General features: G+C 68.7%; 104 protein-coding genes and 2 pseudogenes (2 of these 106 only partly in view). 55 read left to right on the forward strand and 51 right to left on the reverse strand.

The window, feature by feature from the left end:
* Window positions 1–344 carry the end of a helix-turn-helix transcriptional regulator gene (locus HDA44_RS29060; RefSeq protein WP_184839797.1) on the forward strand. The gene continues 484 nt to the left of window position 1, outside the view, so only the last 344 of its 828 coding nucleotides appear in the window; the start codon falls outside the window, past its left edge; it ends in the stop codon at window positions 342–344.
* A gap of 131 nt (window positions 345–475) precedes the next feature.
* Window positions 476–1093, forward strand: a complete 618-nt coding sequence (locus HDA44_RS29065) for a hypothetical protein (protein ID WP_184839799.1) — start codon at window positions 476–478, stop codon at window positions 1091–1093.
* A gap of 52 nt (window positions 1094–1145) precedes the next feature.
* Here the strand turns inward: HDA44_RS29065 and HDA44_RS29070 are convergent, their stop codons facing one another.
* Genes HDA44_RS29070 through HDA44_RS29080 form a run of 3 tightly spaced genes read right to left on the reverse strand, consistent with a single transcriptional unit; the run spans window position 1146 to window position 4251 of the window.
* Window positions 1146–2345 carry an ABC transporter permease gene (locus HDA44_RS29070; protein ID WP_184839801.1) on the reverse strand — a complete coding sequence of 400 codons (1200 nt, stop codon included), beginning with the start codon at window positions 2343–2345 and terminating at the stop codon, window positions 1146–1148.
* Window positions 2342–3112: an ABC transporter ATP-binding protein gene (locus tag HDA44_RS29075; RefSeq protein ID WP_184839803.1), complete on the reverse strand. Its 771-nt coding sequence runs from the start codon at window positions 3110–3112 to the stop codon at window positions 2342–2344. The genes HDA44_RS29070 and HDA44_RS29075 overlap by 4 nt, the downstream gene beginning before the upstream one ends.
* Entirely contained in the window at window positions 3109–4251 is a 1143-nt protein-coding gene (locus HDA44_RS29080) for a peptidoglycan-binding protein (protein ID WP_184839805.1), read from the reverse strand. The genes HDA44_RS29075 and HDA44_RS29080 overlap by 4 nt, the downstream gene beginning before the upstream one ends.
* Before the next feature lie 263 nt (window positions 4252–4514).
* Between HDA44_RS29080 and HDA44_RS29085 the strand changes: the two genes are divergently transcribed.
* Together HDA44_RS29085 and HDA44_RS29090 are read left to right on the forward strand one after the other, a co-directional pair.
* Window positions 4515–5168, forward strand: a complete 654-nt coding sequence (locus tag HDA44_RS29085; protein ID WP_184839807.1) for a response regulator — start codon at window positions 4515–4517, stop codon at window positions 5166–5168.
* 84 nt (window positions 5169–5252) lie between these two features.
* A complete protein-coding gene (locus HDA44_RS29090; RefSeq protein WP_202887623.1) occupies window positions 5253–6431 on the forward strand; it encodes an ATP-binding protein in 1179 nt (392 codons plus the stop codon).
* A gap of 84 nt (window positions 6432–6515) precedes the next feature.
* On the opposite strand, the gene HDA44_RS29095 is transcribed toward HDA44_RS29090, so the two are convergent.
* From HDA44_RS29095 to lysX, 3 genes are all read right to left on the reverse strand, one after another.
* Window positions 6516–7145, reverse strand: coding sequence for a hypothetical protein (locus tag HDA44_RS29095; protein WP_184839809.1), 630 nt, complete (start codon window positions 7143–7145; stop codon window positions 6516–6518).
* Window positions 7146–7246: 101 nt separating this feature from the next.
* Window positions 7247–8164 carry a hypothetical protein gene (locus HDA44_RS29100; protein ID WP_184839811.1) on the reverse strand — a complete coding sequence of 306 codons (918 nt, stop codon included), beginning with the start codon at window positions 8162–8164 and terminating at the stop codon, window positions 7247–7249.
* A gap of 50 nt (window positions 8165–8214) precedes the next feature.
* Window positions 8215–11568, reverse strand: a complete 3354-nt coding sequence (gene lysX, locus HDA44_RS29105; RefSeq protein WP_184839813.1) for a bifunctional lysylphosphatidylglycerol synthetase/lysine--tRNA ligase LysX — start codon at window positions 11566–11568, stop codon at window positions 8215–8217.
* A 109-nt stretch (window positions 11569–11677) separates the two neighbouring features.
* Between lysX and HDA44_RS29110 the strand changes: the two genes are divergently transcribed.
* Together HDA44_RS29110 and HDA44_RS29115 are read left to right on the forward strand one after the other, a co-directional pair.
* Window positions 11678–12352 carry a DUF998 domain-containing protein gene (locus tag HDA44_RS29110; protein ID WP_184839815.1) on the forward strand — a complete coding sequence of 225 codons (675 nt, stop codon included), beginning with the start codon at window positions 11678–11680 and terminating at the stop codon, window positions 12350–12352.
* Window positions 12349–13101 carry an alpha/beta fold hydrolase gene (locus tag HDA44_RS29115; RefSeq protein ID WP_184839818.1) on the forward strand — a complete coding sequence of 251 codons (753 nt, stop codon included), beginning with the start codon at window positions 12349–12351 and terminating at the stop codon, window positions 13099–13101. Before HDA44_RS29110 ends, HDA44_RS29115 begins: the two co-directional genes overlap by 4 nt.
* Window positions 13102–13144: 43 nt before the next feature.
* Here HDA44_RS29115 and HDA44_RS29120 read toward each other — a convergent pair whose 3' ends face one another.
* Together HDA44_RS29120 and HDA44_RS29125 are read right to left on the reverse strand one after the other, a co-directional pair.
* On the reverse strand, window positions 13145–14380 hold the full coding sequence (locus tag HDA44_RS29120) for an IS30 family transposase (RefSeq protein WP_184830484.1): 1236 nt from the start codon (window positions 14378–14380) through the stop codon (window positions 13145–13147).
* 112 nt (window positions 14381–14492) lie between these two features.
* Window positions 14493–15722: an ROK family transcriptional regulator gene (locus HDA44_RS29125; RefSeq protein ID WP_202887624.1), complete on the reverse strand. Its 1230-nt coding sequence runs from the start codon at window positions 15720–15722 to the stop codon at window positions 14493–14495.
* A gap of 257 nt (window positions 15723–15979) precedes the next feature.
* On the opposite strand from HDA44_RS29125, the gene HDA44_RS29130 reads away from it, so the two are divergent.
* On the forward strand, window positions 15980–17440 hold the full coding sequence (locus tag HDA44_RS29130; RefSeq protein WP_184839822.1) for an NAD-dependent succinate-semialdehyde dehydrogenase: 1461 nt from the start codon (window positions 15980–15982) through the stop codon (window positions 17438–17440).
* Here the strand turns inward: HDA44_RS29130 and HDA44_RS29135 are convergent.
* The 5 genes from HDA44_RS29135 to HDA44_RS29155 all read right to left on the reverse strand — a co-directional run bounded on the left by HDA44_RS29135 (window position 17427) and on the right by HDA44_RS29155 (window position 23345).
* Window positions 17427–18290 (reverse strand): polysaccharide deacetylase family protein, encoded by an 864-nt coding sequence (locus tag HDA44_RS29135; RefSeq protein WP_337906534.1) that lies wholly within the window; start codon window positions 18288–18290, stop codon window positions 17427–17429. The two genes, HDA44_RS29130 and HDA44_RS29135, sit on opposite strands and share 14 nt — an antisense overlap.
* A 15-nt stretch (window positions 18291–18305) precedes the next feature.
* On the reverse strand, window positions 18306–20741 hold the full coding sequence (locus HDA44_RS29140; protein ID WP_337906536.1) for a glycoside hydrolase family 2 protein: 2436 nt from the start codon (window positions 20739–20741) through the stop codon (window positions 18306–18308).
* A gap of 75 nt (window positions 20742–20816) precedes the next feature.
* Entirely contained in the window at window positions 20817–21425 is a 609-nt protein-coding gene (locus HDA44_RS29145; RefSeq protein WP_184839825.1) for a GDSL-type esterase/lipase family protein, read from the reverse strand.
* Window positions 21422–22519: a Gfo/Idh/MocA family protein gene (locus HDA44_RS29150; protein ID WP_184839827.1), complete on the reverse strand. Its 1098-nt coding sequence runs from the start codon at window positions 22517–22519 to the stop codon at window positions 21422–21424. Before HDA44_RS29150 ends, HDA44_RS29145 begins: the two co-directional genes overlap by 4 nt.
* 76 nt (window positions 22520–22595) lie before the next feature.
* The gene (locus HDA44_RS29155; RefSeq protein WP_184839829.1) at window positions 22596–23345 is read right to left on the reverse strand and encodes a sugar phosphate isomerase/epimerase family protein; all 750 of its coding nucleotides are present in this window, start codon (window positions 23343–23345) and stop codon (window positions 22596–22598) included.
* A 286-nt stretch (window positions 23346–23631) separates the two neighbouring features.
* On the opposite strand from HDA44_RS29155, the gene HDA44_RS29160 reads away from it, so the two are divergent.
* On the forward strand, window positions 23632–24666 hold the full coding sequence (locus HDA44_RS29160; protein ID WP_337906538.1) for a LacI family DNA-binding transcriptional regulator: 1035 nt from the start codon (window positions 23632–23634) through the stop codon (window positions 24664–24666).
* 98 nt (window positions 24667–24764) lie between these two features.
* On the opposite strand, the gene HDA44_RS29165 is transcribed toward HDA44_RS29160, so the two are convergent.
* From HDA44_RS29165 to HDA44_RS29175, 3 genes are all read right to left on the reverse strand, one after another.
* On the reverse strand, window positions 24765–26849 hold the full coding sequence (locus tag HDA44_RS29165; RefSeq protein ID WP_184839831.1) for a molybdopterin-dependent oxidoreductase: 2085 nt from the start codon (window positions 26847–26849) through the stop codon (window positions 24765–24767).
* 51 nt (window positions 26850–26900) lie between these two features.
* The gene (locus tag HDA44_RS29170; RefSeq protein WP_184839833.1) at window positions 26901–27413 is read right to left on the reverse strand and encodes an AAA family ATPase; all 513 of its coding nucleotides are present in this window, start codon (window positions 27411–27413) and stop codon (window positions 26901–26903) included.
* Between the two features lie 107 nt (window positions 27414–27520).
* Window positions 27521–28141 (reverse strand): TetR/AcrR family transcriptional regulator, encoded by a 621-nt coding sequence (locus HDA44_RS29175; RefSeq protein WP_184839835.1) that lies wholly within the window; start codon window positions 28139–28141, stop codon window positions 27521–27523.
* A 69-nt stretch (window positions 28142–28210) separates the two neighbouring features.
* On the opposite strand from HDA44_RS29175, the gene HDA44_RS29180 reads away from it, so the two are divergent.
* Genes HDA44_RS29180 through HDA44_RS29190 form a run of 3 tightly spaced genes read left to right on the forward strand, consistent with a single transcriptional unit; the run spans window position 28211 to window position 30123 of the window.
* Entirely contained in the window at window positions 28211–28783 is a 573-nt protein-coding gene (locus tag HDA44_RS29180) for a 2TM domain-containing protein (RefSeq protein WP_202887625.1), read from the forward strand.
* A 40-nt stretch (window positions 28784–28823) separates the two neighbouring features.
* Window positions 28824–29468, forward strand: coding sequence for a Pr6Pr family membrane protein (locus HDA44_RS29185; protein WP_184839837.1), 645 nt, complete (start codon window positions 28824–28826; stop codon window positions 29466–29468).
* A gap of 4 nt (window positions 29469–29472) precedes the next feature.
* Window positions 29473–30123: a class I SAM-dependent methyltransferase gene (locus HDA44_RS29190; RefSeq protein ID WP_184839839.1), complete on the forward strand. Its 651-nt coding sequence runs from the start codon at window positions 29473–29475 to the stop codon at window positions 30121–30123.
* A gap of 83 nt (window positions 30124–30206) precedes the next feature.
* On the opposite strand, the gene HDA44_RS29195 is transcribed toward HDA44_RS29190, so the two are convergent.
* Window positions 30207–30875, reverse strand: a complete 669-nt coding sequence (locus tag HDA44_RS29195; RefSeq protein ID WP_184839841.1) for a transglycosylase family protein — start codon at window positions 30873–30875, stop codon at window positions 30207–30209.
* 559 nt (window positions 30876–31434) lie between these two features.
* Here HDA44_RS29195 and HDA44_RS29200 point away from each other — a divergent pair.
* Window positions 31435–32034, forward strand: a complete 600-nt coding sequence (locus HDA44_RS29200) for a response regulator transcription factor (RefSeq protein WP_337906540.1) — start codon at window positions 31435–31437, stop codon at window positions 32032–32034.
* Here the strand turns inward: HDA44_RS29200 and HDA44_RS29205 are convergent.
* The 9 genes from HDA44_RS29205 to HDA44_RS29245 form a co-directional block, all read right to left on the reverse strand.
* The gene (locus HDA44_RS29205) at window positions 32013–33734 is read right to left on the reverse strand and encodes an ATP-binding cassette domain-containing protein (protein ID WP_184839845.1); all 1722 of its coding nucleotides are present in this window, start codon (window positions 33732–33734) and stop codon (window positions 32013–32015) included. The genes HDA44_RS29200 and HDA44_RS29205 overlap by 22 nt on opposite strands.
* The gene (locus HDA44_RS29210) at window positions 33731–35407 is read right to left on the reverse strand and encodes an ABC transporter ATP-binding protein (RefSeq protein WP_238352579.1); all 1677 of its coding nucleotides are present in this window, start codon (window positions 35405–35407) and stop codon (window positions 33731–33733) included. The genes HDA44_RS29205 and HDA44_RS29210 overlap by 4 nt, the downstream gene beginning before the upstream one ends.
* Window positions 35404–37290 (reverse strand): prolyl oligopeptidase family serine peptidase, encoded by a 1887-nt coding sequence (locus tag HDA44_RS29215; protein WP_337906542.1) that lies wholly within the window; start codon window positions 37288–37290, stop codon window positions 35404–35406. The genes HDA44_RS29210 and HDA44_RS29215 overlap by 4 nt, the downstream gene beginning before the upstream one ends.
* A gap of 148 nt (window positions 37291–37438) precedes the next feature.
* Entirely contained in the window at window positions 37439–37576 is a 138-nt protein-coding gene (locus HDA44_RS29220; RefSeq protein WP_184839847.1) for a SapB/AmfS family lanthipeptide, read from the reverse strand.
* A 3-nt stretch (window positions 37577–37579) separates the two neighbouring features.
* On the reverse strand, window positions 37580–40144 hold the full coding sequence (gene lanKC, locus HDA44_RS29225; protein ID WP_184839849.1) for a class III lanthionine synthetase LanKC: 2565 nt from the start codon (window positions 40142–40144) through the stop codon (window positions 37580–37582).
* Window positions 40145–40376: 232 nt separating this feature from the next.
* Window positions 40377–41438, reverse strand: a complete 1062-nt coding sequence (locus HDA44_RS29230) for an ABC transporter ATP-binding protein (RefSeq protein ID WP_184839851.1) — start codon at window positions 41436–41438, stop codon at window positions 40377–40379.
* Entirely contained in the window at window positions 41435–42199 is a 765-nt protein-coding gene (modB, locus tag HDA44_RS29235; RefSeq protein ID WP_319036434.1) for a molybdate ABC transporter permease subunit, read from the reverse strand. The genes HDA44_RS29230 and modB overlap by 4 nt, the downstream gene beginning before the upstream one ends.
* Before the next feature lie 38 nt (window positions 42200–42237).
* A complete protein-coding gene (modA, locus tag HDA44_RS29240) occupies window positions 42238–43041 on the reverse strand; it encodes a molybdate ABC transporter substrate-binding protein (RefSeq protein WP_184839855.1) in 804 nt (267 codons plus the stop codon).
* A complete protein-coding gene (locus tag HDA44_RS29245; RefSeq protein WP_184839857.1) occupies window positions 43041–43436 on the reverse strand; it encodes a TOBE domain-containing protein in 396 nt (131 codons plus the stop codon). Before HDA44_RS29245 ends, modA begins: the two co-directional genes overlap by 1 nt.
* A gap of 99 nt (window positions 43437–43535) precedes the next feature.
* Between HDA44_RS29245 and HDA44_RS29250 the strand changes: the two genes are divergently transcribed.
* Together HDA44_RS29250 and HDA44_RS29255 are read left to right on the forward strand one after the other, a co-directional pair.
* Entirely contained in the window at window positions 43536–45560 is a 2025-nt protein-coding gene (locus tag HDA44_RS29250) for an acyl-CoA dehydrogenase family protein (RefSeq protein ID WP_184839859.1), read from the forward strand.
* Complete coding sequence (locus tag HDA44_RS29255) at window positions 45553–46200, forward strand: hypothetical protein (RefSeq protein WP_184839861.1); 648 nt, start codon at window positions 45553–45555, stop codon at window positions 46198–46200. The genes HDA44_RS29250 and HDA44_RS29255 overlap by 8 nt, the downstream gene beginning before the upstream one ends.
* A gap of 502 nt (window positions 46201–46702) precedes the next feature.
* Here HDA44_RS29255 and HDA44_RS29260 read toward each other — a convergent pair.
* Window positions 46703–49198: a bifunctional FO biosynthesis protein CofGH gene (locus HDA44_RS29260; RefSeq protein WP_184844478.1), complete on the reverse strand. Its 2496-nt coding sequence runs from the start codon at window positions 49196–49198 to the stop codon at window positions 46703–46705.
* A gap of 118 nt (window positions 49199–49316) precedes the next feature.
* Here HDA44_RS29260 and HDA44_RS29265 point away from each other — a divergent pair, with 118 nt between their 5' ends.
* Window positions 49317–49871, forward strand: coding sequence for a TetR/AcrR family transcriptional regulator (locus HDA44_RS29265; protein ID WP_184839863.1), 555 nt, complete (start codon window positions 49317–49319; stop codon window positions 49869–49871).
* A gap of 69 nt (window positions 49872–49940) precedes the next feature.
* Window positions 49941–51767, forward strand: coding sequence for an ABC transporter permease (locus HDA44_RS29270; protein ID WP_184839865.1), 1827 nt, complete (start codon window positions 49941–49943; stop codon window positions 51765–51767).
* Here HDA44_RS29270 and HDA44_RS29275 read toward each other — a convergent pair.
* The 5 genes from HDA44_RS29275 to HDA44_RS29295 form a co-directional block, all read right to left on the reverse strand.
* Entirely contained in the window at window positions 51724–52221 is a 498-nt protein-coding gene (locus tag HDA44_RS29275; RefSeq protein ID WP_184839867.1) for a DUF2867 domain-containing protein, read from the reverse strand. The two genes, HDA44_RS29270 and HDA44_RS29275, sit on opposite strands and share 44 nt — an antisense overlap.
* Window positions 52222–52241: 20 nt before the next feature.
* Complete coding sequence (locus tag HDA44_RS29280; RefSeq protein WP_184839869.1) at window positions 52242–52772, reverse strand: TetR family transcriptional regulator; 531 nt, start codon at window positions 52770–52772, stop codon at window positions 52242–52244.
* Between the two features lie 248 nt (window positions 52773–53020).
* Complete coding sequence (locus tag HDA44_RS29285) at window positions 53021–55414, reverse strand: GH116 family glycosyl-hydrolase (RefSeq protein WP_184839871.1); 2394 nt, start codon at window positions 55412–55414, stop codon at window positions 53021–53023.
* Between the two features lie 65 nt (window positions 55415–55479).
* The gene (locus HDA44_RS29290; protein ID WP_337906546.1) at window positions 55480–56694 is read right to left on the reverse strand and encodes an MFS transporter; all 1215 of its coding nucleotides are present in this window, start codon (window positions 56692–56694) and stop codon (window positions 55480–55482) included.
* Window positions 56691–57137, reverse strand: a complete 447-nt coding sequence (locus tag HDA44_RS29295) for a MarR family winged helix-turn-helix transcriptional regulator (RefSeq protein ID WP_184839873.1) — start codon at window positions 57135–57137, stop codon at window positions 56691–56693. The genes HDA44_RS29290 and HDA44_RS29295 overlap by 4 nt, the downstream gene beginning before the upstream one ends.
* A 176-nt stretch (window positions 57138–57313) precedes the next feature.
* Here HDA44_RS29295 and HDA44_RS29300 point away from each other — a divergent pair, with 176 nt between their 5' ends.
* The 9 genes from HDA44_RS29300 to HDA44_RS29340 all read left to right on the forward strand — a co-directional run bounded on the left by HDA44_RS29300 (window position 57314) and on the right by HDA44_RS29340 (window position 67448).
* Window positions 57314–58480, forward strand: coding sequence for an MFS transporter (locus tag HDA44_RS29300; protein ID WP_319041372.1), 1167 nt, complete (start codon window positions 57314–57316; stop codon window positions 58478–58480).
* 152 nt (window positions 58481–58632) lie between these two features.
* The gene (locus HDA44_RS29305; RefSeq protein ID WP_184839875.1) at window positions 58633–59952 is read left to right on the forward strand and encodes a GGDEF domain-containing protein; all 1320 of its coding nucleotides are present in this window, start codon (window positions 58633–58635) and stop codon (window positions 59950–59952) included.
* A gap of 59 nt (window positions 59953–60011) precedes the next feature.
* Window positions 60012–61157 carry a cation:proton antiporter domain-containing protein gene (locus tag HDA44_RS29310; protein ID WP_184839877.1) on the forward strand — a complete coding sequence of 382 codons (1146 nt, stop codon included), beginning with the start codon at window positions 60012–60014 and terminating at the stop codon, window positions 61155–61157.
* A 94-nt stretch (window positions 61158–61251) separates the two neighbouring features.
* The gene (locus HDA44_RS29315; RefSeq protein WP_184839880.1) at window positions 61252–61872 is read left to right on the forward strand and encodes a TetR family transcriptional regulator; all 621 of its coding nucleotides are present in this window, start codon (window positions 61252–61254) and stop codon (window positions 61870–61872) included.
* The gene (locus tag HDA44_RS29320; protein ID WP_184839882.1) at window positions 61869–63449 is read left to right on the forward strand and encodes an MDR family MFS transporter; all 1581 of its coding nucleotides are present in this window, start codon (window positions 61869–61871) and stop codon (window positions 63447–63449) included. Before HDA44_RS29315 ends, HDA44_RS29320 begins: the two co-directional genes overlap by 4 nt.
* On the forward strand, window positions 63446–63745 hold the full coding sequence (locus HDA44_RS29325) for a thiamine-binding protein (RefSeq protein WP_184839884.1): 300 nt from the start codon (window positions 63446–63448) through the stop codon (window positions 63743–63745). The genes HDA44_RS29320 and HDA44_RS29325 overlap by 4 nt, the downstream gene beginning before the upstream one ends.
* A gap of 33 nt (window positions 63746–63778) precedes the next feature.
* Window positions 63779–64849, forward strand: coding sequence for a WD40/YVTN/BNR-like repeat-containing protein (locus HDA44_RS29330; protein ID WP_184839886.1), 1071 nt, complete (start codon window positions 63779–63781; stop codon window positions 64847–64849).
* 94 nt (window positions 64850–64943) lie between these two features.
* On the forward strand, window positions 64944–65756 hold the full coding sequence (locus HDA44_RS29335) for an endonuclease/exonuclease/phosphatase family protein (RefSeq protein WP_184839887.1): 813 nt from the start codon (window positions 64944–64946) through the stop codon (window positions 65754–65756).
* A 246-nt stretch (window positions 65757–66002) separates the two neighbouring features.
* Window positions 66003–67448 (forward strand): C40 family peptidase, encoded by a 1446-nt coding sequence (locus HDA44_RS29340; RefSeq protein ID WP_184839889.1) that lies wholly within the window; start codon window positions 66003–66005, stop codon window positions 67446–67448.
* An 80-nt stretch (window positions 67449–67528) separates the two neighbouring features.
* Here the strand turns inward: HDA44_RS29340 and HDA44_RS29345 are convergent, their stop codons facing one another.
* The 4 genes and pseudogenes from HDA44_RS29345 to HDA44_RS29350 all read right to left on the reverse strand — a co-directional run bounded on the left by HDA44_RS29345 (window position 67529) and on the right by HDA44_RS29350 (window position 70023).
* Window positions 67529–68431, reverse strand: coding sequence for an IS3 family transposase (locus HDA44_RS29345; protein WP_337906823.1), 903 nt, complete (start codon window positions 68429–68431; stop codon window positions 67529–67531).
* Window positions 68398–68739: a helix-turn-helix domain-containing protein gene (locus HDA44_RS37630; RefSeq protein WP_238352485.1), complete on the reverse strand. Its 342-nt coding sequence runs from the start codon at window positions 68737–68739 to the stop codon at window positions 68398–68400. The genes HDA44_RS29345 and HDA44_RS37630 overlap by 34 nt, the downstream gene beginning before the upstream one ends.
* 30 nt (window positions 68740–68769) lie before the next feature.
* Window positions 68770–68907: pseudogene (locus HDA44_RS39015) on the reverse strand (helix-turn-helix domain-containing protein); the annotation flags it as partial.
* 123 nt (window positions 68908–69030) lie between these two features.
* The gene (locus tag HDA44_RS29350) at window positions 69031–70023 is read right to left on the reverse strand and encodes a quinone oxidoreductase family protein (protein WP_184839891.1); all 993 of its coding nucleotides are present in this window, start codon (window positions 70021–70023) and stop codon (window positions 69031–69033) included.
* A gap of 99 nt (window positions 70024–70122) precedes the next feature.
* Between HDA44_RS29350 and HDA44_RS29355 the strand changes: the two genes are divergently transcribed.
* On the forward strand, window positions 70123–70557 hold the full coding sequence (locus tag HDA44_RS29355; protein WP_184839893.1) for a MarR family transcriptional regulator: 435 nt from the start codon (window positions 70123–70125) through the stop codon (window positions 70555–70557).
* 157 nt (window positions 70558–70714) lie between these two features.
* Here HDA44_RS29355 and HDA44_RS29360 read toward each other — a convergent pair whose 3' ends face one another.
* Complete coding sequence (locus HDA44_RS29360; RefSeq protein ID WP_184839895.1) at window positions 70715–71203, reverse strand: inorganic diphosphatase; 489 nt, start codon at window positions 71201–71203, stop codon at window positions 70715–70717.
* 50 nt (window positions 71204–71253) lie between these two features.
* Here HDA44_RS29360 and dacB point away from each other — a divergent pair, with 50 nt between their 5' ends.
* From dacB to HDA44_RS29430, 14 genes are all read left to right on the forward strand, one after another.
* On the forward strand, window positions 71254–72624 hold the full coding sequence (gene dacB / locus HDA44_RS29365) for a D-alanyl-D-alanine carboxypeptidase/D-alanyl-D-alanine endopeptidase (RefSeq protein ID WP_184839897.1): 1371 nt from the start codon (window positions 71254–71256) through the stop codon (window positions 72622–72624).
* 49 nt (window positions 72625–72673) lie between these two features.
* Window positions 72674–73768 carry a zinc-dependent metalloprotease gene (locus tag HDA44_RS29370; protein ID WP_184839899.1) on the forward strand — a complete coding sequence of 365 codons (1095 nt, stop codon included), beginning with the start codon at window positions 72674–72676 and terminating at the stop codon, window positions 73766–73768.
* A 76-nt stretch (window positions 73769–73844) separates the two neighbouring features.
* Window positions 73845–74861 (forward strand): tRNA lysidine(34) synthetase TilS, encoded by a 1017-nt coding sequence (gene tilS / locus HDA44_RS29375; RefSeq protein ID WP_337906550.1) that lies wholly within the window; start codon window positions 73845–73847, stop codon window positions 74859–74861.
* Window positions 74862–74866: 5 nt separating this feature from the next.
* Entirely contained in the window at window positions 74867–75421 is a 555-nt protein-coding gene (gene hpt / locus HDA44_RS29380; protein WP_184839903.1) for a hypoxanthine phosphoribosyltransferase, read from the forward strand.
* A gap of 195 nt (window positions 75422–75616) precedes the next feature.
* Window positions 75617–77653 (forward strand): ATP-dependent zinc metalloprotease FtsH, encoded by a 2037-nt coding sequence (gene ftsH / locus HDA44_RS29385; protein WP_184839905.1) that lies wholly within the window; start codon window positions 75617–75619, stop codon window positions 77651–77653.
* A 98-nt stretch (window positions 77654–77751) separates the two neighbouring features.
* A complete protein-coding gene (gene folE / locus HDA44_RS29390) occupies window positions 77752–78324 on the forward strand; it encodes a GTP cyclohydrolase I FolE (RefSeq protein WP_184839907.1) in 573 nt (190 codons plus the stop codon).
* 131 nt (window positions 78325–78455) lie between these two features.
* Window positions 78456–79601: a S1 family peptidase gene (locus tag HDA44_RS29395; protein WP_184839909.1), complete on the forward strand. Its 1146-nt coding sequence runs from the start codon at window positions 78456–78458 to the stop codon at window positions 79599–79601.
* Between the two features lie 170 nt (window positions 79602–79771).
* Complete coding sequence (gene folP / locus HDA44_RS29400; protein ID WP_184844487.1) at window positions 79772–80569, forward strand: dihydropteroate synthase; 798 nt, start codon at window positions 79772–79774, stop codon at window positions 80567–80569.
* Window positions 80566–81051, forward strand: a complete 486-nt coding sequence (locus HDA44_RS29405; protein WP_184839911.1) for a nuclear transport factor 2 family protein — start codon at window positions 80566–80568, stop codon at window positions 81049–81051. The genes folP and HDA44_RS29405 overlap by 4 nt, the downstream gene beginning before the upstream one ends.
* Complete coding sequence (folB, locus tag HDA44_RS29410; protein WP_184839913.1) at window positions 81048–81461, forward strand: dihydroneopterin aldolase; 414 nt, start codon at window positions 81048–81050, stop codon at window positions 81459–81461. Before HDA44_RS29405 ends, folB begins: the two co-directional genes overlap by 4 nt.
* On the forward strand, window positions 81458–82015 hold the full coding sequence (folK, locus tag HDA44_RS29415) for a 2-amino-4-hydroxy-6-hydroxymethyldihydropteridine diphosphokinase (RefSeq protein ID WP_184839914.1): 558 nt from the start codon (window positions 81458–81460) through the stop codon (window positions 82013–82015). Before folB ends, folK begins: the two co-directional genes overlap by 4 nt.
* Complete coding sequence (locus HDA44_RS29420; protein ID WP_184839916.1) at window positions 82015–82536, forward strand: DUF3180 domain-containing protein; 522 nt, start codon at window positions 82015–82017, stop codon at window positions 82534–82536. Before folK ends, HDA44_RS29420 begins: the two co-directional genes overlap by 1 nt.
* A gap of 95 nt (window positions 82537–82631) precedes the next feature.
* Window positions 82632–82988: a hypothetical protein gene (locus HDA44_RS29425; protein WP_319036408.1), complete on the forward strand. Its 357-nt coding sequence runs from the start codon at window positions 82632–82634 to the stop codon at window positions 82986–82988.
* Between the two features lie 115 nt (window positions 82989–83103).
* On the forward strand, window positions 83104–83874 hold the full coding sequence (locus tag HDA44_RS29430) for an inositol monophosphatase family protein (RefSeq protein ID WP_184839920.1): 771 nt from the start codon (window positions 83104–83106) through the stop codon (window positions 83872–83874).
* Window positions 83875–83877: 3 nt separating this feature from the next.
* On the opposite strand, the gene HDA44_RS29435 is transcribed toward HDA44_RS29430, so the two are convergent.
* Window positions 83878–85071, reverse strand: a complete 1194-nt coding sequence (locus tag HDA44_RS29435) for an NADH-quinone oxidoreductase subunit D (RefSeq protein ID WP_184839923.1) — start codon at window positions 85069–85071, stop codon at window positions 83878–83880.
* A gap of 26 nt (window positions 85072–85097) precedes the next feature.
* Here HDA44_RS29435 and HDA44_RS29440 point away from each other — a divergent pair, with 26 nt between their 5' ends.
* Together HDA44_RS29440 and HDA44_RS29445 are read left to right on the forward strand one after the other, a co-directional pair.
* Entirely contained in the window at window positions 85098–85586 is a 489-nt protein-coding gene (locus tag HDA44_RS29440) for a PH domain-containing protein (RefSeq protein ID WP_184839925.1), read from the forward strand.
* The gene (locus HDA44_RS29445; protein WP_184839927.1) at window positions 85583–86992 is read left to right on the forward strand and encodes a PH domain-containing protein; all 1410 of its coding nucleotides are present in this window, start codon (window positions 85583–85585) and stop codon (window positions 86990–86992) included. Before HDA44_RS29440 ends, HDA44_RS29445 begins: the two co-directional genes overlap by 4 nt.
* 104 nt (window positions 86993–87096) lie before the next feature.
* On the opposite strand, the pseudogene HDA44_RS37635 reads toward HDA44_RS29445, so the two are convergent.
* Window positions 87097–87747 (reverse strand): annotated as a pseudogene (locus HDA44_RS37635) (SAM-dependent methyltransferase); the annotation flags it as partial.
* The gene (locus HDA44_RS29450) at window positions 87744–88304 is read right to left on the reverse strand and encodes a 2'-5' RNA ligase family protein (protein WP_184839930.1); all 561 of its coding nucleotides are present in this window, start codon (window positions 88302–88304) and stop codon (window positions 87744–87746) included. The pseudogene HDA44_RS37635 and the gene HDA44_RS29450, both read right to left, overlap by 4 nt.
* Before the next feature lie 83 nt (window positions 88305–88387).
* Between HDA44_RS29450 and HDA44_RS29455 the strand changes: the two genes are divergently transcribed.
* Genes HDA44_RS29455 through HDA44_RS29475 form a run of 5 tightly spaced genes read left to right on the forward strand, consistent with a single transcriptional unit; the run spans window position 88388 to window position 93463 of the window.
* Window positions 88388–89335 (forward strand): Rossmann-like and DUF2520 domain-containing protein, encoded by a 948-nt coding sequence (locus HDA44_RS29455; RefSeq protein WP_184839932.1) that lies wholly within the window; start codon window positions 88388–88390, stop codon window positions 89333–89335.
* Window positions 89332–90159, forward strand: coding sequence for a pantoate--beta-alanine ligase (gene panC / locus HDA44_RS29460; RefSeq protein WP_184839933.1), 828 nt, complete (start codon window positions 89332–89334; stop codon window positions 90157–90159). The genes HDA44_RS29455 and panC overlap by 4 nt, the downstream gene beginning before the upstream one ends.
* Window positions 90160–90181: 22 nt before the next feature.
* Window positions 90182–91849, forward strand: coding sequence for an L-aspartate oxidase (locus tag HDA44_RS29465; protein WP_184839935.1), 1668 nt, complete (start codon window positions 90182–90184; stop codon window positions 91847–91849).
* A complete protein-coding gene (nadC, locus tag HDA44_RS29470; protein ID WP_184839937.1) occupies window positions 91842–92696 on the forward strand; it encodes a carboxylating nicotinate-nucleotide diphosphorylase in 855 nt (284 codons plus the stop codon). Before HDA44_RS29465 ends, nadC begins: the two co-directional genes overlap by 8 nt.
* Window positions 92696–93463, forward strand: coding sequence for a type III pantothenate kinase (locus HDA44_RS29475; RefSeq protein WP_184839939.1), 768 nt, complete (start codon window positions 92696–92698; stop codon window positions 93461–93463). Before nadC ends, HDA44_RS29475 begins: the two co-directional genes overlap by 1 nt.
* Here HDA44_RS29475 and HDA44_RS29480 read toward each other — a convergent pair.
* Entirely contained in the window at window positions 93452–94024 is a 573-nt protein-coding gene (locus tag HDA44_RS29480; RefSeq protein WP_184839942.1) for a carboxymuconolactone decarboxylase family protein, read from the reverse strand. The genes HDA44_RS29475 and HDA44_RS29480 overlap by 12 nt on opposite strands.
* 131 nt (window positions 94025–94155) lie before the next feature.
* Between HDA44_RS29480 and HDA44_RS29485 the strand changes: the two genes are divergently transcribed.
* Window positions 94156–95454 carry a hypothetical protein gene (locus HDA44_RS29485; RefSeq protein ID WP_337906554.1) on the forward strand — a complete coding sequence of 433 codons (1299 nt, stop codon included), beginning with the start codon at window positions 94156–94158 and terminating at the stop codon, window positions 95452–95454.
* On the opposite strand, the gene HDA44_RS29490 is transcribed toward HDA44_RS29485, so the two are convergent.
* The 4 genes from HDA44_RS29490 to HDA44_RS29505 all read right to left on the reverse strand — a co-directional run bounded on the left by HDA44_RS29490 (window position 95440) and on the right by HDA44_RS29505 (window position 98184).
* Window positions 95440–96135: a DedA family protein gene (locus tag HDA44_RS29490; RefSeq protein ID WP_184839947.1), complete on the reverse strand. Its 696-nt coding sequence runs from the start codon at window positions 96133–96135 to the stop codon at window positions 95440–95442. The two genes, HDA44_RS29485 and HDA44_RS29490, sit on opposite strands and share 15 nt — an antisense overlap.
* A gap of 58 nt (window positions 96136–96193) precedes the next feature.
* Window positions 96194–97108, reverse strand: coding sequence for an SPFH domain-containing protein (locus tag HDA44_RS29495; protein ID WP_238352580.1), 915 nt, complete (start codon window positions 97106–97108; stop codon window positions 96194–96196).
* Window positions 97096–97542 (reverse strand): NfeD family protein, encoded by a 447-nt coding sequence (locus HDA44_RS29500; protein ID WP_184839949.1) that lies wholly within the window; start codon window positions 97540–97542, stop codon window positions 97096–97098. The genes HDA44_RS29495 and HDA44_RS29500 overlap by 13 nt, the downstream gene beginning before the upstream one ends.
* 72 nt (window positions 97543–97614) lie before the next feature.
* Window positions 97615–98184: a helix-turn-helix domain-containing protein gene (locus HDA44_RS29505; protein ID WP_202887628.1), complete on the reverse strand. Its 570-nt coding sequence runs from the start codon at window positions 98182–98184 to the stop codon at window positions 97615–97617.
* A gap of 58 nt (window positions 98185–98242) precedes the next feature.
* On the opposite strand from HDA44_RS29505, the gene HDA44_RS29510 reads away from it, so the two are divergent.
* From HDA44_RS29510 to HDA44_RS29535, 6 genes are all read left to right on the forward strand, one after another.
* Window positions 98243–99454 carry an MFS transporter gene (locus HDA44_RS29510; RefSeq protein WP_184839953.1) on the forward strand — a complete coding sequence of 404 codons (1212 nt, stop codon included), beginning with the start codon at window positions 98243–98245 and terminating at the stop codon, window positions 99452–99454.
* A gap of 9 nt (window positions 99455–99463) precedes the next feature.
* Window positions 99464–100984, forward strand: a complete 1521-nt coding sequence (lysS, locus tag HDA44_RS29515) for a lysine--tRNA ligase (RefSeq protein ID WP_184839955.1) — start codon at window positions 99464–99466, stop codon at window positions 100982–100984.
* 274 nt (window positions 100985–101258) lie between these two features.
* Window positions 101259–101588: a histone-like nucleoid-structuring protein Lsr2 gene (locus HDA44_RS29520; RefSeq protein ID WP_184839957.1), complete on the forward strand. Its 330-nt coding sequence runs from the start codon at window positions 101259–101261 to the stop codon at window positions 101586–101588.
* A gap of 439 nt (window positions 101589–102027) precedes the next feature.
* Entirely contained in the window at window positions 102028–104580 is a 2553-nt protein-coding gene (locus HDA44_RS29525) for an ATP-dependent Clp protease ATP-binding subunit (RefSeq protein ID WP_184839959.1), read from the forward strand.
* Between the two features lie 589 nt (window positions 104581–105169).
* Window positions 105170–107383, forward strand: a complete 2214-nt coding sequence (locus HDA44_RS29530; protein ID WP_238353603.1) for a kinetoplast-associated-like protein — start codon at window positions 105170–105172, stop codon at window positions 107381–107383.
* Window positions 107384–107455: 72 nt separating this feature from the next.
* A complete protein-coding gene (locus tag HDA44_RS29535; RefSeq protein ID WP_184839963.1) occupies window positions 107456–108409 on the forward strand; it encodes a DivIVA domain-containing protein in 954 nt (317 codons plus the stop codon).
* A 47-nt stretch (window positions 108410–108456) separates the two neighbouring features.
* Here HDA44_RS29535 and HDA44_RS29540 read toward each other — a convergent pair whose 3' ends face one another.
* Entirely contained in the window at window positions 108457–109347 is an 891-nt protein-coding gene (locus tag HDA44_RS29540) for an A/G-specific adenine glycosylase (protein WP_337906559.1), read from the reverse strand.
* A 24-nt stretch (window positions 109348–109371) separates the two neighbouring features.
* On the opposite strand from HDA44_RS29540, the gene HDA44_RS29545 reads away from it, so the two are divergent.
* Window positions 109372–110097, forward strand: a complete 726-nt coding sequence (locus HDA44_RS29545) for a hypothetical protein (RefSeq protein WP_184839965.1) — start codon at window positions 109372–109374, stop codon at window positions 110095–110097.
* On the opposite strand, the gene HDA44_RS29550 is transcribed toward HDA44_RS29545, so the two are convergent.
* The 5 genes from HDA44_RS29550 to radA all read right to left on the reverse strand — a co-directional run.
* Entirely contained in the window at window positions 110094–111611 is a 1518-nt protein-coding gene (locus HDA44_RS29550; RefSeq protein WP_184839967.1) for a DHA2 family efflux MFS transporter permease subunit, read from the reverse strand. The genes HDA44_RS29545 and HDA44_RS29550 overlap by 4 nt on opposite strands.
* Entirely contained in the window at window positions 111587–112159 is a 573-nt protein-coding gene (locus tag HDA44_RS29555; RefSeq protein ID WP_184839969.1) for a PadR family transcriptional regulator, read from the reverse strand. The genes HDA44_RS29550 and HDA44_RS29555 overlap by 25 nt, the downstream gene beginning before the upstream one ends.
* 121 nt (window positions 112160–112280) lie before the next feature.
* Complete coding sequence (disA, locus tag HDA44_RS29560) at window positions 112281–113375, reverse strand: DNA integrity scanning diadenylate cyclase DisA (protein WP_319036389.1); 1095 nt, start codon at window positions 113373–113375, stop codon at window positions 112281–112283.
* A gap of 180 nt (window positions 113376–113555) precedes the next feature.
* Complete coding sequence (locus HDA44_RS29565; protein ID WP_184839971.1) at window positions 113556–114512, reverse strand: beta-ketoacyl-ACP synthase III; 957 nt, start codon at window positions 114510–114512, stop codon at window positions 113556–113558.
* A gap of 154 nt (window positions 114513–114666) precedes the next feature.
* Window positions 114667–115343 carry the final stretch of a DNA repair protein RadA gene (gene radA, locus HDA44_RS29570; RefSeq protein ID WP_184839973.1) on the reverse strand. 724 nt of this gene lie beyond the right edge of the window, so only the last 677 of its 1401 coding nucleotides appear in the window; the start codon falls outside the window, past its right edge — the gene reads right to left on this strand; it ends in the stop codon at window positions 114667–114669.

A 115343-nucleotide genomic window follows, 5' to 3' on the forward strand; every position in this document is an offset into this window, starting at 1 on the left:
TGCAGACGCCGGACCAGCAGCGCGAATTCCGGAACGCGATGGTCACGGATCTGCGCGCCTCGCTGGTGCGTTATCCCCACGACCCGGAACTGCGGGCACTGATCGAGGAGCTCCGCGGGTACGCCGAGTTCGCGCGTTTGTGGGAGCAGCCGGTGACCGGATTCCACCGCTCCGAACGGAAGACGATCCGGCATCCCGAGGTCGGCGAGTTCAGCATCGACTGCGATGTGCTGGCGGTACCGGGGAACGACCTGCGGATCGTCGTCTACACCGCGGCCCCCGGCAGCGATGCGGCGGAGAAGCTGCGGCTGTTGTCGGTGATCGGCTTGCAAGCCTTGACCTGAGCGATCAGCTAACGCACCGCATTCCTACGGTCGCGTAAGCGGTATGTTATTCCCGAATTGTTTCGCACCGAGGTGGAATTTCCTCCAAGGACTGTTTCAAACGACCTTTCAGCCGATAACCTGCGGGACTTGTGAATCTGATCTCTGCCACGGCTTCCCGCCGCTCGCCCTGGCAGAACCCGCGGCGCCTGCGTCAGGTTGCCGCCGGCGTCGGCGTCCTCTTGCTCGGTTACCTGGTCCTCGTTCTGGTCGCGCTGCTCGGCGGGCCGCGGATCGGTGCGGGCTTCCTGCCACTCCCGGGTGGTGGCGGTGGACCGGAGCCGGTCAGTCCGGTGGCCGGTCTGCAGGCCGGTCAGCCGACCGAGAACCTGCCACGGATTCCCCACACGCCGACACCGACACCGGCTCCGTCGATGCTCCCGGTCGCGACGCCCGGTGTGCTGCCCAGCGCCGTACCGACTCAACTGCCGGGCGCGACCACACCCGGCACCCGCCCGGCTGACGCGGCGACCACGCCCACGCCGGAGATCGTGGAGAGCAAGGAACCGACCATCCCGGTGGTCACCGCCACCCCGCCGGTCGTCCCGCCGACCCAGCCGACCTCCGGCCCGGACAGCCCACGACCGACCGCCCAGCCGACGGACTCGACCACTACCCCGACGGTCACGCCAACCACCCCCAGCACGCCACCGAGCCGCCCCGACCACGGCGGCTTCCTCGCCAAACTGCTCCGAAAGCTAGGCCTCTAGCCGTCCCCGCGCCCCAAACCGGTTTGGGGGACCGGATCGGATCGGACGCGGGTCATACAGTCCGCAGTGCCTCGGTGGGCTGCATTCGGGCCGCGCGGATCGCCGGGAGCAGTCCGGCGATCGCGCCGATGGCCAGGGCCGATCCGACGCCGCCGATCCACGCCTCGGGGGGAACCACGACCGTCCAGCCCTTGACGGAGGCGTAGACGACCGTGGCCGCGACTCCGCAGAGGACGCCCACCGCCCCGCCTATCCCGGCGAGCAGCACCGCTTCGGAGAAGAACTGAGTACGGATGTGTCCGCGGGTCGCACCCAGTGCGCGCCGCAGCCCGATCTCCGATCGGCGTTCCAGGACCGAGATGACCATGGTGTTGGCGACCCCGACCCCGCCGACCAGCAGCGCCACCGCGCCCAGGCCGAGGAACAGGCCGTTGAGCGCCGACTCCGCAGCCGCCCGGGCGACCAGTGCGACGGACGGGTTGCTGACCGTGGCATTCGCCGGGTTCTCCGGGTTGGCCGTCCGCGCCAGCACCGAGTGCACGTCGTTGACGTACTCGGTCTGCGACCTGACGTAGATGGTGGTGGGGTGCCCGTCGTAGTTGAGATAGCGCTCCGCGGCCGGGTAACCGACGAGTACGGAGGCGTCGATCTCCGGGGCCAGGACCGCCTTGTCGAGAATGCCGATCACGTAGAACCACTGGCTGCCGAGCCAGATCCGCTGCCCGGTACGGACCCGGTCGATCCCGAGGCGCTTGGCCGCGTCGTAGCCCAGCACCGCCGTCGGTTGGGTAGCGGTGGCTTTATTCAGGAACGCGCCGTGGGCGACCGTGGTGCGTACCGTCGCGGGCAGGTTCAGGCTCGTCGCCTGGACCTTGAGCCCGTTGGTGTTGAGCGCCGGAACCAGCGGACTGCGGTACACCCGGGCTTTGGTGGCGCCGGTGTTCTCCACCTGCTGCACCGGGCCGATACGAGAGATCATCCCCGGGGCTGCTTTGGGCAGTTTCACCTCGTTGCCCTGGATGTCCCGGCCAGGCGTCACGGTCAGCATGTTGGTGCCGAGCCGGTCGATCTCGGCCAGCAGTCCGGCCTGCGACGAGGCGGACAGTCCGAGTACGGCCACGATCGAGGCGACCCCGATCGCGATGCCCAGCGCCGACAGGGCCGCTCGCATTCGCCGGGTGCGCAGTCCGACGCTGCCTGTGCGGGCGAGGTCGACGAGCCCCAGATGTCCGGGGCGGTAGGTCACGGTCATCGGTTCCAAGCCCCCTTCCGGGGCGCGTTGTCGGCGACCACCCGGCCGTCCCGCATCTCGATGCGGCGGGGCAGCTGGGCAGCCATTTCCCGGTCGTGCGTGATCACGACGATGGTGGCGCCCTGCTGATTCAGCTCGGTCAGCAGCGCCAGGATCGCCGAGCCGTTGACGCTGTCGAGGTTGCCGGTGGGCTCGTCGGCGAGCACGATCGCGGGGCTGCCGACCAGCGCACGGGCGATCGCGACCCGCTGCCGTTCGCCACCGGACAGCTTGGACGGCCGGAACTCGGCGCGGTTCGACAGCCCGACCCGGTCCAGGGCCTCGGCTGCTGCCCGGCGCCGGGCTGCCCGGCCCACACCCGCGTACAGGAGGCCGTCGGCGACGTTCTCCAGCGCACTGGTGTGGTCGGCCAGGAAGAACTGCTGGAACACGAAGCCGATCTCGGTGGCCCGCACCCTCGCCAGCTGACGGTCGCTCATCTGCGCGACGTCGGTGCCGGCGATGCGCATGACGCCCGCGGTCGGCCGGTCCAGCGTGCCCATGACGTTGAGCAGCGTGGACTTGCCGGAACCCGACGGGCCGACGATCGCGACCAGTTCGCCGCGGTTGATGGTGAAGCTCACCCCGCCGAGGGCCACCACCGGCGCCGCACCACCCGGGAACAGGCGGGTCACCCCGTCCAGCTCCAGAACCGGGGAGTCGGCACCCCCCTCCGGCACGTCGTCCAGCACCTCGGTATTGCCCGCGCGGGCGCTGAGCTCGCTCATGACGCCGGCACCACGATCTGCTGACCGGCCTTCAGACCGGCCCCGGTGACCTCGACGATTCCGGCGTCCTGGTCGAACATCCCCAGCTTGACCGGCACCAGCCGGCGCTCGCCGCCGGAGCCGACGACCTCGACGCCGTAACCGCCGTCAAGCAGCGCCAGCAGAGAGTTCACCGGGACGTTCAGCACATTGCGGGCGCTGTCGGTGATGATCGACACCTGTACCGGCGCCTGGTCGAGACTGCCGGTGGCCTTGGGGTCGGCGGGCTCGATGCCGACCGTGACCTTGGCGCCCTGGTTGTCGCTGCCCGCCTCGGCGACCCGGCCAACCGATGTCACCTTGCCCGCGGTCGTCTTCAGGTTCGGGAGCGTGATCGTCACCTTGTCACCGGGCTTCACCTGCGACTGGTAGGCGGTGTCGATCTGCACCGAGACGTACCGGCGCAGTGAGCTGGCTGTCAGCACCGCCATCCCCGGCTGGGCCTGGCCACCGATCTTGACGTTCACCTTGGTCACCTTGACCTTGTCCTGAGGCAGATACACCACCTCGCCCATCGACAGCTTCCCGTCCTCCTCCAGGCCGAAGTCGTCTTCCATCTTCTTGACCGCGGCCTTGGTCAGGTAGCCGTAGTAGCTGGAGGAAGCGCTCAGGTAGCTGCTGTAACCGAGCTTGACCAGTGCGGCGTTGAGCTGTTTGACGTCGGCGCCCTTGTCGCCCTGCTTCAGATCCCGGAACACCGGGATGGATCCCTTCAGCAGGATGACCGGCTTGCCGTTGACCTCGTACAAGACCTGGCCTGCGCGGCGCAGGTCGCCCGCCCCGGGCACCCCGGTGACCACACCGCTCGCCTGGCCGATGGCCTCGTAGCTGCCGGCGTACGCCAGTGTGCCGTTGACCGACGTGCGAGCGGATATCGTGCCCCGCTTCACGATCGCCGTACTGATGGGGGTCTTGTCGCTGGTGTCGTCGGCCTTGGCTTGCCGGTCGAGAGGGGCGACCAGGTAAGCGGCGACGCCCGCTCCCGCGGTGCCGACCACCAGGATTGCCACGAGCGTCCGCCGACTGCCCTTGCGCCGCCCGGTCGCCGCGGTCGTGGGCTGTGAGTCGTTGCTTCGTGCAAGGGAAGGCAGCACGCTCATCGCCCGTCACCGCCCGGCCGCCGCGCTTGGCCGTGTTCATATCCGCGCATACCCGTCTCCTTCGACCGACTTCATCAGCTTTCTTGTTTGCCTGCTGGTTTTGTTCTACGGGAGCGGCGGTTTCAGGACGGTATCGCCGCCCGCCGAATTCCGGGGCCGCGATGGGTCGGATGAAACCTCGCCGCAACCCTCCGGTCGCTAGCATGGGAATACGGCCGGATTTGACGACTGTGGGCCGTAGTCTTTTCCGGAGGGACAACAAGGTGCGCATTCTTATCGTCGAGGACGACGAGGAAGTTGCCCACGCGGTGGCGGTAGGTTTGCGCCGGCAGCGGATGGCGGTCGACGTCGCGCTGGACGGGCTGTCCGGTCTGGAACGTGCCCTGGTCAACGACTATGACGTGATCGTTCTCGATCGGGACCTGCCCGGGATGGACGGCGACACCGTGTGCGCCAAGCTCGTCGTCGCGGACTGCCGCAGCCGGGTGCTGATGCTGACCGCGGCCGCGACCACCGAGGACCTGGTGGACGGGCTGAACCTCGGTGCCGACGACTATCTGGGCAAACCGTTCGACTTCCGCGTACTGACGGCCCGGATCATCGCGTTGGCTCGGCGCACGCATCCCGCGGTGCCTCCGGTACTGCAGCATGGGGACATCGAGTTGGACGCGGCGCAGCGCCGGGTGACTCGGCGCGGCGAGCCGATCGACCTGGCTCCCAAGGAGTTCGGCGTGCTGGAGCTGCTGCTCGCCGCCCAGGGCCGGGTGGTCTCGGCGGAGGAACTGCTCGAACGGGTCTGGGACGAATCGGCCGACCCGTTCACCAAGTCCGTGAAGATCACCATCAGCCGGCTACGCGCCAAACTCGGCGACGAACCGGTGATTCATACCGTGGCCAAGTCCGGCTACCGGGTCTGAGGGCAGCCCGTGCGCACAGTCTTCCGCAGGCCCCGCAACACTGTCCGGTTCCGCCTGACGCTGCTCTACGGCGGGGTGTTCCTCGTGTCCTCCGTGGCACTGCTCGCGATGACCTTCTTCCTGGTCGACCGGGCCGACCCGGGCCTCTACGTGTACAACGGCCAGGGCAGCGCGGCCACGGTCAAGGAGATGTCGAAGCCGCCGGCCAAACGCGGCCCGCAGGAACTCGACAAGCAGGGGAATGACCTGCCCGCGCCGGCTGCCGGGGAGAGCAAAGCGCTCATCGAACTGGCACAGCGGCAGAAGGACCAGCGGAGGCACACGCTGCTGGTTCAGGGCCTCATTGCCCTGGGCATCATGACGGTCGTCTCGATGGGTCTCGGTTGGGTGCTGGCCGGGCGCGTGCTGCGCCGGCTGAGTACGATCACCCGCACGGCCCGGGAGATCTCCGCGACCAACCTGCACGCCCGGCTGGCGCTGCCGGGGCCTGCCGACGAACTCAAGGACCTCGGCGACACCTTCGACGAGTTGCTGGCCCGGCTGGAGGCCGCTTTCGAGGCACAGCGCCGGTTCGTGGCCAACGCCTCGCACGAGCTGCGGACTCCCATGACGCGGCAGCGCACCCTCGGACAGGTCGTCCTGGCGGATCCGGACGCGAGCGTGGAGTCACTGCGGGAGGCCCACCTGCGGATCCTCGCCGCCGGCCGCGAGCAGGAGCGGTTGATCACGTCGCTGCTGACCCTGGCCCGGGGGCAGGCCGGCCTTGACCGGTGGGTGCCGTTCGACCTCCAGGCACTGGCCGGGAAGGTCGTGGTGTCCCGCGACGAGGAGGCCGAGCGGCGCGATGTGTCCTGGCGTACGGCGCTGGATCCGGCCGTCGCGATCGGTGGCGCGGGCCTGGCGGAACGCCTGGTGGTCAATCTGGTGGACAACGCACTGACCTACAACACTCCCGGCGGATGGGTCGAGGTCACCACCCGCGCCGAGGGCGATCGGGCCGTGCTGACCGTGAGCAACTCGGGTCCGGTCGTTGCCGCCGAGGAGCTGGACCGGCTGTTCCAGCCGTTCCAGCGGGTCGGCACCACGCGCACCCACCGTGAAGGGCTCGGTCTCGGGCTGTCCATCGTCAGCGCCATCGCTACCGCCCATCAGGCCGAACTCGACGCCGTGCCCCGGCCGGAGGGCGGTCTGACCATGACGGTGCGCTTCCCCTGCGCGGCGGCGGACACGGTCGTAGGCCCGGCCGCGGTCGAACGCGTCTAGTGTCCTGAACCTGAAGTTCGGACCCTGGCGACGGAGGGGCAGCAGCCGGGGTCACCCGGATCGCTGCCCCACGGGACGTCGCGGTCATCCGCCTTGCGTGTTCTTGGCGCCGTCTTCCGCGCCTTTTCCGCCGTTCCTCAGGACCTCTTTGCACTTGTCGTCAGCCTTCTTGAAGACGGGACCGGTGATGTCGACGCCGAGCGCACCTCGGTCGAGGTCGGTCCCGCCTTCGGCGTTGGGGTCCGGGAACTTGGGTACACCGTTCTCGCGCATGCATTTGGCGTACGCCAGCGCGGCCTCTCGGTCCGCGGGCGCCTCAGGTGCTGGCGCAGCGTTGTACTGCTTGCACGTCTCCGCGGCCTTTTCGTACGCCGGCGTGCCCAGACCGACCTTGTCGCCGTCAATCTTGAGACCACCGTTGGGGTCCGGGTCCGGGAAATTGGTGACGCCGTTCGCCCGCATGCACTTCGAATAGGCGAGGGGACTGTTCTTTTCGGCGCCGCCGCCCGGCTTCGCGCTTTCGCTGGTACCAGGGCTGGCCGCCGCGACACCGCCGGCGCCGTCGTTGCCGCCATCTTTTCCGCCGTCGTTTCCGCAGGCGGTCACCAGCAGGCCGATGGTGGCGATCGCCGCGACCAGAGTGCCGCGCGGCCGGATATGACGCGGCAACGCTGCAGTCTTCCATTTCTCCCGCTCAGCCGTATTTTTCGGCATACTTTCGCACCTTTCTCGAATCGCTCCTGAGAAAGTTGTATCGGACCGGCGGTTGCGGGAAGGTATCAGCAAGAAGGAGCCCGGCCCCCTGCGAGCGAGGGTTAGTAGGCCTCTACCTGGGTGGTGTCTGCGTTGCCGCGGGTTGTCGGCTGGAGGTTTACCTGCCAGCCCTGGTTGCGGCCGAAGGTCTGGTCGAACTTCTTGAACGAGCAGTCCGCCCGGAACTTCCGCTCGGACTGATCCCAGTCGCTGCCGCTCTTGAAGTACAGGTGGTACGTCCCACCGATCCGCTTCACCGTCGTCGTCTTGGTCGACTGGATGTACACCATCACCTGCGGCTCCCCGGGCGGCTGACCGTCGCCGACGATCGAAACCGCGACGTCGTGCGTCGTCCCGTTGGTGATCTTCACCTGGCCGGTGCCTTCGGCCGCGCGCCGTACCAGGATGTCGCCGTTCCGCGGGCGTACCGGCTCGGGCGCGGGCCCCGGATCGGGCAGTGTCTTGCCGAAGCTCAGTTTGAGTCGCTGCAACTGGACGATCGCCGACTTCAGGTCGGTACGCAGCTGCCGCTGAACCTGCTGTGACGTGTACGCGACGCCACCGCAGCGCGCATCGTCCTCCGTCTTCCGCGTCGACGACGTCAGCTGGGCGGCCGCCACCCCGATCCGTTCCTTCAGCAGTTCGTGTACGCCGTTCAACCGCGTGGTCACGGTCAGTGCCGCCAACCGGATCGCCACCGTGTTCAGCGTCTCCGCGACCGTACTCATCGAGTCGGCCAGCCCTTCGGCGGTCCGGACCCGCGTCAGCCGCCGGGCCGGCCCGGTCAGCACCTGGTCGATCCGGCGCAGCTCCGCCTGGTACGCCGCCGCACCCAGCGGACCCGCGGCCGGTACCGAAGACGCCGGAGCCGGTGCCGCGCTACCGGTCGCCGAGGCACTCGGCTCAGGCGTGTGCCGTGGCTCCGCGCCGCAGCCCACCACCAGCCCGATCCCAGCACAGAGCGCAACCCAGCGCTTCATTCCCCACCCCCAGGTCCCCACCCGTGTCAGTCAGCTGCCAGCGTAAAGCATCACTCGCGCGGCGCCGGGCGTACGAACGGGAACGCCAGCGTGCTGCGGATGTTCTGGCCGGTCAGCATCATCATCACCCGGTCGACGCCGATGCCCAGCCCGCCGGTCGGTGGCATCGCGTACTCGAGCGCGGACAGGAAGTCCTCGTCGAGCGACATCGCCTCCGGGTCACCGGCGGCCGCCTTGAGCGACTGCTGGGTGAGCCGGCGGCGCTGCTCGACCGGGTCGACCAGCTCCGAGTACGCGGTCCCGATCTCGGCGCCGAAGGCAACCAGGTCCCACCGCTCGGCGAGCCGGGGCTCGGTGCGGTGGTTCCGGGTCAGCGGCGACGTCTCCAGCGGGAAGTCGGTGTAGAAGGTCGGCAGCATCGTGTTCGGCTCGACGAGCTCGTCGTACAGCTCGAGCACCAGCTCGCCGGCGCTCAGGTCGAAGGTGGTGTGCACGCCGTGCTCCGCGCACAGCTCCCGCAGCCGTTCGATCGGCGTGTCCGGATCGATGGGCGTACCCGCTGCCTGGCCGACCGCGTCGTGCACGGTGATCACCGGCCAGTCACCGGAGATGTCGATCTCCTCGCCGTCGCGGCGCACCACCGGCTTGCCGTACACCGCGGTCGCCGCCTCGATCAGCAGCTCCCGGGTCAGCTCGCGCATCACGTGATAGTCCGCGTACGGCTGGTAGGCCTCGACCGAGGTGAACTCCGGGTTATGGGTCGCGTCGGCGCCCTCGTTCCGGAAGTTGCGGTTCAGTTCGAAGATCTTGCCCATCCCGCCGACGCTGAGCCGCTTCAGGAACAGCTCCGGCGCGATCCGCAGGAACAGCTCGGTGTCGTACGCGTTGATGTGCGTGACGAACGGCCGTGCGTTCGCGCCGCCGTGGACGGCCTGCAGCATCGGCGTTTCCACCTCGATGAAGCCGCGCGTCTCGAACCCGTTCCGGATCGCGCGGACGGCGGCACTGCGCTGCTGCATCATCCGCAGCGATTCCGGGTTCATCACCAGGTCGATGTGCCGCTGCCGGACCCGTGCCTCCGGGTCGGTGAAGCCCTTTCGCTTGTCCGGCAACGGGTGCAGGCACTTGGCGGCCATCACCCAGCTGGTGGCCGCCACCGACAGCTCGCCGCGGCGGCTGGTGACGACCTCGCCGGTGACGCTGACGTGGTCGCCGATGTCGACGAGCCGCTGCCACCGGTCCAGCGAGACCTCGCCGCAGGCATCGGTCGTGAACATCACCTGCAGCTGGGTCAGCCCGTCCTGCAACTCCGCGAACGACAGGCCGCCGTGGTCCCGCATCCGCAGCACCCGGCCGGTCACCGAGACCGTGTGCCCGGTGTGATGGTCCGGCGGCAGGTTCGGGTAGAGCTCGCGGATCCGTTCCAGCGTCTCCGTCCGCGGTACGCCGACCGGGTACGGATCGATGCCCGCGGCAACAAGCTCAGCGAGTTTGGTACGCCGGATCTGCTCCTGCTCGGTCAGCTTGCGGGTCGGCAGCGCGGGCGCCAGCAGCTCCAGCTCCTGCTCGCGTACGGCGGTGGTGAAGGCCAGACCGTCCGCGGACCTGATCGCGTGCCGGTCGGCGGCGCCGGCGCTGTCCACCCGGGTCCACGGCCGCGGCGCGGGCAGGAAACCTTCCGCCGTACCGGCCGCCAGCAGCACCTGCGCCAGCGATGCGCCACGCGAGTAGCAGATCAACCGCGGCGACCAGCGGGGCAGGTACTTCTCGTTCGACTGGTAAAGACTTTCCAGCTGCCAGAACCGCGATGCCGCGGTCAGCAGCGCGTTCGTGAAGCGCAGGAACGGCCCGGCGCCGACCCGCTCGGCATCGCTGAAGATCTCCCGGAACATCGCGAAGTTCAGCGAGATCCGGTGCACGCCGAGGTCGCCGCAGGCGTCGATCAGCGACGCCACCATGAACTCCATCAGGCCGTTCACTGACTCGGGATCGCGCCGCATCAGGTCCAGCGAGACGCCCCGGACCCCCCACGGTACGAACGACAGCAGGCCGCGTACGGTGCCGTCAGCGTCCCGCGCGATGACCATCACGCAGCGGGCGTCGGCCGGGTCGCCGAGCCGCCCGAGCGCCATCGAGAAGCCACGCTCGGTCCGGGCGCCGCGCCAGTTCTCGGCCAGCTGGACGTACTCCGCGAGGGTCTCCGGGGACAGATCGCCGTGCCGCACGACCTCGGCGTGGTACCCGGCCCGCTGAACCCGCGTGACCGCCTGGCGTACCGGGCGCATCGTCCGGCCTTCCAGGGTGAAGTCCGCGACGTCGATGATTGCCTCGTCACCCATCGCCAGCGCCCGCATACCCGCGTCGACGTACGCCCGCGCTGCCTCCTCGCTGGCCGAAAGGACAGCGGGGGACCAGCCGTACGTCCGCGCCTCGGCGAGCCATCGCTGGATCGCCGCCGGCCAGGCGACCGGATCACCGACCGGATCACCACTGGCCAGACTGACCCCGTTGACCACCCGGTACGCGATCGCGGCGTCATGTCCGGGGGAGAAGACGACGGCCTTGTCGCGGCGGGTGGCGAAGTACCCGAGTGAGTCGCGTTCGCCGTGCAGGAGCAGGAGCCGGCGCAGGTCCAGCTCCTCCGGCTGGGTCAGGTAGCGGACGCGGCGGACCGACCGGAGGAAGATCCAGAACGCCAGCACCAGCGAGGCGGCCGAGATCGCACCGACGGACAGGCCGATCCAGCCGTGCCCCTCGTGACCGGCCATCTTGCTGCGGGACTGGCCGAACGCGGCCGCGACCGCCCAGCCGATCTTCTGCCGCTGGCCGCTCAGGGTTCGCGGGAAGATCTGGGTGAGGGTGACGCTGACCGCGAGTGAGATCAGCATGCCGAACACCAGCGCGCCGATCGCGAGCCGGCGGCTACCGGTCGCGAGCCGGGCCGGGAAGGCACCGCGGATCTTCCACAGCAGCACGATCAGGGCCATCACCACGAGCGCCTGGAGGATCGCCCACTCCAGGTCCTTGGCCGAGGTGCGGTCGAGGTCGGACAGCCACTCGGTACCGCGTGGGCTGCTCAGCCGGACCGTACTGAACGCGATGTAGGCGGTCAGGCCGAACAGCCACAGGCCTTCGAAGACCCAGAGCACCCAGAGCAGCGCGGCTCGTTTGCCGCGCAGCAGCGCACTGCCGACGACCGCGAGGTAGACCGCCGAGAAGATCGTGTGCCCGGCCGGGATGCCGACGAACTCGAAGGCCATGTCCGCGTGCCGGACGAGCCGAGGGCTGAGGAATCGCAACGGAATCGCAAGGAACGACCAGACGGCAGCGACCACGACGACGCGGCCAACCCAGACCGCGGCGCGGTGCTGCCACGCCGGTACCACTGCTTCTTCCGACCGCACCCGCCGATCATCCCACTAGTTTGCTGCGACTTCGGTCGACCTAGCACTACCTCAACAGTACAGTTGACGCCACAGTCAAGACTTTGGTTGACCTGACAGGCTGAGGAACATGCTCGCCGTCCCGTACCGCCTGGTCCGCGCCCTGATGATTGCCGCGGGCGTGGTCTACTGCAGCCTGATCCTCGAGGCGATCGCCGGCTTCCCGCTGAACGTACACATCTCTTTCCTCAGCGAACTGAGCGCGCGCGACCAGGCCACCAGCCCGTACGCCCGGGCGATGGACCTGATCAGCAGCCTGCTGATGCTGGCCGCCGTGGTGCTGTCCCGCCGGGCGCGCGCCGTCCGCTGGGAGATCGCCGGCGTGCTGATCAGTACCGCCCTGTTCGCGATCGGGACCATGTTCGACTCGTTCATGCCGATGCACTGCGCGCCCTCGGTGGGTACGGCCTGCCGGGAGTCCGAGGCGGGCGGGCAGGCCGGGTTCGCGCTGATGCTGCACGAGGCGACCTCGACCATCGCCGGGGCGGGCACCATCGCCCTCGGCGTGTTCGCGGTGCTGGCGATCCGCCGGTACGGGTGGGGCGGCTGGTTCGCGAAGGCGGTCGCGCTGCTGGCCGCCGGTGTCGTGGTGACGCAGGTCTGGCTCGGGTCAGTGGTGGCGTACGAGACGCTGAGCGGCGCCGAGGTGATCGCGCCGGGCATCCTGCAACGGGTCACGACGGTGCTGACCTGCCTGCTGCTCGGGACATTGTTACCAGCCTTGCGGCAAGCTTGTACTCGATGAGCGTGACCTGGATCGTGCTACCCGGCCTGGCCGAGACTCCGGAGGAGTTCGCCCAGATCGCCGCCCTGCTTCCGGACCAGGACGTCCGGATCATCGACCCCTGGCGTACGCCGGTCACGTCCGACGTCGACGCGCTACGCGCCGCGGCCGAGGTGGAGCCGGACACGGAGATCGGGTTGATCGGTCACTCCATCGGCGGCCTGGCCGGTCTGCGCTGGGCGCTGACCCGGCCGCTGGAGGTGACCCGGCTGGTGCTGGTCGACAGCAGTCTGACCTCGGAAACCGGGTGGCGGTTGTGCTACCCGGGAGCGCCTGGTGACCGGGTGATCCGTTCACTGGCACGGTTCCTCGGGCGGCTCGGCGGGCCGCGGCTGATCGGTGCGTCGTTCCGCTGGCTGAGTGTCCGGTTCGGCAGCCGGACCCGGAACGAACCGTTGTCGAAGGCAACGATCAGGGCAAGGTACGGCGCGGCGGACTCGTGGTTGCTGTTCTGGGACGAGCTCGCGGCTACCTGGGAGCTGGCCGCCGAAACCGCGAAGCTCGTGGCCGGGCCGATCGCGGAGGTCGCGCCGACCGAGGTCCTGGTCGCGACCGGCGGCGGATCGCGGCGGGCGGCAAGACGCTGGCTCACCGGCCAACAGCAACTGGCGGATGCCATCGGCGGCCGGATCGAGATCCTCCCCGACTCGGCGCACCTGGTCCACCTGGACCGCCCCGACGCCATCGCCGCCGCCGTCCACCGCCAGTAGACGGGCGGATATCCACTCTTGTTGTGGGGCGGGGTCCAGTGGTCTAAGCAACGAGTAGTTCGGCCAGTGCTTGGGCTGGGGTTTTGAGGTTGAGTGTAGGGCGGGGTCGTTGGTTGAGGGTGGTGGCGATCTGGTCGAGGCTGGCGGCGGTGTGGGTGGACAGGTCTGTGCCTTTGGTGAGCCAGAACCGCAGGAGCCGGTTGGTGTTCTCGTTGGTGCCGCGTTGCCAGGGGGAGTGGGGGTCGCAGAAGTAGACAGGCATGTTCAGATCGAGCTGGATGCGCCGGTAGGCGGCTAGTTCGCGTCCGCGGTCCCAGGTCAGGGAGCGGCGCAGGTGGTCGGGCAGGGTGCGCATCTGGGTGATCATGGTCTCGGCCACGGTGTCGGCGTCGTGCTGGCCGGGCAGGTGCAGCAAGATGGTGAACCGGGTGGTGCGCTCGACGAGTGTGCCGACCGCGGAGCGGTTGCCGGTGCCGATGATCAGGTCGCCTTCCCAATGTCCGGGCACGGCACGGTCGGTGGCCTCGGCGGGGCGTTGACTGATCGTGAACGCTTCCCGGTACGGGTTTCGGGCCTGGCGATGGTCGCCGCCGCGGGGTTTGCGGGCCGTGCGGCGCAGGCTCAACTGCCGGTGCAGGTCTTGTCGCAGCTGGCCGCGGGTCTGCACATACAGCGCTTGGTAGATGGTTTCGTGCGACACACGAGCCATCCTCTCCTGCGCGCTGTCGCCGGGGTGATCACGGCGCAGTACTGCCGCGATCAGGCCCGGGGACCAGCCGGTGTCCATCCAGCCGGTGATCCGGGCGCACAGCCCCGGATCGGCGGCCAGCTTGAACTCCTTGGGCCGGCGCCGCCGCTCATGAGCGGCACGGTGAGCCACCGGCGCCCAATAGGACCCGTCCCGGCCGCGATTGCGGGCCACCTCACGCCAGATCACCGACTTGTCCCGCCCGATCGCCTCACCGATCCCGGCATACGACAACCCCTGCCGTAACAGCACAGCGATCACCGCCCGGTCCTCACTGGTCAACGGCCGCCGAGCTCGCGTCCCCGCGACCCCACCCGCGACCCCACCCGGGACTGCTGCTGGCACGCTGCCCGGCAACCCACCAGCTCTGTTCTGCCGCAACGATGGCTCCACAAGCCCCGATGTTCGCCACCACAACGAACCCGTATCCCACGACACGCCGACCGCCGACGCCGCTGACTGCACCGACCACCCACCACCCACCAGCGCGAAAAACTCATCCCGCACTCCGTACGGATACCTCATCGGCATACACAACACCTTCCATCAGGCGTTGCTTCGACCACTGGACCCCGCCTGGGTTCTCCACTGGTGTGCGGGTGGAGAACCCACAACACGAGTGGAGAACCCTCGGCTGCTGTGGCTAGGCAGTGCTTGTCATTGCGGGGGTGGGGAGCTTGCGTTGCCACACCTCGTCGAGTGCCATCCGCATTGCTCCGGTGACCACCGCGTCTTCGGCCAGAGCGGACAGCTCCAGCCTTGGGTGGTTGAGCGTCAGCAGGCGCAGCTGGTCCGCGATGGCGTCCAACAGGACCGCACCGGCCCGCGCGACACCGCCACCGATCACCACAGCCGTCGGGTCGAGTACGAGAACAGACGGCGCCAGCGCGCGAGCAAACGTGCGCGCCACCTGCTGCACGACGGCCTGGGCAACCGGATCGCGCTCTGCTGCCGCAGCGAAGACATCGGCGGTGTCGAGCTGCTCTCCGCCCAGCTCAGCCAGCCGCGACTGCGGATTGTCCAGCGCGGCCTGTCGGCCCAGCGCCGCGATCGCCTCCGAGCCAACCGCCCGCTCCAGCGGTCCACGGCTGTCATCCGGGTTGATCACGTCATCCGTGTCAGTAGCGATGAACCCGATCTCACCAGCCGCTCCAGTACCACGGTGCAACCGCCCGTCGATGACGATGCCGGCACCGAGCCGCTCGCCCCACTGAACCGCCAGCAGCGTGCCGGTGCCGCCGCGAGCCGCCGCGATCGCCAGCGCGGCCAGGTTGGCGTCGTTGTCCAGCATGACCGGACAGTCGAGCAGCCCGCGTACGTGCTTGATCAGGTCGACCGCGGACCAACCGGGAACGCTGGGGACCAGCTGGACCCGTCCGGTGTGCTCGTCGACGATGCCGGGGCTGGCGGCGACAGCGGCGGCGATGTCCTCGGCCGGCACCTCCGCCTCGGCCAGCGCCTCGGTGATCACGTCGCCGATCACGCCGAGCAGTTCCTGCGCGGACCAGCCGGGGCCGGAGCGCCGGACGAGCGCGAGCTTGCGGCCGGCCAGGTCGGAGACTCCTACCGTGACCCGGTGCGGTCCGACGTCCAGGCCGAGCACCGGCGCGGCGCGACCACGCAGGGAGACCCGGATGGCCGGCCGGCCGAGTGACCGGTCCGCTGAGTCCGGCCCGTGCTGCTGCAGCCAGCCGGCCTCCAGCAGCTCGTCCACCGCCTGCGCGACGGTCGGCCGGGCCAGACCGGTGCGCTCGACCAGCTCGGCGACGCGCAACGGCGCCGGCGCGGATCGGCGGACCGCGTCCAGGACCGAGGCGACATTGATCCGCCGCAGCATCGTCGTTCCGCCGCCGCCGATCGTTCCCTTGCTCATGTCCGACCCCTTGCCTGCCACCCACCCAGTATAGATAGCGAGCGTTCGTAAATACTGTCCGTGTCCAGCTCTGGTCAGCACCGACCGGCGGCGTTTCGATGCGTGAGTCGACAACTATCACCGATCGGCCACCTGATGTTCCAGCACACGCATTGCTGCCCGTAATCGGGTAGACCGCCAAGGGTCATCCCGGCCCGCCGGGCGGGGTGATCGGCCACCATATTCTGGGTACCGCCGAGCAGACGAGAGGTGGGCCGATGTCATCCGAGCGGGAAGTCGTCGAAGCGTGTCCAGCCGAGTTGTTCATTGCGGGCAAGTGGGTGGCTGCCAGTGGCGGCCGGACGCTGGCGGTCGAGGACCCGGCCACCGGTGCGACCCTCCGGGAAGTGGCCGACGCGAGTCCGGCGGACGGTCTGGCGGCGCTGGACGCGGCCGTCGCGGCACAGACCGACTGGGCCGCGACCGCGCCCCGGGACCGCGGCGAGATCCTCCGGCGTACGTACGAGCTGATGACCGAGCGCGCCGACGACCTCGCGCTGCTGATGACGCTGGAGATGGGCAAGCCGGTGGCCGAGTCGAAGGGCGAGATCGCGTACGCGGCCGAGTTCTTCCGCTGGTTCGCCGAGGAAGCGGTCCGGATCGACGGCGGGTACCAGGTCGCGCCGAACGGAGCCGGCCGGTTCCTGGTGATGCGGCAGCCGGTCGGGCCGTGCCTGCTGATCACGCCGTGGAACTTCCCGGCCGCGATGGGCGCGCGCAAGATCGGGCCCGCGGTCGCGGCCGGCTGCACGATGGTGATCAAGCCGGCCGCGCAGACGCCGCTGTCGATGCTCAAACTGGCCGAGCTGATGGCCGAGGCGGGGCTGCCGGCCGGCGTACTGAACGTGGTCACGACCACGGACGCCGGTGGGGTGATGGAGCCGCTGATCCGCGACGGCCGGGCCCGGAAACTCTCCTTCACCGGGTCGACGCCGATCGGCCGGAAGCTGATCGAGCAGGCTGCCGGGCAGGTGCTGCGAACCAGCATGGAGCTGGGCGGGAACGCGCCGCTGCTGGTGTTCGAGGACGCGGACCTGGACAAGGCGGTCGACGGCGCGATGCTGGCCAAGATGCGCAACGGCGGCGAGGCCTGTACGGCGGCGAACCGGATCTACGTGCAGTCGCCGGTGATGGACGAGTTCGCCGCGCGGCTGACCGAGCGGATGGCGGCGTTGAAGGTCGGTCGCGGTACGAAGGCAGGTGTCGACGTCGGGCCACTGATCGACGCCAGGCAACGGGACAAGGTGGCCGACCTGGTTGCCGACGCGATCGCCCAAGGCGCGCGGACGTTGACCGGTGGGGCGATCGCCGCCGGCAACGGGTACTTCTTCCAGCCGACCGTGCTCGCCGACGTACCGGCGACCGCACGCCTGCAGAAGGAGGAGATCTTCGGGCCGGTCGCGCCACTGACCGCGTTCGAGACTGAGGACGAGGCGGTCCGGATGGCCAACGACACGGAGTTCGGCCTCGTCTCCTACCTGTTCACCAAGGACCTGAGCCGCGCGCTGCGGGTGTCGGAGCGGCTCGAGGCCGGCATGATCGGGCTGAACCAGGGCATCGTGTCCAACCCGGCCGCGCCGTTCGGTGGCGTGAAGCAGTCCGGTCTCGGCCGGGAGGGCGGCTCGGTCGGAATCGACGAGTACCTGGAGATCAAGTACGTAGCGATCAACGTCGACTGACCAGCTGGGTCACCGTGACCAGCTGGTAGCCGCGAGCTCGCAGTTCCTTCACGATCGGCCCAACGGCCTGCGCGGTGTACGGGGCGTTGTCCCCGCCGTGCATGTGCAGTACGACGATCGACCCGTTCTGTACGTGGTCCAGCACCTGCTTCACGATCGGCTGCGCTGCTTTGGCGAACCCATCCGCACCCGGTACGTCCAGACCGACCGCAGTGACACCAGCAGGCGCCAGCTCGTGCAGTGCGGTCGCGTCGTAGCACCCACCGGGGAACCGGAACCACCTGGTTGCCTGCGGGTCCAGCTTGTCCAGTTCCACGATGGCACGCCGTACGTCAGCCAGCATCTGGTCTTTCGGTACGGTCCCCAGCGTGTAGCAGTTCTTGGTGAAACCACGGTGGTCGTACGTGTGCGTCCCCAACTCGAACAGTGGGTCTGCGGCGAGCTCCTTCGTCACCTGTGGGTACTGCTCCATCCACATGCCCGTGAGGAACAGCGTGGCCGGGACATGCAGCGTACGCAGCTCGTCGATCAGTGCCTTGTTGTAGTACGACTTGACCTTCCCTGACTGCAGTCGTCTGCGCATGAGAGCAGTCAGGTCCGCGTCGAACGTCAGCGCGATCTGCTTCTTGTCCCGCGGCCCATGGTCGAGTACCGGCATCAGGTTGGTGTTGCTGGATGCACCCGGCTTGGCTTGCGCCGGTGCCAACGTGGGGCGGACCGTACGTACCGGAGCGACCGGTGCATGGGTTTGCGGTGTCTCACTGGGTACGCCGGCTGTCGGACTGTTGTCACTGCAGCCGACAAGAGTCAGTACCAGGACACCGCTTGCAACCCGCTTCGGCCAGCTCACGGTACTCCAGTATGCCTACTGCACCAGATCGTTGGCCGACCGGATGACGGGGGAGGTGAGCTGTTCCGGAGCGGCGGCACCGGTTACGTGGAAAGTGTGCGATTCGCCGGGGGAGAGGGTGATCAGGCCGGAGTCGACTCGGGCCGCCGGGTCGAGGCGGTCCGGGAAGAGGCACAGGTCCTTCGTGAGCGCATCGGCGGTGACGATGACGTCGTAGCCGTCAGCCGTTGCCGTCACCTGGGCAGTGAACGCGTCCGCGGCCAGCTGCAACGCCGTGTCCTCGACGAAGTACCAGTAGGCCGTGGTCCCGTCCGCGGCGCGCACCTCCAGGTACTCCCGGATCGGGTCCGTGGTGGTCGAGTCAGGCACTCCGTTCAGTACGCCTGATCGGGCGGCCACCTCAAGCGCGAAGGTCTCCCGCGCCAGCACCGCCCCACCTCGAGCAGTCGAGCGCCGGGTCACCGTCACCTCGGTGGACCAGCTCTCGTCCGTGTCGTTGTGCGCGGCAACCACCAACCCGTCTTCGCGCGGTTGAACGGTCAGCAGGCGATCGGCGTACACGCGCTTCAACGCGAACCACAGCGGCTTCTTGATCCCATGCCCGTCAACCGCGGCCCAGGACACCACCGGCCAGTTGTCGTTCAGCTGCCAGACCACGGCGCCCGTGTTCAACGGGAACAGGCTGCGGAAGTGTTCGATGCCATAGGCAACAGCGCGTGCCTGGTTGAGCTGCGTTGTCCAGTGCCAGTCGTCGATGTTCTTCCACTTCGGCAGGTGTTCGCCGAGCCCGCGCTCCAGTTTGAGATTGCCCTCGAACGCCTTCTGGTGCACCAGCATCTGCTCGCCGTACGGGTCGAGTGGGGCGTCGTGCACCACCGACGTCAGCGTCGACCAGGCCGGCGGCCCCTGGAAGCCGAACTCGGACGCGAACCGTGGCTTGTACTTCCGGTACGTCGTGTAATCCACCTGGTTCCACACGTCCCAGATGTGCATCGTGCCGTGCCGCTCATCGTTCGGGTGGATGAACTGGTCGAACGAGTACGGGCTGCCGGCCGTGTACGGCGTCCGCGGGTCGAGCTCGGCGACGATCTTCGGCAGCACGTCTAGGTAGTACCCGGCGCCCCACGGCCGCTCGGCCAGCGGTACCCGCCAGCTCCACTCGACGTAGCCCCAGATGTTCTCGTTGTTGCCGTTCCAGACCGCGAGACTGGCGTGCGTGCTGAGCCGCGTCACCGCCTCCCGCGCCTCGGCCTCGACCTCGCTCCGCAACGGCTCGTCCTCCGAGTACGCCGCGCAGGCGAACAGGAAGTCCTGCCAGACCAGGATTCCCAGCTCGTCGCAGGTGTCGTAGAACGCCTTGCTCTCGTAGATCCCGCCGCCCCAGACCCGCAGCAGGTTCATCCCGGCGTCCACCGCGTCCTGGACGCTGGTCCGGTACGTCGCCGTGGTCAACCGGGTCACGAACGCGTCGTCGGGAATCCAGTTCGCGCCGCGGATGTAGATCGGTTTGCCGTTCACGGACAGGACGAACGGCGTACCGGCGTCGTCCGGCGTGACGTTCACGGACATGGTGCGGAAGCCGACCCGGCCGTGCCATTCGTCGTCGTCGACCGTGACCATCACGTCGTACAAGGGCTGCCCGCCATGGCCGCGCGGCCACCACAGGTCGACCGCGTCGACCAGGCTGACGATCTGGACGCTGCCGGTCCCCGGCTCGACGGTCACCGACTGCCGCGTACCGCCGACCTCGACCGCGACAGTCGCCGCCGCACTGTCGGTCCAGGCCAAACCGACGTGCGTGGTCAGTACGCCGCGGTCGCCGACGACGCCGGCCAGCGGACGGACCGAGTCGATGCGTACGCCGGACCAGGACTCGATCCGGATCGGGCGCCAGATACCCACGGTCGCGACATCCGGTCCCCAGTCCCACCCGAAGTTCGAGGCCATCTTGCGCAGCTGGTTGTACGGGTGGTGGTTGGTGTGCGGCCAACTGCCGTTCCTCGCCCGCTCCGCCTCGGCCGCGGCCACCGGTCCTTCGAACTCGATCACCAATTCGTTGTCGCCGGCATCTAGTACGCCAGTGACGTCGAACCGGTACGACCGATGCTGATTCGCGGTCCGGCCGAGCTCTTGGCCGTTCAGCGTCACGGTCGCGACCGTGTCCAGCCCTTCGGCCACCAGCTCCTGCCGGTCGTTGCCATCGGCAACCCAGGCGAAGGTGGTCCGGTAGCTCCATCGGGTCCGGCCGATCCAGTGCAACTTGGACTCGTTGTCGCCGTCGAACGGGTCCGGGATCTCGCCGGCCGCGAGCAGGTCGGTGTGTACCTCACCCGGCACGGTGGCGGCCACGGCCCGGCCGATCAGGCCGTCGGGGACGGGGCCTTCGACCGCGCGTACGGTCCAGGCGGTACCGCCCTCGGTGGTCAGGTCGAAGGTCTTCAGTGCGGTCACAATCTGGCTCCCAGCGTGATGAACCGGTTTAGCGCGACTGCACCGCTCCCCACCAGGCAAGGGGAGCGGCGGACGTCAGTCGTTCAGTACGTACCGCCGCCAGAGCGCGGCGAGGGCACGGTGTCCGGCCGCGGACGGATGTACTCCGTCGCCGGCCAGCGTGGCTGCTCCGACCGAAGCGGCCTGCTTGGTCAGCTCGGCATCGGCCGGAACCAGGATCGCGGCGTACTCGACCGCGAGTTTCCGGACCACCTCCAGCTTCGGGTCGAGATCCGCACGCCATTCGTGCTGCCCGTCCTTCACCGGCAGCAGGAACGGCTCGATCATGACCACCGGACAGGAAAGGGCGTCCAGCAACGACCGGTACGACGCCTCGAACGATTCCGGCGTGGTCGGATCGTCCTCGTCGTACCGGCGCCAGGTGTCGTTGATCCCGATCATGATCGAAACCAGCGACGGGTCATGCGCCAGTACATCGGTGGCCCACCGGGTGGCCAGATCGACCGCCCGGTTGCCACTTATACCCGCATTGACGATCTTCGGCGCGGATGCACCCAGATCAACGGACAGGTTGCGTACGTAGCCGTCGCCGAGCCCGTCAGGATCGGTACGGCGGCCGCAGTCGGTGACCGAGTCCCCGGCGAACACGATGGTCCGCCGGGGATCGAGAAGGATGCCGGTCACAGGGTCGCTTCGGTGACGTCCCAGTCGTCGGGCAGCGTCGGCGCCACCTCGACCGTGCTCCGTACGTCCACGAACGCGCCGGTGTCGATCGAATCGGTGATGGATGCCATCACGTCGACGATGTGGAACGCCAGCGCTCCGGTGGCCCGGTGCGGACTGTCGGCACGGATCGCCCGCGCCATTTCCAGTACGCCGGTGCCACGCTGCGCGACCGCCTTGGTCTCGGCGACGGTCTCCCAGTCCTCGGCGCCGCGACGGCGGATCTTGATCGCACCGTCGAACGCGTTCGGGTCCGGTACCGCCAGGGTGGCGTCCGAGCCGGTGATCTCGACGAACCCACCCCGCGGCAGCGGCGAGTCGAAGCTGAAGATGCTCTGCGACGACTGCCCCGACTCGAACCGCGCGATCGCGCTGACATGCGTCGGCACGGTCACGTCGAAGTCGGTCCCGGCCAGCGGACCCGAGCCGATGGTGCGTTTGTCCCGCGACTTCGAGCCGAGCCCCGCGACCGCGGCGACCGGACCGAGCAGCTGCACCAGCGTGGTCAGGTAGTACGGGCCGATGTCCCAGAGCGGACCCGCGCCTTCCTGGAACAGGAACGCCGGGTTCGGGTGCCAGGACTCCGGGCCGGGGGACTGGAACAGGGTGAGCGCGGTCAGCGGCGTACCGATGTCGCCGCGCTCGATGATCCGCCGGGATTCCTGCAGGCCCGGACCGAGCACGGTGTCGGGCGCGCAGCCCAGCCGCAGCCCCGCGTCATTGGCCGCGGCCAGTAGCTTCAGGCCGCTGTCCTGGTCCAGTGAGAACGGCTTCTCGCTCCAGACATGCTTGCCGGCGGCAAGCGCCGCGAGCGCCACCTCGACATGCGCGACCGGGATGGTCAGGTTGACCACGATCTCGACGTCCGGGTGGTTCAGCACGATCTCGGGAGCCCCGTGGCTCTCGATGCCGTACTCGGCGGCCTTCGCCGCGGCCGCCTCCGGCCGGAGGTCGCCGATCGCGACCACCTTAAGATCCGGAAAGCTCTGCATGCTCTTGATATAGGCGTCGGAGATCACCCCGGCGCCGATCACGCCTACGCCAACAAAGCTCATCGACGTCCTCGCTTCGCTCCGGGCGCCGATGAGGCACGAAAGCCGCTGTGCTTGATGATGAGCTCGCTGCGCTCACTCATGCAGGTGCACCCGCTCCGGTCAGGAAGGCGTAGCTGCCGGCGACCGCGTCGAGGATCTCGCCACTGAAGTCGTCCAGCTCGACCACCCGGAGCGCGTTCGGGGCGGCGGCCAGGATGTCCCGGACCGCGATGCTGCCGTCGCCGACCGCCACCTGGGCCTTGTTGTCCAGCGTCCCGTCGCCGTCCTTGACGTGGATCGCGGTCACCCGCTCGCCGAACTTCTTCAGCAGCGCCGGTACGTCCGCGCCGCCGACCGCCGCCCAGTACGTGTCGACCTCGAGGATGACCTGGTCGGACAGGTTGTCGACCAGGATCTCCAGCGCGTGTACGCCGTCGATCGTCGACTCGAGCTCGAAGTGGTGGTTGTGGTAACCGACCGTGATGCCGTGGTCGGCGGCCTCGGCGGCGGCCTGGTTCAGCCCGGCGGCGATCACCTTGATGTCGTCGGCCGACTGCCAGCGCGCCGGGTCGGTGTGCGGGTCGATCACGGTGCCGATGCCGAGCCGCTTCGCGGCCGCGTAGATCGGGGCGCTGTCCTCGCGGAGCAGGCCGGCGTGGGTGGTGGGAGCCGAGAGTCCGTGCTTGGGCAGCGCGTCGGCGAGGCGGTCCGCGAAGGCGGTCACACCGAAGGGCTCGACCTTGGTGTAGCCGAGCTTGGCGATCCGCGCCAGCGTGCCGTCGAAGTCGTCCTCGAGCTTGCCCCGGACGGTGTACAGCTGGAGGGACAGGTGGTCCACTGCGACCATGGTTTCTCCTTGTCGGCGGTGCGTCGCCCGCTGCCCTTGGGGTCCACACCGACTGATGAGCCGAACCGGTTAAGTAACGATGCAAACCGTATCCCACCGGCGCCGGTGCACACCACCCTCGGCCCAACGACTGGGCGGTCACTTCGAGCAGCTCCGCCGAAGCTGAAGTTTGATCAAATAGTCACGTTCTGTACTCATCTGATGACACGGAGTGTGATATAGGAGCACACTGGAGGATTGCGGAACCGTCCGTCAGCGGTTCGCTCGCCCGTGAGGAGTTGCCGACGTGCCCGACGCTGTGCACCGAGTGACGATCAAGGAGATTGCCCGCCGTTGCGGCGTCTCCCCCGGCGCGGTCTCGTACGCGCTGAACAATCGGCCCGGAGTATCCGAAGCGACCCGGGCCCGGGTGCTGCAGGTCGCCGCCGAGCTGGAGTGGGTGCCCAACCGGGCCGCCCGCCAGCTGTCCGCGGCCCGCAGCGAGACGCTCGGCCTGGTATTGGCCAGGTCAGCGCAGACACTGGTCGAGGAGCCGTACTTCATGGGCTTCGTCGGCGGCGTCGAGTCCGTGCTGTCGGAGCGCTCGTACGCGCTGGCACTGCAGGTCGTCGCGGACCTGGACGAGGAACTGCTGACGTACCGGAAGTGGTCGGCCGAGCGCCGGGTCGACGGGGTGATCGTCGTCGACCTGCGGGTCGGTGATCCGCGCATCGCCGTGCTGCGCAAGCTGGGCATGCCGGCCGTACTGGTCGGTGATCCGACGCTCGCCGACGGCATGCCCTGCGTATGGACGGACGCCACGGCCGCGATGAACGCCGCGCTCGAACACGTCGCCTCACTCGGGCACCGGACGGTCGCTCGCGTGGCCGGCCGGCCGGACTTCGGTGATGTCTGGATTCGCGATCGTGCCTTCGACCTCGCCACCCACCGGCTGCAGCTGGCCGCCCGCATCCATCACACCGACTACTCCGCGCACGAGGGCGCGACCGCCACCCGCGCGGCGCTCGCCGAGTACCCTCGCCCGACCGCGATCGTCTACGACAACGACCTGATGGCCGTCGCGGGCCTCGCGGTCATCCAGGGCCAGAACCTGCGCGTACCCGAAGACGTCACTGTGGTCGCCTGGGACGACTCACCACTGTGCAGCATCACCCGGCCCACCCTCACCGCCCTGAGCCACAACACCGTCGGCTACGGCGCCGAAGTAACCCGCCACCTCCTGAACGCCCTGACCGGCGCCCCACCCCAAGCCCACCTCTACTCCACCCCCCTCCTGATCATCCGAGAAAGCTCCGCCCCACCCGCCGCCCCACCCCGCTAACGCGAGCGGATATCCACTCGCGTTGTGGGTTCTCCACTGGTGTATGGGTGGAGAACCCACAACAGCGGTGGATAAGCGGCCGGCCAGTCGGCGGCCGGTCAGGCTGCGGTGACGGTGACCGGCACGCCGTTGACCGCGGCGGTGCCGGCGGTGGGGTCGGTGAAGGCGGCGTCGGTGATGTCGTTGGCGCTGGGACCGGGTACCTGGCTGGCGACGGTTAAGCGGGTGCCGGGGTGGTGGTGGCCGAAGCCGTGCGGGAGGCTTACCACGCCGGGCATGATGTCGTTGCTGGCGGCAACTTCCACCGCGATCGAGCCGGCCGCGGAAGTGACGGTGACGAGCTGGCCGTCGCTGAGTTCGCGGTCAGCCAGGTCCTGTGGATGCATCAGCAGGTGGTGCCGTGGCTTGCCCTTCACCAGCCGGGCCGAGTTGTGCATCCAGGAGTTGTTGTTCCGCAGGTGCCGGCGCCCGATCAGCAACAACTCGCCGTCGCCGCAGGTCAGCGCATCGAGCAGCGGCAGGTCGTCAAGGATCATCCGTTGCGCCAGGTCGATCCGCTTCGACCGATGGAACAGCGCTCCCGGTAGCGCGGGTTGCAGTGGTCCAAGATCGATCCCGCCGGGCGTACGCCGCACCTTCCGCAGCGTCAGTGGGTACGGCCCGATCCGCAACCCGGCGTCGACGATCCGGCGTGGTGGTACGCGCAGTCTTGCCATCATCGCGACCTTCCGCCGGCTCCAGGGCGTACGGCGGACCAGCGCGAGGCCCAGGTCGCGGAAGATCTCCCAGTCGTGCCGTGCTTCGGCGGGTTTCGGCAGCACCGGATCGTTCCAGCGGGCGGTGTTTCGGACCGCGAGCTGATGGAACACCAGGTCGTAGTGCTCCCGTTCGAGCGGCGGCGCCGGCGGCAGGATCACGTCGGCATGCCGGGTCGTCTCGTTGAGGTACGGGTCGACGGCGACCATGAAGTCCAAGGAATCAAGGGCTTCGTCCAGCTGGCGGCCGTTCGGTGTCGACAGCACCGGGTTGCCGGCCACGGTCAGCATCGCCCGGATCTGTCCGTCGCCCGGAGTCCGGATTTCCTCGGCCATCGTCGACACCGGCAATTCACCACCGAACTCCGGCAGCCCGCGGACCCGGCTCTTCCACACCCCGATGTGGCCGCGGCCCAAGCCCAGCAACGCGTTCACGGCCGGTCGCGGGAACATCGTCCCGCCGGCTCGATCGAGGTTTCCGGTGATGATGTTCAGCACCTGGATCGCCCACTGGCAGATCGCCCCGAACTGCTGCGTCGACACCCCCACCCGTCCGTAGCACGCGGCCCGATCGGCGGTGCCGTACTCGGCCGCGACCCGGCGAATCACCTCCGCCGGCACGCCGGTGAGTTCCGCGGCGCGCTCGGGCGTCCACGCCTCCACCGCTTCCTCGACCGCGGCGAGACCGTCGACGTACGCGGCCGGGCGAGCGTTGCCGTCCTCGATCACCTGGTGGATCAGCGCGAGCAGGAACGCCGCGTCCGTACCCGGCCGGACGAAGTGGTGTTCGTCGGCGACCGCCGCCGTCTCGGTCCGCCGTGGGTCGATCACGACCACCTTGCCGCCCCGCTTGCGTACCTCCTTCAGCCGCCGGCCGAACCCGGGTGCCGTCATCATGCTTCCGTTCGAGGCGAGCGGGTTCGCGCCGAGCATCAGCAGGTACGAGGTGCGGTCGATGTCCGGTACGGGCACCATCAGCTGATGCCCGTACAGCAGGTACGACGCGAGCATGTGCGGCAGTTGATCGATCGAGGTCGCGCTGAAGCGATTCCTGGTCCGCAGTTGCCGGACCATGGCCGGTAGATGAGTGAGCGCGCCAAGGCTGTGGACGTTCGGGTTGCCGAGGTACACGCCGACCGCGTTCCGCCCGTACTCGCGCTGGATCGCACCGAACCTGCCGGCGATCAACTCGTACGCCGCGTCCCATCCGATCGGCTGCCAACCGTCGGCCGTCCGCCGTACCGGTGTGGTCAACCGGTCGGGGTCCTCCTGGAGGTCACGAAGCGCGACCGCCTTCGGGCAGATGTGGCCGCGGGACAGCGGGTCCGACTCGTCGCCGCGGATGTCGGTGACGCGCCCGTCCTCGACGGTGACGAGCACACCGCAGATCGCTTCGCACAGGTTGCAGGAGGTGCGCCGTACGGTCATCCACTCAAACTACCCTCGGGTAGCCGGAGCCGCCATCAGTCGAAGCCGCCATCAGTCGAAGCGTGCCTCGTCCAGCCGGCCGAGGATCGCGTCGACGGTCTCACCTACCGACAGGTCGGAGTTGTCCAGCCACAGCCCGCGGCGCGGACTGAACGCGTGCAGCTCGTAGTCGAGCTCGTCGACCAGATGACGCGCCCCGCCGATCCGGTTGGAGATCACGTCGGGCCGCGGGGTCAGCACGACCAGGTAGCGCGGGCGGGTCCGGATGCCGTCCAGGAACTCACGCAGCAACTCACCGATCACGACGTCCTGCAGGACCACGGTGAAGCCGGCCCGCGCGTACGAGTCGGCGGCCTGGCAGGCGAGCCGGTACCGCAACTGCAGCTGGCGTTGGGCCTCCAGTACGTCCTCGGACATCGAGGCCTGTCCGCTGACGATCATCCGGCGGAAAACATCACCGCGCAGATGCACCCCGTACTGGAATCTCTCGGCCAGCATCTGGGACACCGACGACTTCCCCGCCGCCATGATTCCACTGACGACGATCACCCCCTCGGACTCCATGCGAGTGATCGTGCCATGCGCCGCGCGGTTTTGGTCCGGTCGCGGCGATTCTTGTCCGAAAACCCAGCTTTTGCAGGGCCTTTCAGGCCAGGGCGTGACGGTTGATCCTACGGCGTGGGATCAACCGTCACGCCCAGCAGCGACTCGATGTGATGCCGCATCAGCTGCCGGATCCGGGTCGGTGTGGAGTGCGCCGGCTGGATCGCCGCGTGCAGGGCGAGGCCGTCGAGGACGGCATGCAAACGTTCGATCTCGCGGCGTACGTCCAGACCGTCCCGGAGCAGCTCGTTCTCGGCCAGGGCATTGATCAGCAACGTGCACAGCTCACGTAACTCGTTGTGCACCCGGTCGACGAGCGCGTGCAACGTACCGGCGCCGGATTCGGCCTGCGCCTGGGCCATGAACGCGAGCCAGATCTCGAACTCCGCCCGCCGCTCCGCGTCCAGCGGCAGCACCTCGTCGAGGTAGCGCAGCACGATCGTCGGCACGCTGCCCTTGGCCGAGACCGCGCTGACCCGGGCGGTGACCCGCCGGGAGACCAGGTCCATCGCGAAGCTGAGCAGACCGTCCTGGTCCGGGAAGTAGTAGCGCACCGCGCCGGCCGACCAGCCGGCCTCGGCGGCGACGGTCCGGACCGAGGCGGCCCGGATACCGTCCCGGCGGACCACCCGCCAGAGCGCTTCGGCGATCTCCTCACGGCGGGTCGCGTGGTCGACGATCTTCGGCATGTGGTCCGTTTTAGCACAGCCGTGTTAGTCTTTTATGGCACAGTCGTACTGAAACAAGCTTTGGGGAGGATGAACGTCGTGCTGGTCGCTGTCATCGCCGCGTGCGAGATCGGGTTCTGGGTGCTGCTCGCCGCCGGCATGGTCACGCGGTACCTGCTCCGGCTGCGCAGGACCGGGCTGGTGCTGCTCGCCGCGGTGCCGCTGGTCGACGTGATTCTGCTGGCCGCCAGCGTGGTCGACATCCACCGTGGCGCCGAGCCCGGGTTCAAGCATTCGCTGGCCGCGATCTTCGTCGGCGTCAGCGTCGGGTTCGGTCACCGTACGCTCAAGTGGGTGGACGGCTGGGCCGCGCACTGGATGGCCGGCGCGCCGCGGCCGCCGAAGCTGCCGAAGAAGGGCCCGGCGCGGGCCAAGCACGAGCGGTCCGGGTGGTTCCTGCACCTGCTCGCGTACCTGATCGGCGTCGCCATCATGATCGGTCTCGGCCTGCTGTCCGGGCGTGGGTACGCCGCGGTGCTCGGCCCGGCGGGGACCTGGACGCTGGTGCTGGTGATCGACGCGATCGTTTCGTTCAGCTACTCGTTCGGCCGGGCCGAACCAACTGACGAGGCCCCGGCGGCAACGCAGAAGCAGTCCGTCTGATCTCCCGGATTCGCGCCGTCACTCGGCGTACATTTCCGGCATGACGACGGTTGGGCGGATCTGGGCCGCGATCACCGGCCTGCTGGTCGTGATCGGGATTGTCATCCAGCTCGCGGTGACGGCGAACGGGCACGAGGGATTCTTCCCGGACAATCCGGAGCGCGTTTTCAACGTGTTCGCGTACTTCACCATCCAGTCGAACCTGCTCCTCGGCGGGACCGCGCTGATGCTCGCCGCGCAACCGGATCGAGCGCAGACGACGCTGTTCAGGACACTGCGGCTGAACGGCGTGCTCTGCATCGCGGTGACCGGAATCGTCTACCACGTGGCGCTCGCGCCGCTGGCCGACTTCAAGGGCTGGGCCGCGGTCACGAACTTCCTGCTGCACACCGCGACGCCAGTGGCCGGCGTCCTTGGCTGGCTGGCGTTCGGGCCACGCGGTCAGACCGACTGGCGGATCGTCGGCTGGTCGATCGTGTACCCGCTGCTGTGGCTGGCGTTCACGCTGGTCCGCGGCGAGTTCGTCGGCTTCTACCCGTACCCGTTCGTCGACGTCAGCGAGCACGGGTACGGACGGGTGCTACTGAACTGTCTGTTGGTGGCGGTACTCTTCCTGGCTCTGGCGGCCGGTGCGACCACCTTGGATCGCCGGCTGGTTCGGAAGAAGAGCTCCGTCGAAAGGTAGACCCGTGCTGGTGACCTCGCGCTCGTACGCCGAGTACGAAGCGATGTTCGACCTGAAAGAACTGCCCGACTCGATCCTCGACTGCTGCGCGGGCGGTAGCGGCTTCACCGCCGAAGCCGCCGCCCGTGGCGTCGACGCGATCGCCGCCGACCCGGCGTACGAGCTGGAGACACCGGAGCTGGTGGACACCGTCCGGCGCAGCCTGCCGGCCGGATCGGGGATCGTCGACGAGCACAAGGGGAGCTTCGTCTGGCACTGGTACGGGACGCCGGAGCAGCGTGACCAGCACCGGATCGAGGCCGCCGACCGGTTCCTGCAGGACGTGATGGCGGCGCCGGAGCGGTACGTCGCAGCGGGCCTGCCGGAGCTGCCGTTCGGCGACCGGCGCTTCGAGTTGGTGCTGTGCTCGCATCTGTTGTTCACCTGGGCCGACAAGTTCGACCGCGCCTGGCACGAGGCCGCGCTGCGGGAGCTGATCCGGGTCAGCAATGCCGAGGTGCGGATCTTCCCGCTGGTGCTGCAGGGCGCCGGTGATCAGATTCCGTGGCTGTCCGAGGTGCTGGACGCGCTCGACGGAGTGACCACCGAGGTCCGCAAGGTGCCGTACGAGTTCCAGGCGGGTGCCAACGAGATGCTGGTCATCACCCGCGACTGATCAAGACGCAGGGATCAATCGATCCGTGCGGGCCGGGCGAGCGACGGGAGGACGGTTCACCGTCCGCTCGCCCGGCCCGGTGATCAGCGGAGGTACTTACCGCAGACCGGCCACGGGGAGGCGCCGCGCTGGGCGTACAGCTTCTTCGCCCGCATCAGCTGCTCGCCGGCCGAGGCCTGCGCCGGGTTGCCGGAGCCGCCGACACTGCGCCAGGTCTGCATGTCGAACTGGAACAGGCCGTAGTAGCCGGCGCCGTTCACGGCCCGCGGGTTGCCGCTGGACTCGCAGTTCGCGACCTTGGCCCAGGCGCCGCTCAGGCTCGCCTTGCTGCCGCTGTTGCTGCTCTTCGCGCGGTCCTGGGACCGGCTCGACCGAGACTCGCGGCTGGACTTCTTCGAGTCGGACTTGTGCGAGTCGGACTTCTTGGTGTCCGGCTTGCGGACATCGGACTTCTGCTCGGTGACCTGCGGCTTCGGAGCGGCGGAGGTCTTCGCGCCGTCCAGCGTCAGGCTCTGCCCGATCAGGATGAGGTTCGGGTCCTTCAGGTGGTTGAGCTTCGCCAGGTCCTGCCAGCTGGTGCCGTTGGCCTGGGCGATCTCGGAGAGGGTGTCACCGGGCTTGACCGTGTAGTCGGCCGCGAAGGCCGAAGCGGTGCCGATGGCGGTGATGCCGGCTCCCAGACCGGCGATGGAGAGGGTTCGGGCCACCCGGCGAGTGCTTCGCCGGGCGCGCGCATGTCGAGCCTTGGGCATGAAAAAAAAATACTCCTTGGGCTTGGACGTGGCAGGCACACCACGTCCCCCGTAACAGGGGAGGGGCACTCGGACTTGTCACCGTGTGAGGTCACGGGACTGCGTCCGAATGGTCACGCCCCGGTAACGGCGCGACCTGAGCCATCCTGTGCGAGGTTCGCCGGAAACGCAAGTCCAGATCCGGATCTGCCCCGAATTTTTTCCGGAGTTTGATGTCCGGAAAGCCCAACAACAGAACGGTTTCGGGGTGTTTTCGAGGCGCTGAAACTGATCGGTTTATGCCGATTTGAAACAGCGTTCCGGAACCAGTGATATGTGTTCTCGGCCACTTGAGAGGTGAACGTTCGCCGTTGCCCGTTTGCTGCCCGGATGCGGGTGGTGAACAGGCAGGTTGCGGGGTTCACCTCTCAAATGGGGGAGCTGGTGCACGGGCGGATCGTTGGGTCGGGCGTGTCATCCGGGGGGTTCACTCGTTGATCGAAGCACGGGCACCGTCGTCCGGTCGCTGGGTTCCGGGGCGCGGTGGATGCGGCGACGGTATGTATTGGGGGCAGGTGCGGTGATCCGAGTGGCACTCGGGCATCGGGGTGTGCTGGTGCGTGGGGCACTGGCCGCGGTGCTGGCGCGGGAGAACGACCTGGACGTGGTCGCGGAGCTGGACAGCTCGGACGACGTGCTGCCGGTGGCCGGCCGGCGGCCGGATGTCGTGGTGCTCGATCCACAACTGCCGGGCCGCATCCGGATCGAGGAACTCTGCCGCAAGCTGGCCGGCCGGGGCGTACTGGTGCTGATCGACCACGAGGCGATCGCGGCGACCAGCCTGGCGCTGGTGAAACAGGCACCGCGGATCGGGCTGATAGCAACGGACTCGACCACCGACCAACTGGTGCAAGCAGTGCGCGATGTCGCGAAGGGCCTGCCGGTGGTCGACGTACGCCTCGCGGTGGCGGCGCTGAAAGCGGGTGACAACCCGCTCACCGATCGCGAGTGCGAGGTGCTGCGTCAGGTCACCACCGGCGCGACCGCCCAGGAGGTCGCCCGTACGCTCAGCCTCAGCGCCGGGACGGTCCGCAACTACCTGTCCCGGATTCTCGCGAAGACCGGTTCGCGGAGCCGGATCGAGGCGATCCGGAAGGCTCAGGACGCGGGCTGGATCTGAGTCGCGCCCTGGCTCGTGCCCGGCGGCGTGTTCTGGCTGGTCGGCGCCCAGTTGCCGTGGAGGTCGCGGTAGAGCGGTGACGTCCGCAGCAGGCCGGCGTGGGTGCCGAGCGAGGCCTTGTTGCCGTCCAGGACCAGAATCCGGCGCGCGCGCAGCGCCGAGCTGATCCGGTGCGCGATCACGACCAAGGTCCCGTCACGCTGGGCGAACGCCTCCTCGGCTTGCCGCTCCGCCTCCGGATCGAGGAAGCAGGTCGCCTCGTCCAGTACGACCAGCGGCGCGGGCGACAGGTACGCGCGAACCAACGCGAGCAGCTGCTTCTCCCCGGCCGACAACTCACTCGGCCGGACGTCAGCCTGCAAACCACCGATGCGGTCGATCAGGCGGGTCGCGCCGATCGCGTCCACTGCCTTGTCGAGCTGCCCATCAGTTGCTTCTGGCAACAAATAGCTGAGGTTGGCGCGGACGGTGCCGGTGAAGACGTACGCCTCCTGTGGGATCAGCACCCGGGTCGCGGCCAGCTGCCGCGTGGTCACCTCGGTCGGTGCCGCGCCGCCGAGCGAAAGCCGGCCACCGGTCGGCGTGAGCATTCCGCAGATCAGGCCGGCCAGGGTCGACTTGCCGATTCCGCTCGGTCCGACGACGGCGAGATGATCACCTTCGGGAATCGTCAGTTCGAGCTTGTCCAGGACCGGCTCGGCGTTCGGTCCGTAGGCAAAGGTCAGTTCGCGGATACCGACCTGGTACCCGGTCAGCTTGTCGATCGGCCGCGGTTCGTCAGCCGCCGGTGACGTGTCGAGAATCCGGCCGAGCGTGATCACGTACCTCAGGCCGCTGTCGCCGAGCGCGTTCATCACCGTGTTCAAAGCTGGTTGCAGACCGATCAGGACGTACGTGAGTCCGCCGAGCAACGTACCGGTGCTGACCCCACGCCCGACCAGCCAGGGACCGGTCGCGAGCAGGATCAGCAACGGCAGCCAGCCGCCGACCGCGAAGCACAACGTCCGCAGCGCCGCGACCTTCGCCAGCGCGCGCTCCGCCGCCGCCTGCGCCTCGATCGGCCGCCCGGCAAGCCACTCGGCGTACTCCTCGCTGCCGGCCGCGGTGATGTCGCGCACCCCGCCGAACACCATCCCGGCCGCCGTCGCGAGCTCCTCGTCCGCTGCCAGCGATGCACGAACGCGATCGGCCGCCATCCCCAGCACGGCAAGGGACAACGCGAACCCGATCAGGAACGGCGGTACGACGAATGCCGCCACGAGTGGGGCCAGCGACAGCAGCCCAGTCAGTACGCCGAAGAGCGTGACCGCGAAACTGCGCAGGACGAGTACCAGGCCCGCGAACGTGTCCCGGACGATCTCGACCTGACGGTTGAGCCGCGCGACCGATCCGTCGTCCCCGGACCGGATCGCTCCGCCGACCACCCGCCGTACCAGGTCATCGCGCAGCGGCTCGACCAGGTCGCCGAGTCGCGCGTACACCTGCCGGGCGCCCGCGGACCCCAGACCGGCGGTCGCGACCAGCCCACCGAGCCACGCGATGCCCTGCCAGGCGTGCCCACCGAGAAAGCTGTCGGTCGCCCGCGCGACCGCGATCCCGTACACCGCGGTCGGCAGAATCTCCGGCACCGACCACGCGACCAACTTGAGCGCCGCCCGCTTCCGCACCGCCCACGCGCCGTACGCCAGCTCCCGCTTCATCCGAACACTTCTCGGTACGAGGGGTTGTGCCAGAGGTCGGCGTGGGGGGCGATCGCGCGGACCTGGCCTTGGTCCAGCCAGATGACCAGGTCGGCGCGGGCGGCGGTCGCGGGGCGGTGGGTGACGATCAGGCGGGTGCGGTGCTGCCGGTCCTCGGTCAGGGTGCGGCTGATCTGGCGTTCGGTCGCGGTGTCGAGGCTGGAGGTGGCGTCGTCGAGGACGAGCAGGCGGCCGGCGGGCCAGGCCCGGGCCAGGCCGAGGCGCTGCCGTTCGCCGCCGGACATCGGTGCCTTGCGCAACGAAGTGAAGTAGCCGTCGGGCAGCCGGCTGACGAAGTCGTGCGCGTGCGTGGCGCGGGCGGCGGCGAGCGTACGGACCGGGCTGACCGCGTGCGGATCGATGGCCTCGCCAATGGTCCGGCCGACCAGTTGCGGACGCTCGAACGCACAGCCGACGGCCTTCCGGAGGATGCGCCGGCTGACTGCCTGCAGTGGCACGCCGTCCAGGGAGACCTGGCCGGTCGACGGATCCCGCAGCCGTGCGGCGACCGCGGCGAGCACCGACTTGCCGGCGCCACTCGGACCGACCACTGCGACGGTCAGCCCGCCGGGGAGGTCGAGATTCACGTTGTCCAGCAGGACATTCCCGTCGGCGACCACGCTGACCTGGTCGAAGGTCAGCTGTCCCGGACCGGCCGGCAACGGCAGCGTGCCGTGCGGGACGTGCTCGATCGTGATCACCTCCGCGGACCGGCGTACGCCTGCCTTGGCGCGGGCCAGTTCGCCGAGCACACCGGTCAGGTTGCCGAGGCCCGCGCCAAGGACCGCGTACTGCGAGGCGGCGAACAGGTCGCCTGCGGTGATCCGGCCTGAAACGAGCTGCAGGCCACCGACGGCTAGGACAGCGACGAGTACGAGCGGGCCGACCACCGCGGCCTGGGCGCCGGAGCGGGCCAGGATGCGCCAGGTGACGACGCCGTGCCGGTGCAGCTCGGGCAGCGACGCGAGGATGCGGCTCTCCTCGCGCTGAGCCGTGCCGGCGGCCGTGATGGTGCGGAGGCCCGTGAGCGACTCGGACAGCAGCGCGGCGATCCGGCCCTGGGTCTCCTGGTAGGCCAGGCTGACGTCGGCGGTCCGCTTGGCGAACGTCCACAGCACCAGGATGACCAGCAGCACCCCGCCGAAGAACGCGGCCGCGAGCCACGGGTCGATGAACGCGAGCAGAACGAGGCTCCCGACCGGCGGAGCGATCGCGGCGATCGCCGTCACCGCGGCCGGGCCGGCCTGCGCCGCATCTGACGCATTGGCAGAGACACGCGTAACCAGATCGCCGGTCTCGAACTCACGGGCACCGTCCGGACCGCCGCGTACGACGTGCTTGACCAATCGGCGCCGGAGCCAGGCGGTCGTCTCCGCGACACAGGCTGCCCCGGCGAACGCGTCCACGATGCTGGCCGCGACCCCGAGCGCGATCAGCGAGGCCGCGACGACCAGCCAGCGCGTGTAGCCGGAACCGGCCACGATCGAATCGACCGACCGCCCCAGGACCGTCGGCAGCGCGAGTGTCACCCCACTGCCGATCAGCGCGTTGAGTCCGATCAACGGCAGCCAGCCGCGCCCATGCTTGGCGACCCCACCGAAGGTGAGCATGCGCTCCGAGCCAAAGGTGATCATGTGCTCAGGCCGGTCTGGTCGGCGATGAAGGCCAGCATGTCGGCAGCGAGGTTGATGCCGCCGGTGGTGTGACCCGCATCGGCCTCGTGTCGCAGCAGCACCGGGCGGTGCGATGCGGTTGAGTACTGGAGCGCCGCGCAGAACTTCCTTGCATGCAAGGGGTCCACGCGGGTGTCGTTGCCGAAGCTGGTGAGCAGTACGGCCGGGTACTGCACGCCGTCCGTCACCTGGTGGTACGGCGAGTACGACAGCAGTGAGTTGAAGTCATCGGGGTCCTGGGCAGAGCCGTACTCGGCGGTCCAGCGTGCGCCGAGGCCGGACTGCTCGTAGCGGACCATGTCAGTGAGCGGCGCGGAGCAGACAGCTGCTGCGAACAGCTCAGGGCGCTGCGTGAGTGCGGCGGCGACTAGTAGTCCGCCGTTCGACTCACCACAGAGCGCTAGCTGATCTGGTGTCGTCCAGCCCGTACCTATTAGGTGCTCGGCTGCTTCGATGAAGTCGTCGAAGACCTTCTGCTTGTTGCGGCGCGTACCGGCCTGGTGCGAGGCCGTGCCGCGCTCACCACCGCCACGAACCGCTGCGGTGACGAAAGTGCCACCGGCCTCGACCCACGCCAGTGCGAAAGCCGAGTACGTCGGTGTTAGTGACTGCCCGAACCCGCCGTACCCGTAGAGGATGGTGGGGCGCGGACCGGGCTTGCCGATGATCTGTAGTTCCACACCGGAGCTCGTGGTCAGCCTGTGCGTCTCCACAGAGGCCCGGGCCTCGCTCTGGTACGCCGTCTGCCCAGTACGGGCGTCATAGCGGCAGACCGTTGGCGGCGTGACGCTGTCGGTGTACGTGAACCAGGCCTGGTCGCCAGCTGCACTCAGTGACCCAACCGAACCGAGACCGGGCAACTCCACTGCACTACGAAACAGACCGGTCTCGCGGTCATGCACTGTGATCTCGCTCAGTGTGCCCACCAGTACTACCTCGTCCAGCACGGCCAGACCAGTCAGTGGACCGCTCGGCTGAATGTAGTCATGCCAGACAGTCGGCTCAGCGGGGTCGCCGACGCAGATCCGCCCAGTAGGGGAGTCCTGCGTGGTCACGACGTACAGGCGGCCGTCCGGACCGACTGACATGACTGTGGTGGCATCCTGCGGTACGTACGCCGGCGGTGCGTCCGTGGTCAGATCAGCGAGCCACAGGTCGTTCCCTGCACCGCGTACTGCCGAGATCGTCAGCCATCGACCGTCGGCACTGATCTCCAGGCCGTACGACGCCTCGCCGTCGAGGACGATGCTGTCGTCGTGGACACCGAGCTGGTGGTGGCGTACCTGGCGGAAGCGGACGTAGTAGAAGGACGTCCCGTCCGGGAGCCAGGCGATCGGGGAGTAGCGGCAGCCGTCGATCGGGCCGTCGATGGTCAGACCGGTGGCGACGTCCAGTACGGAGAGCGTCGAGCGTTCATCTCCGCCCCGGGACAGCTGCACCGCGAGCTTGCTGCCGTCCGGTGTGGGCTGCCAGGCGTCCAGCGTGGTCAGCCCGGTCGGGTCGAGTTGTTTCGGGTCGAGCAGTGGTGTCTCGTCGACGTACAGCACCGCGTGGTCCTGGTCGGCTGCCCGGCGCAGCGTGAAGCTGCGGCCGCCGCGCCGGACCGGCGCGGAGACGCTGCCGACGTTCGACAGGCGGCGGACAGCGTTCTTCCAGCCGAACCGGTTGGTCAGCGTCCCGGCGTACGTGAGCCAGTGGTCGTCCTGGTCCTGCAGCCATCGCAGCGTGCCGGCGGCCGAGGGGTCCTCGAGCCGGCGGTACGGGTCCGCGACGGTACGACCGTGCATCTGCTCCACGAGCGGCAAGCGCTCGGCGCATGGATGCGACTGCACGGAATCGATCACCTCACTTCTCCTTCCGTCCACCAACTCAACGAGCACCGGGCCGCTGGGCTACAGGAGTGCCGGCTGGCAGGAGGCCGGAGACAGGTCGGCCCTGGGTGGGTATGCCGCCCACCCAGGGCCTCACTACCTGGCATAACAGGTGCCGTTATCAGTGGCAGAGCAGCAGGCTCAGGTTGCTCGGGGTCTGCGAAGCGCAGCCCAGCACGGTCAGCGTGGAGCCGCCGTGGTGGTGGCCGTGGTGGCCGTAACCCGGGGTCTCGAGGCCCTGAAGGTCGAGAAGTGCCATGTTTTACACCTCCTTCGGTGCGGTTCGTCGGGATGGAGACTCGGACCACTGGGGAGGTCCGAGGAACGGGAGGGTCACCGGCGCGTCATGCCGCGCGGTGCCCAGGGCCAGCAGGACGCCGGCCGATCCGGTGGACAGGTCCATCGACAACCGCAACAGCTGGTTGCCGGGGTACGCGAGGCCGCCTTCGAACGGCATCGCGTGCCAGCCGAGACCATGCACCAGGTCGTCGACGGTTGCCTGGTCCTCGCCGAGTGCGGCGGCCGTCAGAAGCAGACCGGCGCGCCCCATGAACAGACCGGGCTGGACGTAGAAGGAACAGTGCGTGACGCGCTGCAGCTCGTGGAGCGTCGCGGCGAGCTCTTCGGACGGGCGGTGGCGCAGGTAGCGCGCCAGCACGAGCGCGACACCGGCGGAGCCTTCTTCGAGGTACGGCAGCGTGCGCCAGCCTTGATTGACCTGGCGCATGCCGTCCTCGGTGAGTACGGTCCGCTTCAGGTCCTGCCGGATCGCGATCTCGGACAGGTCGAGCAGGCCGGTGTCACCGAGCAGCTCGTACGCGTTCAGGAAGAGCAGCGCGGGGCCGGACGACCCGTACATCAGGCCGGCTCGTGGGTACTGACCGCCGCTGATCTCCGGTACGTCGCTGCCGAGCCGGTCGGCTACCAGGTCCAGCACGCGAACCGCCTTCGCGCGCAGCGCCGGCTCGGTGTCGAAGTGCAGGAGGCTCAGACCGATACCAGCCAGGCCGGAGTGCATGCCGAGCTCGCGGGAACTCCAGTCGTCGGCGAGCGTGCGGTCGACGAGGTCCAGTGCGTCCTGGCGGTGGCCGAGCTCGTCCAGTACGTGCGCGACGCCGTGCAGTCCGTCGTACAAGCCGGGGCCGGTCTCCGTACTGATGGCGCGCTTGCGTAGCCAGTCGTCGTACTCCGGGAACCGTCCCGCACCCGTCTTGGCCAGCGCGTACAGGACGCCGGCCGCGCCAGTGGCCAGGTCGATGCCACCACCGTCGCGGAACTGCGCGATGTCACCGGGGAACAGCCGGTCGGTGCGTTCGGGCGTCGCGCCGGCGACGATCGACTTGGTCAGCGCGGCGCGTACGTCGGTCCACTCGGACTGACCAGGCAGCGGGAGGTCTTCGAGCTCGTTCGCCGAGCTCGATCCGACGATCGTCCGGACGGCCTCGTCCAGCTCGGCGCGCGGTACCGGGAAGGTACTGGCGATCATGTCCGCGAGCTGGAAGGCCTTGCCTGGATGGAGATTCAGCAGGATCGTCGCCTGCGGGGCGTACACGCCGAGCGCGATGCAGGCCAGCGCGTACCGGTCGACGTCGACGCCCTGCCGGTCCCGCGGAGCGGCGTACCCGGGATGGGCCAGGGTGGAGCGGGCCTGGTCCTCCGCCTTGGTCGCGACCTCGAAGTCGATCAGCGTGAGCTTGCCGTTCACGTCCAGCAGCAGGTTGTCCGGGTGCAGGTCGCAGAAGACCACGCCCCGCTCGTGCAACTGCCCGACCGCTTCGCCGACCTTCGTCACCATCGCGGACGCCCACTCGGCGTACGCCGCCTTGTCCGCGGCGGTCGCGTCCGGGTGGGTCAGCGGGTAACGCCGGACCAGCTCCCGCTGCAGTGACACCGAGTCGATGTGCTCCTGGACCAGGAAGTGATGATCGCCGAGCTGCAGATAGTCATGCGTCCGCGGTACGGCGTCGAGGCCGGTGAGCTGTTCCAGGATGTCGCGTTCGTGCGCGATTCGGGCGACGGCGTCCCGGCCGGCCATGTCCAGGCCCGCGTACGGACGCCCTTCCTTGAGCACCACGCGCTCGCCGGACTCGTTGTGATGGCCGAGGTAGACCCCGCCGCCGTTGGAGAACTGGATGACGCCGTCGATGGTGTATGCGAGGTCGTTGGTGGTGACCGCGTTCCGGGCGTCGAGGTGCGGTTGCAGGAAGTCCGGCAGCCGCACCCAAGGCGGCGTGACGAACGTCGGGCCGCGGTGGTCCGGGACCAGGTTGCCGTGGTCGTCCGCGATCGCGAGCACCCGCTCGCCGGTCGCCGACAGGCAGTAGCGGCTGACGAACGCGCCGTACCGGATGAACAGCGGACCGTCCGCGTAGCGCAGATCGCTCAGGATGTAAGGGCCTTCGACGCCGTGCAGGACCTCGTCGAGCTCCTTGAGGACGAGCTCCAGCTGGGCTTCGTCGGTCGGGTAGATGGTCACCAGCTTGCCGCTCGACCCGCGGGGAGCGGCCTTGGAGTTGACCATCAGCAGGACGGCTTCGTTGCGCAGGAACTTGAACGCGATGCCGCGCGGGACGCAGTACGCCCAGATCGCGTCGAGGGTCCGCTCCACGTCCTGCAGCCGGGCCGACACGTGGATCTTCCAGCCCTGCTCGGGCAGCCGGAGTCCGGCGGGCGCGTAATGCATCCACTGCTCGCCCGGCACGTGCTGCCAGCCCTCCGGCACCGGGCGCTCGGCGATCGCGAAGTCCGGATGCTCGGCACCACGGTTCGCCGGCGTCTCGTAGAACCGCCGGTCCGCTAGGCAGTAGAACTCGTAACTCTCGTGCATGACTGTCCGACCCCCCTTTCGTGGTGCCCCGCCACATCTTGGGCGCCCGGCCGGGGGTCGGCGTAGTGCACGATGTCATCACTCTGATGTGAAGAATGCACACACTACGAGTGAGTATATAAACACTCTTCGTTACGTCATCGCGCGTCCTGAGCGTGAATCGGGCCGTAACAAGATGTCAATCCGCGACAACCGCGTCACGGGGCGTAACTTCGTACCGGATGAGTCGTGGTCACACCGGGTAGGTGTGGACCTCGGTCGCCTTCAGGGTCGCGTGCAGCGGCTGACCGGGCGTCAGGTGCAGCTCGGCGACTGCGGCCGTGGTGATGTCGGCGAGCAGGTCCTTCGGGCCGGCCGGTGACGCGTCGAGGCGTACGCGAACGGTGTGGGCGTGCTGTTCGATACCGGTGACCACAGCAGGCCAGGTGTTACGCGGACTCCCGGCGGGCTGTTCCGGGTAGAGGCTGACCGCGGTAGGTGGGAACGCGACGTGTACTGGGCCGGTAGCTGGTTCAGCGAGAGTGATGGTGCCGCCGTCGGTCAGTACGACTGTGGTGCTCGTTGCAGCGCCTCGGTAGAGGTTGAGGCCTACCAACTGGGCTACGTAGTCGGTGCGCGGCCGGTGGGCTACCTCGGTGGGCTTGCCTTCCTGCACCACCTGGCCGTTCTCGATGATGACGAGGCGATCTGCAAGGACCATGGCGTCCAGTGGGTCGTGTGTGACCAGCAGGGTGCGGCCCTCGAAGCGGCGCAGGTGCTGGCCGAGCTCGGCGCGTACGTGCAGGGTGGTGCTGGCGTCGAGGGCTGCCAGCGGTTCGTCCAGTAGGAGCAGCTCGGGCTCGGTGGCCAGTGCACGGGCCAGTGCGACGCGCTGTGCCTGGCCGCCCGACAAAGCACGTGGGCGCGTACGGGCGTACGCGTCTAGGCCGACTGTCTTCAGCCAGCGGGCTGCGGTTGTTCTGGCAGCGGTCTTGTCCACACCGCGAGCGCGCAGGCCGAAAGCGACGTTCTCCAGGCAGCTGAGGTGGTTGAAGAGTAGGTAGTCCTGGAAGACGACACCGATTGGGCGGCGGTCCGGCGTACGGAACGTGCGTGGCGGTTCGTCCCAGACGGTGGAGTCGAGTGCGATGCGTCCGCCGTTCAACGCGAGCAGTCCGGCGATGGAGCGAAGTGCAGTCGTCTTGCCGGCGCCGTTGGGGCCAAGTAGCGCGACTACTTCACCAGGCTGCACGGTCAGGTCGATGGACAGTTCGAAAGGGCCACGGGTGACCTGGAGGTCGGCGTACAAGGTCATTGCAGACCGCCCAACCAGCGCTCGCGCAGCGATGCCAGCACGACCACTGACACCAGTAGGAGCACCAGACTGAGTACGACCGCCACATCGGGGTCTGTTTCCAGTGCGAGATAGACGGCAAGAGGCATGGTCGTCGTACGGCCTGGGAAGTTCCCGGCGAAGGTGATGGTCGCGCCGAACTCGCCCAGTGCGCGGGCCCAGCACAGTACGGTCCCCGCGATGATCCCGGGAGCGATGGACGGCAGTGTCACGCGCCGGAAGGTCGTCCATCGACTCGCACCGAGCGTTGCGGCCGCCTCTTCGTACCGTGGGTCTGCTGCACGCAGTGCGCCTTCGACAGAGATCACCAGGAACGGCATGGCTACAAAGGCTTCTGCCACGATCACGCCTGCTGTGGTGAACGGCAGCGAGATCCCGAACCAGGCATCTAGGTACTGGCCGACCAGGCCGCGCCGCCCGAGTACCAGTAGCAGCGCAACGCCTCCTACTACTGGCGGGAGCACCAGTGGGACGGTCACGAAGGCTCTGATCACACTTCGGCCGGGCAGTCCGCCTCTAGCGAGTAGCCACGCCAGGGGTACGCCTAGCACGAGGCAGACTGCGGTAGCGGTCGTAGCGCAGATCAGTGACAGCTTCAGTGCCTGCCAGACGTCCGCACTGAACAGGCGGTCCGGCAGCGTCGACCACGGCGCTTTGGCGAGCAGGCCGATCAGTGGGACGAGCAGGAACGCCAGACCGATCAGTGCAGGCAGCAGGAGCACGAGGGGCAGCCGCCCACTCGTACTCCTGCCACGACGACTCACGGTGCGGAGAAGCCGGCCGCGGTCAGAACCGCCTTGCCCTTGTCGGACAGGACGAAGTCGACGAACGCCTTCGCGCCATCAGCGTTCGGCGCCTTGGACAGCGTGGCGATCGGGTACTCGTTGACGGCCTTGCTCGCCTCCGGGAACTCGATGCCGTCGACCTTGCCCTTCGCGGACAGCACGTCGGTCTTGTAGACCAGCGCCGCGTCCACCTCGCCGAGGCTGACCTTGGTCAGCGCGGCCTTCACGTCCTGCTCCAGGCTGTCCGGCTGCGGGGTGATCCCGGCGGCCTTGAACACCTTGTCGGCGGCCGCGCCGCACGGCACCTGCGGCGCGCAGAGCGCGATCTTCTTGGCCTTGTCGGCGAAGTCCTTCAGCCCGGTGATCTTGCCCGGGTTGCCGGTCGGGACGGCGATCTCCAGGGTGTTCTTGACGAAGTTCGCCGGGGTGCCCTTGTCCGTCACCTGGTCCATGTTCTTCGGTGCCGCGGAGGCGAAGACATCCGCCGGCGCGCCCTGGTTGATCTGCTGCGCGAGCGCCGAGCTGCCGCCGAAGTTGAAGGTCACCTTCACGCCCGGGTGCGCGGCCTCGAAGTCCTTGCCGAGCTGGGTGAACGTGCCGGTCAGCGAGGCGGCGGCGAAGACGTTGATCGTCCCGGAGACGGCCGGCGCGCTGCTGCTCGTGCCGCCCGACGGCGACGACGACCCGACCGGGGTCTTGTCGGCGGAGTTGTCCCCGCAGCCGGCCAGGGTGAGCGCGGCGACGGCGGCCAGCGCGGCGAGGGTGGTACGGCGGGACATCAGGCCTCCGGGATTTCGACGACGACATGGGTGGACTTGATCGAGGCGACGGCCACCACACCGGGCTCCAGCCCGAGCTCGTCGGCGGCCTCACGGCTCATCAGCGACACGACGCGGAACGGCCCGGCCTGCATCTCGACCTGGGCCATCACGCCGTCCTTGACTACGCGGGTGACGATCCCGCGCATCCGGTTCCGGGCCGAGGCGGCCGTGGTGGCGCCCGGCTCCGGTGTCTCGGCCAGTTGCTGGGCGAACGCGGCGAGCGCCCGCCCCTCGACGGCCATCCGCCCGTTCTCCTGTGTCGACGGCAGCCGGCCCTGGTCGATCCAGCGACGCACCGTGTCGTCGCTGACTCCGAGCAGCGCGGCCGCTTCGCTCACCCGCAAATTCGGCACGGTACACAGCATACTTCCGCAACTGCGGGTTGATACCAGGTTTTCCACAGTCACCGAGTGGTGACGGACAGTGGCCGCGAATCCTCGTAAGTTAAAGGCATGAGGACATCGGGGATGCGTGACTATCTGGACGGGCCGCACAAGGCGGCCCGGGACGTGGTGCGGGCCGAGCTGGTCGCGCATGCCGGGCCGGCCGGCCTGGCCGAGCACATGTCGCGGGACGAGTACCGCGACAAGGTGCTCGAGCTGCTGCTGGTCGCGGCCGCCGACGGGCTGCCCGCGCGCGGGTACCCGAAGGAGTACGGCGGGGCCGACGATCTCGGCGGGTTCATCGCGGGGTTCGAGACGCTCGCGTTCGGTGACCTGTCGCTGATGGTCAAGGCCGGGGTGCAGTTCGGTCTGTTCGCCGGCGCGATCCTGCACCTCGGCACCGAGCGGCACCACGAGCGGTACCTGGCGGATGCCGTCAGCGGGCGGCTGCTCGGGTGCTTCGCGATGACCGAGACCGGCCACGGGTCGAACGTGCAGGCCCTCGGCACCACGGCGACGTACGACCCGGAGACCGACGAGTTCGTCGTGCACACGCCGACGCCGGCCGCGCGGAAGGACTACATCGGCAACGCGGCGCGGCACGGGCGGATGGCGGCGGTGTTCGCACAACTCGTGGTCGGTGCCGAGAGCCACGGCGTGCATTGCTTGCTGGTGCCGATCCGCGACGACGACGGCGCCGCGCTGCCGGGCGTGACGCTCACGGACTGCGGGCCCAAGCTGGGGCTGAACGGGGTGGACAACGGCCGGATCGTGTTCGACCAGGTCCGGGTGCCGCGCGACGCGCTGCTGGACAGGTATGCCCAGGTCGATGCCAACGGCAACTACCAGAGCTCGATCGAGAATCCGGACCGGCGCTTCTTCACCATGCTCGGGACGCTGGTGCAGGGGCGGGTGTCGGTCGGCGGGGCGGCGATCAACGCGAGCAAGGTCGCACTGACGATCGCGATCAGGTACGCGGCGCGGCGCCGGCAGTTCGGTGCGCCGGGCAGCGCGGAGGAGGCGTTGCTGCTCGACTACCGGATGCATCAGCGCCGGCTGCTGCCGTTGCTGGCCCGGACGTACGCGCTGCACTTCGCGCAGGCCGAGCTGGTCGACGAGTTCGTGCGGGTGTTCAACGCCGGCCGAACCACCGCGGACGCTCGCGGCCGGAGCGGTGACGATGGCGGCCGGGCGGGCGGCGATGGCGGCGGCACGGGTAGGGATGGCGGCCGGACGGGTGGGGATGGCGGGGAGCATGATCGGCGGGCGCTCGAGGCGCAGGCGGCCGGGACGAAGGCGCTCGGGACGTGGCATGCGACCGAGACGATCCAGGTCTGCCGCGAGGCGTGCGGCGGCGCCGGGTACCTGGCGGAGAACCGGCTGGCCAGGCTCAAGGCCGACACCGACGTGTTCACCACCTTCGAGGGCGACAACACCGTCCTGCTGCAGCTGGTGGCGAAGGGATTGCTGACCGACTACCGCAGATCGTTCGGCGAGCTGGATCCGTTGGGGACGGCACGGTTCGTGGCGGCGCAGGCGGTCGAGATCGCGGTCGAGAAGGCGGCGCTGCGGCCGCTGATCGAGCGGCTGCGCGACGTCGTACCGAACCGGAGCGACACCTCGGACCCGGACGCCGGCCTGCGCGACGACGCGTACCACTCGGGCCTGCTGCGATACCGGGAGGAGCACATGCTGTCTGGGGTGGCGCGGCGGTTGAAGGCCGGGATCGACGCTGGGGACGATGCGTTCGACGTGTTCAACCGGTGCCAGGACCACGTGATCGCGGCCGGGCGGGCACATGTCGATCGGGTCGTGCTCGAGGCCTTCCAGTCCGCTGTGCGGGACGCTCCGGAGGAGGTGCAACCGTGGCTGCACGATCTGTACGACCTGCACGCGCTGACCACGATCGAAGCGGAGCGGGCCTGGTATCTCGAGCACGGGCGGCTGTCACCGGGGCGTTCGAAGGCGATCACCGCACTGGTGAACGAGCTGTGCGCGATCGTCCGGCCGGTGGCGGTGGACCTCGTCGACGCGTTCGGCGTACCGGGCTCGGCGGTCGACGTACCCATGGTTGTACCGTCGCAGCATGAGTGAGCCGATCGAACCCGCGTCGGCCGCCGAGGCCGCCCGCGAACTCGCCCGGGTGCTGCTGGAGCAGGCCGACGCTCTGGACCTGCACGACCTGCGGGCCACCGGCGCGATCGAGAACGTCCGGGTCCAGGCCCGGGCGCTCGCCGACGCCGTACACGAGCGGGGGTGGGGTGACATCTTCCTCGGGATCGACTCGTACGACCCCGATGAGCTGGACGACCTGCCGCTCGGCCCGGACGACTTCGACGACCCGGCCGACTACCGCGAGATCGTCGAGGGTGGCGCCCTCGGCGACCTGGACGACCTGGAGGAGCTCGAAAGCACGCTGCTCCCGGAGAACGGCGTCCGGCTCAGCTACCAGGCGCGCTACGACTACGTCGTCACCGACCCGGACGCCTTCGTCCGGTACGTCCGCGACCGCGCCGAGAAGGCCCAGGACGAGGCGCTGACCGACGACGCGATCGACGACATCGAGGACGCCCAGTCCGCGTTCGAGCTGCTCTGCTACCTGGACGGGCTGGGCTCCAAGGAGTACGAGCCGTACGGGCTGATCCCGGGCGGTGGCGAGGAGTCACACAAGATCGTCGAGTTCTCGCTCTGGGACCTGGACCCGACCCGCCGCGACGACACCTACCCGTACTGACTGTCCTGACCCCGAGCCGTTCACCGTCGAGAGTCTTCGCGGGGAGCGGGGAGGGGGTCCTCGGTGTACTGATCCCCAGTCGCACCAGTACAGCGAGGAACGCCCCACATGAGAAACGCCGGCCGTGCCGGGCGCCGGTCACCACCTCACTGGCGACCGATGCCCAGCCGGCACGGCCGGCGTCCTGCTGTTTGCCCCGAGAGGGCAAGTGGCCCGAAGGAGGGTGGCCCGGGACACTCATTCCGCGGCCGGCAGGGGAGGTACAGTCCGGTCCCGGACGGGAGTGCAGCGGGGGCCACCTGGACCCGGTTGCCGGCGACCCGTCCGCCGCCGACACCAGAACCGTGGCATGGGCGGCAGCTCCCCGGGAATCCTCCCGATCAAACATTTGCATTGCCTTTGAAGTAGGCAACTCTGTGTACAGATCGCTTCACGTTCCGTAGATATGTTGCCTGCCGCAACAACTATCCACGTTTTGTTGAGCGCCTGATTTCTCGAATCGTCAGGCGAGTTCCAGCGACGGCCGGGCCGGTACGTCGCCGTACGTCGTGGTGCGCTGGCGAGCCGGGCGCCCGGCCGCGGTGGCCATCGCGGTGAGCTCGGCGATCGACTTGCGGCTGCCGTGCTTCGAGCCGGCCATCCGGCTGATCGTCTCCTCCATCAGCGTGCCGCCGATGTCGTTGACGCCACCGTTGAGTACGGCCACGCAACCGTCGACGCCGAGCTTCACCCACGAGCACTGGATGTTGTCGATCCGCCCGTGCAGCATGATCCGCGCCATCGCGTGCACCGCGCGGTTCTCGTCGTACGTCGGGCCCGGGCGGGCCACGCCGGCCAGGTAGATCGGCGAGTTCTGGTGGATGAACGGCAGCAGCACGAACTCGGTGAACCCGCCGGTCCGGTCCTGGATCGCCGCGATCGTCCGCAGGTGCTGGACCCAGTGGTGCGGCGCGTCGACATGCCCGTACATCATCGTCGAGCTGGACGGCAGGCCGACCTTGTGCGCGGTGCTGATCACCTCGATCCAGCTTGCCGTCGGCAACTTTCCCTTGGTGAGGATCCAGCGGATGTCGTCGTCGAGGATCTCGGCGGCGGTGCCCGGGATGCTGTCCAGACCGGCTTCCTTGACCGAGATCAGGAACTCCTCGATCGACAGTCCGGTCCGGACCGAGCCGTTCACGATCTCCATCGGCGAGTACGCGTGGACGTGCATCTCCGGGACCCGGTCCTTCACGGCGCGGACCAGGTCGGCGTACGCGGTGCCGGGGAGGTCGGGGTGGATACCGCCCTGCATGCAGACCTCGGTCGCGCCGATCACCCAGGCCTCCTCGGCGCGCTGCCCGACCTCGTCCATCGAGAGCGAGTACGCGTCCGCGTCCGTACGGCGCTGGGCGAACGCGCAGAACCGGCAGCCGGTGTAGCAGACGTTGGTGAAGTTGATGTTCCGGTTCACCACGTAGCTGACGTCGTCGCCGACCGTCTGCTTACGCAGGTCGTCCGCGATCCGGGCAAGCTGATCCAGCGCGGGCCCGGTGGCCGTCATCAAGGTCAACGCCTGCTCATCGGACAGTCCTGCCGGATCCCGTTCAGCAGCAGCCAACGCAGCCTTCACGTCACTGTCTATCTGCTGAGGTGAAGTAGACGCGGCGCGGCGGGCAGCTACGTCTTCGCGGAGGACGTCCCAGTCGCCGTAGGCGGCGTCGAAGTCGGAGCGGGTTTCGGTGCGGCGGCCCTCGGTGTCGATCGCGGTGTGCAGGTCGGTGCGGCCGACGCTGTCCCATCCGCCATCAGGCTCCTGCCACGGCAGCCCAACCGGCAGCGCACTCTCGTTCGCCAGACCACTTGCCGGATCGACCAGCGCCTCGACGTGCGAAATCAGCCGCGGATCAAGCCAGGGCTCCCGCAGGTACTCGGGGTGAGCCGTCAGCCGCTCCCGCAACACGAACCCGGCGTCGGCCGTCACCTTCGCCAGGTCGTCGATCTGCGGCCACGGTCGCTCCGGGTTCACGTGATCGGGCGTCAGCGGCGAAACCCCACCGAAGTCGTCCACCCCGGCGTCCAGCAACGCCCGGCACTCGGCCAGATCGACCAGGTTCGGCGGCGCCTGCACCCGTACCCGCGGACCGAGCACGACACGGGTGACGGCGATCGCGGCCAGCCACTCGTCCAGCGGTACGTCGGCGTCGTTCCGCATCGCGGTGTCCGGCTTCACCCGGAACCCCTGGATGATGACTTCCTGAATCCCGTTGTACTGCCGCGCGATCTTCCGCAGCGCGAAGATCGAGTCGGCGCGCTCGGTCAGTGTCTCGCCGATCCCGATCAGCAGCCCGGTCGTGAACGGCACGTTCGACCGGCCGGCGTCCTCCAGCACCCGCAGCCGTACCGCCGGGTCCTTGTCCGGCGACCCGAAGTGCGGCTGGCCCTTCTCCTCGAACAGCCGCCGGGACGTGGTCTCGAGCATCATCCCCATGCTCGGCGCGACCGGCTTCAACCGCTGCAGGTCCTGCCAGGACATCACGCCGGGGTTCAGGTGCGGCAGCAGCCCGGTCTCTTCGAGGACCCGGATCGCCATCGCGCGTACGTAGTCGAGCGTGCTGTCGTACCCGGCCTCGTCCAGCCACTGCCGTGCCGCGTCCCACCGCTCTTCCGGCGCGTCGCCCAGCGTGAACAGCGCCTCCTTGCAGCCCAGCGCCGCGCCTTGGCGGGCGATCTCCAGCACCTCGTCCGGCGACAGGTACGGCGCGTGGACGCGGCCGGGCGTGGTCGCGAACGTGCAGTAGTGGCACCGGTCGCGGCAGAGCCGGGTCAGCGGGATGAAGACCTTCTTCGAGTAGGTGACGATGCCCGGTCGCCCGGCGTCGGCCAGGCCTTGGTCGCGGACCCGCGCCGCGGTCGCCATCAGGGTGGTCAGCGCGTCACCGCTCGCACCGAGCAGGACCTCCACCTCCACCGGGTCGAGGGTCTTGCCGTCGCTTGCGCGCTTCAGGGCACGGCGCATCGCGGTACCGAGTTCAGAGTTGGCCACGAGATCCGAGCCTAAGTTGCCTTGGCCGGTCGTTCCCGCGATTCCGGGGATCAAAATCAATCCGTACGAACGTCCTGATAGTTTGCTGTTCATGCAGGTCAGGCGGGTTCCCGACGGTCGCCGGATGCGCGGTGAGCAGCGCCGGAACGAATTGCTCGCGGCCACGCTGGCGGTGATAGAACGCGACGGAGTCGCAGGTGTGAGCCATCGAGTGGTGGCCGCGGAGGCCGATGTCTCGGTCGCGTCGATCACCTACCACTTCCCGACGCTGGACGCGCTGCTGGTCGCCGCGCTGCAGTCGGCGGCGGAGGATCTCGCGGCCGAGCTGGACGGCCGGGGGAGTGAGCTGGGAGCCCGGCCGGCCGACGAGCTGGCCCGGCTGATCGAGCACAGCGCGGTACGCCGACGTGGCCGCACGCTCGCCCTGTACGAGCTGTACTTGTACGCCGCCCGGCGTCCCGAACTGCGCGGGTCAGCCGCGGCATGGCTGCAACCGCTGACTGAGATCGCCCGGGCGTTCGCCGGTGACCCGCAGAAGGCGCGACTACTGGTGGCGGCACTGGACGGGCTGCTGATGCAGGCACTGATAGGTGCCCGCGAGGTCGACCGTCGGGACCTGGCTGCCCTGCTTGAGGTGCTGAGGTAGCGCTGGGGCTACCTGCGGCCGGGTGCGCAGGCCAGAGCGCGCTACCGGCAGTGCAGGTTGGCTAGCTGCATGCTGAGGTTGTCTGTCGGAGCACTGCGGACCAGGTGGCAGCTGTTCGCCGGTGCGGTAGTCGCTGTCGCGCTGGGTGTCGGTCTGGTGCAGTCCGGACTCCAGATGCTCGCCGCAACTGACAAGCCAGTGCTGCCGGCCGGACTGACGGCGTACGAGCGCGCACAGGTGCGGGAGGGGTACGTCGGTGCGTCAACGCTGTTAGGCATGTCGGTGATGCTGGCGGTCTTCCTGAGCGTGTTCATCGTCAGTACGACGTTCGGGTTCATGACCGTGCAGCGGCGGCGTGAGTTCGGGCTACTGCGGCTGGTGGGGGCGCAGCGAGGGTATCTGTGCCTGATGGTGGTCATGGAGGCCGGACTGCTTGGTGTACTGGGCAGTGTGGTCGGCCTGCCGCTCGGACTGGTCGCTACCTGGGCACAGACGTGGCTGCTCACCCAGTTGGGGATGCTGCCGAGCTGGTTCCATGCGCCGTGGGACCAGGGCGCGATGTGGGCCGCGATGATCGTCGGGGTCAGTACGGCGCTCGCCGGGGTGCTCGCCGCGGCCTGGCGGGCGTCGCGGATCCGTGCGCTCGAAGCGATTGTCGAGGGGCAGGCGGCGCAGCGGGTGATGACCGCGTGGCGCTGGTTCTGGGGGTTGTCGGCGGCGGGTGGAACGCTCTTGCTGGTGATCGCGGCGCAGGCGGCGCGGGACCTCTTGGCCGGGTTGATGATCGCCCTGGTGGTGATGATCAGTGGTTCGGTCGCGCTCAGTCAGTTGAGTCCGGTGGTCGTCCCGCTGGTCGGCCGGCTGCCCGCGTTCGTTGTCCGGGGCAACTTGATCGCGGACCTGGCGCGGTCGGGCGTGCTGCACGCCGTACGCCGAAGTGCCGCGACCGCGGCGCCGCTGATCGTGCTGGTCGGGTTGACCGTCGGGTTGTGGGGCACGTTCGGATCGCTGGCCAAGGCGGTCGGGGTCGAGCAGAAGCGGCTGATCACCGCGGATGTGGTGGTCGATCGTCCGGTCGCGCCCGGGCCGGGGATCGTCGCGGCGTCGACGCAGACCGCCGTACCGATCGCGATCACGCGCGGGAAGCGGACTGTGTACTCGGAGGCGATCGGGATCGATCCGGCCGCGTACGAGGCGACGCATCGGCTGCGGCCGCGGAAGGGAGCGCTGGACAAGCTGACCGGGCCTACGATCGCGATCGGACCGGGGATGGCGGCCGAGGGGTACAAGCTCGGGTCGACGCTGAAAGTTGCTCTAGGCAATCGAAAGATCGAGGTCAAGGTGGTGGCGATCATGCCCGAGACCCTGGACGTGAGCGAGAACTTCTTCATTCCCAGGAGTTTGCTGCCGGCCGGTGGCCGGACCGAGACGCTGGTGAAGTTGGAGCCTGGGGCAACGATGGACGGGCAGACGGTCAAGTCCTGGGCCGAGCAGCGGGGTGAGGATCAGCAGCGCGGCAATGCCGGGTTGTTCGCGGCGCTGATGGGTCTGGCCGGGATCTTCACCGCGGTCGCGGTGGTGAACGCGGTGGTGATGTCGACGGCCGACCGGCGGCGTGAGTTCGCGCTGGCGCGGATGGCCGGCCTGACCCGCGGGCAGGTCGTGACCGTCGCGCTGGTCGAGTCCGCGACCGTCGTGGTGGTCGGCGTACTGCTCGGGGCCGTGGTGGCCGCGGCGGCGCTCGCCGGGATCGCGGCCGGACCCTACGGTATCGAGGCGCTGGCGGTCCCGTGGCAGTTGCTGGGGCTGATCTTCGGTACGGCGCTGGTGGTCGTCGGAGCGACGTCAGCGCTTACCGCGTATCGCGCGACGTCTCGCCGGCCCGGCACATACTGAGCAGGACGACATGATGGAACGGGCGGATCAGGTTGAAGTAGATCCGCCCGGCCGGCCGGAGGTACTGCACCAGGGTCGCGACCTTGAACGTCGCCGGATGCTCGTCGTCGGTGAAGAACGCCAGGTACGCCATCAGGTGGTTGTCGGCGATCTGCAGCAGCAGGTAGCGGTCCTCCTCGCCGCGGACGACCGTGAAGAACGAGTTCTTCTCGCCCGGCGTGAAGCTCACGGTCTCCGGCCGGAGCCGCCGCGAGTCCGGGATGCCGGTGGTCTCGAGCCGCAGCACCGCGGCGAGCGCCATTCGGACCGCGAACAGTCCTTTGATCCAGAGCGGGCTGTGGCCGAGCGCACCGGCGGCGAACTCGCGCAGTGTCACGTCGGCGTGCGCCGTCTTCACGTCGATCTCGTCCACGACCGGAATCAGCTCGTCCAGCTCGTGCAGCATCGTCGGCATGATCGCGTCCTCCCAGTTGATCAGTCGATGAGGCGGAGCGTGAGGTTGTAGATCTCGCGCAGGTCGGCGCGTTCGACCGTCGGCAGCACCTGCTCGGCACCGATCAGGATCAGGTAGAGCATTTGCGCGTACCGGTCCGGGTCGAGGTCGGCGTTCAGCCCGTGGCACAGCTCCTTCAAGTACGCCGTCCGCGTCGCGTCCACGCGCTCCTGCGCCGCGCGTACTTCCGGGTCCTGCAACGCCCAGGCGCGGATCGCGATCTCGAGGGCCACGTTGTCCGGGTCGGTCAGCACCAACCGGAGCAGGTGCTCGAGCTTCGCCTTCGGCTTGGCGTTCTCGGCTTGAACGGCGTCGATCAACCGAGTCGTGTACTCCTGCTCGAAGTACTCCAGCAGGGCGGTCTTGAACCCGCCGGCGCCCGCGAAGTGGTGGTAGAACGACCCCTTCGTCATCCCGAGCTCGCCGGTCAACCGCTCGATCGTGATCGCCGGCGCCCCCTCGGTCGCCAGCAGCTCGACCCCTACCTCGATCCACTCCACCCTCGTGACCACGGGCTGAACATACCATACGGTTTGGTATGCCCGCTCAACCCGCCCCTCAACCCGCCCCTCAACACACAGGCGGGGGTTCACGTCTCAAGTGGTCGGTTAGTGCCTGGCATGCGAGTGGTGAACCGGCCAGATCTGAGGTGAACCCTTCCCGTTGCGTTCGGAAACGGCGGTCCGGTTGCGCGATGCGGCCGCGCCGGGGCGGCCGGTCGAGGTTGGATGGTCCAGGTCCGGTGGTCCAGGTCGGGTGGTCAATCCAGCTTGATCTGGAGGTTGTTCAGGTAGATCGAAGTGACGTGCGGGTCGCCTTCGTGGACCTGGAGGGTGTGGGTGCCGGTGTCGAAGGTGCCGTACGCGTCGCCGGTCGACCAGAACACCCGGCGTACGTCCGGGTGATGCGGCGTGAAGCGCATGACGCCGGTGTGGGCGTCGTACCCGAATCCGGTGAGCTGGATGACCGCGCCCCAGGACGCCATCGCCCGGGCGTAATGATGACCGCATTCGGCTTCGTCGTACGGGTTGCGCCGCTCGCCGTCGTACCGGTGCCGGATGTCCGTGACGAGCTGGATGCCTTCGTCGATCATTCCTTCGGACATGAGCCCGACGGCGAGGATGTGCTCGAAGCCGGTCATCACCTCGGTGAAGTACGGGAACGGGCGCTCCGGGCGGTTGCCGCGCGGGTAGCTGCACATCAGGACGGCGGATTCGTCGGCACCGAGTACGTAGCTGCGCATGTGGTTGAAATGCCCGGTGAACCCGGACAGCCGGTTGTACCGGACGATGCTGCGCAACGTGGTGGCGACGTGCTCCTCGTTGAGCAGTGAGCCGAGTTGGGTCAGTCGCGCGAGGTGCTGCCCGACGAGCTGGTCGACGAGGCAGCCGTCGCCGAGTTGCAGTACGGGATGCGTCGGGTCAGGTGCTCCGGCCTGCTCGCGCAGCCCGGGCGCGATGTCGTCGGCGGACGCGGGCGGACGGATCTCGTGCCGGTAGTACTCCCCGTTGAACAAGTGCTCGTCCATCCACGCGCTACCGCTCGCGAACAGTTTCCGGCACTCACCGGCGAGATCGTCACCGAGGTACGTCGCCATCTCCTCGCAGGCGCGGAGCGCGGCCAGGTACCAGGACTGCATCTGGGGATTCGGCCCGTAGTACTCGACGTCCATCGTGTTGTGCTGGCAACCCTCCATCACCCCGTCGCGGTCGGCGTCCCACCCGCCGGGAATCCAGCAGAACTCCAGTGCCCGGCGCGCGGCCGGCCACAACGACCGGAGCAGCTCGTCGTCACCGCTCAGCCGCCACTCCCGGTACAGCTTCACCAGGCAGCCGAGTTGCCCATCCGCGGCCGCGACCGTCCAGTTGCGGGCCTTTGTGTCCAGCGGCAGCCCGACGCGGAAGCTCATCAGCCCGTCCGGGCCGGTCGCGTGCGCGAACTCGATCTCACGCATCGACCGCGCGATCTCGCCGAACAGGTAGGGCGTCGCCTGCTCGTAGTTCCACACATGGGTACAGGTCCCCATGCAACTGCCTTCGTGGTCGGAGCAGCCCTCCCACCCGAAGAAGCGCCCATCCGGCGTACGGAACACGGTCTGCGTACGCAGCGTGCTGAGGTTGAACAGCGCTGCTTCTTTCACCGCGTCCGGTAGATCACTCGACACAAAGGCATCGACGAAGCGCACGGTACGGCGCTCGAGCTCGTCCAAGCGCGGTGCGAATCGCGTCAGTGCATCCCACGCATCCGCGTACAACGTCGTGTAGTGATTGCCGACGAAGTCCGGGTTCTCCCAGCCGCGCCGGTTCGGGAAATGCCAGCCGAGCAGGAAGGTGAAGCGCTCGGTCGCCCCGGCGGCAACCGCACGCCGGTCCGCGACCGAGGCGACCGGGGTCGCGGACTCACTGACCCGCTCGTCCAGCCGGCCGTCGGCGCTGAAGTCGTCCCAGAAATCGAGCAGGCTGTCACCCCAGGTACGGTCGGCCCAGCCGGTCCGCCGGGTCACGTCCTGCCCGTCGAGTACGGCCAGCGCGATCGATCCGTACTGCTCCGCGCCGGGATCGACGCCGCGGCTGCGCAGCAGTACACCTGATGGGTCGGCCAACGTGTTGTAGTTGCCTGCGGCAACGTCAGTCCGGCCGTCCCGGCCGATGAAGTTCTGCAGCGCGCCGGCGATGGAGACGGTCAGCGGTTCCGGGCCGCGGTTGGTGACCGCGAAACGCAGCACCGCGACCGGCCACGAGCTCGCCTCGACGTCGGTGGGTACGAACGGGTTGAACGCTTCCAGATCGACCTCGACCGGTGCGTCGCCGTCACGCAACTCGAGCCGGCCGAACGGGTACGCGGTGGCGAAGGTCGCGTCCCGGAAGCGCGGCAGACCGTGGTTCTGCGCGCCGCTCCCGTGCGCGCCCTCGTACTCGCTGAGGTCCAGCGGGCCTTCCAGCGCGCGGGCGGTGACCGCGCCGGACGGGGATTCGGTCCGGAGCGCGAAGAAGGCGGTGCCGGGGTGGAAGCCTTTCGCCGGGCGGTTCACGATCTCCCAGTCGCGGAGGTTGCCGCGGCCGCCGAGGCTGACCGTGCCGGTGCCGATCCCGCCGAGCGGGAGCGCGATCCGGCGGAGATTACGTCCGGTGTACGTGCGCAGGGTTGGCCACATACCCACCGACCCTAGACGCGAAAACCCGCCGGAGAAATCGTTCTCCGGCGGGTCGGGTAGACCACTCAGGCGTCGGCCGCGGTGAGCGCCTCCGCTTCGGCCGGGGAATGGTCGGCGGGAATCCGCAGGTGGGCCAGCGGCTTCCAGCCGGTGGCCAGCGCGCCGACCGCGAGCAGCACCGCGAGGGCGCCGACGTAGAACGGCAGCTGGATGTTGACCTCCTCGCCGAGCTTCCCGGCCAGCCACGGAGCGACCGCGCCGCCGGAGAATCGCACGAAGGAGTATGCCGCCGACGCCGTACCGCGCTCGACCGGAGCTGCTCCCATCACCGCCTCGGTGATCAGCGTGTTGTTGATCCCGAGGAACAGTCCGGCCACAACCACACCCACCGCGAGTACGGGCTTGTGGTGCGCGTACATGCCCATCACCGCGAGGTCGACGGCGAACAGGAACAGTGCGGTCATCGCCACCGGCAACGTGCCGAACCGGCGTTGTAGCCGGGGCGCCACGAAGACCGACGTGAACGCCAGGCACAGGCCCCAGCCGAAGAAGATCAGCCCGATCTGCCGTGCCGACATGGCCAGCGGGAACGGCGTGAACGCGAGCAACGTGAAGAAGCCGAAGTTGTAGAGCAGCGCGGTGACCGCGACGGTTGCCAGCGACCGGTGCCGCAACGCCTTCAACGGTTCGAGAATCGAGGTCCGCCGGGCCTCGGGCGGTGACGCCGGCAGCAGGAACGCGGTCGCCGCGAGCGCGATCGTCATCAGCACCGCGACGCCGAAGAACGGGCCGCGCCAGGAGATCGTGCCGAGTTCACCACCGACCAGCGGGCCGGCCGCGATGCCGACGCCGAGCGCCGCCTCGTACAGGATGATCGCCTCGGCGACCGAGCCGGCGGCCGAGTTCACGATGGTGGCCAGGGCGGTGGCGATGAACAGCGCGTTGCCGAGGCCCCAGCCGGCCCGGAAGGCGACGATCATGCCGATGCTGTTCGACAGGCCCGCCAGCGCGCTGAACACGACGATGATGGCCAGGCCAATGAGCAGGGTGCGCTTGGCGCCGATCCGGCTCGAGACCGCGCCGGTGATCAGCATCGCCACGCCGATCACCGCCATGTAGCTGGTGAACAGCAGCGAGACCTGGGACGGGCTCGCGTGCAACTGCTCGGCGATCGGCTTCAGGATCGGGTCCACCAGGCCGATGCCCATGAAAGCGATCACGCAGGCGAACGCGACCGCCCAGACGGATTTCGGCTGCTTCAGGAACGACGAGGTGCTCACCGGGGCGTTGCCTCCAAAGGTTCGATGGCGAGGAGTTTGTGGATGACGGTGGCGGCGGCCTCCAGGGTGGCGAGGTCGTGCGCGGGCAACTGGCCCAAGTGGGCCGCGAGCGCGGCGCCCGCCTGACTGCGCGCGCCGCGCAACTCGGCAAGACCCGCGTCGGTGAGACTGATCAGGCTGGCCCGCGAATCAGCCGGGTCGGACCCACGCCGAACCCACCCCTGCTCCTCGAGCCGCTGAACCAGGTTGGACATGGTCGGCTGCGAACACCGATCGGCCTTGGCCAACTCACTGATCCGCGCCTCCCCAAGCTCGTCCAGCCGCCCCAGCACCCGCATCGCGGCATGCGGCAACGTGTTCACATTCCGGGTAGCCAGCCGCGACAACCGCGTAGCCACCACCACCAGCTCTTCCCCAAGCCGCTCCAGCTCACCAGTACTCACACCTCGAATATACATAGCTTTCCTATGTACCTCCACCGAAGTGAACCACCTCACGGCGCACCGTGCCGGCGGCTGGGAGTGTGGATTGTCTGTACGTTGGGCTGGTGGCCCGCCCCGCTCGTTCTTCTGGTGCTGAGTTCGCTGATCGGCCTGCTACCTACAGCGAAGTGTTTGCCGTGGCCGAGTTTCGGTGGTTGTGGTTTGCGCAGTTGGGGTCGGTGGTGGGGGATCAGCTGGCCCGGGTCGCGTTGGCCGTGCTGGTGTACGACCGGACCGGATCGGCTGGTTTGTCGGCGGTTACGTATGCGTTGACGTTCCTGCCGGACATTGCCGGTGGGCCGTTGTTGTCGGGGCTGGCGGATCGGTTTCCGCGGCGGCGGTTGATGATCGGGTGCGATGTCGCGCGGGCCGTGCTGGTGGCGGCGATGGCGATCCCGGGTGCTTCGTTGTGGGTGCTGTGTACGTTGCTGGTGGTCGTGCAGTTGCTCGCCTCGCCCTTCCAATCGGCGCGGGCGGCATTGCTGCCGTCGATTCTGACCGGGGACAAGTTCGTACTGGCCAGCTCGGTCTCGAACATCACCGGCCAAGCGGCCCAGCTGGCGGGGTTCGTCACCGGCGGCACGCTGGTCGCGGCGTTCGGTGCCGGCAACGCGTTGCTGGCCGACGCCGCGACCTTTGGCTTGTCCGGATTGCTGCTGTGGTTCGGCGTACGAGAGCACGCGCTGCCGGAGACCACCGAAGAAAGCAAGGGCTGGTGGGCATCGCTCTCCGCGGGCGCGCGGCTCGTTTGGAGCAATCGCCAGCTGAGGTACTTGGTCGCGCTGGCATGTGTAGCCGGTTTCTACGTGAGCATCGAAGGACTCGCGGCCCCGTACGCCGCGTCCGTCGGCGGTGGGCCGGCCGCGGTCGGGATCCTGCTCGCCGCCAACCCCGCCGGGCAGATGATCGGGATGCTGTTGCTGACCAGGGTCGCGCCGGATCGCCGGCTCACCCTGATGGGTCCGTTGTCGATCGGGTCGTGCGCGCCGCTGATCGGCTGCGTGGCCCAGCCGGGGCTGTGGGTGACGGTGGCGTTGTGGATGCTCTCGGGGTTGTGCGCGTCGTACCAGTTGGCGGCGAGCGCGGCGTTCGTGATGAACGTGCCGGACGCGCAGCGCGGCCAGGCGTTCGGCCTGGCGCGCACTGCGCTGATCGTCTCGCAGGGAATAGGTGTACTGGCCGCCGGCGCGCTCGCGGATCGCTGGGCGCCCGCGTCGGTCGTGGCGGCGGCCGGAATACTCGGAGTGTTGGTCGCGGCCGGAGCGGCGTACGGTTACGCCGGGGCGACGCGACGGCTCGCGTGATCGATTTACCAGTCGTTGTTCTGCATGGCAGTGGCCTCCTCTCGCGCAAGGTGAGGCAAGTGACAGCGAGGTAGTGACAGTGAGGCAGTGACATTGCGTGAATACCACGGCTACGCTGTGACAAGGACCGACTGTGAGGCGGGGGTCTTGTCATGAGTATCAGGCATCGGCTGGCGCATCGTCGCCTGCGCAGACGTAACGACGCTGCCTGGTTTCCCACCCGGTGGGCGATGTGGACCCAGCCGCGGCCGGTGCTCGGCTTCGTACTCGCGGTTGAACTGATCACTTTCCTCGTCGTCGGCGCGACGGTCAACCTGGTCGCGGTGACCGGGAGTGACTGGATTCGGTTGCTCGTCCTGGTGGCCGGATCGGCGATCCACCTGGAGGCCGCGCGGGACATCGAGCGGCTGCGCAAGGTCGGCGCGGAAGGCATTCCGTACGTCAATCTGAAGGGGATGTGGACGTTCGCGGGCATCCTGATCCTGCCGCCACCGCTGGCCGTGCTGCTGATCGTCAGCACGTACGTCCACTCCTGGTTGCGGGTCCGCCGGGTGCCGCCGTACCGATCGGTCTTCACCGCCACGACGCTGATCCTGGCCGGTGCCGCGGGTGCGGTGGCGATGGCCACGATCCGTCCCGGCGTGTACCCGGGTTATCCGTCCGGCCCGATCGGGCTTGCCGCGGTGGTCGCGGCCGGCCTGGCGTACTGGTTCGTGAACTACGTCCTGGTCGCCGGCGCGATCATGCTGTCCAACCCCGACTCCCCAGGGCGGAACGCGCTTGGGCGGCTGTCGGATCAGCTCATCGTCGCCGGCTCGCTCGGGCTCGGCGTCGCGACCGCGGCGCTGCTGCTCAGCCAGCCGTGGGCGGTCGCGGTCCTGCTGCTGACCATCCTCGGCCTGCACCGCGCGCTGCTGGTCGACCAGTTCCAGGCCGCGTCGCGTACGGATCCCAAGACCGGCCTGGCGAATGCCGCGTTCTGGCACGAGATCGCCCGCCGCGAATTCGCCGGCGCGGAGCGTACGAACACGCCGCTCGGCGTGCTGTACCTGGATCTCGACCATTTCAAGATCCTCAACGACACGTACGGGCACCGGGCCGGCGACGAAGCATTGAAGGCGGTCGCGGACGAGCTGCGCAAGGAGGTACGCGACAACGACCTGGTCGGCCGGCTCGGTGGTGAGGAGTTCGCGATCCTGCTGCCGCGGACGCCGGCCGCCGACGCCGCGCTGGCCGCCGAGCGGATCCGGCGCCGGATCGCCGGGCTCGCGGTCACCATCACCACCGCGGGCGGTCCGTTGCTGTGCGACACGATCACCTGCTCGATCGGCGCCGCGACGTACCCGGATTCCGGGACCACGCTCGACGAGCTGCAGATCGCGGCGGACCTGGCGATGTACCACGCCAAGGACCTCGGCCGGAACCGCGTCGTCAGCGCGCCGGGAAACGACAGCGAGCTGCCGACCGCCTGAATCCCGCCCTGGACCGCGGTCGCGGGTGACAATGGCGATCCGGGGAAAGGAGCTGCGCGGTGAGCTTCACCATGCTCGCGGTGGTCGTCGCGATCGGTCTGATCGGTCCGCTGCTCGCGCTTCCGCGCGGCTGGCACATCCCGATCGTGCTCGGCGAGCTGGTCGCCGGAGTCGTCCTCGGCAAGACCGGATTCGGGTACCTGACGGCGTCCGATCCGCGGTTCACCTTCCTGGCCGACATCGGATTCGGGCTGGTGATGTTCGTTGCCGGCACCCACGTTCCGGTCCGGGACGCGAGTCTGCGGCGGGCGATCCGGCCCGGTCTGCTCCGGGCGGTACTGACCGGGGTCGTGGCGACCGGGCTGGCTTTCGCGCTGAACGCGATCTTCGGCACCGGACATGTCGCGTTGTACGCCGTGCTGATGGCGTCTTCGTCGGCGGCGCTGATTCTGCCGATCGTGGACTCGCTCGGGCTGGGTGGGCGATCGGTGGTCGAGCTGCTGCCGCAGGTCGCGATCGCGGACGCTGCCTGCATCGTCGCGCTGCCCCTGGCGATCGATCCGCCGCACGCGGGGCGAGCGGCGCTCGGTGCGGTGGCGGTGATCGCGGCCGGGGTGGTGGTGTTCTTCCTGCTGAACCGGTTGGAGCGGTCGGGGTTGCGGCAGCGGGCGCACAAGGTGTCGGAGGACCGGCGGTTCGCGCTCGAGCTGCGGGTCAGTCTGATGGTGCTGTTCGCGCTCGCCGGTCTCGCGACCGCGACCCATGTCTCGATCATGCTGGCCGGGTTCGTACTCGGGCTCGCGGTGGCGGCGGTCGGTGAACCGCGGCGATTGGCGCGGCAGTTGTTCGCGCTGACCGAAGGATTCCTCGGTCCGGTGTTCTTCGTCTGGCTCGGGGCCTCCCTCGACCTGCGCGAGCTCGGCACGAAACCGGCGTTCATCGGGCTGGGCGCGGCACTCGGCGTCGGCGCCGTGATCAGTCATTTGTCCGGCAAACTGACCCGCCAACCGTTGTCGATCGGCGCCTTGGCCTCCGCGCAGCTAGGCGTACCCGTCGCGGCCGCCACGGTCGGTACCACCCTGCACGTCCTCCAACCAGGCGAACCATCCGCCCTGATCCTCGGCGCCCTGATCACCATCGCCATCAGCGCGGCGGCCGGCGGCATCGCCGTACGGCACGGATTGACCGCCCCGAAACGGCAGTAGTCCGGACCGGCGGGCCGGCCGTCTTGTGCAGGGGTGCAAGTTTTCAGGGTTAATAGTTTGCACTGGGTGCAAATTTGTCCGTACCCTCGTTTTTGTGGCACAGCAGGGTGGGTTGCGGGAGCGGAAGAAACGGGAGACGCGGGCGGCGCTGGCCGAGGCCGCGTTGCGGCTGGCGCTGGAGAAGGGGCCGGATCAGGTCACGGTCGAGGAGATCGCCGAGGCCGCCGACGTGTCGGTGCGGACCTTCTTCAACTACTTCCCGCACAAGGAGCACGCGATCCTCGGGCGCAATCCCGAGCACGTCGACCGGGCGCTGGAGCGGGTACTGAACGCGCCGGCGAGCGAGTCGCCGCTGACCACGATGTGGTTCATCGTGCAGGACGTGCTGCGCGATTTCGAGGAGGACGGGGAGATGACGCGCCGGGGTGAGCTGATCATGAGCACCCCGGACCTGCTGTACCACCTGCTGCACGCCAGCATCGAGGACGAACGACTGCTGACCAAGGCCCTGACCGAGCGGATGGGCGAGCCACCCGGCTCGCTCCGGCCGGCGCTGATCGTGAGTGCGGCCGGCACCGCCTGCCGGATGGCGATGGAACTGCACAAGACGGTTCCCGGCCGCCCGGTCCGCGAGCTGCTCACCGAAGCATTCCAACTACTTGCCCAAGGCATCGATACTGCTTTCGGGCCGGACGACCAGAAAGGCAACTCATGACGACGACCTCGTCGCCATCACCGGAACCGGTGGGTGAGGTCACCGCCACCGAATCCACCACGCTCACCCCGCGACAGACCGTCCAGGCCATCTCCGGCCTGATGATGGGCATGTTCGTGGCGATCCTGGCCGGTACCGTGGTTTCGACCGCGCTGCCGCGGATCATTCACGATCTCGGCGCCAGCCAGTCGTCGTACACCTGGGTGGTCACCCTCGAGCTGCTGACGATGACCGCCACCGTGCCGTTGTGGGGCAAGCTGGCCGACCTCTACAACAACAAGCTGCTGGTCCAGCTGTCGCTCGGCTTCTTCGTGATCGGCTCCCTGGTGGCCGGCTTCGCGCCGAACATCGAGGTGCTGCTCGGCAGCCGGGTGCTGCAGGGTCTGGGCGCCGGCGGTCTGACCGCGCTGGTGCAGATCGTGATGGCGGCGATCATCCCGCCGCGCGAGCTCGGCCGGTACTCCGGCATCTTCGGCGCGATCTTCGCCTCGGCGACCGTCGGTGGACCGCTGCTCGGCGGTTTCCTGGTCGACTCGCCGCTCGGCTGGCGGGCCTGCTTCCTGGTCGGCGTACCGTTCGTGCTGGCCGCGATCATCCTGCTGCAGCGTACGCTGAAGCTGCCGACCGTACGCCGCGAGGTGAAGATCGACTGGCTGGGCGCGGTGCTGATCATGGGCGGCGTGAGCACGCTGCTGGTCTGGTCCTCGTTCGCCGGCAACAAGTTCGAGTGGGTCTCCGGCTGGAGCTTCGGCCTGGTCGCGATCGCGCTGGTCGCGCTGCTGGCCGCGGTCCTGGTCGAGCGCAAGCACCCGGAGCCGATCATCCCGATGGACCTGTTCCGCAACCGCACGGTGACGCTGGCGATCGTGGCCAGCGCGCTGGTCGGCGTGGCGATGTTCGGCGGCTCGGTGTTCCTGGCGCAGTACTTCCAGATCGCGCAGGGGTACTCACCGACCAAGGCCGGCCTGATGAGCCTGCCGATGATCCTCGGCATGATGGTCGCGTCCACGATCGCCGGTGGCCTGATCACCAAGTACGGCAAGTGGAAGATCTACCTGGTCGTCGGCAGCGTGCTGCTGCCGATCGGGCTCGGGCTGTTCGGCACCATCGACGCGCACACGTCCAAGTACCTGCTCTGGGCGTTCATGATCGTGCTCGGCGTCGGCATCGGCCTGGTGATGCAGAACCTGGTGCTCGCGGCGCAGAACGACGTCCCGGCGCGTGAGCTCGGCGCGGCAACGTCGGCGGTGAGCTTCTTCCGCAGCATGGGCGGCACGATCGGCGTCAGCGTGCTCGGCGCGATCCTGGCGAACAAGGTCACCGAGACGCTGAACCCGGGCGGTGCCTCGTCCGGCGGCGGTCACGCGGTGCCGAACATCGCCGAACTGCCACCGGAGGTGCGGACCGTGGTGGAGAACGCGTACGGCGCGGCCACCGCCGATCTGTTCACGATGTCGGTGCCGTTCGCCGTACTCGCGCTGATCGCGGTCCTGTTCATCAAGGAGAAGGCGCTGCTGACCACCTCGGGGACCGAGCGTCGCGCGCAGGAGGAAGAACCTGATATCCAGGATGCATGATCGTCGCATTCAGCATCAGCCCGTCCGCGGGTGACGAAACCGGAGGCGTGAGCGAAGCGGTGGCCGAGGCCGTCCGCGTCGTTCGCGCCTCTGGTCTTCCCAACGAAACCAACGCCATGTTCACCAACCTCGAGGGCGAGTGGGACGAGGTGATGGCGGTGGTGAAACAGGCAGTGGAAGCGGTGGCGGCGGTCTCGCCGCGGGTCAGCCTGGTGCTCAAGGCGGACATCCGGCCGGGGTACACCGGGCAGCTGACCGCGAAGGTCGAGCGGGTCGAGCAAGCATTGAGCGACTGACGCGAGCCCGTCTTGTGGGTTAGGTTCGCGCGCATGAGATTCCTGCGTGTGGCCGCTGGTGCGGCAGGAGGTCTGCTGTTGATGGCTCAGGTCGTTCCCGCCCAGGCATCTGGCGGCTCGCCGTACCGGTGGGAGTTGACGCCGACCGGGAGCACGGCGCAGTTCCGTGGGCTGGCGGCGGTCAGCAAGGACATCGCCTGGGTGGCCGGTACCGAAGGGACCGTGCTGCGTACCGTCGACGGCGGCAAGCGTTGGCAGAACGTCAGCCCGAAGGGCGCGGAGAAACTGCAGTTCCGCGATGTCGAGGCGTACGACGCGCGCAGTGCGGTCGCGCTGACGATCGGCCCGGGTGCGGACTCCCGGATCTATCGCACGACCGACGGCGGCAACACCTGGACGGAGACCTTCCGGAACACCGATCCGAACGCGTTCTACGACTGCTTCGCCTTCAGTACGTCGAAGCACGGGCTGGCGTTGAGTGATCCGGTGGACGGGAAGTTCCGGATCGCGGCCAGTACCGATGGCGGGAAGTCCTGGAAAGTGCAGCCGAACGACGGGATGCCGGCCGCGCTGCCCGGTGAGTTCGCGTTCGCCGCGAGCGGTACCTGCCTGGTCGCCGGCGCCGGCCGGACGGCGTGGTTCGCGACTGGTGGCGGCGATCGGCCGCGGGTGTTCCGGACCGTCGACGGCGGCCGGCACTGGAAGGTCAGTGACTCGCCGATGGCAAGTGGTGAAGCGGCCGGAATCTTCAGCCTCGCGTTCCGGAACTCGTTGTTCGGCGTCGCGGTCGGCGGTGACTTCCTGAAGCCGAACGAGGCGGTCAAAGCCGCCTCCGTGACGTACGACGGTGGCCGTACCTGGAAGCTGGTGCCCGCGGACAAAGCGCCGAAGGGCTACCGGAGCGGCGCGCACTTCGTACCAGGGTCGCTCGGGGTCGTGGTCGCGGTCGGACCGTCCGGAAGCGACGTGAGCTTCGACGGCGGGCGGAGTTGGAAGCAGTTCTACGACGGCAGCTTCGACAGTGTCGAGTGCGCCGGCCACGGCGCCCAGGCCGGGTGCTGGGCCTCCGGGGCGAAGGGCGCGGTCGGGCGGCTGGTGCGTTGACGTTCAGGCTGTGCGCTGACGTCTGCGCTGATGTTCAGGCCGGCGACACCCGCTCGTCGAGCGGGGGTCGCCGGTTACCCGGAAAGATGCTGGTATGCGGAAACTGCTGACCGTTCTTGTGGGGTTCCTGATGGTGGTGCCTAACGTCGCCGCGGCTCAGCCGGACACCGGCCGGCCGGGTCGTCCGCTGACCGTGATGACCTACAACATCCACCACGGCGCCGGCATCGACGGCGTACTCGACCTGGAGCGGATCGCGGCGCTGATCGAGACGTCCGGGGCCGACGTGATCGGGCTGCAGGAAGTCGATCGGCACTGGGACGTACGCAGCAACTGGGTGGATCAGCCGGCCTGGTTCGCGAAGCGCCTCAAGATGCATTACGCGTACGCCGCGAACCTCGACCTCCCGCCCGTGAAGCCGGGCGATCCGCGTCGCCAGTACGGGACGGCGATCCTGTCGAAGTATCCGATCAAGGACTTCACGAACACGCTCTTGCCGCTCTACCCGACCGGCGAGCAGCGTGGTCTCGCGGTGGCAAACATCACAGTGCGCGGAGCGAAGCTGCGGTTCGCGAACACGCATCTGACCAGCAACAACAACGCCGAGCGGCTCGAGCAGGCCCAGAAAGTGGTCGAGCTGCTGAGCGGATCGAGTACGCCGACGCTGCTCGTCGGTGACCTGAACGCGACGCCGGCGGCGCCGGAGATCAAGACCCTGACCGCCGCGTACGACGACACCTGGGCCGAGGCCGGCGACGGTCCGGGGTACACGATCGAGGCGGGCAATCCGACCAAGCGGATCGATTTCCAGCTGCACGGCGCCGGTCTGCGGCCGATCCGCGCGACCGTACCGGTGACGCCGGCGTCGGACCATCTGCCGGTCGTTGCCACGTTCGTCCTGAGCTGAATCCGGCTTCGCGCAGACGCCCCTCCGGCACCGGCCGGAGGGGCGTTTTCGTGCGTTCACCTGCAACTTTGCGAAATTACAAGCTTGTAGTTTGTCAAGTCGACACACGGGTGAAACAAAGATACTTGTGTGAAAGCTGTTCCCAATGGGGCTGTAGGCAACTAGTGTCACGTATGTGGTCCAGGAGGACCAAAAGCTCACGAACCCTGGGGAAGGGGTTCGTGACCGGCGGAAGGAACGACCCCGATGCGGACGCCCACGAGGGCCACGTCCGGCGAGCGGGTCGCGAGTAACGGGAAGCCCGGCCGAGCAGGCAAGGTGCTGCTCTCCGGTGTGCTCGCGATCTGTCTGGCTGCTGCGATGGCCGTACCGACGCTCCCGGCCGAAGCCACCAAGCCGAAGCCGCCGGTGATTCCGTCCAAGGCCGCGGTCGAGCGGGCCAAGCAGGCCGCCGCCTCGAAGGCCGGCCAGGTGGCCGCGATCGAGAACCAGCTGGCCGCCGCCAACACCCGGCTCGAGCAGCTCGGCGTCCAGTCCGGGATCGCCGACGAGGCGTACAACGGCGCCGTCTACCGCTTGCAGCAGGCGAAGGCCGAGGCGGCCGCCGCCGCGGCCCGGGCGGCCGAGGCGCAGAAGACCCTGACCACCCAGCGGCAGCAGATCGGCCGGTTCGCGGCCGCGTCGTACCAGGGCGGTGGCGAGGTGGCGAAGATCGCGCCGCTGTTCACCGCCAACGGCCCGCAGGAGCTGCTCGACTCGGCCGGCGCGGCCCGCTCGGTGTCGGCCGCGATGCAGGGCTCGTACCTGCGGTACTCCGCGACCCAGGTGATGACGAACCTGTTCAAGGTGCAGGCCGACCAGGCGGTCGTGAAGGTGAAGAAGGCCACCGACGAGGCCGCGAAGGCCAAGCAGGCGGCCGAGAACGCGGAGGCGGCGCAGGCCGCGGCCGTGACCGCGATCGGCGTCCAGCGGAAGCAGTCGATCGCCCAGCTCGCCGTCCTGCAGAGCGTTTCGGTGCAGGTGGCGGCCCAGCGGCAGCGGGGGCTCGAGGAGCTTGCGCGGCAGCGCGCCGCCGCGCTCGCCGCGAAGAAGGCCGCCGAGCTGAAGGCCCGGATCGCCGCCAAGGAGGCTGCCGAGGCGCGCGCCGAAGCGGCCGAGCGGGCCCGCGAGCAGAAGGAGGCCCGCGAGCAGGCGAAGCAGAACCACGGCAAGAAGAACCCGCCGAAGCGGCACAAGCCCTCCGCGCCGAGCGACGGCGGCAACAACGGTGGCAGCGGCGGCAACGGCGGTAATGGTGGTAATGGCGGGAGCAGCCACGGTTCGAAGAAGGGCGCGCGGGCGGCGATCAACTTCGCGCTGAAGCAGCTCGGCGACATGTACCTGTGGGGTGCTACCGGTCCGAGCCGCTGGGACTGCTCCGGGCTGACGATGGGAGCCTGGGCGCAGGCCGGTGTCGACCTGCCGCACTACAGCGCCGCGCAGTACGAGCAGATCCGGCACATCCAGGAGGACGACCTGCGGCCGGGCGACCTGATCTTCTGGGCGACCGACCCGAACGACCCGGCCACCATCCACCACGTCGCGCTGTACATCGGCAACGGGCAGATGGTGCACGCCCCACGGACCGGCAAGCCGGTGCAGATCGACAGCGTCTACTACTGGATTCCACCGAACTTCTTCGGCCGCCCCTGAGTTGCCGAACCCTGCAGTTGAGGGGGCATCTCCTTGAAGATGAACTGGTCCCCGAAAGTTGGACTGGCTGGGTAGGGAGCCTATGCCGTGAGGGTCTGGGTGCGGTATTGCACTGGGCTCAGGCCCTTGAGTGTTGTTGAGGTGCGGTGGTTGTTGTACCAGTGGATGTAGTCGGCGAGTGCGGTGGTGAACGCGTCGGCGCTGGTGAAGGTGGTGTGGTGGAAGAGTTCTTCTTTGAGGTGTCCGAAGAAGTTCTCGATGATGGCGTTGTCGTAGCAGTTGGCTTTGCGGGACATCGACTGGGTCGCGCGGGCGGTGGTGAGTAGGGCCTGCCAGGAGTGGTGCTGGTATTGGAAGCCTTGGTCGGAGTGGACCAGCAGGCCGGGGCTGGGGCGCTGGGTGGTGAGTGCTTGTTGCAGGCTGGAGTTGGTGAGTTGCAGGTTAGGTGAGTCGCTGGTTGTGTAGGCGATGATCTGGCGGTCGAACAGGTCCATGACCGGCGACAGGTAGAGCTTGCGGCCGGCGATGGCGAACTCGGTCACATCGGTGACCCACTTGCGGTTCGGAGCGGTGGCGGTGAAGTCACGGGCCAGCAGGTTCGGTGCGGTCTTGCCAGTCGCGCCGGTCGTGCTGGTCTGGCCTTTGAACGAGTTGTAGCGGCGGCGGCGCCGGACCAGGCAGACCAGCCCGAGGCGCCGCATCAGCGCCAGGACGGTCTTCTTCGCGACCCGCCAGCCGGCGGTCACCAGTTCGCGGTGGACGCGACGATGCCCGTAACGGCCTTTGTTGTTCTCGAACACTTCCCGGATGGCGGTCTTCAGGGCGGCGCGTGGGTCCGGCGAGGCGAGGCGGGCCTGGTGGTAGAAGAACGTCGACCGGGCCAGACCAGCAACCTCCAGCAATACCTCGAGGCGGTGGTCAGCCTTGAGAGCGGTGACGGCCTGGGCCTTCAGCGTCGTTGCTGGGCTCTCAAGGCACGCAATTTTCCCAGGTAGGCGTTTTCGGCCCGCAGCCGCTCGTTCTCGCGACGCAACCGCTCCAACTCACTCACCTCACCCAATTCACCCGCAGACCGGCCACGATCACCACCACCGGCACCCGGTGGGCGGCCCGGACGTTTCGGGCGCAACCCGTCATCACCCTCGTCGCGGTACTTACGGGCCCAGTTCTCGATCAATTTCGGCGACGACAACTCGAACTCCCGCGCGAGCGCGACCTTCGTCTCGCCCGCGAGAAACCGCCGGACCACCTCGCGCTTGACCTCGAACGAGAAGACCCGTTTCCCCGGCATCGCCACCAACGCTCCCGTACCTCGAACACGCCACCGGTCGTACAACCGGTTCACCGCTGAAGCACTCCCACTCAGCCGCACCGCGACCGCCTGCCGGCCCCAGCCAGCCTCGAACAACGCTACCGCCTCACACCGCTGCTCCTCAGACAACGAACTACCACCACGCATACAACCACTCCCCAGAATCAGAACTGAATTTCTCAGTCCAACTTCTGGGGAGCAGTTCAAGAGAGGGTTGCCCCCTCGAATTTCCAGGGGGCAACCCTTCGTTCGAGGGGGCAAGCTGCCCGGTTAAGGGATGGCTACGAGGCGGCCGTGGGCGGTGCGGGCGTCGAGAGCTTCGTGGAGCTTGGTGACGTCGGCGAGTGGGTGGGTCGCGTGTACGACCGGGCGGAGGTCGCCGGTCTGCCAGCGGCGGGTGACCTCGGCGATGTCGGCGCGGGCCGTGTCCGGCCGGGCGCCGCGCCAGCCCATCATCGACACCCCGGTGACCGTCTTGAAGCCGAACAGCGCGGCCGCCGGAATCGTCGGCAGCTCGGTGCTGATGGCCCCGTACGTGAGCATGGTGCCGAGCGGCTTGACCAGTTCCAGGCCCTGGTCGAAGACCGCGCCGCCGACCGAGTCCAGGACGGCGTCGACGCCTTCGGGCGCGATCGCGCGGACCTGGTCCGGCCAGTCCGGGTCGGTGAGGTTGACGGCCTCGGCGCCGAGTGAGCGGATGAAGTCGAGGCGGGCGGGTGACGATGCCGTACCGATGATCGTCTTCAGGTCGTAGCCGCGGGCCAGCTGGACGGCGAGGTGGCCGACGGTGCCGGCCGCGGAGTGGATCAGGACGGTGCCGCCGGCTGGGAGGTTGGCGGTCTCGAGCAGCCGGAAGGCCAGTGGACCGGTCATCGGCAGCATCGTCGCCTCGGCCAAGTTGGCGCTGTCGGCTCCGGTGCCCCAGGCGGCGCTGTCGGGGATCGGGGCAAGGAAGGCGGCGTCGACGGCCGCGTACTCCGCGAAGGCGTCTTCGGCCAGGGCGGCGACGCGTTGGCCGACCGCGACGCCGGGCGGGGTGTCCGGGCCGAGCGCGGCGATCCGGCCGACGACTTCACCGGTCAGCGTGCCGGGGAGTGGGCGGTCCCAGGCCGAGCCGCCGCGGCGGAGAACGGTGTCGATGGCGTTGGCGCCGATCGCCTCGGCCTCGATCAGGACCTGGCCGGCGCCGGGCTCCGGGACGTCCACCTCGTCGAGCTGAAGAACGTCCGGGCCGCCGTGGCGGTGGAAGCGCACTGCGCGCATGGTCGGGCGCATGGTGGGTACTCCATATCGTGGGAGTTATAAATAATGGGAGATTCCCACGATAACGGCAAGCGGAGCCGAAGCCAATAGAGTTGACGGGTGGAGAAGTCGCCGAAGCATCGACTGGCCGACCGGGTGCTGTGGGCGCTCGGGCGGGCCAGTCAGCAGTCCCACCGGCTGGTCCGGCAGCACATGACGACGGCCGGCATTCGTACGCTGCACTATCACGTGCTGGCCAGCCTCGCCGACGACGGCGAGGGGGCGCAGGCGACGCTCGCGGACCGGATCGGGCTGGACCGCAGTGATCTGGTCACGTTGCTGGACGAGCTGGAGGAGCAGAAGTTCCTCGCCCGCCGGGTCGACCCGGCGGACCGGCGACGGAAGATCGTCGCGATCACCCCGGCGGGGCAGCGGCAGCTGGAGGTGATGGACCAGCTGATCTACGCCGCCGAGGCGGACCTGCTGAAACCGCTGACGGCAGCCGAACAGAAGACCCTGCTCACCCTGCTCACCCGCCTAGCCCCGGACTCCTGACCCCGGGCCGGGCACCGCTCCACCTTTCCCCAAACCGGTTTGGGGTGCCTAACCGCCTGTTCCAGGGGTAGAACCTGCCCCACTCCACGTAGACAACCACCCCAAACCGGTTTGGGGCGTCCAGTCTGACTCGGCCGGACGGGCTGTCCTGGGCGAGTCAGTGTGAGGTGGTCTTGAGGCGGTTGAAGGAGGCGCTGATCTCGGCCTCGGCCTCCGCTCGGCCGACCCAGGTGGCGCCCTCGACCGACTTGCCCGGCTCCAGGTCCTTGTAGACCTCGAAGAAGTGCTGGATCTCCAGCCGGTCGAACTCCGGTACGTGGTGGATGTCCCGCAGGTGTTCCTGCCGCGGATCACCGGCCGGTACGCAGAGCACCTTGTCGTCGGGGCCCTTCTCGTCGGTCATCCGGAACATGCCGATCGCCCGGGAGCGGATCAGGCAGCCGGGGAACGTCGGCTCCGGCAGCAGCACCAGCGCGTCCAGCGGGTCGCCGTCCTGACCGAGGGTGTCCTCGATGAACCCGTAGTCGGACGGATACTGGGTGGCCGTGAACAGCGTCCGGTCCAGCCGGAGTCGCCCGGTCTGGTGATCCAGCTCGTACTTGTTCCGGGTGCCCTTGGGGATCTCGATGAAGACGTCGAACTCCATACGGCAGATACTGTCACGGTTCCGACCGACCGAATGACAGGAGCAGCCCGGTGGCTCGACCAGCCCGTGCGGCATTCGTCACGCTCGTCGCCACGGCTCTGTGTGCCGGCTTGTGCACGAGCCAGGTGAACACGGCTGGTGCCGTACCCGCCGCGGCGGGGGATGCGGTGGCTCAGCAGGCGCCGGCAGTACTGGCACCCGCGACCACAGAGGGTGTCGCTCCGACGGCAGCGGGTGTCGCCAAGGCGCTGGCCGCCGTACTCAAGGATCCGTCACTCGGTCCGCACCACGGTGTGTACGTGTACGACGCCTCGCGGAACAAGCCGCTGTTCTCGGTCGGTGCAGGTACGCCGTACACGCCGGCGTCCACGCTGAAGCTGCTGACCACCGTATCGGCGCTGGAGACGCTCGGCCCGGACCACACGTTCGCCACGAAGGTCGTCAGCGGTGCCAAGGGGTCGGTAGTGCTGGTTGGTGGGGGCGACCCACTACTGGCGGTCAGGCCGTCCGCTGGTGATGGCTACCCGACCAGGGCGACTCTCCAGACACTCGCTGCCAGTACGGCGAAGGCGCTGAAGGCCCAGGGCCTCACCTCGGTGTCACTCGGGTACGACGCGTCGCTGTTCACTGGTCCGGCCATCAATGCGCGCTGGGAGGCCAACTACGTGCCGGAAGGCATTGCGGCGCCCACGTCCGCGCTGTGGGTGAACGAGGGCCGCGTCGCGCCCGGTATGGCGAAGCGGTCGACCGCACCGGCTCAGGCGGCGGCGGTTGCGTTCCAGAAGCTGCTGGTCCAGTACGGCATCAAGGTGGCTGCTGCGCCGAAGCCCGCGGTCGCACCGGCTGCGGCGGCTCCGATTGCACAGGTGAAGTCGCCGACGCTCGGGCAGATCGTCGAGTACATCAACCTGCACAGCGACAACGATGGTGCGGAGACGCTGCTGCGGCACGTCGGCATCGCCACCGGCAATGGCGGCTCGTACGTCGGCGGGGTCAAGGGCGTACGCGCCACGCTGACGAAGCTGGGGCTGGACGTCTCCAAGGCAACCATCTACGACGGCAGTGGTTTGACTAGGGCAAACAAGGTCCCGCTGGATGTACTGGCCGGTGCGGTTCGAGTGGCCGTGTCGAAGGACCACCCGGAGCTGCGCCACCTGCTGACCGGTCTGCCAGTGGCTGGATTCAACGGCAGCCTCCGGGAGCGCTTCAGCACAGTAGGTACCGGTCCGGGCCTCGGACTGGTCCGGGCGAAGACCGGGACACTCACCGGTGTCCACAGTCTCGCCGGGTACGCGCGGGACATGTCCGGGACGCTCCTGGTCTTCGCGGTCGCCAGTGACAGCGTTCCCGTACCGAAAACGCTCGATGCGCGTGCCGCGCTGGACAGGACCACCTCGCTGCTCGCTGCCTGCGGATGCTGAAGTACCTGATCCGGCGGCGCATGTTGGTACATAGCACTAGGGTCGTTGTATGAGTACGGCGGAGGGCGAGACCACTACTGAGATGGTCGACTGGCAGCTGGCGACCGGCGTGGCGCGGAGGTTGCTGCGTCCGGGTCCCGCGGTCAGCCGCGCGCAGGCCGACCAGGTGGTCGCCGAGCTGCGGCAGTTCGCGGCCGAGTCCGAGGGCCACGTACGTGAGTTCACCGGTCTGCAGGCCACGTCGGCCACGGCGCCGGTGGTGATCGTGGACCGGCCCGGCTGGGTCCAGGCGAACGCGGACGGCTTCCGTACCGTCCTGCAGCCGCTGGCCGACAAGCTGCGCGAGAAGGCGGACCGGACTGCCGGTCTGTCCTCCGCGGTGGGTTCCCGGGTCACTGGTATCGAGGCGGGTGCGCTGCTGGCGTTCCTGTCGTCCCGCGTACTCGGGCAGTTCGACCCGTTCTACCCGGCTCAGCCGGACCCGGACCGGCCCGGACTGACCGGCCGGCTGTTGCTGGTCGCGCCGAACGTGATGCACGTGGAGTCCGAGCTGGATGTAGTACCGAGGGACTTCCGCTTGTGGGTGTGTCTGCACGAGGAGACGCACCGGGTGCAGTTCACGGCGGTCCCCTGGCTGCGGGACCACCTGCGGTCGGAGATCGCGCTGTTCCTGGACCAGGCCGAGCTGGACGCATCGGCGTACGCCGCCATGTTCCGCGAGGCGGCCCAACGACTCGGACGGTCGATCCGCGGTGAGGCGGAGCTCAGTCTGGTCGACCTGATGCAGTCACCGGAACAGCGTGCGGTACTGGATCGGCTGACCGCGGTCATGTCCCTGCTGGAAGGACATGCGGACTTCGTGATGGACGGCGTCGGTCCGGCCGTCATCCCGACCGTCGACAAGATCCGGTCCAAGTTCTCGTCGCGGCGGACGAGTGGCAACCCGGTGGATCAGCTGCTGAAGCGTCTGCTCGGGCTGGACGCGAAGCTGCGGCAGTACAAGGACGGCGCGGCGTTCGTACGCCATGTGGTCGACCGGGTCGGCATGGAGGGCTTCAACCGGGTCTGGACCGGGCCGAACACGCTGCCGACCAAGAACGAGATCGCGAACCCGGATGCCTGGGTCACCCGACTCCACGGCTGAGCCGGCAGCGGGCCAACCGGCAGCCGGCGAACCGGCGGGCGGCCAACCGACAGCCGGTGAACCGCTGGCCAGGCCGGTGGAGGAGCTTGTCGAGCATCGCAGGGGACGGCTGCACCCTGCCGTCGCGCGCACCCGGGAGGCAGTCCGTACCGCCCTCGCCGGGCTCCCGCAGGGCACCACGGTGCTGGTCGCATGCTCCGGCGGCACCGACTCACTCGCACTGGCCGCCGCCACCGCGTTCGAGGCCCCGAAGCTCGGGCTACGCGCCGGTGCGGTCATCGTCGACCACGGTCTGCAGGCGGACTCCGCGCACATCGCCGAGACAGCCGCCGAGCAGTGCAGAACACTCGGTCTGGACCCGGTCCAGGTCAGGCCAGTCACTGTCGGCACCGAAGGCGGCCCGGAGGGTGCGGCCCGCACTGCCCGCTACGACGCCCTGCGCGACGCGGCCGACGAGCTGGCCGCGGACGTCGTACTCCTCGCCCACACCCGCGACGATCAGGCCGAAACCGTCCTCCTCGGCCTCGGACGCGGTTCCGGTGCCCGCTCCCTCGCCGGGATGGCGCCAGCGGTCGGACTGCTCCGGCGGCCGTTGCTGGACGTGCCACGCGCCACCACCGCCGCGGCGTGCATCGCGTCCGGTCTCCGCCCGTGGCACGACCCGCACAACGACGATCCGCAGTACACGAGGGTCCGCGTACGCCATGAGGTCCTGCCGATCCTGGAAGAGGCACTAGGACCCGGCGTGGTCGAAGCGCTCGCGCGTACGGCCGGACTGCTTCGCGCGGACGCCGATGCGCTCGACCAGCTCGCTGCTGACGTGGCCGAGACCGCACTGAGCCGGGCCGAGGGCGAAGTACGCGGCGACCTCGGCGTACTCGCGGGCGAGCCCACGGCCGTTCGTACGCGGGTGCTGCGCCAGGCCGCACTGGAGGCCGGGTGCCGCGCGACGGACCTCACCGCGGGCCACGTGGCGGCCGTCGACGCGCTGGTGACCGACTGGCGCGGTCAGCGCTGGATCGACCTACCACAGGGCGTCCGGGCCGTTCGCAAGGGTGGATTCATCGCATTGGGCCCTGATGTGACAGGCTGAGCCGCGTGGATGCTGCGGACATCGAGAAGGACCTGAGCACGATCCATTACACCGAGGAACAGATCCTGGCGAAGCTCCGGGAACTGGCCGGCCGGATCGAGCAGGACTACGAGGGCAAGGACCTCCTCATCGTCGGCGTTCTCAAGGGCGCCGTGATGGTGATGGCCGACCTGGCCCGGTCGCTCACCCGGCACGTCGAGATGGACTGGATGGCGGTCTCCTCGTACGGCTCCGGGACCAAGTCGTCCGGCGTGGTCCGGATTCTGAAGGACCTGGACACCGACATCAGCGGCCGGCACGTGCTGATCGTCGAGGACATCATCGACACCGGCCTGACGCTGACCTGGCTGGTCAGCAACCTGCAGTCCCGCGGCCCGGCCTCGGTCGAGATCTGCACCGCGTTCCGGAAGCCGGACGCGGCGGCCAAGATGGAGGTCCCGGTCCGGTACGTCGGCTTCGACCTGCCGGACGAGTTCGTCGTCGGGTACGGCCTGGACTACGCCGAGCGCTACCGGAACCTCCGCTGCGTGGCGACGCTCGCCCCGCACGTCTACTCCTGACCACCACCCCGCGTCGTTCCCGGCCTGCTCTCCGGTCACACTCGGTAACTAACTTGGCTCAGTAGTGCTCGATGCGCAGTCGTGCCCCTGTAGTGGGGGAGTTTGCGCGGCACGAGACACTAGAGTCGGTGTACCGTCTCAAGCCCGAATATCCGGGCCTGTCGAGCTAGGAGGGACGGGGCCTAGGCCTCGATCATGGACGTGAAGCGCATCTTCCGCGGACCCCTGTTCTGGATTGTCGTCGCCTTCCTCGGCGTCTTGGTGATCGGGCAGCTCCTGACCGGCACGACCGGGTACAAGTCCGAGCCGACCGGTCAGGTCGTGCAGCTGATCCAGCAGGCGAAGTCGTCGAGCGACAAGACGATCAAGTCGGTGACGCTGATCGATCCCGACCAGGAGATCCGGATCGAGAAGACCGACGGCTCGAAGATCAAGGCCAACTGGGTCGACGGCCAGGCCGACACCCTCGGCAACGATCTCCAGACGCTCTACCAGAACGGAAAGGTCGAGACGTACAACGTCGAGAATCCGAAGCCGAGTTTCATCGGCCAGGTGTTCTCGACCCTGATTCCCTTCCTGCTGATCGCGGTGGTGTTCATCTTCCTGATGAACTCGATGCAGGGCGGCGGATCGCGGGTGATGAGCTTCGCCAAGTCCAAGGCCAAGCTGATCACCAAGGACACCCCGAAGACGACGTTCGCGGACGTCGCCGGGTGTGACGAGGCGATCGAGGAGCTCGGCGAGATCAAGGAGTTCCTGCAGGAGCCGGGCAAGTTCCAGGCGGTCGGGGCGAAGATCCCGAAGGGCGTACTGCTGTACGGCCAGCCCGGTACCGGTAAGACGCTGCTGGCCCGCGCGGTCGCCGGTGAGGCCGGCGTGCCGTTCTACTCGATCTCCGGCTCGGACTTCGTCGAGATGTTCGTCGGTGTCGGCGCCTCCCGGGTCCGGGACCTGTTCGAGCAGGCCAAGGCGAACGCCCCGGCGATCGTCTTCATCGACGAGATCGACGCCGTCGGCCGGCACCGTGGCGCGGGTCTCGGCGGCGGTCACGACGAGCGCGAGCAGACCCTGAACCAGCTGCTGGTCGAGATGGACGGCTTCGACGTCCGCGGCGGCGTGATCCTGATCGCGGCCACCAACCGGCCGGACGTGCTGGACCCGGCGCTGCTGCGCCCGGGCCGGTTCGACCGGCAGATCGCCGTCGACGCGCCGGACCTGCCGGGCCGGGCCCAGATCCTCAAGGTGCACGCCCGTGGCAAGCCGATGGCGCAGGACGTGGACCTGACCGCGGTCGCCCGCCGGACCCCCGGCATGACCGGTGCCGACCTGGCGAACGTACTGAACGAGGCGGCGCTGCTGACCGCCCGTTCGAACGCGCAGCTGATCGACAACCGCGCGCTGGACGAGGCCATCGACCGCGTGATCGCCGGACCGCAGCGGCGTACCCGGCTGATGTCCGACAAGGAGAAGGTGCTGACCGCGTACCACGAGGGCGGCCACGCCCTGGTCGCGGCCGCGCTCCCGCACTCGGACCCGGTGCAGAAGGTGACGATCCTGCCCCGCGGCCGGGCGCTCGGCTACACGATGGTGATGCCGGACGAGGACAAGTACTCGACCACCCGGTCGGAGATGCTGGACAAGCTGGCGTACATGCTCGGTGGCCGCGCGGCCGAGGAGATGGTCTTCCACGACCCGACCACCGGTGCCAGCAACGACATCGAGAAGGCGTCGGCGCTGGCCCGCGCGATGGTCACCCAGTACGGCATGACCGAGCGGCTGGGCGCGATCAAGTTCGGCCAGGACAGCAGCGAGCCGTTCCTGGGCCGTGACTTCGGCAGCCAGCGGAACTACTCCGAGGAGATCGCGGCCGCGGTCGACGAGGAGGTCGGCAAGCTGATCCTGAACGCGCACCAGGAAGCCTTCGACATCCTGGTCGAGAACCGGGCCGTCCTCGACCACCTGGTCGAGGAGCTGCTGGAGAAGGAGACGCTGGACAAGCACGAGATCGCCCGCGTCTTCGGGCCGATCATCAAGCGCGACCGCCGGCCGGCCTGGACCGGGTCGTCGACCCGGATTCCGTCGGACCAGCCGCCGGTGATGCCGGTGCCGACCCGCGGCGAGCAGAACGGTTCGCTCACCGACGTGCTGCCGGGCGGATCGGTCGGTCCGGACGAGGCGATCCGGCCGCCGGACTACGGCAGCGGCCCGACCCCGCCGCCCAGCAACCAGTAACCTTCGGCAGGACCAGTGAACGCCGCCACCCGGACCGGGTGGCGGCGTTTTCGTTGCCCGGGCCGGTAGCGTTCGAAGTCTGCCGTCAGGAGGCCTGGATGACATCACCGAACTTCGACCACGGGCGGGCCGAGCGGGCCGTCCGGGAGCTGCTGATCGCGATCGGCGAGGACCCGGACCGCGAAGGGCTCCGGGACACTCCGGCCCGGGTGGCGCGCTCGTACGCGGAGATCACCGCCGGGCTCGGGCAGACCGCCGAGGACGTACTGACCACCACCTTCGCGCTCGAGCACGACGAGATGGTGCTGGTGAAGGACATCGAGGTGTGGAGCCTGTGCGAGCACCACCTGGTGCCGTTCACCGGGGTCGCGCACGTCGGCTACATCCCGAGCCGGGACGGCCGGGTGACCGGGCTGTCCAAGCTGGCCCGGCTGGTCGACGTGTACGCGAAGCGGCCGCAGGTCCAGGAACGGTTGACCACCCAGGTCGCCGAGTCGCTGGTGGAGCTGCTGCAGCCGCGGGGCGTGATCGTGGTGATCGAGTGCGAGCACCTGTGCATGACCATGCGCGGTGTCCGGAAACCGGGCGCGAAGACGATCACTTCGGCGGTCCGCGGCCAGCTCCGGAACCCGGTCACCCGCGCGGAGGCGATGAGTCTGATCGTCGGCTGAGCCGTAGCCCGGGAACCGGTGTGATCGTTGACGTTTAAGAGACAAGCCCTCTGGACATTCTGTTGCTGAACGTTTACTTTCCGTAGTGGCGCTTGGCCAACGGGGACCAGGCGCTGGTGTGAGGAGGACAGATGTCGGGGCGTTTCCGGGTCGGCGCCGCACTGGCCGGAGTCGTCGTCCTGACGACCACCGGCCTGGTCGCGGCGAACTGGGCCACCGCCGGGACAGCGGACCAGCCAGACCCGCAACCGGCCGCCAAACCGGCCGGCCCGGTGACCAACCCGCTGCTCGCGGAGACGCTGGAATCGGAGCTCGGCTCCGACTCGGGTGTGGTCGGCAGCTACTACGACGAGGCCGGTGAGCTGATCGTCGCGGTCTCGAACCTGTCGACGGCCGCGCTGGTCCGGCAGATCGGCGCGGTGCCGCGACTGGTCAAGTTCACCGCCCGGCAACTGAACGCCGTCCAGGGCGAGCTGAACCAGCTGGCCAGTACGTCCAGTGCCGGCAAGGTCCGGTCCTGGTACGTCGACCCGATCACCGGCACCGTCGTCGTCTCGGTGCCGAAGAACGCGCACGACCTGATCACCAACCGGTTCCTGCGCCGGGCCGAGGCGAACGGCGACCGGGTGACGGTCCGCAGGGTGGCCGGCACGATCCGGACCACCGCCGACGACTTCGGGCTGCGCGGCGGCCTCCAGGTCGACAAGAACACCGGGTACGTGTGCTCGCTCGGCTTCAACGCCCGCACCCGCAAGGGCAATCGGATCTTTCTGACGGCCGGCCACTGTACGTCCGGCAAGCCGTCGTTCTCGCGGAACGGCTACGTCCTCGGGAACACGTACACCTCCACCTTCCCCGGCCACGACTTCGGTTCGGTCGGCGTGATCGAAGGCTGGGACCAGCAGGGGTACGTCGAGGGCTGGGGCAGCGGGAACGTCGCGGTGAAGGGGATCGCGGACGCGACCGTCGGCTCGACGGTGTGCAAGTCCGGGAAGAGCACCGGCTGGACCTGCGGCCGGATCGTGGCCCGGAACGTGACCGTCAACTACGGCAACAACCGCGTCGTCCGCGGGCTGTTCCAGCACACCGCCTGCGTCGAGTCCGGTGACTCCGGTGGCGCGAACATGACCGGCAACTACGCGCAGGGCATCACCAGCGGCGCGGCGCTGATCGACGGGCAGTGCCTGGAGAAGTCCGGGCAGACCAACGAGTCGTACGCCCAGCCGATCGGCGAGGTGCTCCGCGCCACCGAGTCCCGCCTGATCCTCGCCAACTGACCTTCGCCGGCAACCCGTCCCGTACGCCGTTCAGCGCCTGTTCGACCGGCCGGCCGGTCAAATCGGCGGCTGCCTGTCGGGGTGGGGGTGCGGGCTACTACGGTGTGTGGGTGAGAACTGGGTCGTGGGGTCACGTGGACGGACTGCCGGTCGTGGACCGGTGTCTCGTCATGGGCGTGGTCAACGTGACGCCGGACTCGTTCTCGGACGGCGGCAAGTGGTTCGAGCCGGAGGCGGCGATCAAGCACGGCCGCGAGTTGCTGGCCGAAGGCGCCGACCTGCTGGACGTCGGCGGCGAGTCGACCCGGCCGGGGGCGGCGCGGCCGGAGCCGGACGAGGAGATCCGCCGGGTGCTGCCGGTGATCGAGGCGCTCGCGGCCGAGGGCGCGATCATCTCGGTGGACACGATGCGGGCACACGTCGCGGAGCTGATGCTGGACGCCGGCGCCACCATGATCAACGACGTCTCCGGCGGCCAGGCCGACCCGGACATGCTGCCGCTGGTCGCCGAGCGGAAGGCGCCGTACCTGTGCATGCACTGGCGCGGCCACTCGATCGACATGCAGAACCGGGCGGAGTACGGCGATGTGGTCGCCGAGGTGATCGCCGAGCTGGCCGAACGGCTCGAAGCGCTGAGCCGGGCCGGCGTCGATCTGAACCGGGTGGCGATCGACCCGGGGCTCGGGTTCGCGAAGCACGCGGGTCACAACTGGGAGATTCTTCGCCGGATCCGGGAATTCGCGGTACTGGAGCGGCCGTTGTTGATCGCTGCGTCCCGGAAGGCGTTCCTCGGTAGGCTGCTCGCCGACGAACAGACCGGTGCACCCAGACCGGCGGTACGAAGAGACGATGCGAGCGCGGCCGTCACCGCCCTGGCCGCCGCCGCGGGAGCCTGGTGTGTCCGGGCGCACGCGGTGGCACCGAGCGCGGACGCGGTCCGGGTAGCGAAGAGATGGGGAACTGTATGACCGACGGACCCACCGGCGCTCCGCGTCCCGGCGCGGGCGGTGCGGGCGCGTCCGGCGCCCGGGTGGACGACGTCGTACTGGCCGCCAACACCGCGTTCTACAACGCGTTCGAGGCCGGCGACCTGGATCTGATGGCGGCGGTCTGGCTGCCGGAACCCGATCCGGTCTGCATTCATCCCGGCAACGCGGCGATCTCCGGGTACGCGGAGCTGATGCGCGCCTGGGCGATGATCTTCGCCAACACCCCGTACATCCAGTTCTTCCTCACCGACGTGCGGGTACGGGTGGATGAAGACGTGGCGTACGTCACGTGTACGGAGAATGTCCTGTCGTCGGGCGAAGGCGCGCCGGAGGAAGGATTCGCCGGTGGTATGGCGCTGGCCACGAACGTTTTCCGGAAAACTTCCTCCGGCTGGCGGTTGTGGATTCACCATGCCTCACCGGTACTGTCGTCTGGGGGCCGACAGGAGGAGGCGCCGTGACGGAGCGAAGCGAGGTCACACAACGCTGCGTCCCGAACCCGCCTGACGTGATCGAGATCCGTGGGATCCGTGGATTCGGACGGCACGGGGTCTTCGATCACGAAAAGGCCGACGGGCAGGAGTTCGTCGTGGATGTCCGGCTGGAGCTGGACACCCGGCCCGCCGCTGCCTCCGACGACCTGGCCGACACCGTGAACTACGGGGTGGTGGCCGAGCGGGTGCACCAGGCGATCGAGACCGATCCGGTGGACCTGATCGAGACCCTCGCCCAGCGGATCGCCGATCTCTGTCTCGCCGACGACCGGGTGACAGCGACGGCAGTGACCATCCACAAACCCTCGGCGCCGATCACGGTGCCGTTCGACGACGTTGTCCTGACCGTGCAGCGCAGAGCCGGAGAATCCTCGTGACTGAGACCCCTAGTCCCCACGTCATCGACGCGGACACCCTGAGCGGCGGCCTGAAGCCGATCCGCCAGGTGATCCTGTCGCTCGGCAGCAATCTCGGCGACCGTGAGGCGAACCTGCAGGGCGCGGTCGACGCGCTCCGGGACACCCCGGACGTCGTGGTGGTCGAGGTCTCGCCGGTGTACGAGACCCAGCCCGTCGGCGGACCGGAGGAGTCCGGCCCGTACCTGAACATCGTCCTGCTCGCCGACAGCACGCTGGCGGTCGACCTGCTGCTGGAGCGCGCGCACGCGGTCGAGCAGGCGTTCGGCCGGGAGCGTGGCGTACCGGGCGCGCCGCGGACCCTGGACGTGGACCTGATCACCTACGGGCAGAAGACGATCGAGTCCGAGGAGCTGACCATCCCGCACCCGCGGGCGCACGAGCGGGCGTTCGTACTGGCGCCGTGGCTGGACATCGAGCGGGACGCGGTCCTGCCCGGTCATGGCCCGGTCGCCGAACTGCTCGCCAAGGTCGGCACCGAGGGCGTGACCAAGCTCGACATCGAGCTGCAGTAGTGGCACCGGGCGGTACCGAGCCCGGCCGGGCGCCCGGGGACAAGCAGGAACCGCCGCACCCGGGTTCGGTGCGGCCGACGTCGCGCCGGCTGCTGGTCGCGATCGCCGTCCTCGGCGTCGCGGTCGGCGTCACGCTGGTGAAGGCGATCGAGGCCGGCGGCGGGGTCGCGCCGTCGCTGTCCTGGCTGACGCTGGTCGCCTGGGCGTTCCTGGCCGCGCTGCTGTTCGCGGCGGCCCGGAACACCCACCAGCGGATCCAGGTCCGGCACGAACGGGTCGAATCGTCGCGCGCGGTCTTCCTGTTGATGATCGGCAAGGCAAGCGCTTTCGTCGGCGCGTTGTGCACCGGTGTTTACACAGGGTTCGCGTTATCCTTCCTGCAGGCAGTGGGCTCCTCGGGGCCTCGTAACCGTGTGATCATGGCCGGTGCCGCGGCGGTGATCTCTGTGCTGGTCGTCACGGCCGGATTGTTGCTCGAACGTGCGTGTCGCATTCCCAAGGACCCGGACGAAACCCCTTAACATGACGACCCATGGGGTCAAGGGGTAGCCGCCGTCGAACCAGGACCACAGTTCTCACCGTCGCCAACGGTCTGGTGATCGTTGTCTGTCTGGGCGTGAGTATCGCCCTGTTCTCACAGAACGCCTGGATTCTCCGGGCGGCCGCCGGGGGCGCTGTCCTGGTCGCGATCGCTGCCTCGGTGCTGTTCCGGCACCAGCTGCTGGTGGAGCGGCTGAAGCACTCCGACGAACGCGCGCAGGTCGCGCAGGAGTACTCGCGGATCACCAGCGCGCGGGTGGTCGAGAACGCCGAGTTCGTCGACCTGATGCAGCGCCGGCTGGACAAGATCGACCAGCGCCTGGACAAGATCGACGAGGAGGTCGCGACCGTGGTCGCGGCCGGCGACAAACACTCCCAGGCCGAGGCCCCGACCGTCGTCGACCTCAAACTCCGCGGCCTCGCCGCCTCCTGACAGCCCTCCACACGAGTGGATATCCACCGTTGTGGTGGGTTCTCCACCCGTATACCGGTGGAGAACCCACCACGGCAGTGGATATCCACTGCTGTGGGGTGGGTAGGTTGGGCCTGTGGAACTTGCCGAGTTGTTGAAGGTTGCCGGGGCCGCGGTCGAGCGGGGGCGGGCGGTGACCGCGTCGCGGGCGCCGGGGGAGCTGACCTCGAAGGGCGACCGGGACATGGCGTCCGAGGTGGACTTCGCGGTCGAGCGGGAAGTCCGGGCGTTCCTGGAGCGCGAGACGCCGGAGATCGGCGTGCTCGGTGAGGAAGAAGGCGGCGCCACCGACGGGACCCGCTGGGTGCTCGACCCGGTCGACGGCACGGTGAACTTCATCCACGGCGTACCGCTGTGGGCCATCTCGCTCGGGCTGATCCACGAAGGCCGGGCGGTCGCGGGCGTGATCGACCACCCCGCGCTGGGTACGACGTACGCAGCCGCCGAAGGCCTCGGCGCGACCTGCAACGGGCGGGCGATCCGGGGCAGCGAGTGCACCGATCTGACCGACGCGCTGGTGTCGATCGGTGACTACGCGGTCGGGCCGGACGCGGAGCAGGTGAACGCCGAACGGGTCGCGCTGACCGAGCGGCTCTACCCGCGGGTGCAGCGGCTGCGGATGATCGGTACAGCCGCTACGGCGCTGACGTGGACAGCACACGGGTACTTCGACGCGATGATCCTGTTCTCGAACAAGCCGTGGGACACGATGGCCGGCGTCGCGATCTGCCGTGAAGCGGGTGTGACCGTGCTGGACCTCGACGGCACCGAGCACGCGCCGGAATCCCGTGGCGTCTTCGCGGTCGCGGAGGGCATCCGCGAACCGTTGCAGGAGCTTCTGGGCTGATCCCTACTTGTCGATGTCGCCGACGACGAAGAACATGCTGCCGAGGATCGCGATCATGTCCGGGATCATCGTGCCGGGCAGCAGCGCCGGCAGCGCCGAGATGTTGTTGAAGCTGGCCGATCGCAGTTTTAGCCGCCACGGGGTCTTGTCGCCGCGGGAGACCAGGTAGTAGCCGTTGATTCCTAATGGGCTCTCGGTCCAGGCGTACGTCTGGCCTTCCGGGACCTTGAGGATCTTCGGCAGCCGGACGTTCACCGGCCCGGCGGGCATCGTTGACAGCTTGTCCAGGCAGGCGTCGACGAGGTCGAGTGACACCTTCACCTGTTCGAGCAGGACCGCGAAACGCGCGTAGCAGTCGCCTTCGGGGCGGGTCACGACGCGAAGTACGTCGGTCAGCTCGCCGTACGCCAGGTAGGGCTCGTCGCGGCGGAGGTCCGCGTCCACGCCGGAGGCACGGGCGATCGGCCCGGAGACGCCGTACTGCGCGACGAGCTCGGGGGAGAGTTTGCCGACGCCGACCGTCCGGGCGCGGAAGATCTCGTTGCCGAGGATGATCTCCTCGATGTCGGGCAACCGGCCGCGGACCGCCGCGGAGGCGGCGGCGGCGCGGCCGAGCCAGCCGTACGGCAGGTCCTCCTTCAGGCCGCCGACCCGGTTGAACATGTAGTGCATCCGGCCGCCGGACAGTTCCTCCATCACGGCCTGGATCGTCTCGCGCTCCCGGAACGCGTAGAACACCGGCGTGATCGCGCCGAGTTCCAGCGGGTACGAGCCGAGGAACATCAGGTGGTTGAGCACCCGGTTCAGCTCGGCGAGCAGCGTACGCAGCCAGACCGCGCGCTCCGGGACTTCCAGGCCCATCATCCGCTCGACCGCGATGACGACGCCGAGCTCGTTGGCGAAGGCGGACAGCCAGTCGTGCCGGTTCGCGAGCACGATGATCTGCCGGTAGTCGCGGACCTCGAACAGTTTCTCCGCGCCGCGGTGCATGTAGCCGATGATCGGTTCGCAGCCGACGATCCGCTCGCCGTCGAGGGTCAGCCGGAGCCGCAGGACGCCGTGGGTGGCCGGATGCTGCGGCCCGATGTTGAGCACCATGTCGGTGGTCGGCAGGTCCGAACCGGCCCCACCACGCTCGTACGCGGGGTCGAATCCGGCAGCTCCGGCCCCGACTCCAACCACTCTTTCGGTGCTCATGCCCTCTATCGTGACAGGCTGGGGGCGTGGATGACCTTTTCGCACCCTCGGATGTCAGTTGGATGCCGGTGTCACCCAAGCTGGCCACGCTGCGCCGGCTGAACGCGGCGATCACGGGCGGGCTGCTGGCGATCGTGGCGCTGGTGGCGCTCGGTCTGACGGTCGGCTGGCTGTACGGCGTACTGGCCGTGGTCGTGATCGCACTGCTGTTCGCCTGGTCCTGGGTGCTGATCGGCCGCAACCAGCGGTCCTGGAAGTACGCGGAGCGCGAGGACGAACTGCTGGTCAGCCACGGGATCATGTTCCGCGAGCTGGTCGTCGTACCGTACGGGCGGATGCAGTTCGTCGACGTGACCGCCGGACCGCTGGAGCGGGCGTACGGGATGGCGACCGTGGAGCTGCACACCGCGACGCCGGCCACCGACGCGAAGATTCCGGGACTGCACCCGGATGAGGCGAGCCGGCTGCGGGACCGGCTGTCCGCTCTCGGCCAGGCGCAGGCGTGGGGCCTGTGACCGAGCAGCCGGCGGTGGAGGTGGTCGGTCAGCGGCTGCACCCGCTGACCCCGTTCGTGAAGGGCTGGGGGTACTTCGTCGTCGCGGCGGTCGCCCTGGTCAACAACGAGGGGCTGCGCAGCAATCTGACCATCGCGGGCATCGGCCTGGCCGCCGTACTCGTCGGCGGCATCCTGCTCGGCGCACTGTCCTGGTGGTTCACCAAGTGGCAGCTGACGGCCGAGGCGATCCGGGTGGACAGTGGGTTCCTGTTCCGGCGGACGCGGATCATCCGGTTCGACCGGATTCAGGCGATCGACGTGGCGCAGCCGTTCGTCGCGCGACTGTTCGGCATGGCTGAGCTGCGCATGGACGTGGCCGGCGGTGGCAAGAGCGACGGCAAGCTGAGCTACTTCCGGTACGAGGAGGCCGTGCAGCTGCGGACCACCTTGCTGGTCCGGGCCAAGGGCGAGCAGGGCGCCGCGCAGCAAGAGCTGGAGCAGCAGGCCGAAGCCGAGGCTCCACCACTGCTGACCGTACCGACGAGCCGGCTGCTGGGTGCGACGCTGCTGTCCTCCACTGTGGTCGGTAGTGCCGGCGCACTGATCTGGCTGATCGTCGCGACCATGGTGCTGAACTTCCACGTCGGTCTGGTCGCCGGTCTGCCGCTGCTGCTCGGTGTCGTGCACCCGATCTGGAAGCAGGTCGTAGGCAACCACGGCTTCACGCTGTCGGAGTCCAGCCACGGGCTGCGGACCAAGCGCGGTCTGCTGGACGTACAGCGGCAGACGATCCCACCAGGCCGCGTACAGGGCCTGCTGATCACCGAGCCGTTGATCTGGCGGATGATCGGCTGGTCACGCGTCGAGCTGGACATCGCCGGTGTGGCCGGCAAGAAGGAAGACGGCGAGGACGACTTCGACGGCGCACAACTGCTGCCGGTGGGCGAGCGGACCGAGGTGGCGTACGTACTGAGCCGTGTCCTACCTGGGTTCGATCTGGCCCGGATCGACATGCGTCGTGCACCGGAACGAGCCAAGTGGCTGCGTCCGATCGGCTGGCGTTACCTGACGTTCGGCTTCGACGAGCAGGTCATGGTGACCAGCAAGGGCTGGGTCAGCCGGCAAACGGCGATCGTGCTGCATCACAAGACGCAGTCCGTACGGATGGCACAGGGACCGATCCAGCGGCGGCTGGGAGTTGCCAACGTGCATGTGGACACGCCGCTCGGCCCGACCAACGCCATCGCGTTCCACCGGGACCAGGCCGAAGCCGCGGCACTGGTCGATGCTCAGGCGGACAGGGCGCGGGAGGCGCGGCGTACGGTGTCGGCTTCGGTTGCCGTCCAGACCCAGCCGAACCCGCCGAGTCCGGACGGGTCCAGCAGCTCACCTGCCTCGCCTGCTGACGACAGCTCGGCCAGATAGCGCATCGGATCGGTCTGGGCGAGCTCCAGCGGCGGACGCCGACCGGACAGGCCCAGCTGGGTCAGAGCGTCGCGTTGCGAGACCAGCTGACCGTCAACGGCTGCTGCGAGTGAGTCGAGCGCTACGTGTGCGGTGATGTCGCAGCTGCCGTCCGGTTCCGGTGCGCACTCCTGGCCGGAGCGGAAGCCAGTCAGCGTGCCGAAGGGCGGCCGCGTCGCTCTGAGATGGCCGTAGTCGACTGCGATCGCTACCGCACCCGGCTCCAGCCGCCGGACCACGTCCTGCCAGGACTCGTCCCTGGCCCGTCCGACCTCCGCACGGTCACCTGGCTCGCCGGGCCACCATTGCTGCAGCCAGTCGAGGTTGTTGCCAGTAACAACCGCACCTGGTGTCAGGTCAGCCAGCAGGTAGCGCGGTACGCCGTCCTCGTCCCACTCGACCAGCTCGCACGGGACGTTGTCGAGCCACTCGTTCGCTATCACCAGTCCGGTCAGACGGTCGGGCAGCTGGTCGTCCAGCTCGATGTCGAGTACGGACAGCCCCTCGGTGCGCAGTACCTTGCCCAGCTCACCGGTGCCTGCTCCGATGTCCACCACCTCGCTCAGGTCGAGCTGCTCCGCCAGGCGGGCGATGGCCTGACCGAAGAGACTGGAGGCGTGTACGGACGTCCGGAAGTGCATGGCAGGCCGCTGGCGCCGGTAGAAGCCGTCAGGGCCGTACAGGGCCTCCTGCCACGCGTCCCGGAAGGTTGTCATCTGGACCCAAGTGGCACTGTGCCGAGCTGGTGCCAGGAGCCGTCCGCGTCCTCGCGCCACAGCCCCAGCTCGGTCAGGCGCTTCGTCGGGGCCGGTGTGTCGGCCAGCGCGGCAGTTGCCTCGGCCAGTACGGCCGGTCCGCCTTGGTTGGACGACGAGATGGTCAGGTGTGGCCGTGCGTCCGGGAACTCACCGCCGTACGGCGGACACTCCGGGAAGGCCGCGAACACAGCCAGCAGCAGCGAGCGGACCGTGTCGAAGGGCTCCGGCTGCAGCCACACCGTGCCGTTGGGGAACTGGCCCGCGGTCGGGAAGGTGAGCTCGAAGGGCTCGATGGTCGACACGGCGGCACGCAGCCGGGCGATGTCGGCGTCGGTGGGCTCGGCGACCCAGGGGACCAGCACCGTCACGTGCGGCGGGATCAGCTCGGTCAGCGGGACCTGTGGCCGGGCTGAGGACCGTGACACCGAACGCCAGCGCTCCGTGTACGCCGCCAGCTCAGGCACTGTGATCAGAATCGCCGTCAATCCGGTCCGCGCTGCCCACGCATCAGTCACCCCAGCATCCTCTCATCGCCTACGCTGGAAGACAGATCGTCTGGTACCCCGCCGTGGGACTGGAACGAGAAGAGAGTTGAGTGATGGAACGGATCGGCTTGATCGGAGCCGGCCGGGCCGGGTCCGCCGTGGGAGCAGCCTTGGCGGCAGCCGGACATCCCCTGGTCGGTGTCACCGCGCGGTCGGACGCGTCTCTGGAACGCGCCGCCCGCCTACTACCTGGCGTACCGGTGCTGACGGCGGATGAGGTCGCGGACCGCGCCGAGGTGGTGCTGGTCGCCGTACCGGATGACCTGATCCGCGAGGTGGCGCAGGAGCTGCCGTTGCGCGCTGGGCAGTACGTCGTACATCTGTCCGGAGCGCATGGGCTGGAGCCGGTGGCCGGGCTGAGTGCGACGCCGGTCGCGCTGCATCCGTCGATGACCTTTCCCGGTGGGCCTGTGCGGCTGGACGGGGTCATGTTCACCGCTACCGCGCCAGACTCGGCTCAGGGGGTCGTGGAGCGGCTGGTGAAGGCGGTGGGTGGACAGGTGCAGTGGGTGGCCGATGAGCAACGTGCGCGCTACCACGCCGGGCTGGTGCACGGTGCGAACCACTTGACCACGCTGGTCACCCAGGCGGTCGGTGTCCTGCGAGAGGCCGGTGTGGCCGATCCGGTCGCGACACTGCGCCCGCTGCTGACCGCAACCCTCGACAACACGCTGCGGGCCGGTCATCATGCGCTCACCGGGCCGATTGCCCGGGGCGACGTCGAAACCGTCGCGGCACACCTGGCAGCACTGCGCACGGGGATGGATCGCACAAGGACTACCTACGCCGAGCTGGCTCGCGCGACAGTGGAATTGACTGCGGCGGACGGCCGGCTGGACGCGGCCACTGCCGACCGGTTCACCGAACTGCTCGACGGGCATCCGGCGGTAGCGGACCCGGCCGCCGACCGTCACCCGACAGCACCGGACCGGACAACACCGCAGGATCGGACAGCGCAGGATCGGACAGCGCAGGATCGGACAGGGGAGGCACCGCGATGAGACTCACCCAGACCAAGGCCGAGCTGCGAGCAGCGACCGCGATCCGGCCGCGCGCGGTGGTGATGACGATGGGCGCGCTGCACGAAGGCCACGCGGCGCTGCTGGCCGAGGCGCGCGAACGGGTCGGACCCGAGGGCAGCGTGGTCCTGACAATCTTCGTGAACCCGTTGCAGTTCGGGCCGTCGGAGGACTTCGACCGGTACCCGCGGACGCTGGCCAGCGACCTGGCGATCGCCAAGAGCGAGGGTGTCGACCTGGTCTTCAACCCGTCCCGCGACGAGCTGTACCCGAACGAGCCGTCGGTCACCGTGCATCCAGGCCCACTCGCGGACGAACTCGAAGGCGTGTTCCGCCCGGGGCACTTCTCCGGCGTACTCACCGTGGTCTCGAAGCTGCTGCACCTGACCGCGCCGGACATCGCGTTGTTCGGCGAGAAGGACTACCAGCAGCTGACGCTGATCCGCGAGATGGTGTGCGACCTGGACATGGATCTGGACGTGATCCCGGTGCAGACCGTACGTGAGGCCGACGGGCTGGCGTTGTCGTCACGCAACCGCTATCTGAGCGAGACCGAGCGTGACGAGGCGCTGGTGCTGTACCGGGCGCTGAGCGCCGGCGCGAAGGCCGGGATGAACGGCCCGGACGCGGTGGTCGCCGCCGCACAGGCCGAACTCGAAGCAGTACCGTCGGTGAAGATCGACTACCTGGCCCTGCGCGCACCCGATCTCGGCCCGGTGATCGGCCCCGGCGAGGCGCGGATGCTGATCGCGGCCCGGGTAGGTCTGACTCGTCTCATTGACAACATTTCCATCACCCTCAGATGAATTCCGTTGATACGGTCGCCGAATGACCGTGCCTGCAGTTCCGCAGCGGCTGGCTGCGCCGGAGCCTGGTTGGACCGACAGTGCCGACGTAGTGGTGATCGGTTCCGGCGTGGCCGGCCTGACTGCTGCTTTGAAGGCTCGTGAGTTGGGGTCCGTGCTGGTGGTGACGAAGGATGTCGTCGCCTCCGGGTCCACGCAGTGGGCGCAGGGCGGGATCGCCGCCGCGCTCGACCCGGAGGACTCGCCGGAGGAGCATCTGCAGGACACCCTGGTCGCCGGCGCCGGGCTGAGCGACCCGGAAGCGGTCCGGGTGCTCGTCACCGAGGGCCCGGAGGCGGTGCACGACCTGATCGACCTGGGCGCGCGCTTCGACACCCTGGCCGACGGTGAGATCTCGCTCGGCCGCGAGGGCGGCCACCACCGGAACCGGATCGCGCACGCGGGCGGTGACGCGACCGGCGCGGAGATCGAGCGGGCGCTGGTCGCCGCGGTCAAACGCGCCAAGGACATCCGCATCATCGAGCACGCGCTCGTACTCGACCTGCTGACCGCCGCCGACGGCGCGATCGCCGGCGTCACCCTGCACGTGATGGGTGAGGGCCAGCTCGACGGCGTCGGCGCGATCCGGGCCCGGGTCGTCATCCTCGCCTCCGGCGGGCTCGGACAGTTGTACGCGGCAACGACCAACCCGAGCGTGTCCACCGGCGACGGGATGGCACTCGCGCTCCGGGCCGGCGCGAAGGTGCGGGACCTGGAGTTCGTGCAGTTCCACCCGACCGTACTGTGGCTGGGCAAGAGCGCGAAGGGCCAGCAGCCGTTGGTGTCCGAGGCGGTGCGAGGCGAGGGCGCGTTCCTGGTCGACCACACCGGCAAGCGGTTCATGCTCGGCCGGCACGAGCTCGCCGACCTGGCGCCGCGGGACATCGTGGCGAAGGCGATCATGCGGCAGATGCTTGCCACCGGCAAGGATCATGTCTACCTGGACGCCCGGCACTTCGGCGACGAGAAGTGGCGGGTCCGGTTCCCGACCATCCTCGCGTCCTGCCGGTCGCACGGCATCGACCCGGTCCGTGAGCTGATCCCGGTCGCCCCGGCCTGTCACTACTCGTCCGGTGGCGTCTGGACCGACCTGAACGGTGAGACGTCGGTGCCCGGGTTGTACGCCTGCGGCGAGGTCGCCTGCACCGGCGTACACGGAGGGAACCGGCTCGCCTCGAACTCGTTGCTCGAAGGCCTGGTGTTCGCCCGCCGGATCGCGGCGCATCTCGCCGCCGGTCTGCCCGAACAGCGCGATCCGGTCGAGGACACGCGTACGCCCGGGCTCGTCGACGCGGACATGGTCCCCGAGCTGCAGCGCGCGATGACCGCCGGCGCGGGCGTGATCCGGAGCGCGGCCGGCCTGGCCGAGGCGGGCGCGACGATCGCCAAGCTGATCGAGCTGCCGTACGACGAGCCGGGTACGCCCGGCTGGGAAGCCACCAACCTGGTGACGGTGTCCGCGGCCCTGATCGCGGCCGCGACCGTCCGTGAGGAGAGCCGCGGCGCGCACTGGCGCGAGGACCACCCGGATCGCGACGACCGGAACTGGTCGGGCAGTCTGGACCTCACGTTGCCCGCGGTGCGTGACCGAGCTGTGCCCAAAGCGACGTTTGTACCGCGTGAATCCGAGGAGAATGACCGGCATGGATGAGACAGTCGACCGGCAGTGGGTCGGGGACCTCGTGCGGGCAACCATCGAAGAGGATCTGGCCGGCGGGGTGGACGTGACCACCACCGCCACCGTCGACCCGGACCAGGTGTCCGTCGCGGAGCTGGTGGCGCGGGCCGATGGCGTCGTGGCCGGGCTGGAGATCGCCGAGCTGGTGCTTCGTCAGGTCGCCGCCCCGGACGTGCCCGAGATCGAGTACAGCGTGCGCGACGGCGCGTCCGTACGCGCGGGTGACGTGCTGATGACGGTCCGGGGCAAGACCCGGCAACTGCTCACCGCCGAGCGCACCACGCTGAACCTGCTCTGCCACCTGTCCGGTGTGGCGACGCTGACCCGGCGCTGGGTGGACACGGTCGAGGGCACCGGCGCGATCATTCGCGACACCCGCAAGACGATGCCGCTGCTCCGTTCGCTGGAGAAGTACGCGGTCCGCTGCGGCGGCGGGCAGAACCACCGGATGGCGCTGTCCGACGCCGCGCTGATCAAGGACAACCACGTGATCGCCGCCGGCGGGGTCGCGGAGGCGTTCCGGCTGGTCCGCAAGACGTTCCCGGACATCTCGATCGAGGTTGAAGTCGACTCGATCGAGGACGCGCTGATCGCGGTCGAGTCCGGCGCGGAGCTGATCCTGCTGGACAACATGGCCGTTCCGCTGCTGCGCGAGGCGGTCGAGAAGGTGGCCGGCCGGGCCCGGCTCGAGGCCTCCGGTGGCCTGACCCTGGACACGGCCCGAGCGGTCGCCGAAACCGGCGTCAACTTCCTGGCCGTCGGCGCACTGACGCACTCGGCCCCCGTACTCGACATCGCGCTGGATCTGCAGGAGGCCTGATGCTGCTGGCCGTTGCCGTCGAGAACACCAGGACGCTGGTCGGCCTGGTGTTCGAGGGCACGGTCAAGCGGCACTGGTGGGTCGGCACGGACCCGCGGCGTACGGCGGACGAATGGGCCGTGCTTTTGCAAGGCCTGCTGACCGGCGAGGCGCCGGTGTCCGGGATCGCGGTGTGTTCAGCCGTGCCGCATGTCCTGCACGAGCTGCGCGAGGCCGTCGGGCGGTACTACCGGAACGTACCGAGCGTGGTGGTCGAGCCTGGCGTGAAGACCGGTCTGCCAGTGCTGGTGGACAATCCGCGGGAGGTCGGTACGGATCGGATCGCCAACGCGCTGGCGGCGGTGCACAAGTACGGCGCGCCCTGCCTGGTGGTCGATGTCGGTACCGCGATCACCATCGACGTCGTCAGTCCGGCCGGCGCGTTCAGCGGCGGAGTGATTGCCCCAGGCATCGAAACCGCGAGTGACGCGCTCGGTCGGGCGGCCGCGCAACTGCGCCGGGTCGAGCTGGTCCGGCCGCGCTCGGTGGTCGCGAAGAACACCGTCGAGGCCTTGCAGTCCGGCGCGATCCACGGCTTCGCCGCCATGGTCGACGGACTGCTGGCCCGGATCCGGCAGGAACAGTCCCTTCCCGCCGGCACCACCGTCGTACTGACCGGAGCCCTGGCGCCACTGCTCGCCGACCAGCTCAGTACGCCGATCCACAACGAACCGCTACTGACCTTGCACGGCTTGTACTACGCGTACGCCCGAAATTCAGGTGCCTGAGGCAACTGAACTGATGGGGCGGCCGACGGTCAGCGCCGTCCGGAGGTTCTCCGGGAGACCGCTGAAGACGGAGTCCGGTTGGGTTCCGGTGGCGTCGAGGGTCTTGGAGAAGAAGGCCCGGGCCGCTGCGGTGAGGGCGATGTCGAGTACGTCACCGTCCGACAGGCCAAGAGCTTTCAGCTCGTCGATGTCCGTTTGGGTGACCGCGTCGGCGCCGAGCGCTACCTTACGGGCGAAGGACATCACCGCCTGATCGACCGGGTCCGTCGGCGCTGCGTCCGCCAAGGCCGTGACCTCGTCGGCGCTGAAGAACTTGTCCGCCAGGATCTGGCCGTGCGCGAGACTGCAGTAGCTCGACTTCAGCGCGGTCGCCGCCGCAAGCGTGGCCAGCTCGTACCGGCGCAGGTCCATGGACTCCTTGATCGCGCCGTTCAGCTGCTTCCACGCCTCGTACACGGCCGGTCTGGCCGCGAACGTGCGGACGAAGTTGGGTACGTGCCCGGCCGCCGCCCGGTTCCGATCGAAGAACTCCGGGTCGTCGGGTGTGTCGATGAAAGCCATCCTGGTTCCCCCTTTGTGGCTGCTCTCACGGTAGATCCGCGATACCGATCCGGCAACGGCAGTGGGGAGTACGCACTCGCTACTGGGTAAGGTTCACCCGGACGTGAGGCAGCGGAGACGAGGTGGTCGGAGTGCGGCGCTTTCTCGCCGTGGCACTGGTGGTTCTGGCGGGGAGTGCTTCGCTGACCGCCTGTTCCTCCGACCCCGCGCCTTCCGACGTCGCGGTCGCCTGGGCACCGAACGGACGGCCCGCCGTCGTGGTGACCTGGCAGGACGGCGGTCAGCCGAACCGGATCACGATCGAGGGCGTGCTCAGCGAGAGCCCTTCGTACGTGAAGTACATCCCGGTCGGTGACCCGAACCGGTGGGAGATCCCGACGTCGGCGTTCCCACCGGACGGCAACTACAAGATCGCGGTGGCGACCGGTACCTCACAGGGCGGTATGACCAGCAAGCTGACCCGCTCGCCGGTGTTCGACACCGACGGCCCGGTCCGGCCGAACACCGCGACGGTCGCGGCCCAAGGCCGGGGCGTACTGATCAACTGGTCGGTGCCGGTCGCGCCGCAGGACTTCACCCCGAACGATCCGCTCGACGTCACCGGCAAGAAGACCCAGCGGTACGTACCGATGATCGGCCGGCCCGGTACGACGCTGAAGGCGATCGGTCCGGCGACGACGTCGAACCAGCAACTGATCAAGAGCATCAAGCCGCCGTACGTCTTCCAGCTTCGTACCCAGAACGAATGGGGTACGCGGATGGGCGGGCAGGTGCTCGGCCTGACCAGCTCGATCAGCGGGTCGGTGCCGCCGCTGGCGCAGTTCAGCGTGCCGATCCGGGTCAAGGGCCGCGTCATCCTGCAGCAGGTCGGCTGCGATCCGGAGGCGAAGTGCGGTACGCAGCGCGCGACGCCGGCCGGCGTACCCGTCGTGGTGCTGACCCAGGTCACCCCGGGCGCGCGCTGGACGCCGGCGGCGCGGGGCGTCACGAGTGGCGGTGGGTACTACGACATCGCCGTACCGACCGGGGGCAGCCGTCCGTACAAGATCACCGTGCCGGTGTACGCGAAGCCCGGGATGATCACGGGCGAGTCCTCCAGCAGACCGGGGTACACGCGGTCGGTCGTACGCGTCGCGTCGGCCGGGTTCGCGGGTGGTGAGACGGCGAAGAAGGCCGGGTCGATGGTGGCCGTGGCGATCGCGGTGAAGCCGGCCATGAGTACGACCGTGATGCTGCAGGTCTGGAACCGGCAGGCGCGGACCTGGACCAACGTGAAGGCGATGCCGATGCGGCAGGGTCAGGCCGCGCTGGCCTTCAAGGCCGGCCAGGCGGGGGACTTCGTGTACCGGTTCGTGGTCCCGGGCGCGATGATGTTCGGCCGGCCGATGGACGGCGCGACCACCCCGGGACTCGCGCTACACGTCCGCTGACTCGGTCGCCGGGCCGGTCTCGGCCGGTGCGGCCGGTGCGGTCGTCGTCGCGGCGGCCGCCTGCTCGCGGCGGCGCTTGCGGACCTTGTGTACGACGTACAGCGCGACCGCGACGACCGCGACCGCGATCAGCGCGCCGACCGACACCCGGCCGAAGATCTTGTCCGCGTTGTCGCCGATGTTGTACGCGACGACGCCGATCGTGGTCGACCAGGCGATGCCGCCGGCCGCGTTGGCGACCAGGAACTTCGGGTAGTTCATCCGCAGCATGCCCGCCATCGGGCCGGCGAAGATCCGCAGCAGTGCGACGAACCGGCCGAAGAACACGGTCCAGACGCCGTACTTGTGGAAGTACTTCTCGGCCCGGGCGATCCGGTCCTCGGAGAAGTGGTGGAAGCGTCTGCCGAGCCGTTCGAACAACCGGCGGCCGGCCTTGCGGCCGATGAAGTACCCGATCGAGTCACCGACGATCGCGCCCAGCGCGGCGGCCAGGATGACGAACTCGATCTTCAGGTGGTGCTGCTGCGAGGCGAGCAGCGCGGCCGCGATCAGCGTGGTCTCACCGGGCAGCGGTACGCCCATGCTCTCGACGCCGATGACGAGTCCGACCACCAGGTACGCGAGCACCGCGACACCGGACGGGATGGCGATTGCCTGCGCTATCAGCAGTGGTTCCCCCATGTACCCATGGTGACATCGTCAGGCAACCGCTTTCGTGCCGGGGCAACAATCCCAGGGACTAGCCCCGGGAGATTTCAGGGTTGTGCCCGTTCTCCGACGGCAACTCGGCCGGTGGCTTCGGTGCCGGCGTGTTGGCACCGGTGTCAACGGTGAACGCCTTGGTGACGTTCTGCAGCGCGGTGGTGACCTCGGACGGGATGACCCAGAACGTGTTGCCGGGTCCCTTGGCGAGCTCCGGCAGCATCTGCAGGTACTGGTACGCGAGCAGCTTCGGGTCCGGGTCGTTGCGGTGGATCGCGTCGAACACGGTGTCGATCGCCTTCGCCTGGCCCTCGGCGCGCAGGATCGCCGCCTGCCGGTCGCCCTCGGCCGTCAGGATCCGGGCCTGCCGCTGGCCCTCGGCGGCCAGGATCGCGGCCCGCTTCTCCCGCTCGGCCCGCATCTGCTTCTCCATCGACTCCTTGATCGACGGCGGCGGTTCGATCGCCTTCAGCTCGACCCGGTTGACCCGGATCCCCCACTTGCCGGATGCCTCGTCCAGTACGCCGCGCAGGATCGAGTTGATGTGCTCGCGCGAGGTCAGCGTCTTCTCCAGGTCCAGCGCGCCGATCACGTTCCGGAGCGTGGTGACCGTCAGCTGCTCGATCGCTTGGATGTAGTTCGCGATCTCGTACGCGGCCGCGCGCGGGTCGGTGACCTGGAAGTACAGCACGGTGTCGATGTGGACCACCAGGTTGTCCTCGGTGATCACCGAGTTCGGTTCGAACGACACCACTTGCTCACGCAGGTCGATCAGCTGCCGGGGCCGGTCGACGAACGGGATCACCACGTTCAGACCGGGTTCGAGGGTACGCAGGTACCGGCCGAGGCGCTCGACGTTGCTGGCCCGGGCCTGCGGGACGATCCGGACCGTCCGCAGTACCAGCGCGACGGCGAGCAGGGCGACGACCAGCCCGATGATCAGTTCGGCCATGGCTCCTCCTGGGGATGGACGAGGGCGGTGGCCCCCTCGATGGCGAAGACGTCGACCCGGGTACCGGCGGGGATGAGCAGGTCCGGGTCGTAGGAGCGCGCGCTCCACTCCTCGCCGCCGATCCGGACCCGGCCGGTGTCCCGGTCACAGGTCGCGAGCACGACGGCCTCCCGGCCGACCAGGGCGGCCACGCCGGTACGGATCAGTGGATGCCCGGTCAGGTGCCGGCGCGCCACCGGCCGGACCAGCGTGATCAGCGCGCCCGCCGTGGCGGCGAACGCGACCACCTGGAAGCCGGTGCCCAGCCCCAGCCCGGCGGTACCGGCCGCGGCCAGCGCGGCGACGGCGAGCAGGAGCAGGTCGAAGGTCGCTGTCATCAACTCGGCCGTGCCGAGGACGGCGGCGACGATCAACCACAGAAGCCAGGACTGCATGACGACCACCCGACGGCGGAAATACCTCTACTTCGAAGGTACTCCTGGATACGGCCGGAAACAGCTAACGGTTCAGCTGTCTTCGGGCGGTTTACCGAGTGGTACGACCGCGTACAGTGAGCCGACCGCCCGGCTACCGGCCGGGTGGTCGCTCTGGGTGCGGTGCTGCTTGTAGCGGTCGACCAGCTCGCTCAGCTCCTGGCCGAAGCGCACCGCCTCGTCGTGCGTCAGCCACAGCCGGGACCGGCTCATCATGCTGATGTCGTCCCACGGGTCCTCGTCGGACAGCTCCTCGAACTGCGCCAGGATGCGGTCCACGGCGGTCCGCATGATCGCCTGCCCGGCGAGCCGGCCGGCGCCGGCCGAGGTGGAGTCGATCCGCAGGCTCGCGGCCTTCGATCGCCACGGCCGTTCCCGACCGTCGGCGGTCTCCTCGGCGCGCTCGATGATTCCCCACTTCTCCAGCGCGCGCAGGTGGTAGCTCATCGCCGACGGCGTCAGGCCGGCCAGCTCGGCGCACTCGGTCGCGGTCAGTACCCGGCCGTTGTAGAGCTCGTCGATCACCTGCTGCCGGGCCGGGTGGGCCAGGGCACGGATCGCCTGCGGGTCGCTGATCACCACCACGCGCTGCTGCTTCGCCACCAGGGCAGCGTAGCGAACGCCTTGACCGTCCAAAGTCTGAAGTGTTTACTTCATAATTGTGAAGCAAACACTTCAGACCTCGATCTGGTCGTACCGGGACATCCGGCTGGTGCTGCCGGCCCGGGCGTTGTCGTACGCGGGCGACGCGATCGCGATGATCGCGCTCACGCTGCGCGTCTCGGACGGGCACGGTCCGGCCGCCGTCACCGCGTTGCTGCTCGCGTTCGCCGTGCCGACGGTGGCGATGATCCCGTTCGCCGGGCGGATCGTGGACGGGTTCGACTCGCGTACGGTCCTGGTCTGGTCGGGGCTCTTGCAGGTGATCGCCGGGGTTGGACTGGCTCTGGTGCACGACCTCGTACCCACGTTGTTGCTGGTGTGCGTGCTTCAGATCGGTCAGGCGGTTTCCGGGCCGGCGTGGGGCGCGCTGATCCCACGGATCGTCGGCGAGGAGCTGATCGGTCGGACTACTGGAGTAAGCCAGGCGCTGGTCGGTGTCGCGACACTGGCCGGGTCGGCGGCCGGCGGGCTGCTGGTTGGGTGGTCCGGGAGCCGCGGGGCCTTGCTGGTCGACTCCGCGACGTTCCTGGTCCTGGTAGTAGTGGCGGCGCTCGTACGCACCCGTCGGCGGCCTGAGCCGGGTGCCGACGTTGAGAAGGGCGGTGTGTCCGCCGGACTGCGGTCCATCTTCGGGGACGGCGTACTGCGCATCCTGGTGCCCGGACTCTGGGTGTTCGTGCTGGTAGGCGAGGCCGTCAACGTGGTCGAGGTCTTCCTCATCACTGGTGAGCTGGGACTCGGTCCGAGCGGCTACGGCGCTGCTGGTGCTGCCACTGGAGCCGGTGCGATCCTCGGCGCCTGGTACAGCGGCCGGCTGCGGAGTGATCGGACCAGGACCCGCGGCGTGGTCGCTGGGATGGCAGCCATCGGTACGGCGTGTGTGGTGATCGGATTGGCCGGCAACTTCGCCGTACTCCTGGTCGGTGCCACTGGGATCGGTCTGGGCAGCGGCATGCTCAACGCGGCAACCAGTGCGCTGGTAGTGACTCGGTCGAGCGATGCGGTGCGCGGGCGGGTGATCGCGGCCCTGAACGGCACTGCCCGTTCGTGCAGCATCTTCGCCATGCTGCTGGGCGGTCTGGCCGGTACGTTGCTCGGTCCGCGGGGCACGTTCGTGACCGGTGGAGTGGCGTGCGCGGTGGCTGCTGCGGCAGTCGGAGCACTGGTCGTACGAGTAAAGGATTCGGAGCTGGAGGTGATCAGTCATTAGCCTTTGCTTATGACTGATGCACACGTGGACCCGGTGAACCCCGACAACGGGCAGGACGACCTGCCCGAGCAGATGCGGGTCCGCCGGGAGAAGCGTGACCGCCTGCTGGCGGAAGGAGTGCAGCCGTACCCCATCTCCGTGCCGCGGACGCACCTGCTGAAGGACCTCCGCGCCAAGTACGACGCGCAGGAGCTGGCCGCGGACACTCGCACCGGCGAGCAGGTCTCGGTAGCGGGCCGGGTGATCTTCCTGCGCAACACCGGCAAGCTCTGCTTCGTACGGCTCCGTGAAGGCGATGGAACCGAGCTGCAGGTGATGCTGTCGCTGGCTGACGTCGGTGAAGAGGAGCTGGCCCGGTTCAAGCAACTCGTCGACATCGGCGACCTGCTGTCCGTGCAGGGCGAGGTGATCACCAGCCGGCGCGGTGAGCTGTCGGTGCAGGTGACGGCCTGGCAGATGGCCGCCAAGACGCTGCGCCCGCTGCCGAACGAGCACAAGCCGCTGAGTGAAGAGGCCCGTGTCCGGATGCGGTACGTCGACCTGATCGTCCGCCCGGAGGCGCGCGACATGGTCCGCGCCAAGGCGGCGGTGCTGAAGGCGCTGCGGGCGACGTACGACGGGCATGGCTTCGTCGAGGTCGAGACCCCGGTGCTGCAACTCACCAACGGTGGCGCGGCGGCGCGGCCGTTCAGTACGCACCTGAACGCGTTCGACCAGGAGATGAAGCTCCGGATCGCGCTCGAGCTCGACCTCAAGCGCGCGATGATCGGCGGCGTCGACCGGGTGTACGAGATCGGCCGCACGTTCCGCAACGAGGGACTGGACTCCACCCACTCGGCGGAATTCTCGATGATCGAGGCGTATCAGGCGTACGGCGATTACGACACGATGGCCGAGCTGATCCAGGAGCTGATCCGGAACGCCGGTGCCGCGATCGGCCGTACCTCGATCACCGCGCGGGACGGGCAGACCATCGATCTGGCCCGGCCGTTCCGGCACGCGACGCTTTTCGGGTTGCTCTCCGAAGCGGTCGGCGAGCAGGTCGACGTGAGCACCGATCTGGCCACGCTGACCAAGTTGGCCGAGCAGCACGACGTCGAGCTGCAGCCCGGCCGGAATGCCGGCGAGATCGCCGTCGACTTGTTCGAGAAGCTGGCCGAGCACACCCTGATCCAGCCCACCTTTGTCCGCGACTATCCGGAGTCGGCACGCCCGTTGGCGAAGCCGCACCGGGAAATTCCGGGCCTGGTCGAGGCCTGGGACCTGTTCGTGAACGGCGTCGAGCTCGGGGTCGCGTACTCCGAGCTCAACGACCCGGTGATCCAGCGGGATCGCCTGCAGGCACAGTCGATCCAGGCCGCGGCCGGCGATCCGGAGGCGATGGAGCTGGACGAGGACTTCCTCCGCGCGATGGAATTCGGGATGCCGCCGGCCGGTGGTATGGGGATGGGCCTGGACCGCTTGGTGATGCTGCTCACCGGTGCCGGTATCCGGGAGACGATTCTCTTCCCGTTGCTCCGGCCGGAGTGATTCCGCCGCCGGCCGGCGTGATTCCGCGAATCCCGGACCGGTTCGTTGCATAGCACAACGGACCGGTTCCGCGAATTCCGGGGCCCCGGTTTTTGTCCGGGTCTGCGGCCGGCATTCCGGTCCGGCCGGTTTCGGATCGGATGAATACGCAAAGTCACGGCCGCGGTACGGCGGCGATGAATGACAGGACGCCGGTTTGTGCGGTACAAATCAGGTGCTAACAATTCGGCAGGGGGATTGTGCCCGGTGACGGGCGCGGAAAGGACTGTCATCGATGGCGCAAAGGGTGCAGGTGGTCCTCGAGGACGATCTCGACGGCGGAAAGGCCGACGAGACCGTTACCTTCGGGCTGGACGGGACGACGTACGAGATCGATCTGTCCAAGAAGAATGCCGCCAAACTGCGCGACGCCCTGGCCGCCTACGTCGGCTCCGGCCGCCGGGTTTCCGGCCGGCGGGGTGGCGCGGGCCGGGCCCGGGGCCGCGGCCGCTCGGCCTCGGACTCGGCGGACATCAGGGCCTGGGCCAAGGACAACGGCTACGAGGTCAGCGAGCGTGGCCGGATCTCCGCGGAGGTCCGGGCGGCGTACAACGACGCCAAGTAATTCCGCCCACTTCAGCACTGCGGTCCCGGCGACCCCTTTACGGGTTGCCGGGACGGATCAGGCGGGGGTGTGTCCACAAAAAGCGTGGACACACCCCCGCCCTCTCTGTCATGAGGAGCTTCGCTCCGTGGGACCGTCCGCATTCCGGTTGTTTCACAGAGTGGGACAGAGTGCGCCCGGGCGTGTCGGCTCCGGTCACTGAGTGGACAGGTAGTTCCGGGAATTCGCTGGTGGCGAACACGGCGATCACCGGCGCGTACCCGGGAACACCTTGGTGATCAGGGCGGTTGTTCCCTTGTGATGCCGCCCGCGCGGCCGACGGAACAGTGATCGGGTGTTCGCCGAGAGCGAGCCTGTCGGCACCGGGGACTAGCATGCAGGTACGGGGGTCGGCCTACACGGCACGTCCGACTCCTCTGAGGCAAGGAGCGCTTTGGCGATGTTTGAACGATTTACGGACCGCGCCCGTCGGGTAGTCGTCCTGGCTCAGGAAGAGGCCAGGATGCTCAGCCACAACTACATCGGGACCGAGCACATCCTGCTCGGCCTGATCCACGAGGGTGAAGGGGTCGCCGCCAAGGCTCTCGAGAGCCTGGGTATCTCGCTCGAGGCCGTTCGCTCCCAGGTCGAGGAGATCATCGGCCAGGGGCAGCAGGCGCCGAGCGGGCACATCCCGTTCACCCCCCGCGCCAAGAAGGTGCTGGAGCTCTCCCTGCGCGAGGCCCTGCAACTGGGCCACAACTACATCGGCACCGAGCACATCCTGCTCGGCCTGATCCGCGAGGGTGAGGGCGTCGCCGCGCAGGTCCTGGTCAAGCTCGGCGCGGACCTGAACAAGGTCCGGCAGCAGGTGATCCAGCTGCTGAGCGGTTACCAGGGCAAGGAGACGACCACGGCCGGTGCGCCCACCGAGGGTGCGCCGAGCAGCTCCCTGGTGCTCGACCAGTTCGGCCGGAACTACACCCAGTCCGCCCGCGAGGCGAAGCTCGACCCGGTGATCGGCCGGGAGACCGAGATCGAGCGGGTCATGCAGGTGCTGTCCCGGCGGACCAAGAACAACCCCGTCCTGATCGGTGAGCCGGGCGTCGGCAAGACCGCCATCGTGGAAGGTCTGGCCCAGCAGATCGTCCGTGGTGACGTCCCGGAGACGCTGAAGGACAAGCAGATCTACTCGCTCGACCTGGGCGCGCTGGTGGCGGGCTCCCGCTACCGCGGTGATTTCGAGGAACGCCTGAAGAAGGTGCTCAAGGAGATCCGTACCCGCGGCGACATCGTGCTGTTCATCGACGAGATCCACACCCTCGTCGGGGCCGGTGCGGCCGAGGGCGCGATCGACGCGGCGAGCATCCTGAAGCCGATGCTGGCCCGCGGTGAGCTGCAGACGATCGGCGCGACCACCCTCGACGAGTACCGCAAGTACGTCGAGAAGGACGCCGCGCTGGAGCGCCGGTTCCAGCCGATCCAGGTGGCCGAGCCGTCGATCGCGCACACGATCGAGATCCTCAAGGGCCTCCGCGACCGGTACGAGGCGCACCACCGGGTGACCATCACCGACGCCGCGCTGGTGAACGCCGCGCAGATGGCGGACCGGTACATCTCGGACCGGTTCCTGCCGGACAAGGCGATCGACCTGATCGACGAGGCCGGCGCCCGGCTCCGGATCCGCCGGATGACCGCGCCGCCGGACCTGCGCGAGTTCGACGAGAAGATCGCCACCGTTCGCCGGGAGAAGGAGTCGGCGATCGACGCGCAGGACTTCGAGCGCGCCGCCCGGCTCCGGGACGACGAGAAGAAGCTGATCAACGCCAAGTCCGAGCGCGAGAAGCAGTGGAAGGCCGGCGACATGGACGTCGTCGCCGAGGTCGACGAGGAGCTGATCGCCGAGGTGCTCAGCACCGCGACCGGCATCCCGGTCTTCAAGCTGACCGAGGAGGAGTCCTCGCGGCTGCTGGACATGGAGAAGGTGCTGGCCAAGTCGTACATCGGCCAGGAGGACGCGGTGAAGGCGCTGTCGCGCTCGATCCGGCGTACCCGCGCCGGGCTCAAGGACCCGCGCCGCCCGAGCGGCTCGTTCATCTTCGCCGGCCCGTCCGGCGTCGGTAAGACCGAGCTGTCGAAGGTGCTGACCGAGTTCCTGTTCGGCGACCAGAACGCGCTGATCAGCCTGGACATGTCCGAGTACTCGGAGAAGCACACCGCGTCCCGGCTGTTCGGTTCGCCGCCTGGGTACGTGGGCTACGAAGAGGGCGGCCAGCTGACCGAGAAGGTCCGCCGCAAGCCGTTCTCGGTGGTGCTGTTCGACGAGGTCGAGAAGGCCCACCCGGACATCTTCAACTCGTTGCTGCAGATCCTGGACGAAGGTCGCCTGACCGACGCCCAGGGCCGGGTGGTCGACTTCAAGAACACCGTCATCATCATGACCACCAACCTGGGTACGAAGGACATCGCGAAGGCGGTCTCCCTCGGGTTCGCGCAGGCCAACGACGCCACCGGCTCGTACGAGAAGATGAAGGGCAAGGTGACGGAGGAGCTGAAGCAGCACTTCCGCCCCGAGTTCCTGAACCGGGTCGACGAGATCGTGGTCTTCCACCAGCACAGCAAGGACGACATCGTCAAGATCGTCGACCTGATGCTGGCCCAGGTGGAGGAGCGGCTGAAGGACAAGGACATGGGGATCGAGCTGACCCCGGCGGCGAAGGCACTGGTCGCCGACCGCGGCTTCGACCCGATCCTCGGTGCCCGCCCACTGCGCCGCGCGCTGCAGCGCGACGTGGAGGACGTGCTGGCCGAGAAGATCCTGTTCGGGGAGCTCCGCCCCGGCCAGATCGTGCTCGTCGACGTCGCCCCGGAGGGCACCACCAACTCCGACGGCCTGACCGAGTACTTCACCTTCACCGGCACCGAGAAGTCCACCACCTCGGACCTGGAACTGACCGACCTGACCACCGGCGGCGGCAACACCGGCGGCACCACCGGCATCCAGGACTCCTAACCCTCCACCCGAACAGATCGGCCCGGCACCCCAAGGTGCCGGGCCGATCCACGTTCACCCCCCACCGGGTGCCGGGCCGATCCACGTTCACCCCCGCCGGGTGCCGGGCCGATCCACGTTCACCCCCGCCGGGTGCCGGGCCGATCCACGTTCACCCCCGCTTTCCGGCCGCCGACCGCCCCTCCCCTCCTCGCCATTTGAGGGGTGAACCTCTTCGGTTGTCCCTTCACCACCCGCAGGCGGCCCGTGAAGGGACAGTTTCAGACGTTCACCTCTCAAATGGCGGGGTGGGGAAGTGGTACAGGCCGGATCGGTTTTTGGGCGGGTGGTCAGTACTTTGGCGGGGGGTGGGGTATCGCGGGGACACGCTGGATTTGCGTGTGGGGCTACTGAATGGTCGTATCGTCCTGCGGAGCGTGATCAGTTTGGTATCGGAGTGGGTTTCGCGGGGCTCCGGTTCGATGGGAAAATCTCGCGACTCCTGACGAAGCAGTTACCTACCGCCTGGCTAGCGCGTTGTAACCCTGTGACCACGCTGTTCGGACCCGGACTGTCGGAAAGGGGGCCGGTGATGGAATCATCTCGTCGCATGGACGCTCCGCGTCTGCCGCTGACCCAGGAACCGGTCGCCGACACCGGTTCCTTTGGCGTGCGGCAGGCGGGCGGGGTACTGGAGCGGGCGCAGCGGATCGCCGACACGTTGCGCGAACAGGCCGAGCTGGAGAACGATGCCGCCCGGGACGAGGCGAGCCGGCTCCGGGCCGCGAACGAGCGGCTGAAGGCCGAGGCCGAGAGTGCGGCGCGTAAACAGCGCGCGGATGCGATGGCGGCCGCGCAACGGGTGCTGAGCGACGCTGAGCGGGCCGCTGAGCAGCTCCGGACCGAGTCCACGGCCGATGCCGAGCAGGTCCGCTCCGAAGCCGCCCAAGCCGCCGCCGAGCTCCGCGCGACGGTCGCCGCCGAAGTAGCCAAACTACGCGCCGACGCCGAAGCAGCAGCCGACCACCTGAAGTCCGAAAGCGAGAGCACCGCGGAGCGGGTGCGCGCGGAGAGTGTCGCGGCCGCCGAGCAGCTGAAGCAAGACAGCGAGGCTGAGGCTGAGCGGGTCCGCAGCGAAAGCGTCGCCGCCGCCGAGCAGTTGAAAGCGAACAGCGAGCGTGCCGCCGCCGAGCTGAAGGCAGAGAGCGAGCATGCCGCGCAGCGGCTGAAGCAGGAGAGTGAGGCTGACGCTGAGCGGGTGCGCGCCGAGAGTGTGGCCGCTGCGGAGCAGTTGAAGGTGGAGAGCGAGCGCGCTGCCGCGGAGCTGAAGGCGGACAGTGAGAGCACCGCGGAGCGGGTGCGGGCTGAGAGTGTGGCCGCGGCCGAGCAGTTGAAGGTGGATAGTGAGCGGGCTGCCGCGGAGTTGAAGGCGGCTAGTGAAGGGGCTGCTGAGCGGGTTCGGGTTGAGTCTGAGGCGGCGGCTGGGCGGCGGGTGGTGGGGGCTGAGGGGGAGGCGGCTCGAGTCAAGGAAGAGGCTGCTGGGCTGCTGGAGGAAGCTCGGTTGGCTCGGGAGTCGGCGCAGGCGGCGGTGGAGCGGGCCGGTAAGGAAGCTCAGCAACTGGTCGCGGACGCGGGGGAGCAGGCGGCGCTCGTCTCGCAGGCGGCGGTACGTAACGAGGCGGACGTGATCGCCCGGGCCGAAGCCGAGGCGAGTGAGCTGCGGTCCGCCGTCGAGCGTGAGGTGGAGGCGGCGCGGGAGAAGTCCCGGGTGGAGATCGCCGAAGCACATGCCGAGATCGAGCGGCTGCGCGGCGAGAACCGGACCGAGCTGGAGCGCCGCACCGCGGAGCTGGAAGAGACCGAGCGCGCCAAACTGGCCTCGATCTCGCTGGAGATCGAGAAGCTGCGGACCGAGGCCGTCGCCGGGCTCGCCGCGGACAAGGCCGAGGCGGAAGCCGGCAACGAGCGCCTGATGGCCGACGCCCGCGCCCAGGCCAAACTGGTGGTGGACTCGATCGAGGCGGATCGCCGGTCCGCGGCCGCCGAGGCGCAACGCATCCTCGAGGACGCGAACAAGGCGGCCGAAGTGGCGCTCGCCGAGGCCGAGAAGCAGACGCGGTGGAGCAAGAAGACGGTCGACGACCTGGTCGGCGCGGCCGAGTCGGAGGCGCAGTCGATCCGCGACCAGGCCGCCGCCGACGCGGCCGAGCTGCTCCGGAGCAAGCGCGCGCATCTGCGCCGCGTCGTCGGCCGCTCGACCAGCCGGCTCAAGCAGACCCAGGAAACGATCGCCCGGGAGAACGCGGAGCTGACCCAGCTCGCCGAGACGACGCTGTACTCGGCCGGCGAGCAGGCGGAGTCGACGATCGCCGCGGCGAAGCAGGAGGCCGAGAAGGTCACCGCTCAGGCACAGGCGCGGGCCGACCGCTTGAAGAACACCGCGAGCCAGGACGCGAGCGAGATCATCGAGCGGGCGAACCGGCGCGAGGCCGAAGCGCAGCAGAGTACGCAGGTGCTGCGTGAACGTGCCGCGAACGACCTGGCCGAGTCGCAGCGCCAGGCGCACGAACTGATCCGCAAGTCCCGGTCCGAGGCGCAGCAGATCGAGGCGCAGGCCCGGGAGCACGCCGATACGCTGCGGGCCCAGGCCCGGAAACTTCTCGCCGACGCCGAGGCGAGGGTCGCCGCGCTGAACCAGCGCCGCGACGAGATCACCAAGGAGCTCACCCAGCTTTCGGGTGTGATCGAGGCACTCGCTGTACCGGGGTTCCGCCCAGGTGGTGGAATGTCCTCCAGTGAGGGTTCCACGGGGGAATCAGGATGAGGACGTGACAGCCAGATCCTCGTCAGTGACAATGTGTGATCCACCCACCATCGAAGTGAGCATCGGAAAAACATGAGCAGTGAAAGCCCAACCCCGTTCCGTACCGTTCTGCGTGGCTACGAGCCTGCCCAGGTGGATCAGCACATCCGTGAGCTGACCACCTCCCTGACCGCTCTGCAGCAGCAGTCGGAGCAGCTGCAGCGGCACGTCCAGGAGCTGCAGTCCCGCACGGACGCGGCGGAGGCCGCAGTCATCTCCGCCCAGGAGGACTCCAAGGACCGCGCGCCGACCTTCACCGAGTTCGGTGAGCGGGTCGCGAAGATCCTGTCGCTGGCCGACGACGAGGCCCGCGACCTGGTGACCCGTGCGCGGACCGACGCGGAGGCGATCGTCGCCGACGGCGAGTCGCACGCGAAGAAGGTCCGCAAGGAGGCCGAGCAGTACTCGCTGGACTGGAAGAGCGAGGTCGACGCCGAGGCCGCCCGGATCCTGGAAGAGGCCCGGACCCAGGCCGACGACATGCGTGACGAGGCCGAGCGCGACGCCACCGCGCGCCGCAGCGAGGCCCAGGCGCTGTACGAGCAGGAGCGGGCCAAGTCCGCTCAGGCAGCGGCTGCCTTCGAGACCACCCTGGCCGAGCGCCGGGGCAAGGTCGAGCAGGAGTTCGCGGCCCGGACCGCGCTGGCCGAGCAGCAGCTGGCGGCCGTCACCGACCGCGCCGCGCAGGTGCAGCGCGAGGCCGACCGGTCCCGTTCCGAGGCCGAGCGGCTGTCCCAGCAGCAGCTGGCCGACGCGAACCGGCAGGCCCAGGAGATCGTCGCGGCCGCGAAGGACAAGGCCGAGCGGATTCGCGCCGAGTCCGAGCGTGAGCTGGCCGCGGCGACGCAGCGCCGGGACAGCATCAACGCGCAGCTGACCAACGTCCGCCAGATGCTGGCGACGTTGTCCGGCGGCAGCCCGGCGATGTCGCTCGACCTGCTGGCCGAGGACGACGAAGGCGCCACCTCCGGCAGCAAGAAGAACTGAAGCACCAGTAAGAAGCCGGCTCGAGCCTCTCGAGCCGGCTTCTTGGTTCAGGTGGGCAACCGGTAGCTGTTGCCGGCGAGTGGTTCGACGAGGCCGTCGGCGACCAGGCCGTCGAGGGCACGTTCGCGCTGGACTGCGTCTGGCCAGCACGCATCCAGGGCTGATTTGGGTACGGACGTGTCGGCGGCGCGCAGTACGGCGAGCAAACGCCCGCGCGCCTGACGGTCCGTACCTTCGTACGTCTGCCCGCGCCGCGGCGGTCCGTCGTACGGCGGGCTGCCCGCGAGGACCCAGGCACATTGCGAGCGGATCGGGCACTCGGCACAGTGCGGCGTACGCGCCGTGCACACCAACGCGCCGAGTTCCATCGAGGCGACGGCCCAGCGGGCGGCGGTGGGTTCGTCGGCCGGCAGCGCACTGACGGCGAGCCGCTGATCGGCCGCGGTGGGGGAGATGGCCGGCTGCGCGACGCCGGTCAGCGCACGAGCGAGTACGCGGCGGACGTTGGTGTCGACGACCGCGTGCCGCTGCCCGAACGCGAATGACGCGATCGCCGCGGCCGTGTACGTGCCGACTCCTGGCAGCGCGAGCAGTTCGGCGTGGTCGTCCGGTACGTCGCCGCCGTGCCGCTCCACGATCGCCTGAGCGGCCGCGTGCAGCCGGAGGGCGCGCCGGGGGTACCCGAGCCGGTCCCAGGCCCGCACGGCCTCACCAGGCGCCGCTGCGGCCAGGTCCACCGGCTTCGGCCACCGCTCCAGCCACTTCTGGTACGCCGGCAGCACCCGGTTGACCGGAGTCTGCTGCAGCATGAACTCACTGACCATCACCGCCCACGGGGTCGCATCAGGCTCCCGCCAGGGCAGCACCCGCGCGTTGGCGTCGTACCAGCGCAGTACCGCGTCGTGAATGGGCAACGGCGAGCCTGAGTGGTCTTGCACGCAGCCGATATTAGAGTGCGCTCCATGAGCAGCCTGCTCCGTCCGGTCGGGCACCTGCCCGCCAGCGTGTACTGGTTCCGCCGGGGACTGGTGCTCGCGGTAGCTGTCGTGCTGATCATTCTGCTCTCCCGGCTGTTCTCCGGTGGCGGCAGCGACGCGCAGAACACGGCCGCGTCCAACCCGAACCCGAACTCGACCGGCGCCCCGCCGGCCGCCGCGCCCAGCACTGGGCCGACGCCCAGCGCCGGGGCGACCCGGACGCCGACACCCAAGCCGTCGTCCGAGCAGAGCTCCGGCTCGACCAAGGAGCCGAGTGCCGGGACGAGCTCAGCGGCCACGACGAAGGCGACCACGCCGCCCACCGACCTGCCGTGCAAGGGCGCCGACGTCCGGATCACCGCGCTGCCCGCGAACCGGAAGATCGTCTCCGGCTCGATGCTGAACTTCGTCGTCCAGCTGGCGCCGACCGGCGACGGTTGCAAGGCGACCGTGAACGCCGACCAGCTGACCATCACGGTGATGTCCGGCAACGACCTGATCTGGTCCACCACCCAGTGCGCCAAGACCGTCCAGACCGCCACCCTGGTAGTTGCCAAGGGCAAGCAGGCGGCGGTGACGGTGCCTTGGGACGGACATCGGTCCGGGCCGGGCTGTCTGCCGGGGCAGCCGGTCGCCAAGCCCGGTACCTATGTCGTCAAGGCCGAGTACGACGGCAAACAGTCCGGCGCACAGGCCTTCCAGGTGGTTTAGGCAGCCTCAGCTGGTTGGGCGTTGTCCTGCGGCTGCTTCCGCAGGTACGACGGCGCAGTGAACAGTAGTGCGGCGACCAGTCCGATTAGCAGCACCAGCGCCGGCAGTATCAGTGCCTGCGCCATCGAGTCACTGAACCCCTGACGCACCACCTCCGGCAGCTTGCCCCCAGCGAACCCTTCGGCGCTAGCAGGAGCACCACCCGGCCGTACCGGCAGGTTGTGTGCCAGCCGCGACTCCATCAGTACGGCGATGCTCGCACTGCCCAGTACCGCACCGACCTGTCGCGTGGTGTTGTAGACGCCCGCACCGGCGCCGGCCTGGTGCAGCGGAAGGTTCCGCGTGGCAGTAGTACCGAGCGGTGCCCACATGAAGCCGTTCGCGACACCCAGCAGGGCGATCGGCAGCAGCAGCTGCCAGATCGGTACGTCCGGCTCGATCACCTGACTCATCCAGAACATCGACACCGCGCAGCACAGCAAACCGAACCCGGCGATGAAGCGTGGCGCCGCTCGGTCGACCAGCCGGCCGACGAAGGGCGCCAGCGCGCCGGAGATGACCGCCATCGGTACGAGGAGCAGGGCCGACTTCGTCGGGGACAGTCCGCGTACGGCCTGGGCGTACAGCATCAAGGGGAACGCCATCGCGGTGATCGCGAACCCGACGGTGGTGATCGCGACGTTGGCGAGGGAGAAGTTCCGGTCCTTGAACAGTCCGAGCGGCAGCAATGGTTCACCGCGGTTGCGCGACTGCCAGATCACGAACGCGGCGAGTACGACCACGCCCGCGATGATCAGCGACCAGACCGAGATCGGCCCGGTGATCTTGCCCCAGTTGTACTTCTGTCCTTCCTGGATGCCGAACACCAGCAGGAACAGCCCGGCCGCGCTCAGTACGACCCCGATCAGGTCGAACTTGTGCTCGTGCGTCGGCAGGTCCGGTACCAGGCGGACCGCCAGGACGAAGCCGATCACGCCGACCGGCGCGTTGATGAAGAAGATCCACTGCCAGCCGAGCCCGTCGACCAGTACGCCCCCGAGGATCGGGCCGACCAGTGTCGCCACGCCGGCGGTCGCGCCCCACAGGCTCATCGCCCGGCCGCGCTGGTTCGGCGGGAAGATCCGGGTGATCACCGCCATCGTCTGCGGCGTCATCATCGACGCGCCGAGACCCTGGAAGACCCGGGCCACGATCAGCAGCTCGATGGTGTGCGTCAGTCCGCACCAGATCGAGGCCAGCGTGAACAGGGCCAGTCCGGCCAGGTACAGCTTCTTCGGGCCGATCCGGTCGCCGAGCCGGCCGGTGATCAGCAGCGGCACCGCGTACGCGAGCAGGTACGCGCTGGTCACCCAGACCACGGTGCCGACGTCCGACCCGAGGTCCTCGAGGATCGCCGGGGTGGCGACCGAGACGATGGTCGAGTCGACCAGGATCATGAAGAAGCCGAGTACCAGCGCCCACAGCGCCGGCCACGGCCGAACCTCCGGCCTCACTGCTTCTCGCGAGGTTGCCATGCCAAGTCCTTGCTCTCGATACGTTCGATGGTGGTGGCCAGCCAGTCGCGCTCCGCGGCGAGCTGGTGGCGCATGAACAGCCCGCCGATCAGGTACACCTCCGGCACGTCGACCTCGGTGGCCTTTCCGAGCGTGGCGTCCACGTCGGCCAGCAGGGTGTCCAGATCGTCCACCCGGCTCCGCAGCCGCAGGACGGCGTCGTCCGCCTTCAGGTTGTGTGCCTCACTCAGCAGCACCGGAAACGTCGGGTACTCGTAGGCGTAGTTCTCCAGCCCGCGCTCGACCCGGCGGATCAGCGCGTCCGAGCCGGCCGGAGTGATCTCGTACGTGGTGCGCTCGGGGCGGTTGCCCGCGCGTTCGGTACCGGTGGCGCGGACGTACTCCTGCCCGGCGAGCCGCTCGACCGTGTGGTAGAGCGAGCCGGGCCGGACCTTGACGATCCGGTCGTTCTTCCGGGTGATCAGCAGCTGGTACATCTCGTAGGCGTGCATCGGCTTCTCTTCGAGCAGCGCCAGCACCGAGATCGCCAGCGGCGTCAGCTCCGCCATGATCCTCCAAATGGATTGTTCCGCGCCAAATGTTCCACATGGAGTATTAGTCGCCTCGCGCCGAAACGCAAGACGCCTCCGGTTCTTTCACGAACCGGAGGCGTCGAGTGACTGTCAGTGCTTACACGTAGCGTTCCAGGATGCTGGACTCGGCCAGCCGGGACAGGCCCTCGCGGACCGTGCGGGCCCGGTTCTCGCCGACGCCCTCGACCGTCTGCAGGTCGTCGATGCTTGCCGCGAGCAACTTCTGCAGGTGGCCGAAGTGGTCGATCAGCCGGTCGATCACGGCGCCCGGCAGCCGCGGCACCTTGGCCAGCAGCCGGTACCCGCGCGGGGTGACCGCGGCGTCCAGCTGCTCGGCGCCGCCGAGCTGCAGGGCCCGCGCCACCTGGCCGATGTCGAGCAGGTCGGTCGGGCTGACCGCGTCCAGCTCGACCAGTACGTCGTCGGCGGTCTTCGGCCGCCGGCCGGTCGCGGGCGGCAGGTAGTCACGGACCACCAGCTCGCGCTCGCCGGCCACCCCGGCGACCAGTTCGTTCAGCTGCAGGGTGAGCAGCCGGCCGTCGGTACCGAGCTCGACCACGTACCCGTCGATCTCGGTGGCGATCCGGCGGACCATCTCCAGCCGCTGCGCGACCGCGGCCACGTCCCGGACCGTGACCAGGTCCTCGATCTCCAGCGCGGACAGCGTGCCGGACACCTCGTCCAGCCGCAGCTTGTACCGCTCCAGAGTGGCCAGGGCCTGGTTCGCCCGGGACAGGATCGCGCCGGAGTCCTCGAGTACGTACCGCTGGTCGTCGACGTACAGCGCGATGATGTGCATCGACTGCGACACCGAGATCACCGGAAAGCCGGTCTGCCGGTGCACCCGGTCGGCGGTGCGGTGCCGGGTACCGGTCTCCTGGGTGACGATCGCCGGGTCCGGCATCAGGTGGACGGCGGCGCGGATCAGCCGGGTCGCGTCCCGGTCGAGCACGATCGCGCCGTCCATCTTGCTGAGCTCGCGCAGGCCGGTCGCGGTGAACTCGACGTCGATCTCGAAGCCGCCGGTGGAGATCGCGTCCACCGCCTTGTCGTGACCGAGCACGATCAGTGCGCCGGTCCGCCCACGCAGGATCCGCTCCAGGCCTTCACGCAGTTCGGTGCCGGGGGCGACCGCCGCGAGGGTCGCGCGCAGCCGGGCGCCGGTGCTGTTCTTGTCCGTGTTCGGTGCCACGGAACCTGAGTCTATGCGGTCTCGCGGGCGGAGCGGCGCGGATAACTGCCGTACTGGCGGGTGTGAACTGCCCGGTTCGGCGTGCAGTTGCGGGTGCGCGTGCACCCGCCCGTGCATCCGGAGCGTGCAATGCCGGTTCCCCGCGTGAATCGGTACCGGCGGTGCCTGGCCGCTGTCGTGTCAGGGGCAGCGGATGACCTGGCCGGCGTACGAAAGGCCGCCGCCGAATCCGAACAGCAACACCGGCGCGCCGGATGGAATCTCGCGCTTCTCGACCAGTTTCGAGAGCGCGATCGGGATGCTCGCGGCGGACGTGTTGCCGGACTCGACGACGTCCTTGGCGACCACCGCGTTGACCGCGCCGAGCCGCTTCGCGAGCGGCTCGATGATCCGCAGGTTGGCCTGGTGCAGGACGACGCCGCCGAGCTCCTCGGGCTTCAGGCCGGCCTTCTCGCAGACCTGCTGGGCGATCCGTGGGAGCTGCGTGGTGGCCCAGCGGAAGACGCTCAGGCCCTCCTGCGCGAACGGGCCGTCGCGGCCCTCGATCCGGACCGCGTCGGACATCTCCGGCACCGAACCCCAGACCACCGGGCCGACCCCGGGCACGCCGTCGGTGTCGTCAGCGTCGTCGGCGACCAGGACGGCCGCGCCGGCGCCGTCGCCGATCAGTACGCAGGTGGTGCGGTCGGTCCAGTCGGTCCAGTCGCTGAGCTTCTCGACGCCGATCACCAGCGCCTTCGAGGCGGCACCGGCCCGGATCGCCTGATCAGCGGTGGCCAGCGCGTACGCGAAACCGGAGCAGGCGGTGTTCACGTCGATGGCGGCCGGGTTGCCGAGGCCGAGCCGGGCCGCGACCCGGGCCGCGATGTTCGGCGACCGGTCGATCGCGGTGCAGGTGGCGACCACCACGTAGTCGATCTCGGCGACGTCCAGGCCGGCGTTCGCGACCGCCTTGTCGGCGGCCCGCCAGGCCATCTCGTCGACCGACTCGTCCGGCGCCGCGATCCGGCGCTCCCGGATGCCGACCCGGCTCTGAATCCATTCGTCGTTCGTCTCGACCATGGTGGCGAGCTCGGCGTTGGTGAGCACTCGCTCCGGCTGGTAGTGGCCGAGCGCGACAACTCTTGATCCGGTCATCAGGTGCTCCTGCAGTCGTCCAAGGGGCATCCCGGGCTCAGCGCCGAACCCGGTGGGGCGACCCCAGCGTACGTTCCGGATCCGGTGGCTGTTGATCCCTCGTCCCACCCTGTGGTGGGGAACACAGGCGTCCGGGTGGTACGGAACACAGGTGTCAGGCCAGGCCGGCCGCCATCAGCGCGGAGGGCAGATCGGGGGCCGCGAAGGTGCGCAGGCCGTACTTCTTCTGGATGTCCATCGGCTTCAGGTCCTTGCTCCGGTTCGGCACGTCGGCCGGCACGATCGCCTTGGTGAACCCGAGCCGGGCGGCCTCCGCGAGCCGCTTCTCCAGGCCGCCGACGCGGCGCACCTCACCGGCCAGCCCGACCTCGCCGATCGCGACCAGGCCGGGGTGGATCGGCCGGTCCATCACCGAGGACGCGACCGCGATCGCGACCGAGAGATCGGCCACCGGCTCGGTGATCTTCACACCGCCGACGGTCGCCACGTACACCTCCTGGTCGGTCAGCTTCAGCCCGGCGCGGTTGCCGAGCACGGCCAGCACCATCGCGACCCGGGACGACTCCAGCCCGGACGTGGTCCGGCGTGGCTGTGGTGCCGCGGACGGGCCGACCAGGGCCTGCACCTCGGCCAGCAGCGGGCGGCGGCCCTCCATCATCACGGTCACGCAGGTCCCGGCGACCGGCTCGGCGTGCTCGGACACGAACAGGCCGGTCGGGTCGGTGACCTCGACGATCCCGGTGTCGACCATGTCGAAGCAGCCGACCTCGTCGGACGGGCCGAACCGGTTCTTGGTCGCGCGCACCATCCGGAACCCGGAGTGCCGGTCGC

Source organism: Kribbella solani (assembly GCF_014205295.1).
GTDB classification, from domain to species: domain Bacteria; phylum Actinomycetota; class Actinomycetes; order Propionibacteriales; family Kribbellaceae; genus Kribbella; species Kribbella solani.

Bases quoted from the DNA above. Each gene is read 5' to 3' on its own strand.
- HDA44_RS29335 (WP_184839887.1), top strand. From the start codon at position 64,944: ATGCGGAAACTGCTGACCGTTCTTGTGGGGTTCCTGATGGTGGTGCCT.
- HDA44_RS29095 (WP_184839809.1), bottom strand. From the start codon at position 7,145: ATGCCGAAAAATACGGCTGAGCGGGAGAAATGGAAGACTGCAGCGTTG.
- lysS (WP_184839955.1), top strand. From the start codon at position 99,464: ATGACTGATGCACACGTGGACCCGGTGAACCCCGACAACGGGCAGGAC.
- HDA44_RS29175 (WP_184839835.1), bottom strand. From the start codon at position 28,141: ATGCCGAAGATCGTCGACCACGCGACCCGCCGTGAGGAGATCGCCGAA.
- HDA44_RS29325 (WP_184839884.1), top strand. From the start codon at position 63,446: ATGATCGTCGCATTCAGCATCAGCCCGTCCGCGGGTGACGAAACCGGA.
- panC (WP_184839933.1), top strand. From the start codon at position 89,332: ATGAGACTCACCCAGACCAAGGCCGAGCTGCGAGCAGCGACCGCGATC.
- HDA44_RS29565 (WP_184839971.1), bottom strand. From the start codon at position 114,512: ATGACCGGATCAAGAGTTGTCGCGCTCGGCCACTACCAGCCGGAGCGA.
- HDA44_RS29555 (WP_184839969.1), bottom strand. From the start codon at position 112,159: ATGGCGGAGCTGACGCCGCTGGCGATCTCGGTGCTGGCGCTGCTCGAA.
- HDA44_RS29545 (WP_184839965.1), top strand. From the start codon at position 109,372: ATGAGCAGCCTGCTCCGTCCGGTCGGGCACCTGCCCGCCAGCGTGTAC.
- HDA44_RS29475 (WP_184839939.1), top strand. From the start codon at position 92,696: ATGCTGCTGGCCGTTGCCGTCGAGAACACCAGGACGCTGGTCGGCCTG.
- HDA44_RS29165 (WP_184839831.1), bottom strand. From the start codon at position 26,849: ATGACCGTACGGCGCACCTCCTGCAACCTGTGCGAAGCGATCTGCGGT.
- HDA44_RS29495 (WP_238352580.1), bottom strand. From the start codon at position 97,108: ATGGCCGAACTGATCATCGGGCTGGTCGTCGCCCTGCTCGCCGTCGCG.
- HDA44_RS29230 (WP_184839851.1), bottom strand. From the start codon at position 41,438: ATGACCTTGTACGCCGACCTCCAGGTCACCCGTGGCCCTTTCGAACTG.
- HDA44_RS29500 (WP_184839949.1), bottom strand. From the start codon at position 97,542: ATGCAGTCCTGGCTTCTGTGGTTGATCGTCGCCGCCGTCCTCGGCACG.
- HDA44_RS29305 (WP_184839875.1), top strand. From the start codon at position 58,633: ATGAGTATCAGGCATCGGCTGGCGCATCGTCGCCTGCGCAGACGTAAC.
- HDA44_RS29275 (WP_184839867.1), bottom strand. From the start codon at position 52,221: ATGCCGACGATGCTGCACGAGCTGGACGAGCTGATTCCGGTCGTGGAC.
- HDA44_RS29490 (WP_184839947.1), bottom strand. From the start codon at position 96,135: ATGGGGGAACCACTGCTGATAGCGCAGGCAATCGCCATCCCGTCCGGT.
- HDA44_RS29130 (WP_184839822.1), top strand. From the start codon at position 15,980: ATGTCATCCGAGCGGGAAGTCGTCGAAGCGTGTCCAGCCGAGTTGTTC.
- HDA44_RS29395 (WP_184839909.1), top strand. From the start codon at position 78,456: ATGTCGGGGCGTTTCCGGGTCGGCGCCGCACTGGCCGGAGTCGTCGTC.
- HDA44_RS37630 (WP_238352485.1), bottom strand. From the start codon at position 68,739: ATGCCGGGGAAACGGGTCTTCTCGTTCGAGGTCAAGCGCGAGGTGGTC.
- HDA44_RS29320 (WP_184839882.1), top strand. From the start codon at position 61,869: ATGACGACGACCTCGTCGCCATCACCGGAACCGGTGGGTGAGGTCACC.
- HDA44_RS29520 (WP_184839957.1), top strand. From the start codon at position 101,259: ATGGCGCAAAGGGTGCAGGTGGTCCTCGAGGACGATCTCGACGGCGGA.
- HDA44_RS29205 (WP_184839845.1), bottom strand. From the start codon at position 33,734: ATGAAGCGGGAGCTGGCGTACGGCGCGTGGGCGGTGCGGAAGCGGGCG.
- HDA44_RS29535 (WP_184839963.1), top strand. From the start codon at position 107,456: ATGAGCAGTGAAAGCCCAACCCCGTTCCGTACCGTTCTGCGTGGCTAC.
- HDA44_RS29330 (WP_184839886.1), top strand. From the start codon at position 63,779: ATGAGATTCCTGCGTGTGGCCGCTGGTGCGGCAGGAGGTCTGCTGTTG.
- ftsH (WP_184839905.1), top strand. From the start codon at position 75,617: ATGGACGTGAAGCGCATCTTCCGCGGACCCCTGTTCTGGATTGTCGTC.
- HDA44_RS29250 (WP_184839859.1), top strand. From the start codon at position 43,536: ATGAGGACATCGGGGATGCGTGACTATCTGGACGGGCCGCACAAGGCG.
- HDA44_RS29455 (WP_184839932.1), top strand. From the start codon at position 88,388: ATGGAACGGATCGGCTTGATCGGAGCCGGCCGGGCCGGGTCCGCCGTG.
- folE (WP_184839907.1), top strand. From the start codon at position 77,752: ATGACATCACCGAACTTCGACCACGGGCGGGCCGAGCGGGCCGTCCGG.
- HDA44_RS29465 (WP_184839935.1), top strand. From the start codon at position 90,182: ATGACCGTGCCTGCAGTTCCGCAGCGGCTGGCTGCGCCGGAGCCTGGT.
- HDA44_RS29435 (WP_184839923.1), bottom strand. From the start codon at position 85,071: ATGAGCACCGAAAGAGTGGTTGGAGTCGGGGCCGGAGCTGCCGGATTC.
- HDA44_RS29260 (WP_184844478.1), bottom strand. From the start codon at position 49,198: ATGCGCCGTGCCCTGAAGCGCGCAAGCGACGGCAAGACCCTCGACCCG.
- HDA44_RS29480 (WP_184839942.1), bottom strand. From the start codon at position 94,024: ATGGCTTTCATCGACACACCCGACGACCCGGAGTTCTTCGATCGGAAC.
- HDA44_RS29170 (WP_184839833.1), bottom strand. From the start codon at position 27,413: ATGGAGTCCGAGGGGGTGATCGTCGTCAGTGGAATCATGGCGGCGGGG.
- HDA44_RS29100 (WP_184839811.1), bottom strand. From the start codon at position 8,164: ATGAAGCGCTGGGTTGCGCTCTGTGCTGGGATCGGGCTGGTGGTGGGC.
- HDA44_RS29210 (WP_238352579.1), bottom strand. From the start codon at position 35,407: ATGATCACCTTTGGCTCGGAGCGCATGCTCACCTTCGGTGGGGTCGCC.
- HDA44_RS29120 (WP_184830484.1), bottom strand. From the start codon at position 14,380: ATGCCGATGAGGTATCCGTACGGAGTGCGGGATGAGTTTTTCGCGCTG.
- HDA44_RS29115 (WP_184839818.1), top strand. From the start codon at position 12,349: ATGAGCGTGACCTGGATCGTGCTACCCGGCCTGGCCGAGACTCCGGAG.
- HDA44_RS29255 (WP_184839861.1), top strand. From the start codon at position 45,553: ATGAGTGAGCCGATCGAACCCGCGTCGGCCGCCGAGGCCGCCCGCGAA.
- HDA44_RS29360 (WP_184839895.1), bottom strand. From the start codon at position 71,203: ATGGAGTTCGACGTCTTCATCGAGATCCCCAAGGGCACCCGGAACAAG.
- HDA44_RS29530 (WP_238353603.1), top strand. From the start codon at position 105,170: ATGGACGCTCCGCGTCTGCCGCTGACCCAGGAACCGGTCGCCGACACC.
- HDA44_RS29550 (WP_184839967.1), bottom strand. From the start codon at position 111,611: ATGGCAACCTCGCGAGAAGCAGTGAGGCCGGAGGTTCGGCCGTGGCCG.
- nadC (WP_184839937.1), top strand. From the start codon at position 91,842: ATGGATGAGACAGTCGACCGGCAGTGGGTCGGGGACCTCGTGCGGGCA.
- folP (WP_184844487.1), top strand. From the start codon at position 79,772: ATGGGCGTGGTCAACGTGACGCCGGACTCGTTCTCGGACGGCGGCAAG.
- HDA44_RS29075 (WP_184839803.1), bottom strand. From the start codon at position 3,112: ATGAGCGAGCTCAGCGCCCGCGCGGGCAATACCGAGGTGCTGGACGAC.
- HDA44_RS29285 (WP_184839871.1), bottom strand. From the start codon at position 55,414: ATGTGGCCAACCCTGCGCACGTACACCGGACGTAATCTCCGCCGGATC.
- HDA44_RS29125 (WP_202887624.1), bottom strand. From the start codon at position 15,722: ATGAGCAAGGGAACGATCGGCGGCGGCGGAACGACGATGCTGCGGCGG.
- HDA44_RS29340 (WP_184839889.1), top strand. From the start codon at position 66,003: ATGCGGACGCCCACGAGGGCCACGTCCGGCGAGCGGGTCGCGAGTAAC.
- modA (WP_184839855.1), bottom strand. From the start codon at position 43,041: ATGTCCCGCCGTACCACCCTCGCCGCGCTGGCCGCCGTCGCCGCGCTC.
- HDA44_RS29070 (WP_184839801.1), bottom strand. From the start codon at position 2,345: ATGACCGTGACCTACCGCCCCGGACATCTGGGGCTCGTCGACCTCGCC.
- HDA44_RS29265 (WP_184839863.1), top strand. From the start codon at position 49,317: ATGCAGGTCAGGCGGGTTCCCGACGGTCGCCGGATGCGCGGTGAGCAG.
- HDA44_RS29270 (WP_184839865.1), top strand. From the start codon at position 49,941: ATGCTGAGGTTGTCTGTCGGAGCACTGCGGACCAGGTGGCAGCTGTTC.
- HDA44_RS29350 (WP_184839891.1), bottom strand. From the start codon at position 70,023: ATGCGCGCAGTGCGCTTCCACCGCCACGGCGGCCCGGACGTTCTTCAG.
- HDA44_RS29220 (WP_184839847.1), bottom strand. From the start codon at position 37,576: ATGGCACTTCTCGACCTTCAGGGCCTCGAGACCCCGGGTTACGGCCAC.
- HDA44_RS29150 (WP_184839827.1), bottom strand. From the start codon at position 22,519: ATGAGCTTTGTTGGCGTAGGCGTGATCGGCGCCGGGGTGATCTCCGAC.
- HDA44_RS29080 (WP_184839805.1), bottom strand. From the start codon at position 4,251: ATGAGCGTGCTGCCTTCCCTTGCACGAAGCAACGACTCACAGCCCACG.
- HDA44_RS29155 (WP_184839829.1), bottom strand. From the start codon at position 23,345: ATGGTCGCAGTGGACCACCTGTCCCTCCAGCTGTACACCGTCCGGGGC.
- HDA44_RS29110 (WP_184839815.1), top strand. From the start codon at position 11,678: ATGCTCGCCGTCCCGTACCGCCTGGTCCGCGCCCTGATGATTGCCGCG.
- HDA44_RS29405 (WP_184839911.1), top strand. From the start codon at position 80,566: ATGACCGACGGACCCACCGGCGCTCCGCGTCCCGGCGCGGGCGGTGCG.
- HDA44_RS29195 (WP_184839841.1), bottom strand. From the start codon at position 30,875: ATGCCCAAGGCTCGACATGCGCGCGCCCGGCGAAGCACTCGCCGGGTG.
- HDA44_RS29370 (WP_184839899.1), top strand. From the start codon at position 72,674: ATGAGTACGGCGGAGGGCGAGACCACTACTGAGATGGTCGACTGGCAG.
- HDA44_RS29525 (WP_184839959.1), top strand. From the start codon at position 102,028: ATGTTTGAACGATTTACGGACCGCGCCCGTCGGGTAGTCGTCCTGGCT.
- HDA44_RS29185 (WP_184839837.1), top strand. From the start codon at position 28,824: ATGACGACGGTTGGGCGGATCTGGGCCGCGATCACCGGCCTGCTGGTC.
- HDA44_RS29180 (WP_202887625.1), top strand. From the start codon at position 28,211: ATGAACGTCGTGCTGGTCGCTGTCATCGCCGCGTGCGAGATCGGGTTC.
- lanKC (WP_184839849.1), bottom strand. From the start codon at position 40,144: ATGCACGAGAGTTACGAGTTCTACTGCCTAGCGGACCGGCGGTTCTAC.